Below are 115,343 nucleotides of genomic sequence, written 5' to 3' on the forward strand. Positions count from 1 at the left end.
TGGCTATTTTCCGATTGGGTCCGGCAACACCGGTAAATAAGGCCCATCCTTTTATCTGACTTTGCCGAACGAGTTGATTGCCGCTTTCGGATGTATAGAGTGTTAGCCGATCCTGGGCAACCAGGCGTCCTAATCCCAACCGAAACAACAGCCTGACCACCCACACAAACAATTGCGCACGCCGGCTATCAACCTGGTAAAATCGAAGGAAATCCGGCTCTTTGGCTTCTACGGGCCAAAGCCAGCGGATACTACCGTCGGGATTCCGGTACAGGTAACTGTTTATAGGATAAGTGAAGCCCGCCGATTCCTCTACGGCCACGGGAATACCAATTGTATGCAGGCCCCTGCGTAATCGGTCAATATCGGTTGTGTAAGTTGCGGACTTAGTCATATAAACAAGCGCTACAGGTACTATACCAGTCTCAGGTCAACGCAATAGTGTTTATGCTAATCATTCGGTTGTAAAACAGAGCACCAAGGCTTGCTTACCGCTTTGATTCGATGCCGAGCAGGTTCCGCAATTTTTTCCATTTACCCTGGGGATGCTGTTTCAAGAGCTCCATCACCTCCTGAACTTTCCGAAGAACAGTGCCAATACGCTCGAATTCATTTCTCCCTTTGATAATGTAGTCGAACGCGCCATACTTCAGGGAATTGACCGCCACCTGAACATCTTCCTGACTGGAGACAACGACCAGATAAATATTAGGGTTGAAACGTTTTATCTTCCGCAGTACATCGAGGCCATTCAGCGGCTCCATGTGGTAATCCAGAAAAATAACGTCGGGCTGTTCGGTCAGGCTGTTCAGACATTCCTGACCATCCATGAAAAACTTTACGTTCGTGTGGCCCAGGTTACGCACATGCTGCTCGTAAAGACTACCACAGAATGGATCGTCATCAAGAATAAAAATGGATAAGGAGTTGTTATTTTCCATGTGTATTTATTTATAATAACTAATTAATCTAATACTATGCCAATGAGATATATGCCTAACTATTAGGTAGTTAACCCAAATACCCTACCAAATAAATCTATTAATTGGACTACTTTTCCACAATATGGAAAACTTCCTTTTATTTCCAATCTACAGGATATGTGCAAATATAGTTTATAATTATTGATAAAAGTAACTAAGTAATAGCGAGATTTTTTCCTTTTTTAAACATTTTCATAAAATAAATAATCGATTATCCACATAAGCTATATTACAAGTATACTAATAGTTAAAATTCAATGGTTGAGTCGAGCCCATTTGTCTGCCGAAAATTTAGTTTAGAGACAAGGTATCCTTATGGCTTAAGAAGAATGGGGTTGCCCGGTGGTGGTAATTCCAGGAGTGCCATAACCTGCTGAATTTTATTCAGGATATCATCAATCTTCTGTAAGTCATCGTTCCCTTTGACAATACAATCGAAAGCTCCATGATCGCGCGATCGCATGGTAGCTTCGATATTCTCCTGATCAGCCAGAACAATCAGATAGATATCCGGGTCAATACGTCCGATTTTGCGGACGATGTCTACACAATTAGCTGTTTTTACCTGACAGTCCAGGAAGATGATATCCGGCTTCTTCGTAAGTTGGTTAAGGCAGGCTTCCGGCTCTGTAAACAAAGTAACATTGGTATAGCCAAGGGTACGGATGTACTGTTCAGTAATAGTCCCACAAAAAGGATTATCATCCAGAATAAAAATTGCTAAAGACCAATTGATTTCCATAGAAAATATGTAAGAACACACGAAACCCAAAACTATGCCAACAAAGACTTAAGCTGATTATCAGCCGCAAACTCATCGTTTATGCTCGTTTGATTTCTATATTATGGAACAAATTTCCACTAACCGGAAACCTAAGTTAGCCATGTCCTAATTTTTTCGAAAGTTTTGCCTGGAAGCTAATACTTAATCTATCGAAGTAATAAATCTTCTACGCAAACCAGCGATGTTGGGAGCTTAAAAGTTAGATAATGCTGTTCAGAAACCCGTTTTGAAATGGAATGTTGACGCGAAAATGAGCCGCGTCGACTTCGGTCGTATTAATAGACAGCGTAAAGCTGCCCGTATTCATGGGAGACAGAGTAAGTTTATTGGTTAGGGCAATTCTTTAATGGCGAGATGGCGGAATTTAATGGCCGCATCCGGTCGCCAACTTGTCAGGGGCATTCCTTTACCCGCTGCTTCCGAGTACACTGCCGTCCAGTGGCACTGCAACCCGATCATACCTTCGGTAGCGTCAGCGATAAAATCATTTTTGGGCTCCTGCACATCCCACATCTGCACCCCGTTTATCCATAATGTCAGATGTGGGACTTCCCCTGTCATCCGTATTCGAAAAGAGTTCCAATCATTGGCTCGCCAGACTTTTGCCCGATCGGTAGCCTTAGCCCCAATGCTGGGGGTGATTCGTTCACCTAGCAAGTCGCCCGTATTGCCCGGCAGTACCAATTCAACCTGGTAGGCGGCCCCCCCTTCGTTAGCGCGTAAAAATAACCCGCTATTGCAAAACGAATCCAGCTTGACTTCTGCATAAAACTCAAAAGATTTATACTTCTTATCGGTCAATAAAAGCCCGCCCTGCCCATACGGCTTCTCTTTCCCGACAATGACGCCATTTTCTACCGTAAAGCTGGGGGTTGTTCCTTGGTGAGTCGTCCGGCTAACGTGCCAACCAGTCAGATTTTTTCCATTGAAAACAGGGTTGAAGCCATCAGGAATTTGGTCCATTTGGGCTTTTGCCAAGCTGCTTGTGAGCATGGAAACCAACAGGAGTAGTAAGGTTGGACGGTGCATGGTTAGTAAGAATATAAATTTGCTTTACTACATGAATTGATTTACTTGACTTCCATCACTATTCGGAAGCCGACATCATAGCCACTGCCCGGCCCCCCGGCATGAGTCATATAGGTGGCATTTTTCACATCACCGTAGAACGGAGCGCCTTTCAGGACATGTTCCTTCCCTGATTTAGGGGGTCTGGGCTCGGCAAAGATCTTTTCGTTATAAAAGTCCTGCACCCATTCCCAAACATTACCCAGTGTATCGTAAAGTCCCCAGGCATTGGGCTGTTTAGTGCCCACCGGGCTCGTCGTTTGGGTGGCAATGACGGCGCTGGCCCGGATAGCACTCCATGCTATGTCGTCTTCAGCTCCGGCACGAGCCGCATACTCCCATTCAAATTCGGTGGGTAAGCGATACGTGTGGGCTTTATCGATGGCATTGAGCTTTTTGATGAAAACCTGGGCATCCTGCCAGGTTACGCTCTCCACCGGATGCTGGTCGGCATCATCCCGGACCCGATTCCCCTGAAAGGTTGAGGGGTTGGATCCCATCACTTTTTTCCACTGGGCCTGAGTGACCTCAAACTTGCCAATATAATAAGCTTTGGGAAGGGTTACCCGAAAGCCTGGCATGGCGTCTTTTCGGGCTAGTTCCCTGGCTAGCTGATAGTCTGCTTCTGGCAGACGAGGAGGAACAGGCCGTGCAACAGGGGAGGTTCCGGCCTGGCCAGGCGGAGGGCCGCCAAAACCACCCATACCTCCCTCATTGACAGTGGGCTGAAATTTACCCACTACCATACTCCCGGGCTGAATAAGGATAAACTCGATGCCTTGGGGACTGGTGTAGGTTGGTTCCTGTGCGTACAGGGTAAGTCTCGAAAGCACACCCAACAGGACAAGACTTATTCGGTTGATGGACATAGACTTAATTTAATCTATTTAACTACCTGCTTATTAACTTACCGCTGAATGTCTGTTGAACGATATGAGGCTGTAATCGAAAGAAAGCGGTTGTTTCCCAGCATGTTCACGGCCACGACGGGCGGTTCATTCCCGGCAACGATTTGCAGGGAGCAGGTGGATAAGCCTGACTTCCACCCTACCTACTGTTCCTCAAGGGAGACACTCTGGTTTATAAGACAGCACGGGATCAGTAAAAACGAAACAAGTTGCAACAAGCCTCCCTCCTAATGACTGAGTGTATGGAAAGACGTCCGATTCCTCTCTTTCTAACCCATTGCCACATGGTCAGACAAGCCGGTTGGGCTTGTCTATCCCATTAATTACGCTCGTCTGACAGCGCCTTCGAACTTTTTTAGCACGCCTTCGAGTATTTCTTCATGCCCGGACCGGATCAGCCGAACAATGACTGGAAGTAATTTCATAGACTATGTATATATTAATTTAGTTACGACAAGAGAATAACCTTTTATCGCTTGTCTTGCATGCCACATTCATTTGAAATATTCAAGACCCGCATTCGAATCGACCTCAGCGTAATCATTGCTGGCTTTTTACTCCTGCTTGGCTTACTGCTGCTCGGCTACCAGCAGGTTCGGCAGGCAGAACACAACCGATGAGTAGAACATACCTATCAGGTAATTGACCGGTTAAAGGCTGTTGAAGCTTTATTGGTCGATGCCGAAACGGGGGTCCGGGGCTTTGCCGCTACCCGGGATAGCGTATTTCTCGAACCCTACCGACAAGCCAGGCCCCGGATTGAAAGCAACTTAGAAGCCCTGCCCAGACTAGTAGCCGACAACCCGGTTCAACAACAGTGGGCCAGGCAATTAGACCAGCTAGCGATGGCCAAAGTAGCTATCGTCGATCAACTCGTTCGAAATATCCCTTCTCCCGCTTCTCCCTCATCGGGCTTTCTACTGAAGCAGGGCAAACAGCGCATGGACGCCGTACGCCGTCATGTGAGGGCCATGACTGCCGTCGAGCAAACCTTGCTCAAGACCCGCCAGCAGCAGGTTCTTACCAGCAACCGCTACATGATGGGGCTAATCGGCCTACTCCTGGTGCTGGCTGTGCTGGCTTTCTGGCAGGCCTATGGAATTATTCAGAAGGAGCTCACCCTACGGCTACAGATCCAGCTGGCAGCCCGCCAAAGCGCGGAGTTACTCCAGACGATCATTCAGAATGTGCCGACCGGCCTGGTCCTTTATCAGGCCGTCCGGAATCCGGAAGGTGAGATCGTCGACTTCATCTACACCTTATCCAACCCCGTCAACGATCAGCTGGCGGGCCGCCAGGCGGGCGAACTCCTGCAGGTATCGCTCTTAACGCATTCACCGGTTTCCCGCACCAATGGCGTCTATGCCGATTTGGTTCAAGTGGTTACCAGCGGTCGGCCGCTCTCCCGCCTACGGCACTTTCAATCGGATCGCGTTCAAGGTTGGTTTGACAGCCGCTACGTCAAACAGGGGGATGGGGTACTGGTGAGTTTCCTGGATGTAACAGCCCTCAAGGAAGCAGAGCTAACTCAGCAGCAGCAAGCTCTGGCACTTCAACGCGCAAATCTGGAACTGCAACGTTCCAACGACAGCCTGCAATCGTTCGCCTTTGTTGCCAGCCATGATTTACAGGAGCCCCTGCGTAAAATTGAGTCGTTCAGCAATCTGCTGGTAGGCCAGTACACCCATCAGTTGGATGAGCAGGCGGCCGACTACCTGCGACGAATGCAGTCAGCCGCCAGTCGAATGTCCACGCTGATTCGGGATTTGCTGGCCTACTCTCGGATTTCCACTCAACAGGATGCGACAAACGTTGTGCCGCTCACGGAAGTAGCCCGGCAAGCAGCCACTGACTTAGACCTGCTCATTGTCGAAACCCGGGCCGTAATCCGAATCGAGCCCCTCCCCACGGTAATAGGTAACGCATCCCAATTGGGTCAGCTGTTTCAGAATCTGCTGGCTAATGCCCTCAAGTTTCATCGGAACGGGGTAGTCCCCCAGGTTGAGATTCGGGCGCACCAGATTCCGGCATCTGAGTTACCCTCCTCGGTTAAACCCGCCCGGGTGGCGGCCACCTACTATCGCATTGATGTGGCCGACAATGGAATCGGATTTAATGAGCGGTATGTCGACCGCATCTTCCAGGTGTTTCAGCGGCTGCATGGACAAAGTACCTATACAGGTACGGGCATTGGATTGGCCATTTGCGAGAAAGTGGCCGCTAATCATGGAGGTGCTATCACGGCTACCAGCCAGGTAGGTATGGGGGCCACGTTTAGTGTATACCTTCCCCTGTAGGGTAGGCCTGTCTGTTGACTACCGGATTCGGTTTAGGGCTTCATGCGCAAATTCTACCAGTCCATAGAAACAATAGTACCGAACCGGTTTCTCTTCTCACGCGACCTGGGCAATGTCTGGCTTAAACATGAAGTTGAGAAAGTCGGAAATTTCGAGCATTTTTTGCCGGCGTTGTATGACTACAAGGGAACAGTAAGTAAAGATTACTGTCCGTTTGTTATTACGAACCTGGAAATAATGTAGGTGGCACTCTGGCTCTGTTGACGGTGCCAACCTATACCGGTTCCTCATAAATCTGTTTTTTCCGGCAGTTCACCCTGCATACGTAACAGATGCAGGATGGTGAGGTCGCGTTGCTGGATCACTTCGGTAGCATTTCGAACCTGCCAGTCATAAAAACCCTGCCCCGCTGCCATTCCTGTTTGACCCGCAGCCAGCCGATCTCGTAATGAATCGGCCGGTATGGTGTTGGCGGCCAGATCGGGTAATAGGTAACTCTGCACCCGATTGACTAAATCAAGACCCACCAGATCCATGTTTTCCATTGGTCCCAACGCCGGTAGCCGTAGAGCGAAGGTGTATTTTATCATGGTATCGATATCGGCGGGCGAACAGGCTCCGGCATCCACCAGAGCGAGGGCTTCCCGCCAAAGGGCATGCATGAGCCGATTACCGATAAAGCCGGGGATGTCCGGGCAGCGGATGGGCCGCTTTCCCAGCACAGTGAGCCAGTTACAGGCTTGTTCAACCTTGTCGGGTGGGGTTTTCTCTCCGGCAATGACCTCTACAATGGGAATAAGGTAGGGCGGATTCCAGAAGTGAGCACCTACCAGAACCTGTTCCAATCCACTCCGTCGGGCCATTTCGGTAATAGACAGACCGCTCGTTGCCGAAAGTACCAGCTTGTTCATTTCCCGGCAAAGCGTCAGGCGGCTTAATAAGGCAACCTTTTCATCCATGTCTTCAATAATGCATTCCAGCACAACATCGCTTTGAACCTCCAGTATATTCAGGTCGGTAACAAGCTGTATATGTCCAACGGGCTGTTTAGGTCTGCCCATGTGCTCCTCACAAAAGGCCGACAATTTCTCCAGTTGAGCCCGGATAGCGCTTTCTTTATGCGCAGAACGTGTCCAGAGGAGTACCGGATGGCCCGCCCTGGCTGCCAGTACAGCCGAGGCCGTTCCAATTTGTCCACTGCCCAGAATACCGGTTGTGGGTAGCTGTACGGGCGCAGAATTTATCATAACCAGTGGCGTTTATGCGGTCGCTGTTCGGTAGGATTTCCATACCAGCAACCTAAGGTGTATTGTTAAGCTACTTGCCAAAGTGGGCATTGCAGGTGGATTTACTGATTTCAATCAAGTCTGCAATTAGCTATGGTCATGATCCGCCGGTTTCATTTCCGCTTATTTCGATTCGTCAACCGATTTTATAACCTCAATCGTCGAAATTTCAAACAAAAAGATAAACCTGGTTTCGCAACAGATCTAGTATGGAAAAAGACTTACTCGGGAAAACAGCTTTGGTAACGGGAGCCGCGTCTGGCATTGGAAAAGCAGTAGCCGAACTGTATGGGCTGCGCGGGGCAAATGTGATGATCTCCGACATTGATGACGCGCAGGGACAGCAAGTAGTGGAACGACTCACTGCCGCCGGTGTACCTGCCCGCTATTGCAAGAGCGATGTTAGCGACCCTCTTCAGTGCCAGAAACTGGTGCAGGAAACCGTTTCGGCCTTTGGCTCGCTCGATATAGCCTGCAACAATGCCGGTATTGGGGGCGAGCTGAACATGACCGCCGATTACAGCCTCGACGGATGGCACCGTATTATCAATGTGAATCTCAACAGTGTTTTCTTCTGCATGAAGTACGAGCTGGAGCAAATGCTGAAACAGGGAAAAGGTACCATTGTCAACATGGCCTCCATTTTGGGACAGGTCGGTACGCCCGGCTCACCGGGCTACGTAACGGCAAAACACGGCATGGTGGGCCTCACCAAAACGGCGGCTATCGAATACGCGCCCCAGGGCATTCGGATCAATGCCGTCGGGCCGGGCTATATTGATACGCCACTGTTGTCTGTTTTATCGGATGACGTCAAACAGCAGTTGATAGGGCTGCACCCCATCGGCCGTTTGGGGAAATCGGAAGAAGTTGCCGAGCTGGTTGTCTGGCTCAGTTCCGACAAAGCCTCATTCGTTACGGGTTCGTATTACCCGGTCGATGGGGGTTATCTGGCCCGATAAACAAAAAAACCCTCCGCATAGCCGACAACAGCAGCTATGCGGAGGGTTAATGTAATGGTCAATCAAGGGACAAGGCTAACTCGAACGGCCTTTTAACGAATGGTGCTAAACTTACGGAGATCCGTACTTAGTTCCTTCAAAGCTACCTCAACGCCCCGTTTGGCTCCCTCCTGAAATACCGCCAGAATTTCTTTGGCATCGATCCGGTTAGGGTCGTCCAGGTTGTTGTTGACGAACTTATCCCGCAGCGTTAACAGTCCGCCCCCCAGCGCCATGGCCAGCAAAGGGTTAAAGTCAAACCACGGGATGGGCGGATTGGGCTCCTGTTTTCGATTGTTCAGCCACGGGTCAATTAACGGGACAAATTCGGGCAGAATAGGCCGAACAATGTCAATCAGCAGTAATAATCGTCGGCACTGACTTGCTTTTTGCCCTAGCACATCGGTAGCATGGGTGCCAATGCTGTAGAGCAGAGACGGCGTAATGCGCTCGAACCGCAGAGACGGATTATCCATGGTAGCTTCCAGAATACGGTGCTCAAACACCAACTGCCAAAGTAAGCGCGACCGAAAACAGGCGTGATTGGTAGTCCGTGAAAGCCATACCGCCGTGTTGATGTAGTAATGTTTGATCTGAGCCAGGTGCTGTTGTCCCGTAGCAGATGCCATAAAACCCAGTCCTTTCACGTTCGTATCGGGCTCGGAGGCTTCACCAATCAGGTTGATGTTCACGTAGTGATGCCAGGTCGATTCGGTCACCACTCGCCCTATATTGGCTTTGTGGCCGTCGTAGGCACAGATAGCCCCGAAGGTTTGCGCCTGCGTTGCCATCTTGGTGCTGGCTGTATTCCCGGCCAACACCGTTGAGTAGGCAATAATTTCGGGAGCTATCCCCATCGGGAACTCGGGGGTTCCGTCTTTTTCGTAATTGCCACTGAGGTCCGTCGGTTCGACACATTGTCCTTCGTGAGGGTGGTCGGGCAGCACCTTGATACGGCCCAGCGGGCTGCACAAAATGGGATGCGGGTACGTTTCGCGCAGAAAACCGCCTAATGAGCTGGAGTACAAACGGGGCTGTATCTCCTGAGGAACATCGTCCGACTGGTCATCAAACTGTGAACCCGGGTCGTGTCCAATTCGGTTCGTATCGTTTCGGTTAGGATCCTGCATACCTACATTGCCGCTGGCGTTGGTCCAGAGCCGCATCTTGCGTACCCGCGGAACAGACCCGCCCAGAGCCCGTCCCAGTTCTCCGTGGTCGCCGGTGGCAAATACGCCCCCGCCGTTATTCATAAACGTACTCAGCAGCACCAGTTCAGCGTCGGAGAGCCCTACCGGCGACGCGTCGAAGCCGAACAGCCAGACCTGATCGTACATCGTGTCGGAAAAATGCGTACCGTCCGTAAAGCGGAAATTCGGGATACTCCGGGAAACCGGCACGCCCGGATTGCCAACAGCAGGGCCCCGATGGGCAATCGTGATTTCGAAATCGACGTAAATGCGCCCGTCATTGGCCAGAATAGAAACAAACGTGGACAGGCCGAAATCGCCCAGACCAAAATTGAGCGTCCCATCGGTAAGCAGCAGAAGTCTCACCTTACAGGGTCTGCGCCACCAGGGATAGAGTTTTTCGGGCGACAGCCGAAGAAGGCTGGTCCGTTCTTTGATCGCCTTCAATAAATGCTCGTTCTCGGAAAAGAAGATTTGTGCAGACATGGTTTTGTGGTTGTTTAGATGAGTTTCTACCGGTTAGTCGCAGTGCAGGACGAACCGGCAAACAAACCTTATTCCCTTATCCGCAGCACCCCGTGTACAGCCACCTCCGGGCTGCCCCTTCCACACTTCTTCAGGGCTACCAACTTTTCTGCTTCATTTGAGTAGTAAGAGTATGTTCAACTACATCTCAACGTCTTCCCTATGAAAACCCTGATCGCATTCAGCCTGATTTTTGTGAGTAGCTGTACCCTTCAGGACGATACCAGTCCCTGCCGGTCTCCTCAAAAAATAAGTGTGGATCAGCGCTGTTATACGGGCAACGGTCTGGCCCTGACGGCCAGTGAGTACGGTACGTCTCCATTAAGTTTCGAATGGAGTGTGTATACGTTAAAAGACACAGCGCAAAACCTTGGTTTTACGCCCCAGGATTTAAAGATAAAGATCAACACCGCCGATGTGCTGGTCATACCCGATAGTCTGGCAGCGAATAACCAGCGACTGGTTGTCACTGTTGCGGCCAACTGCCAGGGCGAACTGAAACGGTCTATCTATTACGCATTTAAAAAAACACAATCAGCAACGGATAGCTGTACTGTCTGGCAACCGCAGCGGGGGCTGTAGGGCACGGGGCAAGTTACTCCGGGATAAGTCCAATGGCTATCGAATGAAGCCGGGCATCAGCACTGTGCAGGAAGTAGCAGCTGGCAACCCCATGAGATTCTATACTGGCCATTAACTGCTCTGTACGGGCTTTGTGCTGAGCGTGGATCTGTCGAATGTATACACACCGAATCTGGCGGGGATACTGCCGAACGACAGATTCGTAGATGATCGGGTCCTGTTGCGAATCGTCACCCAGGAGGATAAACCGCTGATTTGGGTAGGTATTGATGATCTGCTCGATCCGGTCGAATTTAGTGTGGTGCTTCCCCTTGCCTGTTTTTAGTACCTGCGACAAACGCTTGAGTTGGCTCAGGCGATAAACGCCGTCGGGAAGTTGATTTTTTGTCGAAAACTCCAGAATGTAATCGTACAGATTCCACTCGCTGCTCGACACGTAAAAGAATGGATTTGTGGCATTCAGCCCGCTATTGGCTTCGGCGAGTAGTTTATAGTGGGCTACAACGCCCTCAAAGGGCATTCGGCTGTGCGCATTTTCGGTCAATAATACCAGCAGTCGTTTGGCGATGGTTGCCGAGTGCGAAACCAGAAACGTGTCGTCAATATCCGAAATACAAATGAACTGGGTCGGGTGCGGAATTAACACTTCTCCTTCACCTTCCGCCAACACTTGTTCGGGGGTCATAGTTTGTGAAATAAGCTGCGCCCGAACCGGGTGCCATCCCGGCGCCAATGCCTGCGTTAGAGGTAACTCGACCTGAAAACAGCCATCGTCGTCCGTATTGACGTCAACAACCTGTTCCTCGAACCGGATGCGCACCGTCGTTCGCGGATACGGCTTAACCAAAAATAACCGGATAACAGCCAACAGGTTGACGAAGTCAATATCACGGTATTTCTTGCGGGGTAAGGGACTTCTTCTGAATACGTGGCCATAAATGGTCAACTGCTTATCATTACCAAAGCCACGGTAAATCTTCACGGTGGGCTGGTCGGTCAGCCGCAGCCATGTTAAGAAATAGCGTTTTATCTTACCCTTCAGGGTTATTTTTTGTTTATCAGTTTGAGTGGATTGCACAGCTTCCATAACGTTCAGTCAGTACTCGCCATCTTATAACACATAATCGACGCAGAAGTTGACCTTTTTATTCGCCATAAACCCCGTTTCGGGCGGGGCAGAAAAAACAGCCTGGGAGGAGGGCATTCATACCTTCTTTGCCGATAAGCCCCATACCGTTCACCTGTTTCATCTCAACGGTAAAACCGATGATGAAACAATTCGCCAGCAACTAGAGCAGCATAAACCCGATCGCGTAGTGGCCGTTGGGGGCGACGGAACCATTAAGATCGTAGCTACACTGCTGCTCGGCAGTGGTATCCCCCTGGGTGTTCTGCCCGCCGGTTCGGCCAACGGAATGGCGCGTGAGTTGGGAATTCCACCCGATGTTCAGGGTAGTCTGGATGTACTGGTCAACGGCATTGAGAAGGCCACCGACATCATATCCGTTAACGACAACGACGTTTGCCTGCATCTGAGCGATATTGGCCTGAACGCACAGTTGGTGCAGCACTATGAAAAAAATAACCTGCGGGGTAAATTGGGCTATCTTCGAAGTGTATTTAATGTACTTCAGAAACGGCGTTTACTCCGGGTGGCCGTTACCATTGGTGACGAATGCGTGCAACGGGCAGCCTTCATGATTGTACTGGCCAATGCCCGCATGTATGGCACGGGAGCCGTTATAAATCCCGACGGTACACCTTTCGATGGCCAGTTTGAAGTCGTCATATTCCGTCGATTATCGTTTTGGGAAATCGTTAAGCTCTTCTGGCGCTATCAGCCATTTAATCCCAAGAATATAGAAATTCACCCGGCTACATCCGTCACCATTGAAACCCACCGAAAGGCGTATTTTCAGATCGATGGTGAATACCGGGGGCGCATTACAAGCTTGAAAGCAGCCATAAAACCCGGAGCGTTGACCATGCTGATTCCGGCGCCGGCACCCTCCTGATCAGATTTACAGACTAGCGTCCGTATGCATTATACCAACTGGTTTACCACTACCCGTTTCGGTTCGCTGTACAGATTGAAGCGGTTGTCGCGGACAAACCCGGCCATTGTCATGTGGGCTTCTTTCGCCATCTGGACCGCCAGGCTCGACGGGGCACCTACGGCAGCGAGCAGGGGAACGCCGGCCAGCCAGCTTTTCTGAACCAGTTCAACGCCGATCCGGCCACTCAGAAATATACCGAACTGGTTCAGCGGAAGCCAGTTTTGCCAGAAAGCCGCCCCAATAAGTTTGTCCAGCGCGTTATGGCGACCAATGTCCTCCCGAACGAGCAACAGCTTACCGTCGGCATCGAACAAGGCTGCCGCATGAATACCACCGGTATATTCAAACGCCCGTTGTATCTGGCGAACCCGATCCGGTAACGCATGGAGAACGGCTGGCTCAACCGAGAAGTTACCCGATAGCGGGCCGGGCGTGAGCGCCATAACCGCTTCGATCGTGGCTTTACCACAGAGGCCACAACTGGAGGAGGTAAATGTATTTCGTTCCAGCCGCGCCCAGTCGACAACGACATCTGGGTGCAGTTCTACCCGGAGCACATTCCCTTCTTTATCAGCTTCCTGAACGCAATGGCGGCAGGAAACTACATCGGCCGGATGCTGAATGATGCCTTCGGTGAACAGAAAGCCCATAGCCAGTTCTTCATCATGGCCGGGCGTCCGCATCGTCACCGACACGGAACGCTGCTCCCGGCGGGTAGCAGGACCAAAACCCAGACGTATTTCCAGTGGCTCTTCAACAGCGAGCAAATCGGGGACTTCGGAAAGGTTTTCACCCGAAATTTTATGGACGGTAACCGGCGCAACAAGGGACATTCTCAGCCAATCTAGTTTGCTTATAGTAACCCGTTACGCCTGTAATTGATTGCGCAGCCGGTTAAAAACTAAACGAAGCGGATGCTTTTAACGCAAATGAACCGATAGGTAACCCATTGGGGCTATCGTTCAGGTAATTGAGCCGGTGTATAGCCTGGATCCGAACGATCTTGAAAATATTATCGATTCCATATCCCAGCTCCATGTATGGTTTACTTCCTTCGAGGCTTCCAAAATAGATAGGCCTTGTTCCACCGGGCAATAGTTTAAACGACTCAACCTCCCGATTTTCCTTCCGCTGCCCTCCCCAGAGCGCATCGATATTGGCAATTAAGCGCCAGTTTAACTTCCGGATGCCGGGAATCCGGTTAAAGAGCAATCCCTCGAAGCGGTGTTGAATATGCACCGCGACAAAACGGTCGCTCACAAACTCGTAAAACTGCATCCGGTTAAAAGTGTTGGTCGTCAGCAGGGGGGTTGGATTACCAATGTGCGGAAACAACAGCGGAGCGGGCAGTGTTGAGGGCGTAAAACCCGCCGACAACAGGTAGGTTGTCCGGCCAAGTGGACCCAACCGAAATGTTTGCTGCGCCCGCAGGTTAAACCGATCGTAGTTGTATTGACCGCCCAGCGCCTGGGAGCCGTGCGTATACCGGATGGTGAGCACAGGAGCCCGTTTTGTGCCCAGAGTAATACGATCATTGCCGTCCATCAGGTACTTCTCTTTGCGGGCCAGCCGTGCTTCAATTGACCAGTAAGCGTCGAATATGTCAGACTGCAAGGCAGACTGATCGCCCAGTTCGGGTTGAACGCGGTAGTGAAATGGAAATACGGGGTCGAAGGTCCGGGTTCCCAACGTAGCCGTCAGCAAAATACCTTTAACGGGCTCTGTCTTGAAGTATGCCTCTTTCTGGTAACTGTGGTAGCCTCCGCGGTAACGGCCAAATCGGCTAAAGGCATAAAAGATACGGTTACCGCCAATCAATTCGGGCGTCAGACCAAGCCGCTCCAGATCATTGGCAATCCGAACCCCCGCTATTGTCCAGTGCTGCCGGGAGAACAGGTAACTTATTTCTCCGCTGTATTTGAACCGGTTATCCAGCGTTCCATAGGCCAGATACCCTCTCAATATCCAGTTTCGACTAAATTGATCATTGGTCCGGAACCCGATTCGTGTTCGGAGACCTTCCACACTGTTAACAGCAAACAGATATGGGTAAGGGCCAAGATCGAAACCGCCCACTTTATAGAAGCCTGTAACGGCAACCTGTCCAACAGCTTCGGCCATTTTCACGGCTGGAACGGCCCGCAGTTTTTCAATTACCTGTCGGGTTTTCTGATCGTCTTTGTTTAATGAATCGGCACCGGCGAGCGTACTTTGAACGGTATGCCAGTAGGCTTCGTTGCTGGTGGCTACGGTATCGCTGGGCTCAATTGGCTGCTCATAGAAGAGCGTTGGATGGGGCCTGTTTACACTGATATTACTGTTTCGAAGGGTAACCTTCGCTCGTAAGCCAAGGGATTGTTTACCCACACCCGTCAGGTCAGCATTAAGGTGAATACTCACAGGCAACCAACCGGCTGTAGCCGACCCGCTGGCAGAGGAATCGATCGTGCTCTCCAGCTCCTGTTCAATGGTCAGGTCACGCACGTAGTTGAGGTTAGCGCCCTTACCAATTCGGGTTTCAATCTGACAAAGGGCAAATGAGGTGGTGTCGATCCAGGCCTTACCCGTAAAGGCGAGGTCTTCCGGCCGTTTAGGGTCGAATTGTATTTCGTAGCAGATGTGATCGCCAATCTGGGTGGTATCGGCCAGGAAGAACTCGTACCAGTTCTTCCAGTTATCGCCAACGGGCGAGGCAAAATCCTTCCCCAATATGGGTATATAGTTATCGTAGAAGTTTTGGCTGACCAGATTCGTCCCGCCCAACAGCTGCGAGCTGAGCCCGGCATCGTCGACGGCCACCCCTTTGATGCGGGTTTTACGAATATCTTCGCGTTTACGTTCGGGATTGGCTTTGTAGTAATAACGGGATACGGACTCCGAAGCCAGAAGCGGCAGCACCCGATGGCCTTCACTATCGACAATGGAGTCGTGCTTGCTCATCGCTTCGTTGATCCGTTTGATCAGCGGATTCTTTCGCATGCGATCCGTAACGTGGCTCAGCGCGATCTCGGTTTTTACATAGCTGTCGTACTCGTAAGCGGCCAGCCGCTTCCGGTCGTTCATTGACCGATTTTTCCGAAGCTGCCGCAACACGCGCCAGGCCGGGTTTTCGCCCGCTCTCACGGTTACTTCCTGAAGCGCATTGCCGCCTGATTCGAGCTTGAAATCGACGGCCTGCGATACCCGTTCCGGATCAATGGCCCGACGCATGGACTTGTACCCCATCGAGCTCACGGCCAGCGAATCGGACAAAATTTTGACGACTAGGGAGAAGCGACCTTTTTCGTCCGTCAGGGTTCCGCTCCGGCGTCCTACCAGCGCTACACTGGCAAAGGGGATCGGGTCGCCCGTGTGGGCATCGGTAACTAGACCGGTAACTGTATATACTGCCTGGGCCTGTGTTTTAGTGGCAAACCCAGTGAGTAATAGCAACAGAAAAAATACTAATGAATGTACCGGTGTCTTCAAGCGTCCTAATGTATTTATTGTCCTATTTTTCCATGCGAAGATAACATAAACACAAATGTCTATGTGTAGTGACATTGGATCAATCGATATAAAAAGGCATTAAAATGTCGAAAATCCTGTACTAACCGTTACAAGGGTCTACAAATTTATTATTCGTTGTTGTTGAGTAATTTTACTTCACCTGATTATATAGACATAATACATGAATTAACCTACCAACCAGATACGATCGGCCTCAGCACCCTGCTCCGTCCATTCGACCAGAACCTGCTGCGACTCCAGGGTATTGACGCGTTTACCGGTATAGTCTGGTTTGATGGGCAGATCCCGGTTATACCGACGATCAATCAGTACCAGAAGCTCGACTTTACGGGGCCGGCCAAAGGCAGTCATCGCGTCCAGGGCGGCCCGCACCATCCGACCGGTTGCCAGCACATCGTCAATGAGAATAACCCGTTTGTTCTCAATAATAAACGGGACGTTGGTAGTATTAGCCCGAAGGGGTGTATCACGCCGTCGGAAATCATCCCGGTAAAAGGTTGCGTCCAGATAACCCAGCGGTACGGTATAGCCCAATATACGATTCAGTTCTCGGGTGACGCGCTCGGCAAAGTAGATTCCCCTCGGCTGCATTCCCAGAATAACGGTATCTGCAAAATCCTGGTAGTTTTCGATGAGTTGCTGGGCCAGTCGGCTCACCACAATTTCGAGCAGGGGACTGGACAGAATTAGGCGTTGTTGATTCATGGGGTAAAAATAGTAGTAAGTCGACCATTTACCTGTCTCTGCCGAATACAAATGTAGTATAGTGTCCTTTTGCCTTTCTTTATAGCTTTGACGTATCTTCTTTACCATTTCCGGCGTATGGGGTTTCGGACGTTTATGTGGCTACTTGCATTGGCTGAATTGAGCCTTTCGGTAAGTAGCGCCCAGAACATGAGCGGTTTCTGGCTAGGCGTTACTTACCCGGCTAATCCTAACCCGGCTATTTACAACTATGCCATGACGCTCACCCAGGTAGGTACTACGCTGAGCGGAACCACCCAAACGCGTGATCATCAAACACCTTCTAGCGGATTGACCTACATTTCAGGACAGGTCAAAGGCTCGTCAATCCAGTTTAGTGAGTCGGACCAGCAGGGTAATACCGCCGTGAAGGATGTCTGCTTCTGGCGTGGCACGATGACCTACAACCCTGTAGAGGAAAGCTTGACCGGTACTTACGAGAACATCGTGAACGGAACAACCTGTCTGGATGCGTCGGGCGGGAAAGTGGAGTTGTACCGTATTGTCTTGAAATCGGGCACTACCTACTGCAAGGGTAATCCTGTTAATCTGGCAATTACAGGTAAAAATATCCGCTGGTATAGTTCGGCTTCGAAAACCACTCTCCTGGCGACCGGCAACTCGTTTAGCCCCCAGATTACCCAGACCACTACGTTCTACATCACCCAAACGCTGTATAACAATGAGAGTCCGCCGGTGCCTATAACCATAACCCTGAGCGAACCGGCCTTCAAGACAACCGTGGTCAACCCAGGCTGCGACAAAACCAGCGGATCCATTGAGGTGATTGGGTCGGGTACAACGGGCTGGCAGTACAAACTAAATCAGGGACCTTTCCAGACAATCCCTCTTTTTACGGGCTTAGCCTCCGGCTCTTACACCGTCGTTGCCAAAGATACTGCCGGTTGCCAGAGTGAACGGTCAGTTACCATCACCGCCGATTCAGCACCAACCGTCAGCAGTGTGCAGAGTACGCCACCACGCTGCGAAACAGCCAATGGCACCGTCACTATGGTTGCCACGGGTGGAAAGCCTCCCCTCACCTATTCCATCAATTACGGCGTTAGTTATCAAGCTAATCCAACATTTACAAATCTGGCTGGTGGCACATATACCGTTCGGGTGCGCGACGCCAATGGCTGCGAAATCAATAAGGCGCTCAGCCTGCCTGCTTTTACACCTATGGCGATTTTGACTACGACCGTTGTACCCACCACCTGTGGAGAGACCAACGGGCAGGCGAGTGTGACGGTAGCCGGTGGGCGAAACCCTATTCAGTATTCGCTGGATAGCCGGGCGTTTCAGAGCATACCCTTTTTTACTGACCTGGCGCCAGGTTCGTATACACTTGTGGTTAAAGACAGCAGCGGCTGTACCCTCAATCAGCCAGTCCGCATTGCCGGTAGCACCGGCCCCCGGATTGATGCTATCCAAACTACAGCCTCTGCCTGTGGCGAACAAACGGGTGCTGTTCGTATTTTGCCCGGCGGCACAGCACCCATGCTCACGTATGCCATCGATGGAAAACCATTTCAAAGCAACCCCGATTTTTCTGGCCTGAGAGACGGCATCTATACACTTACGGTTCGGGACGATACCAATTGCGAAATTACCCGGACCGTGTCCATTGCGTCTGACTGCGCTAACCGAATCCACCTGCCAACAGCTTTTTCCCCCAATCACGACGGGTTGAACGATGCCTTAACGGTTTACTTTACGTTCATGACCGTACAGGTGACTAACTTTATTGTTTACGACCGCTGGGGTGCAGTCCTGTATAATCGTGCTAATTTTGCCCTCGCAAGTGGCGAATCGCTCTGGAGCGGTCAGTCGAGTGGTCAGCAGGTACCCGCTGGTATGTACTTGTATCGGCTCGACTGTCAGTTTCCGGATGGCACTCAGATGACCTATCGCCAGTCGGTTGCCCTTTTACATTAATTGTCTATGAAATTCCTTCTCGTTGGTCTGGGCAATATTGGCCCGGAGTATGCACTTACCCGCCACAATGCTGGCTTTATGGTTCTCGACCGACTGGCGGCTCAGAACGACTTCAGTTTTTCCATGACGCGTCTCGCCTATACGGCCAAATGGCAGCACAAAGGCAAACAGTTATTTTTTGTCAAGCCAACAACCTACATGAACCTGAGTGGTAAGGCGGTGTCCTATTATATGAAGCAGGAAAATATTCCCGTCGAAAACATACTGATTATCACCGACGATAAAGATTTACCCTTTGGAAAGCTGCGATTGAAGCCCAAAGGTTCGCCCGGTGGCCATAATGGACTGAAGCACATTGACGAAGTTTTAGGCACTCAGGAATATGCCCGGCTACGTGTGGGAATTGGTAACAATTTCTCGAAAGGCCGTCAGGTTGATTTCGTCTTGGGACAGTTTCCGGAAGATGAATTGATCCAATTACCGGACTATTTGGACCGGGCAGGTAATGCAGCCCTCAGTTTTTGTACTATGGGCATACAGATGGCTATGAATAATTACAACCAATGATATAACTATTTAAAGAAAATTGCACTTTTCCGGAAAAATATAAACTCATAGGAACTAAGCGTAATATTAAAATAATATTTTGTTTAGACGAATTTTTTTCTAAAATAGAAATAATATTAGACCAAAAACGGCATTATATTCGGAATAAAATTTTGGAAAGGACACAATGAGCGTTTGTCATTTCAAACTTTCTATAGACATTTGTGTGTTATCTGACTGAAAACAAAATAGAACAAATCAATGAAATCGCGTGTTATCTTTGCATCACTCATTCTTGGATTAGGATTAGTGACTACTCAGGCAAACGCGGCTACCACCACCAACACTGATGATAGCCCGGCAGCCACCAAGCCGGCAAGTGCTATGCTTGTCAATGGTTCGCAAAAGCAGTTCGCTGCTTACATCGGACAAAACGTTGCCAAGTTTGCGCAGACTACCAATTGGCAAAACTTTATGAGCGTTGTCTCGTTGTACAACCAAAGCCCTTCTGCCGTGCTGACACTCAGCCCAGCCGAACGGACAAAGTTCAACGAAGCTGCTGCTCAAGTACAGAATACACTGGCCAAGCACAAAGGTGCAAACGCCAGCCACTGGATGAACCAGGCTGACTACACAACCCGGATGATTAATTTCCTCTGGAACGTCAACCAGCCCGCTGCCGAAACAGCTGACATTCAGTAAAGTACTGCAAATCCCGAATTAATCAGGGATTTGGAACAGAAAAGAGTAAAAGTTAGTTTTTCATGTAGAAAAGGTTAAGGGTTTAGGAATAGTCAGTATAAGGTTCTCCGCTATAGATCGGGGAACCTTATCTTTTTTTAGGGCTTTCTCAAGCGTAAAGATGTATTCCATTACCCATGACCATTCAGGACCTACGCGACCGTAAACTAATCTTGTTCGAGTGTATCAGTGGCAGCCGTGCTTACGGAACAGACTTGCCCGCTTCTGATACCGACATTCGGGGCGTCTTCATGCTCCCTCAGGCCGACCTCTACGGGCTGAGGTATGTGGAGCAGGTGAATGATACTAAAAACGATATCATCTTTTATGAACTGCGCCGGTTCATCGAGTTGCTCGCCAAAAATAACCCGAATATCCTGGAGTTACTTTGCGCACCGAACGACTGCATTCTCCAGAAACATCCTTTATTTGATCAGTTGCGGGTGAGTGACTTCCTGTCCAGGCTCTGCCGGGACACTTTTGCCGGTTACGCGGCCAGTCAGATCAAGAAAGCGCGGGGCCTGAACAAAAAAATTGTAAACCCGCTTCCCAAAGAGCGCAAATCGTTACTCCATTTCTGCTACATCATCATCGGTCAGAAATCGATTCCGGTACTCGACTGGCTGTCGGCCCATAACCGGCAAGCCGCACAGTGTGGCCTGGTCAGTATTCCGCACGCTCGCGATATGTACGCGCTTTTTTACGACGAAAACGCTTCTTTAGGCTTTCAGGGACTAATTTCCGATAACGACTCGACCGCCGTTTCGCTTAGTAGTGTCCCTCTGCACCTGGAGCCCGTTGCCCTTTTGTCTGTCAATCAGGATGGGTATTCGAGCTATTGCAAAGACTATCGGGAATACTGGGACTGGGTTGAAAAACGGAATGCGGCACGCTACGAAAATACGGTTGAGCACGGCAAGAATTACGATGCCAAGAACATGATGCATACGTTCCGGCTGCTGGATATGGCACTCGAAATTCTGCAAACGGGTCGGGTTGTTGTGCGTCGGCCAAACCGGGAGGAATTACTGGCCATCCGTTCCGGCGCTTTCGATTATGAGGAGCTACTGGCGCAGGCTGAAGAGAAGTTACAGCAGATTGATGCCGCTGCTCAGACCAGTCTGCTGCCTGCCTACCCGGACATCCATCGCATTGAACAGATTCTGGTTCGTATGCGAACGACTCTGTACGAAACAAAATAGGAAAGCACGGGGGTGAGTCGTCCGGCCATAAAATAAATAGTGACCGGATTCCAACCTTATAACCCGGGTACAGGTCTACTCAGTCAACGAACTTCTCTACTAAAACAGCGCCATGAAACTTTCAAAATCCCTTCTCCAAGCCATAGCCGTAGCCGTAACGGTTACCACGCTCAGTTCCTGCGCCAAAGGCACGGTCGTCGATCCTAAAGCGCCCAATGGCGAGCAGCAAAAAAAGGTACCCTACGACTGCCCCGGCTGTGGCCTGGGTTAATGGGCCAAACGAACCGCCTGTGTAACTGACTCCCGTATGGCCAGCGTATTTTCTTCCATTGACTGTAATCTGGATACCAACGGCTTACAGGCATCACTCCCCCTTTTCGAGTCCGAGAAGGTTCAGGCCATTGAATGGTCGTTCGACACGCTGTTTGCACTGGGCGAGTTGCCGGACTGGTTTGCCGAATTACTCCGGGCCTACAGTCAGGAAGGCCGGTTGATAGGACACGGCGTTTTCTTTTCCCTCTTCTCCGGCAAATGGACGCCCGATCAGCAACAGTGGTTGAATCAGCTGAAAGCTATCTCGGCCGACTTCACCTTCGACCACCTGACGGAACATTTCGGATTTATGACGGGTGAAGATTTTCACAAGGGGGCACCGGTCAGTATTCCGTTTACAGCGTCCACACTGGCCATTGGCCGCGACCGGCTGCTCCGGCTCCAGGATGCGGGGAACTGCCCGGTCGGCCTGGAAAATCTGGCAGTTGCCTATTCGCTCGATGACGTAAAACGGCAGGGCAATTTCCTGTCTCAACTGCTCGAACCGATCAACGGATTCATCATTCTGGATTTACACAATCTGTATTGCCAAAGCCAGAACTTTACCATCGACATCGCTGACATACAGGCGCTCTACCCCCTCGACCGGGTCCGAGAAATCCACATTTCGGGTGGAAGCTGGGTGCCGTCGGCCGTAAACCCGACGAAACAGATCCGACGGGACACGCACGACGATTCGGTACCGGAAGCGGTTTTCCATGCGCTGGAGCAGGTTATCGGCCAATGCCCCAACCTGAAGTTTGTGGTGCTTGAGCAACTGGGCACCGGACTCGTTACCGAAGCAAGTCGGCATCGTTTTCAGGAAGATTTCTATACCATGGACGACATCGTCGGAGCAGCCAACCGGGTAAACAGCCCATCGGCAACCAACACGTTCCGGCCTTTGTCTCCAATAAGCATGCCTGAAACGCCAACAGAAGATTCACTGCTTTACCAACAACAAACCGAACTGTCGACCATTCTGGAAACCGCTACCGATTGTACTCAGGCTCAGCTGTTTCTGAGCGCATCGAGTCTGGCGAAGTCAGATTGGGAAATCGAGAACTGGAAACCGGAAATGCTCGAAACGGCCATTGCCATCGCCCAGAAATGGAAAGATGGGTTTGTGCAGCGTCCTGTTGTTAGGGACATCTAATCACCATTTAGTGTTCCACCGACTCGACGAACTCCCTCGGCGACTGGCCGCTTAATTTTCTGAAGGCCCGATTGAACGTCGCTTTCGAATTGAAGCCGCTTTCGAGTGCTATACCCAGCAAACTAAGATGCCTGTTCGCCGGATCAAGAGCCAGTCGTTTAAAATCATCTACCCGGTACTGATTGACAAAATCGTTGAAATTTTTTCCCGTTCCAACGTTAATGACCTGTGATAGTACGGACGCATTGGTCCTGAGTCGTCGGGCCAGATCGGTCAGCGACAAATCGGGGTCCAGGTATGGGCGTTCGTTCTCCATATATGCCAACAAGGTATCACGCCACGGCATCAAATCCGTTGCCAGACCCGTGGCCGCTTTTACCAGCTGCTCACCTTCGGTTTGATTTACCAGCACTGGCGCCTGTTGCCTGATCGTGTCCGTATCAGGCAACAGGTCGGTCAGCGCAGACGGTTCCTCGGCCAACACCGGATAAAACGTTAGCCGCCGACCGGGCTGTGCCTGCGCGTAGCCATGAATGCTCACGTAGTAAATCAGGACGACACCCGCCAGTTTATCCCACCAGTTCTGCCAGAAATCGAGGTTAAACGTCACACTAAACAACGTCATGAACAAACTGAACAACATCGTGGCCGTGAGGGTGACCAGAAAGTTTCGAAACCAGCGGAAACTAATGGTTTCGGTTTCAGAAAACTGCGTTTTTATCCAGGCCCGGTAGTGCCGGTACAAACGAAGGGACAAAATCAGGTAGTACACATCCAGGCCAACACCCACAAAAAACTCAATATCCTCCAGGTGATACGGGTATTGTACCGTTGTTTTCCACCGTTCAACAAAATCGTGCCCCATCGAAAATACGCTGAGATGATAGGTAACCTGCACCAGAAACGGAACCGCATGCCAGATGTCGCGCCGGGAGAATCGAAAATCGGCGTTCACCTGGCTTTTGAGATAGAAATAGCACAATACCGGAAACAGGTAGCCGAGTGATCGGGGAAAGAACTCCAGTTCGCGCCAGAGAATTTCGATCCCGCCAAAGCCCAGCATGTACTCCCATATATTGAAACTCAGTCCAACCAGCACCCAGCCCAGCAACCAGTCGGACAGCCGTTCTTCACGTCGAGCCCTTACCCACAATAAGACAGCGTAAATCCAGCCCTGCACAAAACCAAATAACAAGGGGGACGAATAGGGGTTGAAGTCAAACGTCATCGGTAACACTATTTACGGGCAAGATACAGTCTGTTTCTTTACTGAAAAATATTGAACGACTTCCCATCATCGCTTTTCTGAACGGTCATAAAAGGCTTGCCTTCGTCGATACGTTTTCCACTCATAACCACGTCCACCTGTCTGCTATCCGCAAAATATACTTTAGTGCCTACCGGCAGTTTCTGCAACGTACTGCCATACGACATTAACATAACCCCCTGTGTGCCATTGCCTGACTCGTCGGGTCGGTACGTAATTATCATCACTTTATGCGGCAGCAGGCTATTGTTTCGAAAACGCACGGTTACAATATTGGCTGGTGTTTGGACCGTAGTTTTAGGATGGGTCAGGAGGGTTTTACCGGCGTCTTCGGCCGTCACGGTCAGAATCAATGTACCAGTTGTCTCGCCATCGTTACTATAATACAACTTACCACCCACCGGCCAGTTTTTAGGGGTGGATTCATTGCGGTTCATGGTAAACCCATAAGCCATACCCGGTCCTTCGGCCCGGAACATGCGGTGATAACCCAGGTTGTTTCGGAGCGTAAATGCCACGCGGGCAACCGGCTCTCCCGATACTGAATTCTGCGCAACAGTAGTCGACATAACGCTCGAAACGAGCAAAATAGCCATTAGAAATACGGTCGTTTTCATTTGATTAGTGGGTGTTGACATGTGCATGGTCAATTATTGAATTAGCTTAGAATTTTTCTTTTCGGGCGGGTTATACATTTCCTTTTACTTTAATTCGACCCGCATCGCTGTTCGTCTCCCGGTCGCGGGCGGCTTTGATGTCTTTGCTGCCGAATTGATAGCTGAACCGAATGGTGACCCGACGGCTTTCCCACTTCCGATCGATGGCAAACTGCTGGGTCTGGAAGTCTGCTGACTGTCTCCAGCGCATAGTATTCAGCACATCATCCACGCCGAAGGTGAGCTTACCGCGCTCCTGCATGACTTTCTTCTGCACACTCAGGTTCAACGCGCCCAGTCCGCCAATGCGGTAGATTGTTTGCTGCGTAGGGGCACTCCAGAACCCCGAAGCCTGTGCCGACCATACTTTGGAGATGGTAAAAGAGTGCTGCATGTACCCTTCGAAAGCAAATGTTCGCCGGTCGAAACGTTCCAATGGGGACAGGCTCCCCTGAAAGCGGTTCCACGTGGCCCCGGCATAAGCATAGGTACTCCACCATTTCGTGAACTGATACGGCGTGCTGGCCGACAGGTTCAGCGCGTCGACCTGACCCACGTTAGCAACCGTCTGGTAAGCGGTCAGTCCCTCCTGCCGGATCACATCCGTCGTAAAATCATTCGTATGACTGTAGGCTAACTTAACCGTCGACGCCCATTTGTACGTGTAACTAGCCTCAAGGGTATGGGTATACGTGGGCCGTAAATAAGGGTTTCCGCGCTGGCTGGTATAGGGGTCGATCTGGTAAATGAAGGGGTTCATGTCCTGATAACTGGGCCGCCCGATGCGCCGTCCGTAATTGACACCAAACTGGCTGTTATCGGTAGCGCGGTACTGCACAAACGCCGTTGGAAAGAGGTTCAGGTAGGTCGTATCAGGTCGCTGAATTATCTGCTGAAGCAAATCGGTCGACCGGCCGTTCACATTGGAATGTTCAACCCGCAAGCCACCCTGCATCGACCATTTACCCACTGAACGATTCAGCGATGCATAAGCGGCATTCACGATTTCCCGATAGGTGAACCGATTAGTCCGCCTTACATCAACCTGTTCGGGCTCCGCCCCTACGAAAGCCAGCAAATCGTTATCAGTCGAGACATCCGTATGTTTCAGCCCCGCTTCGAGTTTAAGATGACGCCCTTTCCACTCCTTGACAAAGTCACCCTTTAAGGTACCAATTGCGATGTTTGTGCTGGCGTCGAACCGGCGCTGGCGTTGGAAAAGGGATTGGCCATCGGCGTTGTAATAATCGCTTGTGATCAGGTTGGGCGATGTGTTTTGGAAGTAGGTCAGATCGGCATCAAGGTTCAGTTCGAGGCCCAGCGTATCGGCATAGCGGTAATTCAGGGACGCGTTGGTCCGATTGTTTCGGGCGGGTTGAGCCGAGGTCCCGTTCGTTGCCCGGTTCACGATACTCGAATCCAGCTTGTTCCGGCTATTGATCAGCTGGGTGGTGGTGAATGTACCGAACCGGTTGCCCGACACATTCCCCGACACGATCAGCCCGATCGTTTGCCTGGGTATGGCCTGGTGGCTGTCGATAATGAAGTCGACACCGGCTTTGTAAACAACGGCTCGGGTGCCGTCGGTGTCGTAACCCCGCTGAAGGAATTGCCCCCCGCCCGTTTGCCGGTCGAGCCGTACATTGGTAATCTGATAGTTATCACTTACGGCAACATTACTAAACAGGTTCAGCTGCCGGGTGCGGTAGTTCAGGTCGACGGCAGCACTGGCCCGATGATGATCGCTCTGCCCGTAACCCGCGGAGGCATTTCCATTCAGTCCAAGGCTTTTGTCGCGCCGGAACCGGATGTTAATGATACCGGCGCCCCCCTGGGCATCGAATCGGGCGGAGGGATTGGTGATCAGCTCTACCTTATCAATGCCCGATGCGGGTGTTGCCCGGAGCAGATTGGCGAGGTCGCTGGCCGATAGGTTAGTCGGTTTGCCATCAATAAATACGTTGACGCCCTGCTTGCCCGCCATCCGTATGTTATCATTCGGATCGATAACAACGCCGGGTGCCTGCTGGAGCAGTTCATAGGCCGTCTTGCCCTGTGCTGTGGCATCGGCCGCAACGTTCATCACGGTCTTATCAACCTGTTGCTCAACCAAAGCCCGTTTGGCACGCACCACCACGCTGGTGAGCGTTTGTTCAATTGCCGCAAGGAGCAGTGAGCCTACGCTAACCGGCGTGCCTTTTGTAACCGTTACAACCGGACTCATAGCGCTTGTCATTCCCACACTCGATGCCTCCACATAGTAGTTGCCATCAACAATGTTTGCGAATGCATACTGCCCGGCTTCGGTCGTTATCGTTCCCTTCACGAGTGTTGAATCGGCAGCCTTGAGCAGTTTGACTACGGCGAAAGGAGCGGGCTGACGGGAAGCGTCGAGTACCGGGCCGGACAACGTTTGGCCTGTGAGTATTCGGCTGGCGAGCAAAAGAAGAATGAGTAAACAGTAGCGTACCATCGGGCTGAGTCGTTTTGTGATTGATGACCCAAAGGTGGCTGATTGGTACCCCCTGCTTCGCCCCAAAAAAGATTTGAGCCGTCTCAAATGATGAATTGAGCCTTTTCGGCCTGCGGAATGAATTAAAAAAGTCAGAACACAAAAAACCCGCTCTTCAAATTCGAGAGCGGGTTTCCCATTTTCTTAACCTAAACTAAGTCCGTTACTATGTATGATGTAGGATATAGAATGTATGTCGGTGCATTCGCTATATCATATAGCCTATATCATATATCTTTCTTCTAGTTTCCTGCTTTCACCCGGTTCTGTTCGGCCGAGGTGGCTGAGTTGCGATCGCGGGCACCTTTCACATTCTGATTACCAAAGCGGTAGGTGAACGTTAGCCTGATCTGGCGGCTTTCCCAGCGCGATCCAACCCGGAAGTCGATATCCTGAACCATTGCCCGGCCCCGGAACTGATTCAGCCAGAAAGGGTCGTTTACGTTCAACTTGATATTGCCTTTGCCTTCCATTACTTTTTTCTGCACCCCGATGCTAAACCCACCCATGGGCTGAGCCCGGTAGAAACCGTATTGTGATGCCGAATTAAACCAGCCCGATACTTCGGCCGACAAGGTTTTGTTCAGGGTAAAGTTGTTCGATGTGTACAGGTTGAAAGCCACCAGTTTTACCTCATACGGTGTTCCGGAATAAACCGTTTGGTAGTTTTGGTAGTACGTATTTACGTTATTCTGCATCCGCCACCACTTGGCAACCGTTACCGGGAAACTAACATTCAAATTCAGGTTGTCCAGATGACCCAGGTTCTCGGGTGTTACATACGTAATGTTCTGAGCGGCAATCTGGCGGGGCGTTTCCTGATTAATAAAATCTGTGGTCCGGCTAAAACCGAGTGTCGTTGAAATAGCACCTTTGTATACGTGCGTCAACTCAACCGAATTGGTGTATTGTGGCCGCAGAAACGGATTACCCTGCTGGTAGGTATATGGGTCCAGATAGAACACAAATGGATTCAGGTTCTGGTAATCGGGCCGGTCGATCCGGCGGCTGTACGACATATTCAGTACGTTGTTCGTATCGAGCTGCCGCGATAGAAACACGGTTGGGAACAGGTTCAGGTAATTACGGTCGACGGTTTGATTCAGCGTGACCGACGTGCCCGTTGAGTGCGTATGTTCGGCTCGAAGCCCCGTCTGCACTTTCAGTTTCCCGAATTTGCCCGCATAGTTGATGTAGGCTGCGTTGATATTCTCATTGTATTTGAACTGGTTGGACCGGCTGGCATCGAACAGCCACTGTTTTGTTTCCTGCTGCAGTGTATCGTAGATGGTGTTGTTATCCGCATCGACAAAGCTGCTTTTCAATCCGGCTTCTACTTTGCCCCCATTTTTCAGCGGGTGTACATAATCCGTCTTGAACGCCATGATGTTGATCTCAGATGGCATGTTGTTGCGTACATCCTGATTGGGCCGGGTCAGCGAATTATCGGCGTTGTAGTAAACCGTACTCAGGTTGTTGTTATTCTTTCCACCGTAATGCACGTAGTCGGCGTCGACGGTCCACTCGCGGCCTTTGCCGTCAAAATCATACTTGTAATTGATGTTGCCGGTCACGTTGGACATGAACTGCCGGGCGTCGGTTTTGGTCGTGGGGCGGCTGGTCAACCGTCGGTTTTCGTCGCTGATGAGCGTATTGTTCTGCCCACCCGACCGCCAGTCGTTCGAGAAACCGTTCAGCAATACACCTACAGTACTTTTTTTGTTGATATAATAGTCCAGTCCCGCTTTATAGGAATGGCCGGTAAATTGGTTCGGACGGAAAGAATACTGGTCGAAGTAGGTCTTCTTGCCGTTGTAGGGAATAGCCCGGTTGATTTCGTTGGTTTGGGCACTTTCCCGGTTTACGTAGCTATAGTTACCAAAGACGTTTAATTTACCCTCGCGGTGGTTGAGGTTCAGGGAGGTGTTGAATTTCGGCAGATCGTCGCGGGCACCTTGCAGATTTTTCACCCAACCATAACCCGTCCCGACGATGAATGTACCGTTGGTGCCGAAATTCTTGTTCTTCTTCATCTTGATGTTGATGATTCCCGAATTACCAGCCGCATCGTATTTAGAGCCGGGATTGGTGATGATCTCAATCGAGGCAATGTTGTCGCTGGGTGTATTTTTCAGCAGATTGGACACTTCCTGCTGAGAGAGATACGTCTGTTTCCCGTCGATATAAACAATCACCCCGGCCTTTCCCTTCAGTTGAATCTGATCATTCTGCCGGTCGATGGTTACCCCCGGCGCTTTTTCCAGAACTTCCAGCGCCGTGTTTCCGCTGGACACAATGCTATTTTCTACATTCATGACCGTCCGGTCAACCTGTTGCTCTATGAAGGGTTTCGTCGCCACCACCTTCACTTCGGTCAGGCTTTTGGTTTCATCGACCAAAGCCAGGGCGGGCAGTTCGGCTGCCGGATTTGCTTCATCAATGGCGAACGGTGCGCTATACGTTTTACTATAGCCGATCTGTTGGGCGGCTACCCGGTAGTTTCCGGCACCTACATTTTCAAATGCATATTTCCCATCGGCATCGCTGATGGCTCCTTTTACCAGCGTAGAGTCTTTGGCTTTCAGGAGCATCATGGTGGTAAACTCAAGTGGTTTACCCGCTACAGTTCCCACTTGTCCAATTACCGTTCCCCGTGTTAGCACTTGCCCAAAGGAGGTTGATAGACCAAGTAGGATTAAGATAGATAAGGATAAAATCGTTTTCATAATACTGGACTTTTTTCGGAAGGTTGCTTCGTGTTCTTCAGAAGTACATGGCAAAGGTAGGTAGTGGGCATCACAAAGTACCTGTTCTTACACAAGCGGTCTGAACGGCAGGATAAGCGGATTTTAGCGGGGGAATTGAATTTTTAGAGAAGAGTCCGGGAGAAAGACACGGAAATAAATGAACTGTTGCACGAGTCCGTAACTTTTTTAGCTACATTTAAGCCTATCCAACCTGTTCATCCATGGCGGCTTTCACAATAGTCTGGGGATTGCTAAACATCGGTCTGGCCATCACGGTATTCGTCGTTTCTTACCGAAATTTTCGCATCTATTCAGAACGCTACGGCCGATTGGCCTCGGGGATTTTACTTTTACTGACAGCGGCCATGTGTCAGTCTCCGGGCAAAAAACAGTCTGCCGGAGCGAACCCGGCTTTTTTCCAAACGACCATATCCAGTTCGGTTATTTCGGACAACAGCCACCGTTCATATACTATTCAGTTGGCAGACTTTGGCTTCTCTAAACTGACTCAGAGGATCAGTATTGATCGGTCGGATTCAGCTACTGCCCAGCTTAGCAGTTTTGTTATGCTGACCGGCCTTACATCGGGGATTCACTGGACGCCGGTGTACACCTCTGTTACACTGGGTACTGATCGGCATCTTCGGTACCATTCAACTGGTTCCATACAGTGGCTGCTGCTTAGTATCCCGATTTATTCACAAGTGAAACATTTTACGGGCGATGTACCTGCTACTAACTCAAACGAACAGTGAATCAGTTGATACCCCGACTCACTGTCCGTTTGGTGGTTACAACTTTAAACCTACCGCCCACACGCTGGCATCGGGTCCCTGCCCTGCCTTGAAAGGGCTATTGGGCTCGTAGCGGAAGAAAAGTTTAGCACTGCCCCGGAAACCCAGTTCCGAGGTAAGTCCCCAGCGAACGGTATTCAGATTGTACGAGCCATGATCCCGAACGGTTGAGCCGCCAACGGGCTTCACTTTCGTATAACTGTCCAGGCGAATACCGGCATAAGCACCCAGCCCCAGCGTCAGTCCCGACCGGAACGACACGTTGAACATAACGGGGAGGTTGAGCTGTGCCATCACTAACTTGGATTTGCGCAGATCGACATCCGACTGTTCGATGCTCAATTGATTGTTTCGTTCGACGAGAATATTTCTGCCCGCATCGGCCGATCGCTCGAACATGAAGTTGTTCCAGGCGACTTCCGGGCCGGTTACGAGCCGGAGTTTAGTAGCGCCTTTTACAGAAAGCGGAATCCGTTTTTGCCAGGCCAGTGCTACAAACCGCGACCCAAGGGGACGGAAATCATAACCCGCCGGCATCGACCCGCCGAAGTTATTCAACCCAACATACACGCTAAAATCAGAGGTGATGCGATTGGCCGATTTGTGGTAGCGGGTCGTCGAAACGCTGGAGTCGGTCTTGATAATAACGGTTGTATTTTGAGCCAATACAGCGGTCGAGGCAGCGATCAATGTGGTTGTGAGGAGGTGTTTGAACGTTTTCATGGTTGTAGTCAAGATTAAAGGTTTAGGAAAATTGGGGATGTCTTTTTTTCAGGTTGTATTCTTTTTTGGTATTTGACAGGAAGATGTAAGAACCCCGGATGCAGGTTGCATGATGGGTTAAAAAAAACATTCAATCACCTTAAAATAATCTATAACTAATTAAAAACCAGAATCTTATCACCTGTAAAAATTATTGATTATACTCATTTAATGTGTAGACCGTTACACCAGGCATTGCCTTTAGCAATTTCACCATCAACTCCCGATGTGAAGCACCCACGCCAACAACCACCCGCTTAGCGCCCATTTTCCGGGCCCGACTCACTACATTCTGCACCATCCCTTCATTGCGCAGTGTCCAGTAGTTGAGCATGTCACGCACCCCGTTCTCCGGAAACCCTTTTAACCCAAACAGATAACGATTGCCATAAAAATTACCGAAGTCAGTCAGCTTATCCCATTCGGCCGTGTTAAAAAATGCCGTTCCTTTGCCTGCTCTGACAGCCGCATTCATTTGCTGTTGCAGAGCATTATTCTCGTTTAGCAAGGCGGCATACTTTCGGTAATCGGCGGAGTTGGTATCGGCTTCAATAGATGTTTCAAATACTTTATACAGGGAGTCCGTTTTACTCCATGCCTCGCTCCAGGGTGTATTGTATTTCTGGCAATCCATCGGCATGATTTTCTCGATCTTCGACGTCTGCGCAATCGGATGAAAGATGTTGTAGTATTCGTTCGTGCGACGGAAACCCAGGTTTTTAAGCGAATCAATCGGGCCGAGTATGCGGGTAAAGGCGGCAATTTCTTCGTTGCCAAAAGCAGGTCGCAGTTTGTCGAGCAAGTAAAACTGATAAGACGCATTGCCAAAATCATGGGTCAGAAATAAGGCGTGGGCCAGCTTCATACGCTCCTGGTGAAAGTTTGGATGCTCATGAAGCAGTTTGTATTGACGCGCAATGAACACCTTCGGATTTTTGGGCAACTTGTGCCCTATTTTCGTCAGGTAGGCAAGCCGTTTATCAATGGCATCTTTATTCCAATGGCGATCCAGGGCATCGTAGTCTTCAGGCGAAAGATTTTCCCCGAAAACGGCATCCGGTTTGAACGCCAGCGCTTTATTGATCGGGTACGAGAAGTCCTCAATGCTTTTAGTACCATAGTCGTGCGAAGCGGCAATAAACAGAATCTCAAGGGGTTGATTCGTCGCCGATTGAGCTTTTGCCAGAATTGATATGGAGATCAGCAGGAGCGTAACGAAATAGTTCATGGTCGTCGTGATTGTGTTTGTGAATTGATGACCCAAAGGTGGGGCCTGCGGAATAGCCCGTTCACCTGTTTTCGACCAACCTCTTTATCATGTCGGCAACCAGCCTCTTCAATCGACCAACGCCTATCCGGCACTTCAACGGCGTTGATCGGTTAAAAAGGGGTGTTTGTCGATCCCGTTTGTGATAGACTGCCTCACTAACGTATTTCGTACGTCGGTAAAACTCCCGGACTTATGGCACTTCGCGTACCCACTTTCCTGAACGATCGTACCCGCGTTCGTAATCTGCTCTACCTGCTGCTTTGTGGTACCATGATCCTTATGAATGCCTACGAGCCGAAAAAGAATGCGTATGTGTTCGAGCCACTGGAAATCTCGATCAGCGTTACGTTCTGGTTCACCGTCTTTTTTGAACACGTCATGGTGCTTAACCGCTACCTCACCCGTCAAAAAATACTATGGGCGCTGGTCGGTTCAGTCGTGGCGTTGGGCGTTTTTATCGTCCTCCGTTATTTGCTCGAGCAAGTCTTTTTTTGGTACGTATTTAGCTTCACCAATTACGATCCGGACACAACCTTACTCTATTACGCCAAGGATAATCTTTACTTTGCCTTTCCAGCCATTGGATTGGGGTTGGCCTTTAAAATCATCGAAGACTGGCTTGTACACCAGCAGGAACGCTCCGAACTCGTTGGGGAGCGTAACATGGCCGAGCTGGCCTTCCTGAAATCGCAGGTGAATCCGCACTTTCTGTTCAACACGCTGAACAATATTTACTCGCTGGCCTATACCAAATCAGATGCCGCTCCGGGTGCGATTCTGAAACTGTCTGAACTAATGCGCTATATGCTTTACGACAGCAATACCCGCACGGAAGAAGGCGGCCGCGTGTTATTGTCGAACGAGATCAGCTACCTTAAAAATTATGTCGAACTCGAAAAGCTGCGCGTAATTGATGCTAACGTGCAGTTTAGCATTGAAGGCAATACGGATCTGTACCGTATTGAACCACTCCTGCTGGTATCGTTCGTTGAAAATGCGTTTAAACATGGCGATCTGGCCGACCCCAACCACCCGCTTGTGCTGGATTTGAGCGTTCAGAAGGGTAAATTGCGGTTCGATACACTCAATAAAAAGACGAGTCGGCAAACGGATGCTGTGGGTGGAATTGGCCTGACGAATGTAAAACGACGGCTTGAACTGCTCTACCCTAACCAACACACGCTGCACATTACGGATGAGGCCGATAGCTACGCCTGTTCGCTGGAATTGAGTTTATAAGTTGATTTTCAACCATCGTTTATGCGCTGCCTCATTGTTGACGACGAACCCCTCGCCCACGCTATCCTGAGCGACTACATCCAAAAAGTGCCTTTTCTGGAACTGGTGGGCGCTACGACCAGCCCCATCGACGCCCTCACGCAGGTACAACGGGGTACCGTCGACCTGGTGTTTCTGGATATTCAGATGCCGGAACTCACCGGTATGCAGTTCTTGAAATTGGTAGAGCGGGCAGTCGGCGAAAGCCGGTGCCGGGTCATTCTGACAACGGCTTACTCCACGTACGCGCTGGAAGGCTACGAGCATAATGTTGTGGACTACCTGCTCAAACCGATTTCGTTCGAGCGGTTTTACAAGGCCGTTCAAAAATTATTCCCGCCTGCCAAGGCTGAAAGGGTCGAAATCCCCCCGGCGGCTGCCGTACCTGATAACATACACGCAACGGTACTGCCGGAAATCACCACCAAAGATTACATTTTCGTCAAGACCGAATATCGCTTGCAACGGGTCGACCTGAGTGAGATTTTATATTGCGAAGGGTTGAAAGATTACGTGTCCATTTACACACCAACGGAGCGGATTCTGACCCTGCAAACGATGAAGAGCCTGGACGAAAAACTCCCGGTCAATCAGTTTGCCCGCGTCCACAAATCCTACATTGTTGCCCTTAACCGCATCGAATCCATAGAACGTAACCGAATATTCATCAAAAAAGCCGTCATCCCCATCGGCGATACCTACCGGGATGGGTTTTATAAGTTGATTGACGGGTAATATTATGGGGGTGTTTGCCGTTGGGCGTAGTTTATGACTACGTCGAACTACCCAACGCCAAATTCTCACACCTGTGTTGCCAGCATTACGATACCGAGCCTGCTCCCCTCCCCTGGAAAAACAGGGGAGGGGCCGGGAGTGGGGTATTAACCAGCCAGATAACCCCACTATTCCTCTTCTTCGCTGTTATTCAGTTTGGACAACAAGCCGTACCCGCCGTTGACGACGATTGGCGTCTTTGTCGGGTCTACATCAGTGGGCAATGTAACGGCCACGTAGCCGTTTTCATGTACGCCCGTTTTAATCTCCACTTGTCTGAAATGATACATAGCGGATTTGGTATCCTTCCGGTCAAGCACGTAAACGTACGACTTACCCCCAAAACCAATAACAGCCGTTTCGGGTAAAGCCGGTAAAGGCTGGGTTTTCACGTCGACCTGCGCCGTAATGTATCCGCCCGGAATGTAGTGGCTGGCATCCCCTTCCGGGTGAGCCAGTACCGAAATGGTACGATCAGCGGCAATGGATTTACCGATCAGGAAGATGGTCCCCTGGTGTTCCAGCGTAGCATCGCCCCCCATGCCAAAGCGCACGATCTGTCCCGTATGAATGCGGCTGATATCTTTCTCGAAAACACTCAGGCGCACATGCAGGTGGTCCAGGTTCGTAATCTGCGCCAGCACATCGGACGGATTCACGAACCGGCCGTTATTCGTTGGCACATCGGTAATAAAACCCGACACAGGCGATGGTACGCTAATCGTGCGAACCATTCGTTCGGGCGTCAGGGTGGCTGGATTTATTCGGAGGATCGTTAACCGCTGCGCCATGCCCGCCAGCTGCGCCTGTAAACTTTGCCGGTTGGCCCGAACCTGCTGAAAAACTTTCAGCGCATTGACATTATCCCGGCTCAACTCCTGCTGACGTGCAAACTCCAGATCGGCATATTCCAGCTTCGCTTTGGTATCGAGGTAGTCCTGCTGCAGTTGAACAAATTCCGGATTTTCGAGCACCACGAGCGTCTGGCCCTTGCGGATACGCATACCCGGTTCAAGCTGAATCTGTCGAATATAGCCCCCAACCGGCACCGACACCGACACCAAATTTTGAGCGGGCACATCGAGTGATCCATTTACTTTCAAGGTGGTGCTTAATGGCCGTAGAGCCGGTTGCCCCAACTGAATGGCTGCCATGTCGTATTGAGCCTGGCTCAACGATACCACCACCGGCCCACCGGACGCGTCTTTTTCGCTTGTGTCTTTTTCGGACGCCTGTTTGTTGAGATTCGGCGTTGATTTATCCTCTTCCGACGAACCAGACTGGCAGGCAACAGCCCCAAGCAGAACGCTGACGGCCAAAACGGCTACGCAGAGAGAATGATGTATGTTTATGGACGAATGCATAGATGTCTTGAGAAATGCGGTGGGGTTATGGGTTGCCCAGTATATAATTGATATAGAGAACCGATTGATTGTAGTCGTTGAGTAGATCGACGTAACTGGAACGGATGGTTAATGCCTGCTGCAGGGCCAGCGAAAATTCAACATAGCCAATGTCGCCACTGCTAAAAGCCCGTCGGGCATTGGTCTGAATGAGCGTTGCCTGCGCCAGACCATTCTGTTCATAGTACGTAAGAGCATCCCGGTACTGCTCAAACTGCTGAACAGCCTGCGTCAGTTGCTGGCTCAAGGCAAACTGTTGCTGCTGCAACTCCGTCTGTGCCACTTGCTCACCAATGCGGGCGGCATTGATGCGGGCTTTCTGCGCTTGACCCAGCAACGGCACCGAGATACCAAGCTGCCCGCCGTTAAACCGATAACCCGGTCCGAAATACAACTCCTGCCCATTAATCAGCTGATTACCAGTTAGTGTTTGCGAAAACAGCCCCACCAAAAAATCGGGCTTTAGCCGGGCCTGCTCCACCAGCCGGGTTTGCTGGGCCACGCGAACCTGCTGATTCAACTGCCGCAGCAGCGGATTGCGGTTCAGACTGGCCGTGTCCGTTGGAATGAGCAGGGTAAGTTTGGTCAATGCCTGATCGGGGGCATCCACGGGCGCCGGGCTGTAGAGCAGCGTTTGCAGACGCGTCCGCACCCCTACCCGATTGGCTTCATTGCGGGCCAGCCGTACACGCTGGTCGGCCAGTTGACTTTCGGCGGTTGCTTTTTCCAGACTCCCCGTCTCGCCCGTCTTGAACCGAAGGTTAGCGGCCTGAACAAATTCCGACAGCAGCGTATCCTGCTGCCGGAACAGCCGGCTTTTCTGTTGCAAATACACCAGGTCATAATAGGTCGATTTCACCTGATACTGAACATCATTGCGGGTTACCAGCACGCCAACTTCCCGGCTGGCAACGGTCTCGTCGTTCAGCGCAGCCAGTCGGCGCATGAGTGCTGGATTGGGTATGTTTTGCGTGATGGTCAGGTTGTTGTCGAACCGGCGGCTGTTGTACTGACCCAGCATCGCCGTTGCCGACAGCCGCCCGGCATCATAAGCCGTTCGGCGGAGGGCCTGTTGCTGGCTAACACCCAGTCCGGCAATCTGCACCTGTGCATTGCGGTTACCGGCTCGTTGAAGCGCCTGTTCCAGCGTGACAACCTGCATCTGCGTGCCCTGCGCCTGTGTATTGCGGCCCATTGCCAGGAGTGCCAGCAGGACTACAGTGGCCACCGTAGCTGACTTTCGGGCAGCATTCGCTTCTTTTTCGACCGCTTTCTTTTCCATTAGCGAATAAAGAATAGGTAATACAATTAATGTTAGCAGTGTTGCGGTGAGCAGGCCCCCGATAACAACCGTGGCCAGCGGTTTCTGCACCTCCGCCCCGGCCGAATTCGAAATGGCCATCGGAATAAACCCGAACGAGGCCACCAGAGCAGTCATAATGACGGGGCGCAACCGGACTTCGGCGCCCTGCCGTATAATTTCGATCATGTCCGTCAACCCCTCTTCGTGCCGGAGTCGGTTAAACTCCGCAATCAATACGATACCGTTCAGCACCGATACCCCAAACAGGGCAATGAAACCTACCCCGGCCGAAATACTGAACGGCATATCGCGCAGCAGCAACGCAAAAACGCCACCGATGGCTGCCATTGGAATCGCCATAAAGATCAGCAAGCTTTGCCGAACGGAATTGAATGTGAAGAAGAGCAGGGCGAATATCAGTCCCAGGGCGATGGGAACGGCGATAGACAGTCGTTTCTTGGCCTCAACCAGATTCTGAAACTGCCCGCCGTAGGTTATGTAATAGCCGGGTGGAAACTTGATCTGCTGCCCGATTTTCTGCTGTAATTCGGCCACAATACTTTCTACATCGCGCCCCCGCACGTTGAAACCCAGCGTAATACGCCGGTGGGTGTTATCGCGCTGGATCTGGTTGGGGGCCTGCTCCATCGTGACCGAAGCCACTTGACCGAGTGGAATCTGCCCCCCCGTAGGGACGGAAATGTACATATTTTGAATATCCTCGATACTCTGCCGCTTCTCGGCAGCCAGTCGAACAACCAGATCGAACCGTTTCTCCCCTTCAAACACCAAACCCGCCGACTGACCGGCAAAGGCGGTATTGATGACCCGGTTTACATCCGACACGTTCAGGCCAAATTTGGCGATCTGCGCTCGGTTTAGCTTGATAAGTATCTGGGAGAGCCCGCCAACCTGTTCTACGTACAAATCCTGAGCCCCGTCGATGGTACGCACAACCCGGCCTACCTGATCGGCTAGTTTGGCGAGCTGAGTCAGGTCATCTCCGTAGATTTTAAGCGCTACATCCTGCCGGGCACCGGTCATCAGCTCATTGAATCGCATCTGCACCGGCTGCTGAAAGCCAAAGGTTACACCGGGAATAACGGATAGTGCTTCGGACATTTTCGTGGCGAGTTCATCACGGGTCGTGGCCGATGTCCATTCGTCCTTTGGCTTTAGAATCACCATCTGGTCGGCAGCTTCAATGGCCATGGGATCTGTCGGGATTTCGCCGGACCCAATCTTGGCCACGACCTGCTCTACTTCCGGAAACTGTTTGAGCAGAATCCGTTCGGCTTTCAGGGTCGCATCGACCGTTTCGGAAAGTGAACTACCCGTCAACGTTCGGGTATCGACGGCAAAATCGCCCTCATCCAGCTGCGGGATGAACTCCCCCCCCATCCGACCAAACAGGAATACGGTTAAAATAAGCAGTGAGACGGCACCGGTTAAAATAAGCAGCCGGTGTTTCAGCGCCCACAAAAGCAACGGTTCATAGACCCGGTAGATCCGCTTCATAAGTCGATCCGACAGCGTCTCTTTATGCACGATTTTCTTGCTCAGCATCAGCGCCGAAATCATGGGAACGTAGGTAATCGACAGAATAAACGCGCCCAAAATAGCGAAGGCCACGGTTAGGGCCATGGGCCGGAACATCTTTCCCTCAATGCCCGACAGGGCCAGAATGGGCAGGTAAACGATCAGGATAATGATTTCGCCAAAAGCCGCCGATGAACGAATCCGGGCCGCCGACAGAAACACCTCTTCATCCATTTCGCTCTGGGTAAGCGTTTTGTCCCGGTTACGCAGCATGATGTGGTGCAGAGTAGCTTCAACGATAATGACGGCCCCATCCACAATTAGGCCGAAGTCAATGGCGCCCAGACTCATTAGGTTACCCGACACTCCAAACAGGTTCATCATGGCAATAGCAAACAGCAGGGCCAGCGGAATAACGGAAGCCACCACAAAGCCTGCCCGGAAATTACCCAGCAGCAACACCAGTACAAAAATGACGATGGCGGCTCCTTCCAACAGGTTCCGTTCAACCGTACCAATGGCGCTGTTCACCATTTTTGTACGGTCCAGAAACGGCACAATCTGAACACCCTCCGGAAGTGTTTTCTGGATCTCGGCCATCTTCATTTTTACCCGTTTGATGACCGCTGATGAGTTCTCTCCTTTGATCATCATCACAATCGCTCCCACAGATTCACCCACTCCATTGCGGGTTAAGGCGCCATACCGCACAGCCGAGCCCATGTTTACCTGCGCCACATCCCGCACCCGTACGGGTAACCCCTGGTCATTCAGGTGAATGACAATATCAGCAATATCATCCGTCGAATTGATCAGGCCATCCGAGCGAATGAAGAACGCATTGGGCTTTTTGTCGATGTAAGCGCCCCCGGTATTCTGGTTGTTCTGCTCAAGGGCCGTAAAAATTTCGGTGATGGTGATGCCCATACTCCGAAGCCGGTCGGGATCAACGGCAATTTCATACTGTTTCAACAGCCCCCCGAATCCACTCACATCGGCCACACCGGGAGTTCCCAGTAGACTACGCCGGATGGTCCAGTCCTGAATGGTCCGTAGATCGGTTAGTGAGTATTTCGACTCGTACCCTTTCTTGGGTACAACGGTATACTGGAAAATTTCGCCCAGGCCCGTCGTTACGGGTGCCATGACGGGCGTACCAATACCCGGCGGAATCTGGCCAACCACATTCTGAAGTCGCTCGGCAATTTGTTGTCTGGCCCAGTATACATCGGTTGCATCGGTAAACACAACAGTGACGATCGAAAGCCCAAACCGCGAAAACGAACGAATCTCGACCAGATCCGGAATATTCGACAGGCTTACTTCAACGGGAAACGTCACTAATCGCTCGATGTCTTCGGCCGCCAGCGATGGGCTACTGGTAATGACCTGCACCTGGTTGTTGGTGATATCGGGAACGGCATCAATTGGCAATTGAGTAGCCGACCAGCCGCCCCAGAGCACTAAGGCAAGGGTGAACAGGCCGATGATCAGCTTGTTGCGGATGGAAAATTGGATGATTGCGTTTAGCATGAGAGAGCGGCAGAAACAACGGGAAGCGTACCTGTCTGCCGGACAGATACAGATGGGCTACATACTAGCCGCCAACGCCAACTGGCGTCAGATACGAACAAAAGAGAGTATACTGGAGAGATCCTGACAGGCCAGGTAAGTCCCGAAAGGGCACAAAGAGGCTTATAGCTACGCGAACCTACGCTCGGGGCGGGTTTATTAGCGAAAAGACGGCCAGGAAGGAATATAAATCGGCCTTACTGAAGAAGTCAGCTTTAGTAGACAGGATAGCCCCTACAGCCGCGGAGAAATGAACGGCAACTGCGTTGGACGAAAATACCGGTACGGTATGACCTGCCGTGGGCAGGTTATGATGGCTATGATTGGGGTGTTTCTGGTGTTCTGAATTAGCGCCGTAGTGCATGCCCAGAAAGTCCAGGAAACCCAGTTGGGCATCCGCTTCCCGGTGCTGCTTGTAATGCTGCATCAACTCGACCCACTTGGCCGACTGGTCAATACTAAAGCCAGGCAGCAAACTGCTCCCTAACATCAGACCGGCCAAAAGTAGCGCAACAATTGATTTCATAAGACTCCTGCGTCAATCTATTAACGGCAAGTAAATACGAAAGTTACTAAAGTTAAAAGAAGCCTCCTAATTTAGAACCAGTCCAATGGGTTAGCGTGGTACCGTAACTACGCTAAAAATTGCAGCAGTTCAATCCGATTAGCGAACGGGTCCCGGAAGAAAAACCGCTGGCGACCGTCAATCTCGGATGAATATTCAATTTCAATACCCTGAGCGGCCAGGGCCTCCCGGGATTCGTCCAGATTAGCGACCTCAAAGGCCGGGTGCCGTTTGGAGTAGCTGCCGCCAGCCTCTTCCCGAAGGTGTAACTGAATATCGGCAATTTGAAACCAGATAGCTCCGGACGGATGGTTGCCAGGTATTTCAGTAAGCCCTAAAACCGTACTATAAAACTCCCGGGCGCTGGCCGTTGCTCCTTCCGGAATGCAGAGTAGAACATGATCCAGGCGTTTGAATTGTATCATGGGGAGAAGGGTGGCAGGTGAATTGTGTTTTTTTGTAGCCGAAAATTGCTCCGGCTACAAAAAAACACAATTCTTAGTAAAACTTTGGCAGGGGATTCAGCGTCAAGTTCTGCCGTTGATGCCAATAGGGGTAAATTGTTGGTACATCGCTCGCAGCATCCAGTCGTTTTATCTGCTCTGTGGTGAGGTTCCAGCCAACGGCCCCGAGATTCTGTTTCAGCTGTTCTTCATTCCGTGCGCCTACGACGAGGGTCGACACCGTTGGGCGCTGCAAGAGCCAGTTGAGGGAAATCTGGGCCACGGTTTTACCGGTTTCTTCGGCCAGTTGGTCCAGCACATCGATAATGGTGTAGAAAACCTCATCGGCAATGGCAAAGGCGGGAACGGGGCTTCCTCCCTGCGCCACGCGACTATCGGGCGGAATGGGCTGATTTCGGCGGTATTTGCCACCTAGTCGGCCGGCTGCCAACGGACTCCAGATGATGCCGCCGACTTTCTGGTCGATACCCAGCGGCATTAGCTCCCACTCGTACTCCCGGTTCACCAGCGAGTAATACACCTGATGTCCGACGTACCGATTCCAGCCGTATTTTTCGGAAACAGCCAGCGATTTCATCAAATGCCAGCCCGAAAAGTTGGAGCAGGCAATGTAACGCACTTTACCGCTTTGTACCAGATCGTCGAGGGTTCGCAGGGTCTCCTCAACCGGCGTTACGCCGTCAAAACCGTGCATGTGATAGATATCGATGTAATCGGTTTTCAATCGTTTAAGACTGCTTTCACACTGTCTTATCAGGTGAAAACGCGACGACCCCTGGTTGTTTGGTCCTTCGCCAAACGTAAACGTAGCCTTGGTCGAAATCAGGACTTTATCCCGCATTCCCTGCAGGGCTTTTCCCAGAATCTCCTCCGATAGCCCGTCCGAATAGACATCAGCGGTATCGAACAGGTTGACCCCGGCATCCAGACAAAGATTAACCAGACGGGATGCTTCGTCGGTTTGGGTGCTGCCCCAGGCTTTGAAGAAATCGTTGCCACCCCCGAAGGTAGCGGTGCCAAAACTGAGCACCGGAACATGTAATCCAGATGCGCCTAATTGCCGATAATCCATGTTTTACGTATCTACTTTTTCCTTGAACACAAACCACATTCAGAAGTTTGCCATCAAGTAAAGTATGCAGACATATTTATTGACATCGACCAAAATATCAACTAAAACTATAGAATTAACAGAGAACATACACTTACCTATAAGTTTACCAATAAATTTTAATATAAATTTTATGTTTACATTAATTCAAAAACATATATTTGTTTAATTTTCAACCAGATTGATTTACGTTTACTTACCCACTAGTAGGCAATAAATTTCTGGCATTAATAGTACCCTCCGTAACTTAACTATAAAACGTATGAATCGGTATTCTGTAGTTTATCTGCTCAGAAAGCAGCACTACCACATCTGTTGTCGAACAAATTCAGAAGCAATCTCCGTGCTTGAGCATCTATTCTCGCTGGAAGGACACGCACCCATTGGCATTTACGATGCAAAGACAGAGCTCTTCTATTGGGAGCCGCAGCGCCAACAGGATTACAACCGGGCTCAGATAGAGGAGCAGGGTAAACTCGCCGACCAGATTATCCAAATAGCCCAGGCACTACGGCGGGCTAACCAAACGATAACCTACCACATCAGAACGGATACACAGTCCAGGTTGATGGCTTAGTTTCACTAAACCAAAAATGGTATCGAGAAACCCCTCGATACCATTTTTTTGATCCATTCAGCCTGTCTTTATCGACTGAAAACAGGGGTGTCAGCACATATTAATTACCATAGGTTTTGGTTTTATCTATAGACCTTTCAAACCGGCAGATGCCATCTTCGTGTAGGTCAGACTGGATATCGAGATTCCGGTAGCCGACTTGATCGACAGTTTATTCATGGGCGTATCCGGGAAAAATATATCGGTCATGACGGTAAGCCCCTTATCGGCAAACAGCTCGACGGAGGCTACATCCACCAGAAGACTCAGCGAAATTTTGCTATCCAAAGATAAACGCGGGGCTGTATGGCGCTTGCCAAACCCTTTCTCAAAATCAACTTTACCCGAACGGCTACGGTCGATGTAATACGTGTTAGCCGTTTTATCGTACCCGACTACCAATTCATTGCCCTGTTCATTGGCTAGCACAATGGAAAAATCAGTGGTGTTTTGGGTAGTCAATTCAAGCTTAAACTGGCCCGTCTCGTTCTTCGTTTTGGCTGTCAGATCATACTCCCCTTTTATAGGCAGGCTTTTCAGCGACGTCGTTTGCCCTTTGAGCGTGTTCAGTTCGTTGATGGGCGTTGAGGTCAGGAACAACTCTTTATTCACTTCTTCCAACCCCAGTGTTCGGGGAACGGTGTTGGCGCTGCGCCATGGATCGGTGGGCACGACGTTAGCATACTGCCAGTTGCTCATCCAGCCCATCAGGATGGTTCGCTCGCCGGTATTGGCGAACGTCACTCCGGCGTAGTTATCGGTGCCGTAGTCCATCCATTTGGTGGTTTTTGTATAGGGCGTGAAGGTTTTCCCGTTGAAATCACCCACAAAATATTGAGTGGCCGAACCACCGTTAGGGCCGCCGGGATTGATACTTACCAGCAACACCCAGGCTTCTTTGCCATTATGGGTTAACGGAAATAAGTCCGGGCACTCCCAAACACCTCCGTGCGCTCCCAGATCACTGCCGAACTCACTTTCTTTTGTCCAGTTTTTAAGATTGGGCGATGAGTAGAAGGTAATCCGGTCTTTGGTGGCCAGTGTCATGATCCATTTCTTATGCTGATCATTCCAACGAACTTTAGGGTCACGAAAATCAATAATTCCGGGGTTAGGCAGCACCGGGTTTCCGGCATACTTGGTCCAGGTTTTGCCTTCATCGAGGCTATAGGCCAGACTTTGGTACTGAAACTTATTTGATTTCTGCTTCTCCATTTTCGAATTATGGTGCGTGAAGATCGCGACCAAAGGCACTTGCCCATTCTTGCCGAAACCGCTGGTGTTGTTGACATCGACAACTGCACTACCCGAGAAAATCCAGCCCAGGCTATCGGGGTAAAGGGCAATGGGTTGCTCCTGCCAGCGTACCATGTCTTTGCTGGTGGCATGCCCCCAGTGCATAGGTCCCCAGGTGGTGCCATCGGGGTAGTACTGAAAAAACAGGTGATACGTACCCTTCAGATAAACCATCCCGTTAGGATCGTTCATCCAGTGGGCTCTGGGCGAAAAATGGTATTGAGGGCGGTATGGTTCGGACTTGGTTACCTGCCCAAAAGAATAACAGGCTAGTAAAATCAGTACAGCAGCGTTCAGTAGTGTTTTGTACATCGGGAATAGATGAATTGAGTGAAGGTAAGAAAGATACAGAGGGGAGTCTACTCGGCTAAGAGCCGCCCCCCTCAATAAACTGCACTACCAACCTAAAAAAAGGCTCAACGGATTGGCCTCTCCATATACTTTATTTGCAAATTCTGCTCAGCCCTTGCACTGATTCAAATCGTGCTTTCTGTCCAACGGATCACCACCGAGCGGGCGCCCCCGTCTGCTGGACAGAACCGCTACAGAAACAGGCGGTTTCTGAAACGACGGGCCAGAGCGGGCACGCTACGGCAGATAGCCAGTCAAACGGTAGTCGAAATCAGGTATTGATTTACAATGGTTTCCTCCGTAAACGAAGGCGTCGCTCCGCGCTGGCCAGCCACATAGGCCCCGGTAGCGCAGGCAAACTCAAGGGTTTTCCGGGGCGTTTCGCCCTGCAATGTTTTGTACAGGAAAGCGGCTAGAAAAGCATCTCCGCTGCCAATGGTGTCGGCCACTTCGACCGGGAACCCAACCTGACTATGCAGCCCGGCCCTATCCAGCAAGACGGCCCCGTGCTCGCCCAGGGTTACGATGAGTTTTTCGAGCCTGAACTGACTCCGGAGCTGATACATGGCTCGATGCAGGTCATTCTCTTCACCGTACCAGCTCGACAGTTCGACCAGCTCGTGCTCGTTGAGTTTAACGATGTCTGCTTTGGCAAGTAGTTCCTCGACAATGTCGCGGGTAAAGTGAGGAGCCCGCAGATTAACATCGAACGCTTTCCGGGGAGCTACTTCCAGTAAGGCCAGCAAGGTTTGGTACGTTTGCGGACTGCGGGCAGCCAAACTTCCATAAACGAACAAATCACTTTTTCGCACCGCGTCAACCAGATTGGGCTCCAGTTGAATATAATCCCAGGCCACCGGCTGGACAATCTTATAGGTTACCTCGTTCAAGTCCGAAACATTGGCTTTGGCTACTCCCGTCAGGTGCGTCTGGCCAACCTGAACCAGATCGAGCGGAAGCCCTTTCTGCCGCAAAAAATCAAGAAGTTCGCTGCCTAGCTCATCGCTTCCAACCCGACTGATCAGTTGGGAGTTAACACCAAAATTTCGCAGGTCAGCGGCCACATTCATGGGCGCTCCGCCGGGTTGCTTACTGGTAGGTAATACATCCCAAAGAATTTCGCCGAAACAGGTTATTGTTGGATTCATGATGAGTAAGATTAATGGACAACGAATGTTTTTTCGATTTTTTCAAGACTGGTACCTTTGGTTTCAGGCATGAGCCGCACTACGAACAGGAGTTGCAACACCATCATGATGGTGAAGAACAGAAAAGTGTTTCCTCCGCCAAAATGTTCAGCCAGATACGGAAAAGAGAAAGTAATAAGAGCAGCCATGAACCAATGGGTAAAACTGCCCAGTGCCTGACCACCCGAACGGACTTCGTTGGGGAAGATCTCTGAAATAAATACCCAGATGACGGCCCCCTGCGAAAAGCCAAAAAAAGCGATATAGCCAAACAGCAGCAACGGTACTGTCATGCCACTGAAATCTTGAACGTAAAAAGCGCGCGCTACCAAAGCCAGCGTAACGATTAGTCCCACCGATCCGATCTTCATTAATGTGCGTCGGCCAAAGCGGTCGATGAGGTTCATGGAAATCATGGTAAAAATCAGGTTCACCAGACCAATCCCCGCCGATGACAACAGAGCCGAACTCTTACCCAGGCCCGTCATCTCAAAAATCCGGGGGGCGTAGTAAATGATGGCGTTGATGCCCGACACCTGATTGAAAACAGCAAACAATACGGCCAGCATAACGGGTGTGTTGTATTGACCGGAGAACAAGCGGGCATTCTTATTCTGATGCTCGGCATTATCCTGTAGGTCCAGTAAAGTCTCGTCGGCTGTTTCCGGGTCAATCATGTTCAGTACCTCGCGGGCTTCGTCCACCCGGCCTTTGGCGAGTAACAACCAGCGGGGGCTCTCCGGAATGTTGAGCACGGCAATCAGGAAGATAAGCGAAGGCAGCGCCTGTACGCCCAGCATCCAGCGCCACGAATCATTGCCAAGGCCCTGCAGGAGAAAGTTAGAGAGGTAAGCGATGAGAATGCCTAACACCACATTGAACTGGAACATGCCCACTAGCTTACCGCGCGACTTGGCGGGCGAAATTTCGGTAATGTACATGGGTGCCGCCACCGACGAAGCGCCAACGCCCAGACCACCCAGAAACCGGAAAACGAGAAAAATAGGCCAGGTGGGAGCCAGGGCCGTACCAATGGAGGCTAATAAATATAGAACGGCGATCCAGAACAGCGTTTTTTTACGGCCTAGCTGCTGCGTTGGGATCCCCCCCAGCATAGAGCCAACAACGGTGCCGATCAGCGCAATGGAAACCGTTAACCCATGTTCCCATACGTTCAGATGCCATAACGTTTGCAGCGACTGTTCGACACCCGAAATAACGGCCGTATCGAAACCGAAGAGGAAACCGCCCAGCGCGGCTGTGATCGACCAGAAAAAAATGCGTTGTCTTTGACTCATACCGAATACGAAGCGGGCGATTTAGGAACGGCTTCATATCAAATTTAAGACAATGCCCGAGAGCGGGCTTTCGATAATTGTTCAAATACTTACAAATAAACAACCAAACAAATATTAATTGATAACCAGCAATTTACACGACAGAGCCCAACCATCAATGTCATTTTTGATACACTGACTTATGATTTTGATTCATTCACTTTTGGTAAAAAAATAGCTACATTAGCCAATGCACCGAGGGGCTGAGAATTAAACCTATTCCCTGAGTCGCCCGTTGTATCACCCATGAACCGAACCCAGATGCGATATGATGCCGATGTAATTATCGTTGGGGGTGGTCTGGCCGGGTTGATTGCCGGTATTGATTTGGCCCGCTCCGGTGTACAGGTTTTGCTCCTGGAAAAGTATAATTACCCCCAGCATAAAGTTTGTGGAGAATACATCTCCAACGAAGTACTCCCCTATCTGCAACACCTTGGCGTTTGCATCGACGAACTGAACCCCTCCCGAATCAGTCGCTTCCTGCTGAGTACTGCGGCTGGAAAAACCGTCGAAAGTACATTACCGCTAGGCGGCTTCGGGGTGAGTCGGTACACCCTCGACCAGTTTCTGGCCCATAAAGCGCAATCAGCGGGCGTCGACCTTCGGCAAGCGGACGTGACGGACATTCAATTTTACGGCGATGTCTTTACCGTGACAACTGCTGACGAAATAACCTACCGGTCGCCCATCGTTCTGGGTGCCTATGGCAAGCGATCCCAACTGGACAAACGGCTCAATCGGCCGTTTGCCACTCAGGAATCGAACTGGTTAGGTGTGAAAGCACATTATAAGGCCGACTTTCCGAACGACCTGGTGGCCCTGCATAATTTTGATGGCGGCTACTGTGGGCTCTCCCAGGTCGAAAACGGAATTGTAAACGCCTGCTACCTGGCCAATTACCGTAGTTTCAAAGCGTTTAAGCACATAGATTCCTTTCAGCAGCACGTATTGAGAAGGAATCCTTTTCTGGATGATTTTTTCGCGAAGGCCACCCCTCTTTTCACCAGGCCGTTAACGATCAGCCAGATTTCGTTCGACCGAAAAAGCCCGGTCGAAAACCATATACTGATGTGTGGCGACACCGCGGGCCTCATTCATCCCCTTTGTGGAAACGGCATGGCGATGGCCATTCACAGCGCCAAACTGGTATCGGAGTTGGTCATTCAGTTTTTTAATGGTAAACTAGCGAACCGGTCTGCTTTAGAAAAACAATACACCAACAGCTGGTCGTCCGAATTTAAAACCCGGCTGCTGACCGGCCGCATTGCCCAAACGGTGTTATCTTATCCGGCTATTACAGATGTTTTGTTAACAAGCCTGCAACGAACGCCCGGCGTACTGCCCATACTCATTAAGCAAACACACGGCAAACCCTTGCTGGTCTAATTCGTTTACAGTATACCGTACCGGCCGTTAGCGCAAAGCGGCTTCTACGACAATTGAACGCCCTAAATTGAACCTGATGTTTTTAAGTACTACGCAGCGTACCACCAAAGAAGAATATCTGGATGATTTTTCATTAGAAGGCGACGAACTGCGTGATGCCCTAGACAAAATTGCCATTATCAACCAATGGCTGGGTGGCAATCGGGTCACTATCGACGGGATCAGGGAACTCCTTAAAAATCAGCCCAAAGACCGGACTTTTTCTATCGTCGACATTGGGTGCGGCAATGGCGATATGTGCCGGGCAGTCGTCGACTTTGCCAAACAGGAAGGCATTCGGGTCGATGTGCTTGGTATCGACGCTAACGCGTACACCGTCAATCATGCCCGAGCCAGTTCAACGGCTTACCCGACAATCCGGTACGATACCCAGAACATCTTCGACGAACAGTTTGCGTTAGTCGATTACGATATTGCGTTATGTACACTGACGCTGCATCACTTCGGTGACCAGGAAATTCTGTATTTAATGGGTTTGTTGGCACAACAATCGAAACTCGGCGTCGTGATCAATGACCTTCAACGGTCGGCGCTGGCTTACCGGCTTTTCCAACTCATCTGCTTTGTTTTCCGACTCAACAAACTATCGCGTGAAGATGGACTCACGTCTATTTTGCGCGGGTTTAAAAAGCAGGAATTAGTCGCATTCTCGAAACAATTACGCTTCACAGCCTATCGTATCAACTGGCGTTGGGCTTTTCGCTACCAATGGATTATTAAAACCCTATGAGTGTAAAAATTGCGGCAGTTGCAAAAGCCTTACCCGAGAACTGGCGGGATACGAATGATATTTTACCGTTTCTGGATACCTGGCTGGACGGTCAGGAAAGCCGTTTTCAACGAAAAGTAAAAAAGATTTTCGAAAATGCTGCCGTCGACCGGCGCTACTCCGTCATGAGTCCGGCGGAGGTGTTTTCAATGACTTCGTTTGAAGATAAAAACGCCATTTATAGCCGGGAATGCATAAAACTCGGCGAAGATGTACTCACCAAAGCGCTGGCTAAAGTCAACTGGCGAACAACCGATATTGACTATCTGATTACGGTAAGCTGTACGGGCATCATGATTCCGTCGCTGGATGCCTACCTGATCAACAGCATGCAAATGAAGCAGGACGTTGTTCGATTGCCGGTAACAGAGATGGGTTGCGTGGCAGGTGTTTCTGGCATTATTTACGCCAAGAATTTCCTGAAAGCGAATCCCGGCAAACGTGCGGCTCTACTGGCGGTCGAATCGCCAACGGCCACGTTTCAACTGAACGATTTCTCGATGGCAAACATCGTGAGCGCGGCCATTTTCGGCGATGGGGCCGCCTGCGTCCTGCTCTCGTCGCACGAGGATGACGAGGGGCCGGAGGTGGTGTCGGAGGAGATGTACCATTTTTACGACGCCACGCACATGATGGGCTTTAACCTGACTAATAGTGGCCTGCAAATGGTGCTCGACAAAGCCGTAACGGACAACATTGCCGAACATTTTCCGGCGATCATTCACCCGTTTCTGAAGAAAAACGGACTGGTTATTGACGACATCTCACACCTGATTTTTCACCCCGGCGGCCGTAAGATTGTGGAAGTGGTGCAGGAGTTATTCGGGAAGCTGGGCAAGAATATTGACGATACGAAAGAAGTGTTGCGGCTGTATGGCAATATGTCGAGCGCCACAGTCCTTTACGTACTGGAACGGTTCATGGACCGGCCGCTAAACAAGGGGGATTATGGCCTCATGTTAAGTTTTGGTCCCGGTTTTACGGCGCAACGCGTTTTATTACAGTGGTAAACGAATTTTCAGGCAAAAATTATTGGGCGGTTATTCTGGGCGGCAGTTCAGGGTTGGGGTTAGCTACGGCAAAAAAGCTGGCGAAGCACGGCCTGAACCTGTGTATCCTTCACCGAACCCGAAAAACGGATCTACCCGATGTTGACCGGGCGTTCGCTCAACTGGAAGCCGAAGGCATTTTACTGAAACAGTACAATGTCGACGCAACCAATCCGGAAAAACGGACGGAAGTTATTTTGAACTTAACCGAAGCTCTGGGCAATACGGGCAAAGTCCGGGCGCTCATACACAGCATTGCCAAAGGAAATTTAAAACCGATAATTGCCAACGGCCAGCGTCCACTTCAGCACGACGATTTCCAGCTAACTATCGACGCCATGGCCATAAGTTTGTACGACTGGACGAAAGACCTCTTTGCCGCTCACTTGTTTGCCGCCGATACCCGGATCATTAGCTTCACCAGTGAGGGTAGTCATAAAGCCTGGCAGAATTATGCCGCTGTTTCGGCTGCCAAAGCCGCGCTGGAAGCCATTTCCCGAAGTATTGCGCTGGAAATGGCTCCGTATGGTATTCGGGCCAATTGCATCATGGCGGGCGTTACGGACACACCCTCGTTTCGCCTGATTCCGGGGGCGAATGTCCTGCGAAGCCACAGTCTGGAACGCAATCCATTCTCGCGGCTCACAACCCCCGAAGACGTGGCCAACGTGGTTTATTTACTTTGCAAAGATGAAGCGGCCTGGATCAATGGTGCCGTTATTCCGGTCAATGGTGGGGAACATCTTCAATGAATTGATACGCTTGCAGCATTTTACATCCATACTCGAAAAGCTCCCCTACAGCAAACCGTTTCTGTTTGTCGACACCCTGCATCATGTCGATGCAAACGGCGTTGAAGGTAGTTATACATTTCCGGCCGATTCGTTTTTTTACCTCGGCCATTTTAAGCAGATGCCTGTAACACCGGGAGTTATTCTGACAGAAGTGATGGCCCAGATTGGTGTGGTCTGCCTCGGCATTTTTCTGCTGGCCGATACCCTTACCGAAGGCCTCGGCATTGCAATGACGAGCACACAGATCGATTTTTATAAACCGGTTTTCCCCGATGAAACCGTTACCGTTCGGTCAACAAAAGAGTATTTTCGATTTCATAAGTTAAAATGTAACGTCGAGATGCTGAATAGTCGGGGCGAACTGGTTTGCCGGGGCAGTATTTCGGGCATGATGAAACCCACTACGTATGCGTAACCGAGTTGTCATTACGGGTTTAGGCGTTGCGGCTCCCAATGCGGTGGGCATTCCGTCGTTTCTGGACGCTATCCAGGCGGGACGAAGCGGCATTGCGTTTCAGCCGGATCTGGCCGAATTGAAATTTTCGTGTCAGATTGGCGGCATCCCGCCCGTTACCGACGCCATCAGGCAGCAGTATTTCAGAGAGCTACAACTCCGGCAGCTCAACAGCAGCGGCATCATCTACGGCGTGATTGCGGGTATGGAAGCTTGGCAAAATGCCGGGTTACCCATTGCCACCGAAGAACCCGACTGGGACAGTGGTATTATTTTCGGAACGGGTATGCTGGGCGTTGATAAATTCCGGGAGTCGATTTATAAAGTTGATGAGGGTCAGGTCAGGCGGTTGGGCAGCACGGTTGTTATCCAAACCATGACCAGTGGGGTTAGTGCCTTTCTGGGCGGCATGATTGGCTGCGGCAATCAGCTTTCGGCGAACTCTTCGGCCTGCGCTACGGGTACCGAAGCCCTGCTGCTGGCCTACGAACGCATTGCCCATGGGCAGGCAAAACGGGTGCTGGCGGGTAGCTGCAGCGATCATGGCCCGTATATATGGGGCGGATTCGATGCCATGCGGGTAATGCCTTATCAATTCAACAACGACCCCGAACGAGCCTCAAGGCCCCTCAGCGCTACAGCAAGCGGATTTGTGCCGGGCAGCGGTGCCGGTGCACTGGTGCTGGAATCGTTGGAGTCGGCGCTGGAGCGGAAGGCCACTATTTACGCCGAAGTACTGGGTGGGCATCAGAATTCGGGCGGGCAGCGGGGCGGTGGTTCCATGACGGCTCCCAACGCCCAGGCCGTAAAGCGATGCATTCAGCAAGCCCTTCAACAGGCAGGTGTTCAGCCCGACGAAATTGACCTTATCGACGGCCATTTGACGGCTACGATAAAAGACTCGGCCGAGGTGACGGCCTGGTGCGAGGCCCTTGACCGTTGGGGGACAGATTTTCCGTATATTAATTCGCTGAAGTCGATGGTGGGGCACTGCCTGAGTGCAGCCGGCAGCATCGAGTGTGTGGCATCTGTGCTGGAGCTGCACCACAAATTTGTATACCCCTCCATTAACTGCGAAGACCTGCATCCGGAAATTTCGGCCCTGATCGCACCGGACCGAATTCCACAGCGGGTAATTAAACAAAATAGTACCGTACTTGCGAAGGCCAACTTCGGGTTCGGCGATGTGAATGCCTGTGTTATTCTAAAGACGTTTTACCAGTAAACAACCGTATGCAAACCAAAGACGAGTTAATTACCACGCTAAAAAAAATTGTAAAACCATACGTTCAGGATGAACAGGCGTTCGAACACGTATCCGAGCGTACGGACTTCATCAACGACCTGAAAATCAACTCTGCTAATCTGGTCGATATTGCACTGGATGTGGAAGAAGAGTTCGACATTGTGATCGATAATGAGGCCATGGAACAAATGCTGACCGTTGGTTCATCCATGGATATCATCACCAAAAAACTGGCCGAAAAAGCGTGATTGGAAACGACATTGTCGATTTAGCCCTGGCAAAGCGCGAAAGTAACTGGCGCCGAAGGGGCTACCTCGACAAAATCTTCACCCCCCATGAGCAACAGCTGATTCGGGCAGCCAACGACCCCGACCAATTGGTCTGGCTGCTGTGGAGCATGAAGGAAAGCGCGTACAAGCTGTCTACCCGACATACGCACGACCGCGTTTTTGCTCCGGCCAAAATCGTCTGCCATATTACCAGCCAAGTGTCCGAATCTGCAACGGGTAACGTCTTCTATAACGGAACCTGTCAAGCAAAATCAGTCATTACGCCCCGCTACGTCAGCACCGTAGCGTTTACCTCCGACGCTATACCAGCGCTCGAACAAGTCATCGTTCGCTTCGATACGATGGATTTACAGACTCACCAACGCCAGATTCGGGACCAGATCAGGCAGCACTGTGCCCGGTTATTCGACATCCCGGAACAGGAGGTTGTTATTGCGAAAGACAGTATTGGGGCTCCCCTCCTCACCCTTGGCAAGTCGGCTTTGGTACCGCTTTCCATAAGCCACCACGGGTTTTACGGGTCATTTGCTATTGGACCAACAGGAGGTTGAAGTGGCTTACTTACTATCGTCACGACGACACGACTGGCCTATTGTATAGACTCATTTTTTCCTACTTCAATAGCCTGGTTTGCAATAATACCTTTACTTTAACTATTCGATAGAGAATATCCACTATTTCCTGGTGATTGTCTGAATAAACTGTAGTCGATTGTTACGTTGCACCTATCTGGCTGAACTGCCTCATTGTAAACAACGAAATGTTAGCGTCAACGTATCTGTTGGTCAGATCAGGAATCATACGAAGACGCAGGACGAGTTTTCACCCTTTGTTGTGAACATGAACCAACAACCTCCTTATCTTGAACAAGAACTGGCGACTCGGGTTGAGCGACTGGAATCCGCCCTGCAAGCGGCCAACGTAGGAACCTGGGACTATAATTTAGTAACGGGAGAGGCTTACTGGTCCAGCCTCTGCAAGCAACTCTTTGGTTTGCCGCCCGAGGCTGAAGTGACAGCAGCCACCTTGTTGGCTCAAGTACACCCTAACGATCGCGAATGGGTCGCTCAGGCCAACCAGCGCAGTCTTGATCCCATCCACCCCCATCCACACAACATCACCTTTCGTACGCTTACGGCCCAGGGCAGCCAACGTTGGGTGCAAGCCAAAGGAGAGACGCTCCGCCATGAACAGGGGCACATTCTACGCTTTAGCGGTATCGTCATCGACGTAACTGCCCAGATCGAAGCCCGCCAGCAGATTGAAGAAAGCCACGACCGCTATAGAACTTTAGCCAATGAACTGGAAGACCGGGTCCATCAGCGAACCCAGTCCTTACGGGAGGCTAATCAGGACTTGCTGCGGTCCAACCAGAATCTGGAGCAGTTTGCCTTTGTGGCCAGCCACGATTTGCAGGAACCCCTGCGTAAGATTCAGTCTTTCAGTTCAATCCTGCAAGAAAGGTACGGGGCGCTGCTGGGTGAAGAAGGGGGCATTTACCTGAGCCGACTTACCAAAGCCGGGGCACGGATGTCTACGTTGATTCGTGACCTGCTGACCTTTTCCCGGATTTCCACCCAGCAGGCTGTCCTCAACGAAGTATCGGTACAGCAGGTTGTGCAGCAAGTCCTGGACAACCTGTCCATTGCTGCTGGAGAAAGTCAGGCGCAAATTACCCTGGGCAATCTACCCGTTGTTCAGGGTGATATGCTGCAACTGAGCCAGTTGTTTCAGAACCTGTTAAGCAACGCGCTTAAGTTCCGGCGTGCGGGTATCGTCCCACAAGTTCAGGTACTAGCCCATCCGATGGCTAGTGCCGATCTTCCGCCCGATGTTCAACCCACACGGCACAGCCATCTTTACTGGTGTATTTCGGTGAGCGACAATGGGATAGGTTTCGAGGAGAAGTATACGGACCGTATTTTCCAGGTCTTCCAGCGGCTGCATGGCAAGGATGAGTTTTCCGGTACGGGCATAGGGCTGGCAATCTGCCAGAAGGTGGTTATCAATCATGGTGGGGCAATGACGGTAAAGAGTCAGCCGGGTCAGGGGGCTACCTTTCATGTTTATTTGCCTGTATAACCTGGCCTAAGTGGCTAGGGGTAGCATTTGACCAATTTGTTTGACGATGATGAACTCGACTCGACTGCCATCCTCTTGAAGCGCCTGCTGGGTGATCGTAGCGTTCTCCTGATAATGGGCAAGCGTCCCTTCAATTAAACCGTATGCCAGATCGCTTAGCTGACGGCTGGATTTGTAGACCATTCGTAAGGTCTCCTCATTGAGACGGGTAATAAGGAATTGGGGTAGTTCGGCTTCGGGGTAAAGTTTTTTTACTTCATAATGAATATAGGCATCTACCGAACTAAGAAAAGAGAACGCATCGGGGGCGGCAATGAGGAAGGGGTGATATTGAGTAACAAACGTCTTAAAGAGAAATCGGCCGTATTCCCGTAGTAATTCGGCTACTGGTATGTTTGTACATTGGCTAAGATTCTTGACCAGACTGACCATTTCGCAGGATGGATAAGTACCACCCGAGGTGTATATGCCACCCGAGGCCAGAGGGGTTGTCAACAGCAGGGTGTCAACCAGCCCGTAACTATATTTCTGCTCCACCATATCCAGAAGCTGGGTGAAAATTATACCTTTCATAGTCCGTTGATGGTTATATATAAATATATGATAATTTTAAAGTATTTCAATTGAAAAGCCAGGTCTTCCCTTAATGGATGGGTGAGCATGGGTTTAGCTCACGCTTCCACTTTTTAACAAATTAAATAGCGTTGAACCTCAAACGAACACACCAGCAGGACGGTATTACCTCTGTAGCTTACAAAAGCAATCAGGCTTGTAGAATGGGCAATAGCTCGTGGATCGTCTCGAGGGTGAGTGGCTTGGTATGGTAAGCAACGACATTAGGGAACTCCGCGCAACGTGACCGATCCAGCATACTCGTTGAGGATGTGAGGATGATTACCCGATGGGTTTGCCCCGTTTCCTTCATTCGTTCCAAAAACCCCCACCCATCCAGTTCGGGCATGTTCAAGTCCAGAAAGACAACCGTTGGCTCAAGTTGGGGCAACTGAGTAAAGGCCAGGCAAGGATCGGTAAAGTCGTGGATCGTCGACGGGATAGGCAAACGAGCTAATTGTTTGCGCATAATTAGGTTACAGATGCTGCTGTCATCCACCAGCATAATGGAAAGTGTCATGAGTGCTTAGGGTAAGGGGAGATTCCCCGGAGAAAATACCAGTTCGGTGTCTATTCGGTCAACGACTCCTCGCAAGGCTACATCCAGATCTGTGGATGTGGTGAGCAGGGCCGGAATAAGCTCATTGACGACCTCCTCCAGGGGCAAATCCTGTATTAAGTACGTTAAGCTAAGGATGCGGGCTACCGGTTCACGGATGGTATGGGCGTGTTCCCGATAGAGGTTTAACAGTTGGGCATTTTTGGTGGTCAACTCCTGCGTTCGGTGCTGGATGATGGCTTCCTGCTGAGCAACCAGCCGGGCAATCTCCGAATTCTTCTGCTGAACCCCCAATAGCGCATCTTCCACCGCTTTTTTGCTTGCAATCAGTTCGTCAAAGAGACTTAAAGCGAGTAACTTGGCATATAGGTTCTCCAGCGCAATCTTTAGAACGGGCACGTCTGTAGGCTGAAACTGGCGGGCAGGGTTTGATGCGACCGATACCAGCAGGCCGGAGCGGGGGGTAAATTCAACATTCCACCCCCAGACCTGCGTTGGCGGTGTGGCAAGGTGCAACGGGAAAGCCGCTAAACTAGGGCGAAATAAGTCTGGCTCCTCGATGATCAGGGGAACATGCTGGTCTTTAAGTACGCGTTCGTACTCACCCAGCAATCGCGCATCCCCGCATTGAAAAACGCACTGACTGGGTATCAGGGTGTAGATCGTGTAGCACTCAGCATGGTAGAAGCAGAAACGAATCAGTTGGTAGTCGAAGAGGTACTTCACCTGTGATTGCAAACACTGTTTTACTTCTTCCAGGGTCGTAGACCGACTCAAGGCGCTTGAAAACCGAGAGAGCGATTCGTAAATAATGCGGTACTTAAAGTCGAGAGCAGGTGTCACGTAGATTTACCCGTTTATTTCCAGCAGTTCATTATCTATTTTGATGCCCGAAATATCGGCGATGGTGTTGAGCATATTCACCAGATCAGCCTGAGCCATAAGCTCCTGAATTTCGGCCTCATCGAAGCCCGCTTCGAACAGCTGTTGAAAATCGGCCTCTGTGACTAAGGCCGAGTGCAGGGCCGCCCGGGTCACCACCTGCACCGCTGTCCGATAGCTGAGGGGGATAAGTTCCGAGTTTAGATGTTGAGTGATAACAAAATTCTCGCCGAAAGACTTACCCATAGTGTTGGCAAAGACGGCGTGAGCCTGGGCACAGTATTGACATCCGCGCTGAGCAGATACATTATAAATGATCAGTTGCTTAATAATGTTAGGAACAGATCCCTCAACCAGCGTAGCTTGTAGTTTAGCCCAGTTTCCGCGGAGTAACAAAGGATTGCTGCCCTGGCATTTAAACCAGTTGAGTACAAAGGGCAAGCCAAGAGCCCGCTTGGTCTGGTCGTAAATTTCCCGCACTGCCGGACTGGCTTCTTCGTAAGATACGATTCGATAAGGTTGATGTTGAGTCATGAAATGTATAAATTATAATCAATCAATAAAGGTATATAGTAACATTATATGAGCAAAATTTATTTATCTCTTAATAACATATTTATTAAATTATGACTTTATTTCCTAACAAATCGGTATATCAACTCACTGGCAAAACCGTATAGACTCCTTATTGCGCAAAGGCACTCTTTCTGCATACATTTTATCACCTGCTTACTAAGTTATTCACTACGTTTTCAAACCTGAGAGCACCATATCATCCACTATATCCCCGCCAGTGATTTCCGATATTCTGAAGGTGTTTTCCGGGCGTGCTGCTTGAAGAACGTGGTGAAATAAGCAGGAGAGCTAAAGCCGGTTTCATAGGCGATTTCGGCCATTGTTTTGGTACTCTCAGCCAGTAAACGCCGGGCTTTTTTCAGGCGTATCTCGGCAACGTAATCAATCACGTTCATATCCAGCAACGCCTGCACTTTCCGGTAAAGCTGCACCCGCGACAGGCCCATATCACGACTCAATTTCTCCACGCCAAAATCAGGATCGGTGAGGTTCTGCTCAATTAGCCCGGTCAGCTCATTCAGGAATTTCTTATCCTGCCGATTGCCGCCCCCCGCCTGCGACAGGAAGTCGGATGCGTACCGCCGTTGCCATTTTTCGCGGTTGGCCAGCGTGGTACGCAGTGTTTCGAGCAGATAGGTGGTATTAAACGGCTTGGTGATGTAAGCATCAGCTCCGGCGCGGGTTCCTTCAATTCGCTGTTCCATCTGTCCTTTGGCCGTTAGCAGCACTACCGGAATGTGGGAGGTACGCAGGTCAGCTTTAACCCGCTGCGTGAGTTGCATGCCGTCCATACCAGGCAGCATAATATCACTGATAATCAGGTCGGGAATTACGTCGATGGCACGTTCCCAGCCTTTTTCGGCAGTACTCTCGGCAATAATCTCAAACTCCTGACCTAATCGGGTGGTTAGAAACGTCCGTATGTCGTCGTTATCTTCGATGACCAGCAGTGTCCCCGAGCGTTTTCCGATTAACTCAACAGGCGTAACGGCCTCTTCTTCATCCAGATCGACCAGCAATCGTGGCGCCATGGCTGCATTTTGCCGGATGCCGTTTGGCGAACCCGACTGATCCATTTCCTCCTCGGCCAGATGGGCGTTACCCAGCGGCAGCAGAATAGTAAAGGAAGTTCCTTTCTCTTTTTCGGATGTCACTCTGATTTCGCCCTGGTGCAGTTGAATAAACTCCATTGACAGCGCTAATCCAAGCCCTTTTGAGAGGTTGAACGGCCGCGTTCCACTGTAGAACAGGTCAAACGCATGTGCCTGCTCATCGGGCGTCATGCCCTCGCCATTATCCTGAACCTGAATACATACCCGATTATCCTGCTCCTCGAGCCGAATATGAATCAGCCCCCCTTTCGGTGTGTATTTGAATGCGTTGGAGAGCATGTTCACAATCACTTTGTCCAGCTTTTCGTTGTCGAACCAGACCGGCAAGCTGGTTTTTGACGGAATGAACTGGAGATCGATCCGTTGTTTTTCAGCTTTGCGTTTAAAGTCCACGACAATATCCTGAATAAAAGCCACCAGATCCTGCTCCGCTGTATGAAGCCGTTGTTTACCCGCATCCGTTTTGCGGAGGTCGAGCATCTGGTCAACCAATCGCAACAGTCGGTAGGCGTTTTTCCGGATGAGCGCCAGGTTACTTTTCAGGTCGTGAGGGCTGACTGTTTTCTTCGTCAGCAGATCCTCCGTTGGTGTCAGAATAAGGCTCAGGGGTGTATTGAACTCGTGTGAGATGTACGAGTAAAACCGTAGCTTTTCTTCGGTTGCCAACCGGGCCTGCTGCGATACGGCCTCTATTTTATCTTTCTGCTCCCGAATTTCCTCATTTTGGTTTTCCAGTGTTCGGTACGCTGCTTGCTTCGACCGAAAGAGATATAACGCCCAGGCACCCAGCAACATAACAACCAGCAGACTGGCCAGTGTAATATATAACGTGTTTTTCTGTGACGCGTAGGTTTGCGTTAGCGAGTCGATGCGCTGGCTTTGCTTTTCGATATCGGCCTGTTGTGCCAGTAGTTTATCACCCTGCGCTTTCAACGCCCGAATATTCGACCCGTCTATCTGAATCGAGTTGAGTATCTGCTCGCGCTTTACCGATTTGCCGGCCAGTATTCGCGTAGCCGTTTCAATGGCTTCCTCCCCGCCCGTAGGGTACAAAAAGCTGGCTTTCAAAATACCGGCCGTAATCGCCTGCATACCCGCGTTTGGGCCCGGCAGGGCATCGATTCCAACAAAATCCAGCTTTTGCTGAATCCCGTTTTGCTTACAGACGGCATACGCCCCGAGCGCCATCACATCGTTATGCGCGAACACTAAATCGGCCTCCTTCAGGGTACCCAGTTCCGCAGCCACCACCCGGCGTACCGTGTCCCGCTCCCACTGCCCATTGAGCTCTTTGACCACCCGTATGCCGGGGTACTTGGCTAACTCTTCGTGAAGCCCCCGGTGCCGCTCCTGAGCGGGCGACGAACTGGGCAATCCCCACACCTCAACGACCCGTCCTCTCCCTTTCAGGTGATTGCCAATAAACATACCGGCTAACCGGCCAATCTCGACGTTGTCGCCACCGATATAGGCGTTATAGGATTCGGTTTCAATTTTACGATCAAGCAGAATTACCGGAATACCTCGCTTAAAAACGTCTTCGATAACTTTGGCAAACGGAGCCGCTTCGTTGGGCGAAACGATCAGCAGGTCAATTCCCTGATCGATAAGTGCGTTTATCTGGCTGATTTGTCGGGTAGTGCTGTTGCCTGCGTCTTCGTAGAGGAGGGTGTAATTGGGGTGAAACGTCAGCTCGCGCTTCATATCGTTGAGCATGGTCTTACGCCATTCGTCGGCCCCGGTGCATTGCGAGAAACCGATCCGGTAAGTTTTCGTCTTCTTTCCCGATTGGCAACTTCCCAGCAAGCACCATCCCAAGAAAAGAAGCAGCCCGGTAAAGGCCTTTTTTCTTAAAGTCGACTTTGCCAAAGAGAAAATCATGTTTGTTGTCGAGCAACGACCCCTGTAATTCATGAAGGAAGAGGATATTTCGGCACTGTTCAAAGATAATGTATAAGGAACGCCCTACAAAGGCCGTCATTATCAGTCATGAACACGTAACCCACCAAATCCTATCCTACTTCAGAGCAACATGGTAAAATTCACCCCGCTTTTCCTATCCGTGTCAAAACACAAGTCATCCCGAATGTAAACAGACCAGCCACGCTGCGTTCAAATTTGGGATGACTGAGGCCCGCTGAAACAGACGTGCCGAACCTACCTGTATGTTAACGTCGTGGTTGCCTGACAGGCTTTATCGGTTGTAAACCGAACCCACCGGGCCTGAAAATCCTTTGGAAACGCATAGGCAACCGTTTTTCCAGGGGCAACCGTAAACGACTTATACGTCATCCAGACGCCCGTACCCACGGGATCGGCCTCAAGCGTGATCGTTACCGGCTGCGTAGCATTGTGCGACAATTGCAGACTACGCTGGTCGTAGAAACCAATCAGATAGGGATCAGAGGCTTCACCGGCTTTTACCGACGTACTTTTCCAGGGACCACCGTGTCCGGTTGGTTTACCCAGTTTCCAGAGATCATCGATGGCTCCGGCCCAGATAGCCGCCTTCTTATCGTCCGAGACAATGATGTGCTCGTTTTTTGCGGCCGCTTTCAGGTCGATCCCCGTCATAACGAGCAGCCCCCGGTACGATGCGTAATCGTTAATGCGCAGATTGTGCGAGGCAACCGGCCGCATCTTAGCGTAGCCGTCGGCATTCTCGGCGGGTAACTCGTAAAACGTACCGTGGCAATTGAGCAGGTCGCGTTCCGTAGAAACTTCGCGACAAATGCGAAGCGCTGCCTGATTGGTCAGTTGTGTATAACTGTCGTTTCCGAGAGGCAACCGCCAGCGCCGTCCTTTATCATCGACGATCAACACGCTCGACTCGTCGATGGTCACGACTTTCTCCGGAATGGCGAATTTGTTTTTGATAACCTCTACGATACCGGCATCGTCTTTCCGAATAAGCTGCATGTTGGCGTTCAGTTCGTAGTAGCCAACATCCGATGTCTGCCCGCCTTTATAATCCTGCGCGGCCATACCCAGCGCCCGGCGATTATTGCCCAGGCCATACATCAACCCGCCCGAAGTGTTGGCGGTTGACACCGGACTGAGTCCGGCAAACAGATTACCGGCGGTTGTGCCGCGCGTGTCATCAGCCGAATACGAGAAGTGGGCGGAAAGATTAGCCGCTTTATCGGACTTCACCCGAATCCACTCGCCGGGCATATTGGCGGCAAACGCTACGTTTGCGGACTGGTGCGCGCCCACGGTTACGGTTTGTAAAGGTGTCCATGCTCCTTTCCCAGCTTTGTCAACCTCCACCGTAATCTGCACACTCGTGTCGCTGTTGTTCTGGAACCAGGCTGAGCGATTGACCCACCCGGCAAACAAAAACGGCTCTGAGGCCTCGTTGGCCTTAACGGCTTCATTCAACCAGACAGATCCCTCGGCCGTGTTTGGCCCCAGCTCATCGGGGAGGTCCAGGGATGTGAACCACAGATTAGAGTTGGACTGGCCGGGGCCTTCGAGGTTCCCCTTTACTTTCCGTTTGTTCAGAAACTCCTTCTGGGCTGAATCGTCGCAGCCAAAAACCAGTCTGTCATTCCAGCGGGCGTAGTCGCCAATTACTTTAAGATACGCAGAACGCGGTCTGATACCAGCTGTGTTCGCTGCGGTGAAGCTGCCGGGAAACCGCCAGAACATCCCGTGCATGGTCATCAGATAGTCGGGCTGTGCCGTTGTACCCACATCCCGGATGCGCGGCCATTCGGTATTCCAGCCGTGCGCACCATCGTACGAATGACTGGCTTTGGGCAGGCGAAAAAAGTGCCAGCCCGTCGACTTGTCGCGCACCCCCAGCAACACCGATTTATGATCCCAACCGGTGGCCCAGATGGGATCGGTAGCCGCGTTTTTGTTGCCATAAATCCCGCCGGGACCCGTTACTTCAACGAACTGGTTTCGGCGGACCACTTTCCAGTCCTTCCCGTTCCATTCGGAAAGTGAACCCGCATCGACGTCGAACTGAACCAGCGCTTTGGCACCCGGCTCGCCGTTATTGGAATAAACCATCACGCCCTGGCCCGAATAAGCCCCTTTTCCATGCGCTCCCGGCAACAGGGTATTTTGCAGATTATTTGATTCGTCGGTTTCTTTTTTGTGTTTAACGTTCCCGTCTTCATACAGCATGGTCGGAGTCAGGCTGTTCACATCCACATCATAGAAGCCTTCTTCCATGGTTGCGTAATAAATCTTCCCCCGGGGATCGGTCAGGTGGCGGGCGTTTCCGGTGTGGCGGCCCGGCATCTTACTGTAGGGAATGACCCGCACATGCGCCTTGCTGTCGATGGCGTACGGCCCAATAAAAAGCTGATTACTTTCGGGATGTATCATCCGGTTGGCGGGGGTGCCGCCAATGCTTTCCGACCGGACGATCTGCTGAAGATCGGGGGTTATTTCGTACAGTTTATCCGACGAACCAAACGGCAAGTGCGGGCCGTAGGTAACCACCCAGAGCTTGCCCGCCCAGGGTACAACGGCACCGGTTCCACATTCACCTTCGTTGTTGTACATGGCAAGTTGCGGATAAATACCGCTGTACGATGGCAACTTTTTCGCCTGGGCAACGGCCACATCACTGCGCGTCAGCAGCCATGCAACCAGGCAGGCCGTTAAAAGATACGTTTTCATTGACTAATTAATAAGTTGAGAATTAAGCGGTTCTATACTCGAATCTACTACCAGCCCGGACTCTGGGTCAGTTTGGGATTGGCCTGAATTTCTTCCAGCGGAATAGGGTAATATCGGTGTTTATCCTGTGGCGTTCGGATTGGGTATACATCGTTGACAGCTTTGGGGATTACGGCCATAAAGGTGTTGGTGCGCGTCAGGTCAAACCAGCGGTCGGCTTCGGCAAACAGCTCCCACGAACGTTCCTGTAAAACGGCCGAGATAAAGGCATCTTTCCCGAGGCCCGGCGTTAGGTCGGCCAGACCAGCCCGCTTTCGAACGGTATTGATGTATCCGTAAGCCGCTGGTGTCGCCCCGTTCAGACGCGCTTCGGCTTCGGCAGCAACCAGATACACATCGGCCAGCCGGATAATGGGAAAGTTGCAGTTGTTGGCTTCTCCGATGGAGTTCGGGTCTCGGTATTTCCGAATCAAAACACCTTTGGGCGTTACAGGCGTGATGTCTTTCTGCAGAACAATCTTGCCGGATACATCCCGGTAGGTCGTATCGAGCAACTGCCGCCGTTTATCGCCCGGCGAAAACGAGTCGAAGAACGACTGGTAGGCAAACCACGAGCCAAACGACACTTTGGCGTAATCAGGACCCGAACTGTTTCGAGGTCCGGCAATGCCCATCACCGTTAACCAGCGACTGGGCGTTACCCGGTCGGCTTCAACGGCCCACATGTTTTCGATCCGGGCTACATCTTCTTTGTCCACGTCGAACACATCCAGTACGTTCGGCATCAGCGAATACTTACCCGAATTGATCGTTACCTGCGCCAGTTGCAGCGCTTTGGTCCAGTCTTCGTTGTAGAGAGCGACTTTGGCGTATAATCCCTGAATGGCTTCTTTAGACGGACGGCCTTTGACCAGACTGGCCGAGTACGATGGTAATCCGGCAATTGCCTGGTCCAGATCGTTGTAAATCTGCTTGTAGATTTCGGTCCTGGGGCTTTTGGCAACGAGGGCTTCGGTCTCGCTGGTGCTGGGTTTGGTTTTCACCGGAATCTCGTTGAACGTTTTGGTCAGCGTCCAGTGGTACAAAGCCCGCAGCGCGTAGGCCTCGGCCACAATTTCGGTCCGGCGCTGCACATCCATCTGAATAGCGGGGACTTTATCAATGACCCAGTTGGCATTTTCAATGCCTTTGTAGCTAAACCGCCAGACGCCCTGCGGTCCTTCCGTTTCATGCCGACCCGAATTCCGTTGCGCCGTAAAATACGGATCGTAGGAAAACAGCGTGATGGTGTTCCGACCTACAACGGCCCTTGGATACGCCTGATCGGCGGCAAAATCGGATACGGCTACGAGCGGAAAGCCATACAGATTGATCAGCGACCCGGCCGCCGACGCAATTCCCGCTTCGGCATCGGATGCCGTCTTGTAGAAGTTGGTCGTAAAAATGGAAGAATAAACCGACTCCTCCAGTTTGCTGCATGACATCGTCAGGCCCGACAACACCAGCAGCGGCAGAATATGTTTTTTCATGAGTTTTAGGAAGTTGGCTGAACCGCCCGGCGGTTTAGAACGTGATCTGTAAACCACCCAGATAGGACCGGGCGATGGGATAGGTACCGTTATCGATAAACTGCGTTGTCGCGTTGCCGAAGTTGTTCACTTCCGGGTCGAAACCCGTGTACTTCGTAAGGGTAAGCGCATTGTTGGCACTGACGTACAGGCGAACTTGGCTGATGCCTTTGATTTTTGGCAGGGTATAGCCCAGCGAAACATTCTTCAGCCGCACAAACGAGGCATCTTCTACGTAGCGGTCTGAAATGGGCAGTCGCCCGCCCTGAAATCCACTGGAATACTCATTATTGGGGTTCGTTGGCGACCAGCGATTAGCCATACCGGCCAGTACATTCTGTTGCCCCAGAGCTGTTTCGAAAGTGTAACGAAACAGATTCATGAGTTTGTTGCCCTGTACCCCCTGCACAAACAGGTTAAGGTCGAAACCCCGGTAACGAAAAGACGACGAGAAGCCAAACGTATACTTCGGTTGAGAGTTGCCGACAATGAGCTGATCGGCGGCCGTAATGGTGCCATCGCCGTTGATATCTTTCACTTTATGGCCGCCCAGGCGCCCGTCGTAACCCGGCAAAATGGTTTCGCCGGATTGGCTGATGCCATCGAAAATGTATGTTCGGTAGAGGCCCATGGGATAGCCCACTTTCAGCAGTGCAAAAGCCGAGCGGGGCAGCTCATCCAGAATGCCGTCCAGTGACAGCACCTCGTTTTTATTGAATGTAACATTCGCCGAAGCATCCCACTGAAACCCGCGTCCGCTGCCCGGTATGATCCGCCCATTGACGGCCAGCTCAACGCCACTATTCTGTATCGAACCGAAGTTGCCGGTGAGTGCCGTATAACCCGACGACATGGGTAACACCTTCTGAAACAGTAGGTTGTCTGTGCGTTTCTTGTAATAATCGGCGACCAGCGACAGGCGGTTATTGAACAGACTGACATCCACACCCACATCGACCTGCGTGGAGCGTTCCCATTGCAAATCGGGGTTGGGGATGGCAATGGGGTTAATGCCGGTAATCGGGTTGTGGTTGTAATTGTAGTTCAAACCCGACGCACTTACCGTCGCCAGTGATTGATAGGGGTCAATGGCACCGGCGTTACCCGTTATCCCCCAACTTCCGCGCAGTTTCAGATCCGAAACAAAGGAAGCCGATTTCATAAACGGCTCTTCAACAATTCGCCACGCACCCGCCACCGCCGGGAAAAAGCCGTATTTGTTGTTCTCTCCAAATTTGCTGGAGCCATCGGCACGGGCCGTCAAATCCAGAAAGTACTTATCCTTATACCCATAATTGATCCGCCCCAGATAGGAATCCAAACGCGACTTGCTCTTATCACTACCGATCCGCTGGTTGACGGCCAGACCAACCGAATTATTCTGCGTTATATCGTTCGGAAAATTGGAAGCTGTTTGTGTATATCCCTGATTGACATTAGCTTGTGTAGCTAAAACGGCCGTGGCGGTCAGGGTATGCTGCGTAGCCAGACGAGTCCGGTAGGTGAAAATACTCTCGTGCAGGAGCGTTCGTCCGTATGAACTGGTGTTCGAAGCATTGCCCCCACCCGACGCCAGTTGCGACTGGCTCAACAGCGACAACGGCGAGTAATACTCCGATAAGGTGTTGCCCAGATCGACATTGAAACTTGGCCGATAGGTAAATCCTTTAAACAGGGCGAAGTCAATGTATACATTGGCCAGAATCCGCTGGCTCGTCTGCCGGTTAATGGGCGTTATGAAGTTCAGCGGGTTTGTCACTTCCTGATACTGGCCGTTCATCTGATCCTGAAACGGGTAGATAGTACCATCGGCCCGGTAAGGCGTCAACGTAGGAGGAGCTGCCACTGCTGCTCCGAGAACACCCGCCCGGCTACTGGTTACGTCGGAGCCGGTGCCGCCAACACTCACCCCGTTGTTAACAGAATAGCCATAATACAGGCTGGTACCTATTTTTACCCGGTCGTTTAACCGGTGGTCGACGTTGGAGCGGAACGAATACCGCGTAAAGTTGGAATTTCTGATGATCCCGTCCTGATTGAAGTAGTTGAGGGAAAGGGCCAGCTGCGTTTTCTGATTTCCACCCGTAACGGAAAGCTGGTGGCTTTGAATCATGGCTTTCCGAAAGATCAGATCCTGCCAGTTGGTGCCCTCGCCGAGGCTGGCAGGGTTCGCATAGATCGAGCGCTTGTAGACTTCATTTTCGAGTTGAGCAAACTGCTGCGCGTTCAGCACGTTCAGGGTTTTATTGACCTGCTGCACCCCGGCATAGCCATCGTAACTAACGCGCGTCGCACCATCCTTACCGCGTTTGGTCGTGATGAGAACCACGCCGTTTGCCGCACGAGCGCCATAAATAGCGGTCGATGAAGCATCTTTGAGCACTTCAATCGACTCGATGTCATTCGGATTGATTTGTGAGAGCGGACTTACATCGGCAATACCACCGGAGTTGGCAATCTGAATTCCGTCGATAACGTAGAGCGGTTCGGAACTGCCGTTAATGGAGTTTGTTCCCCGAATCCGAACGCTGACATTGCCACCCGGCGCCCCCGAATTCTGCGTTATCTGAACACCGGCTACCCGCGCCTGCAAGCCCTGTGCTACATTGGCAACGGGCGTTTGCAGCAGATCGGCCGCTTTAACGGAAGCAATGGCCCCCGTTGTTTCAATTTTGCGCTGTGTGCCGTAGCCCACCACCACCACTTCTTCCAGTGCCTTCGTGTCGGGAACGAGCTGAACCGTGATGGTTGCCTGACTGCCGACGGCTACTTCCTGCGGTAAATAACCAACAAAACTCACGACCAGTGTAGCGCCCTTGTCGGGTACAGCCAATTGAAACGTACCTTTCGTATCTGTAACCGCGCCCCGCTGCCGACCCGCTGGATCGGTACCTTTAAGGAGCACACTTACGCCAGGGAGCGCTGCCCCTTTCTCGTCGGTAATGGTACCCGTAATAATGCGATCATCAAGAAAAAGCACATTGGTTTCCGCCGGTTTGCGAATCGGGCCAACATCGGTAAGAGTAGCCGTTGTTTCACCGTAATCAAGCCTGCCCAGGTGCCAGGCCTGCGACAGCCGAGGAGGCAGTAACCCTAAAAAAACGACGCAGTACAGTAAACGTTTTTGTCGCATAATATTTAGATATTTATAGTTTTTGAGTCAGCCAGCCAACAAGTGAGCTTCGACTAAATACGAGTATGCAAAGGTAATTTTGCATTATACGAAGATGAAAAACTAGACTTGCCCATTTCGTTAACCGAAATTATGGACAAGACAATATCCTGATCAACAAAGGCTTATCATTCATGATTGCAGAAAATGGACAACCCGGAAAAGTGGATGCCTTTGCGTTTTTGGAGGTTTGTTGCCGTAAGGTGAGCGAAGCGTATGGCAAGCCTGACCGGGATAGGTGGACCAACAGTGATTACGTCAGCCTGAGCAACATACTTTTCAGGCAGACGCATGTGCGGATTAGCCCGAATACCCTAAAGCGCATCTTTGGCAAGATTAAAACCGATGTTCGGTATTATCCGCAGAAAGCCACTCGCGATGCACTATCCGTTTACATTGGCCATCCCGATTGGGACCACTTCGTTAACATACAGGCATGGGAAGCCAGGAGGGCTTTGTCTCCGTCGACGGAGTTCAATAAAGAGGAGAAAATGCCTGAACCAGCAGTCTTTATCAGGCCTGAAACCAGCAGGATCCGAAATAGTCCTGATCGGCGATGGGTACGCCCTTCTCTGGCCGGTGGTATCGTTTTACTGATCGTCAGCAGTTTTCTAATTGTTTGGCAACTACCTAAAAATCAGGAGTTCGTTCAGCTTATCTGCCGCAATCCGCTGGGAGAAAATCCGCACTCGGCAGTATTTCAACTCAAACGACCAACCCTCGATGCCAGTCAATCCGTCAACTACGCAATTCTGTTCGGCGATGGCAAACGGGAAAACCTCAACGCTAACGACAGCCTTTACACGCACTATTACGAACGACCGGGCCGCTATTTTGCCATCCTCCAGCAAGACGGCGTAAATGTCGACACGACAACCATTTACCTACGAACAACCGCCTGGACAGTTACAGCCAATATGATGCATGACAGCAGCCGGGTTTATCCAATTGACGTCAGGAACCTGTTTGTGGGTGGACAACGGAGCATTAGCACACAGGAAGCGGCCAGGGCGGGTATTGATACGAATCGAACCTTCTTTATGGAGTTCATCAACAGCCACCCGACCACGATTAACGGGGATAATTTTGAGCTGTCGGCCCGGGTATCCTCCTCCCCCGACCGGGCGGGTGTTCGTTGCTCGCAGGTGGGTATTACGGTTTGGGGTGAATCATCGCAGCATGCTTTTGAAGTCATGAAATCAGGCTGTGCCCACTGGATGCAACTACAAAATTCGGATGTTCAGAAAAATGGACACCGGGAGGATTTGACGTTTATGGCGGCCGATCTGCGGGCGGGCGGTACGTTAATGCTGAAAGTTATTGACAGGCAGGCGGCCATTTTCATCAATGATCGCAAGGTTTACGAAACAAGATACACAAAACCACTAAATACCATATACGGAGTCAAAATCCGGTTTTCGGGGATTGGTACGGTGCATTCTTTTGTCTTGAAGGATTTAAAAACCGGAACCCTTTTTGACGGCAATTTTTGACATGAGCACGTCTGCTTAAAGAGCAGGCCGACTTGTCGCTGGCTTACTCACCCGACGCGGGGCAGAGTTTTGCATAACCACTGCCCAAAATCGCGAAGACGTTCTTTATAATGAATAACTACTTACCGCCTTGTCAATGCTGTTCGGCGGGAGTCGAGTTTAAGGAAAATGAACAGCAGGATGGAAAACGACCAGAGCGAAGAACCGCCATAACTAAAGAACGGCAAGGGAATACCGATAACGGGCATCAGCCCGATCGTCATGCCGACATTTACCATGACGTGGAAGAATATAATACCGGCAACACAATAGCCGTATACCCTGGCAAACTTGGTCCGTTGTTTTTCGGCCAGAATAACGATCCGCGATACCAGTCCAATGAAGAGGGCAATGACGACCAGAGCGCCTATAAAGCCGTGTTCTTCACCGATGGTACAAAAAATAAAATCGGTGCTTTGCTCCGGCACAAAGTCAAATTTGGTTTGTGTTCCTTCCAGAAAACCCTTGCCCTGAAGTCGCCCCGAACCAATGGCGATCTTGGCCTGCGTTACATTCCAGCCAACGCCCAGTGGGTCAATTTTAGGATCGACGAGTACCTTGATCCGGTTACGCTGGTGTTTTTGCAGTACGTTATTGACAAAGAAGTCAACGCCGGTAACATAACCGATCATAACAATCCCTACCAGACCAATTGACAGCATATTTGCCATGGTACGGTTATAGCGGGGCATCAACAGAATAATCAGCCCTAACAACGCGCCAATACCAATGAAGATGTAGAGCTTGGGGAAAACCAGCGCCAGCACAAACAGCGCAGCCGCCGTGATACCCACCGCCGGAATCCAGCTTGGCAGCCCTTCCCGATACAGCATAATCGTGAATGACGCAAAAACGAGCGTTGATCCCGTCTCGTTGGATGCCAGAATTAAAATGCAGGGAAGGACAATAATACCTCCAATGTACATCAGGTCTTTCTGCTTGGTTAGGTTGGTACCCGGCACGTCCAGGTATTTAGCCAGCGCCAGCGCCGTGGCAACCTTGGCAAATTCGGCTGGCTGAATGGAAACCGAACCAAATTTAAACCATGACCTCGACCCGTTGATATTCGTTCCGGCAAAGAGGACCAGAATCAATACCAGAATCATAAAGCCGTAAAAGACAAAGGCAAAGGTGTCGAAAAAGGTGTGGTTGACAACCAGAATGCAGATAATCAGGATGACCGTGGTGCCAATCCACATCATTTGCTTCCCGGCATTGGTCGTCATATCGAAGAGACTGGTATGATCTTCCGGACTATAGACAGCGGCATAGACATTCAGCCAGCCCATCGCTACACAGCCGAAATAGAGCAGGAGCGTGAGCCAGTCAATGTTTTGTGAAAATGGGTCGTTGTTACGGGCCAAGGTGATGAGCGATGTGTGATGTGTAATGTATGAAGTATTAGGTAGTTTGTATGAAGATACCGGATTGCAATACAACCTATATCATACATCATACTTCATACATCCCACTTCGGTTAATTTCCGTTAATAACAGCGGCTACGACCGGCTTCGTTTTCGTGTCGGTCATCAGAGGTTTGGGTGCCGGTGCTGCTTTTGGCTGAACCGTATCCTTTTTAGGCGTTGCCGGAGCAGGCTTCTTATAACCGGGAAGTCCGGCAACTGGTGGCAGATAGTTAGATGCCAGTACCTGTTCTTCAAGCTTTTTGGCTTCCGTCTTGCGCTTCAGATAGCGCTCGGCCACCAGGGCCGCTACCGAAGCGGCTGCTTTACCACCCCAGCCAGCGTTCTCCACAAAGACGGCCACCGCAATTTTAGGGTCGTTCATAGGCGCAAATCCAATGAAAATGGAGTGGTCGAACTTGTGGCCGAACTTATTATTCTGCGATGTACCCGTCTTACCGCACAGGTCGATACCCGCAATGTTAGCCAGGGGCGTTACGGTACCATGGGCTACCGCTCCACGCATGCCGTCGATAACCGGCAGGTAGTACTTATAATCGATGCCGGTTTCGTGCCGTTCGCGGTATTCGGCAGGAAGACCCGCGCCTGGTTTGCCAAATCCTTTGATGTAGTGCGGAGTAATGTACCAGCCCCGGTTAGCGATGGTAGCTGCTAAATTGGCAAGCTTTAGCGGGCTGATCAGCAATTCGCCTTCCCCAATACTCAACGAATAAACGTTCGAGAACTTCCAGCGCAACGCGCCCCGATAGGCCTTATCGTAATACTCGGGTGTTGGCAGGTTTCCCTTAAGTTCACTGGGCAGATCAACACCCAGTTTACTACCGATACCAAATTTCTCAGCCATGTCGTGCCATTGTTTCAGGCCAATGGCCGACGCCTTAAACGTATTATTCTCTCCGTTGAAGTAGAGGAATTTACGAAATACGTAATAAAAATAAGGGTTACACGAATTCTGAACGGCCCCGCGCAGGTTGTTACCCCCCCGGCAGTGACAGCGCATCGGTGAGCCCGCGTGCCCATAAACTGTGTTGGGAAGAAGTGACCCTTGCTGTTGCGCGATCAGGGCCTGAATCAGCTTAAAGGTTGACCCAGGCCGGTAACTTGCCATAACCGGCCGATTGATCAGTGGCTTATAAGGATTCTTGATCAAGGCGCGGTAGTTTTTAGAAAAAAACCGGCTCGACAATAAATTAGGATCGTAGGTAGGTGCCGAGACGGACACCAGAATTTCGCCCGTTGCGGGTTCAATGGCTAATACAGCCCCTACTTTGTTTTGCATCAGACTATCGGCGTATCGCTGCACCTCCACGTCGATACCGGTAATCAGGTTTTGCCCGGCAACGGCCAGTGTATCGAATTCGCCATTTTTCCAGGAGCCTTTGTTCACTCCGCGCACATTCTGCATCATGAACTTTACGCCCCGCTTACCCCGCAGTTGCTCTTCGTACTGCTCTTCCAGTCCGTTATGACCAATGTAATCTCCCTGCCGGTAATAGAGAATATCCTGATTTTCGAGCTGCTTCTTACTGATCTCGCTCACGTATCCCAGTGCATTTGACAGCGTATGTGCCGGGTACGTGCGCATGGAACTAATTACCGGCTCAAAACCCCGATAATCGACCAACGCATCCTGAATACGGGCAAAATCCTCTTTGGAAAGCTGCCGAAGGAAAAGGGAGGGCTTTACGGGCGAGTAATTTTTCGCCAGGCCCATGATACTATCAAAGTCGGAAACGCTGATATTCATCATCCGGCAAAAGGCGGATGTATCGGGAATACGAACCTGCTTTGGTGTGACATACAGGTCGTAAACGGGCGTGTTGTAAACGATAAGCTGGTTGTTTCGGTCGTAGATCTGCCCACGATAGGGTATCTCGACCACTCGCTTAATGGAGTTTTTCGACGCCCCCAGCGAATAGGTGTCGTCCAATACCTGTAAGTAAAACAATCGGGCCAGATACGTTAATCCGACCAGGCAAAAAATACCAATGATGACCCACTTCCGATTCTCTAACATGAGAATATTTTCCTTTCAATCAAGCTATGTACTCTCTACAAAGTTAGCCGAATTAATGAAGAATGTAGAATGTAAAATGTAGAATAAGTAATGAAGAGCCACAGCTTAGCTTTTCATTACTTATTCTACAGTAAACGTTACCATCCTTTAGCCGTAGTCCGTAACCGGCAGAGGTACATATCGGAAGTGATGTAGAGTGTAGACCCGTCATCTCCCCAGGCACAGTTGGCCGTAGCCGCCCCAATCTTGATGAACCCCAGTGTTTCGCCCGTTGCCGAGAGTACCAATACTCCGCCCCCACCCGTTACCCACAGGTTTCCGGCACGATCCACTTTCATTCCATCGAAGCCGCCTTCCAAACCAAGTTTTTTCATGCCCGCAGCGCCAAACACCTCCCGTCCCTTCCCCACCGAACCGTCGGCTTGCAGCGGATAAGCCATGACAAGTGGCCGAAGTGGGTCTGATTGGGCCACGTAGAGAGTCTTTTCGTCTGGCGACAGGGCTATTCCGTTGGGGCGGGTAAGGTCACCCACAACGATGGATACCATACCCGGAACGCCGGCCCGCTCGGGTGCAATCCGGTATACGCCCCACCCATCCGTTTCTTTGCCCGGATCGTTTTCTTTTTTGGGCATTCCATACGGGGGATCTGTAAAATAATAACTGCCATTGGAATGAGCGACCACATCGTTCGGGCTGTTAAATCGTTTGCCATTGAAATTATCGGCTAATGTTCGTTTACCGCCACTGCCGTTCAGGGGCATAGCCGTTACACGCCGGTCGCCATGCTCACAGGCAATAAGCCGCCCCTGCCGGTCGATGGTTAGCCCGTTGGAACCGGGTTCATCACTGTATAGCCCCACCCCCGTATAGCCGGATGGTTTCAGGAACGGTGTCACCCCTTCTTTTTCCGTCCACTTAAAAATTGTGTTCTGCGGAACATCAGAAAAGAGCAGAAACCCCTGGTCTTTAACCCAGATCGGCCCCTCGGTCCAGACGAAACCAGTAGCCAGCACCTCAACTTTAACTTCTGTGGGAATCAACTTATCCAGACGCGGGTCGACGCGCACAATCTGGCCGATCGTTGGAAAAGGCGTTGGCTGGGCCATGAGCGGACAAAAGGTAGCACTTAATAAGCCCGTTAGTAGAATAGCGTTTAGGTTCATGCGTTTTTTAGGAATAAGTCTTAAGGCTACGACGATTTTTAGCAGGTCGCAAGATGAGAAAGTGGATTGAGTTCTCTTTTTAATTATACTTACAACTTCGCTTACATTCAAGTGGGTTTCTACTCCCCAATCTGTTTTTGTTATGAACGATAAAAAACGAGCGGCTTCGTTGACCAATCAGGAAAATAAATCCCGGCGGTCGTTTTTGAAGACCCTTGGCCTTGCCGGCACGGCTGCCGCTGCTGCACCAGCCGCCTTGGCGGAAACGACAGCCTCTACGGGCATTCCGCAGTACTTGAATCTGGTACGCAGTCATTCCAGCACCGCGGCTAACGACAAAGTGCGCATTGCCCTCATCGGTACGGGTGGTATGGGTATCGGAGACACCCAAACGGCGCTTATGGTCGATGGTGTTGAGATGGTGGCGGCCTGCGACTTATACGATGGCCGGTTGCGCCGGGCAAAAGAATTGTGGGGAGACAGCCTTCCGGTAACCAAAGATTACCGGGAAATTCTGGAGCGCAAGGATATTGACGCCGTCATCAACGCAACCACCGACCACTGGCACGAGAAAATATCGTCCGATGCTATGCGCAAAGGCAAGCACGTCTATTGCGAGAAACCGATGGTGCAAAAGGTAGAAGACGGCCACACCCTGATCAAAGTCTCGAAAGAGACGGGTAAAGTTTTTCAGGTGGGTAGCCAGTTTGCCAGTTCGCTGCTCATTGCCAAAGCCCGTGAACTACTGAAAGCCGGTGATATTGGCGAGCTTGTCTTTGCCGAAGCCATCTACGACCGCCACAGCGCCATGGGTGCCTGGCAGTATTCCATTCCACCCGATGCATCGCCCCAAACCGTTGACTGGGATACGTACCTGGGCAGCGCGCCCAAACGCCCCTGGGACCCACTCCGTTTTTTCCGGTGGCGGAATTACCAGGACTACGGCACCGGTATTGCGGGTGACCTGTACGTTCACCTGCTAACTTCGCTGCACTGCATTACGGGATCAAAAGGGCCAAACAAGGTTTATTCGAGTGGGGGTACCCGATACTGGAAAGATGGTCGCGATGTGCCGGATATTCAATTGAGCATCTACGACTACGGAAAAACAGCCGAACATCCCGAATTTAACCTGACCACCCGTTCCAACTTTGTCGACGGCGGGGGTGGTAATTACCTCGTTCGGCTGGTGGGCACGGAGGGCGATTTGTCGCTGGGCTTCGATTCATTGACCGTTCACCGGAACAAGTTTCCGAAGGCCCCCGGCATGTCGATCGACAACTTCCCGAAAGATCAGAAGGAATTATACATACAGGAGTATAACAAACTTTACCCATCCCGTCCTGAACTGGAAGGGCCAAAGGAGTTTAAGTACTCGTTCCCGAAAGATTACAAGGGCGACCGCTACGAACACTTTGTCAATTTCTTCAGCTCCGTTCGCTCCAAAACACCGAACATTGAGGATGCAACGTTCGGACTTCGGGCTTGTGGGCCGACTCAGTGCGGCAACATGAGCTTTGCTCAGAAGAAAGCCATTAGCTGGGACCCCATTAATATGAAAATTCTGGGTGCCGTATAAGGTAAAGCGTTTTGCTGAGCCCCTGAATGACCGATAAAAACGGCAGGCCCCGAAACAGGGTCCTGCCGTTTTTATGTTGAAGCCATTATCATTAAAAAATCACGTATAACAGTCGAAATAATGATCAAGTGATGTGAGTCTAAAACATCAAAAAAAATAATTTTTCCTCCCCTACTTACTGATTAAATCCATGAGGAGGGGAAGGATTTGTTTCATAGGGAGTAGTTGTCAACAACGCTGGATTGAATGGTATTACCGGGTCTGATTGACCTTCTGTACGTAGTAAAAATATACTATAATTTATTCTTCCGCTAACTGTATTCCGCCGGGGTACAAAAACAAGGCTGGTTTTCCTGTTATCACCTTTAATCTGCTTTACTAATTCCTGCACATATTTCTTAAGCAGAACTTGATCGCCTACATATGTATTTGGCCCTATAGTAGCCGTTGTACTGCCTACAGGAGATAATTTCATCGTTGGATCCGTACCATAATCGACCGAACCTGATTTTCCTTTTTTAACTGCCCATCCATATAACGTAATAGCTGAATCACTCAAAAAGTGCTCAAAAACAAAATCTGAATTACCGTAGGCTATCAATGGGTCGCTGGAAACTATTAACGTATCCAACACTATTGTCGGAATTTTGATCTTTGTTCCATCAAGTTGCACGCTGGAATTCGCACTGGTAGAGTCGGCGTTATCTGATTTTGTCTGACCGGATTGACAGGCTGAAAATCCAAAGGCAAGCAATAAACAGAAACCAAGTAGTTTGGTAGTTGTCGTTAGAATCATGTTGATATAATTAAGTTGACGTGAATAAGTCAGCAAATTAGCTAGCCCTCTAAAAGGTAGGCTTTTCTTTCCGGACTAACAACTTAGTCCTTGATTATCAAAACCTTGCTTATTAAACAGCATGAAGTGTTCAATTGACTATACAGTCTGTATTGCAGAAAATAATTGTCATAAAACGTGTGCATTCAAGCTAACTTTATACTTACTTTTTCACGAAACCTGTATATTCATCGATTAGGAGCTGGTCTTGTCAATCTATATATAATCTTCTCTTTATATGTCTAAATTACTAAAGCCGCCATGTTTCAGGTAGTTCTCGATTGGTCGGAAATGTGGGCTTTGCTGATCCCCCTGATTACTTACTTTTTCCATCGTCATCAACCCAGTTATTTCAGGGTTATTTTAGTCTACCTGTGGTTGGCATTGGCTCTTAATTCGCTGGGGGATTTAATAGGCGACTTTAAACGATATTTACCCGACTGGATGCAGAGCAACCTTATCTTATATACCATTCACTCCATATCCAGGTTTATTTGTTTCACCTATTTTTTCTTTTCTATTAAGCAGTCTTATTTTTTACGCTTACGACAAATCCTTCCTCTTTTGTACCTTTTTCTTATTATCGCGAACTATATTTTTTTGGAAAATTATTTGGATCAAAATCACTTAAGTGGAAATCTGTTTACTATTGAAGCTTATTTTTTGCTCATCTATTGTTTGCTCTACTACTTATCCAAACTACAGGATGAAGTAGAGAGCTTTTGGAATGATCAAACCTTCTGGATAGTTACGGAACTTAGTATTTATGTTGTGATCAATTTCTTCATTTTTCTTTTCTACGTCCCTTTAATCAGCGAAAACGCCAGCCTTGCCGAAAAAATGTGGAGTGTTCATAATGTAGCCTATATTATTCTTTGTCTATCCATAACCAAAGCTATGTATGTACCAGTTCGACCTGTCTATTGAATCCCGGATAATCATTGGTATCTCAGCGATGGTTTTGCTATTTACCGGTTTCCTGATATCCTTCATTACGTCGCAGCGAAAAAAGATCCAGTACCATAAAGAACTGGAGCTATTGCATGAGCAACAACAGGAACTACTGGTAGCACAAAATAACCAGCTGGAGCAAAGGGTTAAGGATAGGACGGTCGAACTAAGGCAACAAAAAGAAGCCCTGCAAATCTCCCTTGCCGATCTTAAAACGACACAAATGCAGTTGATCCAGAAGGAGAAACTTGCTTCATTAGGCGAATTGACAGCCGGTATCGCCCATGAAATTCAAAACCCGCTCAACTTCGTAAAAAACTTTTCGGAAATATCCGTCGAGCTCATCGACGAATTAAAGCAGGAAATCAGGGCAGGCAATGATGGTGCTACGATTGAGCTGGCTGAAACACTATCGCAAAATCTGGAGAAAATCGGCTTACATAGCAATCGGGCCAGCCGCATTGTGAAGGGTATGCTCGAGCACTCCCGGTTAAGCTCGGGCGAACGACGCCCAACCGACCTCAACGCGTTACTTGATGAATATATGCGATTGGCCTACCATGGGTTACGGGCTAAAGACAAAGAGTTTAATTGTGAGTTGGTCACCAGCCTTGATCCCCAATTAGTCAAATTGACCGTTATTCCTCAGGACATCGGTCGTGTGTTGTTAAACCTGTTGAACAATGCTTTCTACGCCGTTCGGGAAAAGCAGAAGTACGCGAACCCCTCCTACAAACCAACTGTCACGGCGAGCACTAACCTGATCGGCAACAAAGTCGAAATACGAATACTCGACAACGGAATTGGTATACCTGATTCCATAAAGGCCAAGATCTTTCAGCCCTTTTTCACCACCAAACCCACGGGTGAGGGAACGGGTCTTGGCCTATCGCTCAGCTACGACATCATTACCAAAAGCCACAATGGAACGGTGGAAATGGAAACCAAAGCCGGTGAATTTACCGGATTCGTGATTACCCTGCCTATCTCGTAACGCTCGCGGCTAAACCGATCTTTACCTCACCAGCTGCTCATTGCTGACGCTCCGAACTGTACTGACGTTACGTAGTACGTACACCGTCTACTCCACACGTACCCGCCCATCACCAACGCCTGGCATTCCTGACCGGGTAAGCCCCTCGGCCCTAATTTGCAGGTCGGTTTTAGCATCAGACGTATAGAATGAAACGGTTGCTTTTCCGTCCGGACCCGTCTGGACCACAGGCGCCCAGAACAGCGTTGTCCGGTAATCAGGGCGGGCATGTTCCGGCTTTTTAACGTCATAACGGGGTGCGTAAAACTCTTTTAGCGGAGCATAACCCGGTAGTTTGGCAACGAGCGTGCCGGGGGCGGGGGTTAAATCTTTCGAGTAATCGTAATCCGGCTTACCTCGTTTTGTCAGGATCGAAATAACGCCCCCCGAAGCCCGCGACCCATAAATAGCTGCTGATGCGCCTTTCAACACATCGACCCGATCAATGTCCTGCACGGATACACCCATTACGCCTTGCAGGTCCATTGGCATACCATCGAGTACGAACAAAGGGTCTACCGGGCCGTTAAAATTGGCCGCTCCCCGAATTTGTACCCGTGCAGTGAGTCCGTTGCCAATCACCTGCACACCCGCAATCTGACCCTGAATAACGTCCAGAAACGTTAACCTGCCAGAAGTATTCACCTGGTCGAATTTGACACTGGCATCCGGAGTGCCGTAAATAACTCTGGAGTCCAGCTCTTTGTACTTTTTGGCTTTCACGGTCACCGTATTCAATAACACTTCGCCGTTGCGTCGGATTTGCCGCTCTATTTCCTGATACTCTTTGGTCCGCCGGATAAACTCAGCAAGTTCGTCGCTCTTAAATTCCAGCGGGTTGTAAGGCACCTTAAGAACGGTTACCGGTGGTGCCAGCAACTGATCGAGTGTAATGACCAGATTCCGATTGGCACTCCCTTTCAGGCCTTGAATCATGACGGTCGTTGTATCGGTAAAATTGAGATCATAGGCCGCGTAATTACCGGCTTCATCGGTCTCGCCAATCAGGATATCGCGCGTACTATCCCGCCGGGCCAGCATAAACGTAAGTTTTACTTTCCCGCCAATATCTTTCTGATTGGGCCGAATCACCCGCCCCGTTAATGATAAGCCTCCTTCCAGCGGGTATTTATTGGGCGGTATGGCTCCAGATAGCACATCGGCCCAGGCAAACCGTCGCCAGCCCTGCGTCATCATCAGTATATCCAGCTTCAGCCAGCGGTCTTTGTTAGCCGGTCTGAAATAATAATCGGGCTGTTCAATCGTACCGGTTAAATCAGACGACAGCAATAAATGCGACCGAATGGTGGCTGCGTTCGAGTCTAGTTCGGGCGCGAGTCGGGAGTCCAAAACGGCCAATGATAAATTAGCCGCTTGTGGTTTACCCAGTGCATCGGTCGTTATGACGGTCAGATTGACCTGTTCACGATTTCGGTAGGCCGGTTTATCCGTGGTTAGAGAAACGTTGATTTGATCGTCTCTGTGAATAAAAACAAGCCGCTCACAAACGGGGGTATTGGTTTCATCAAAGACTGTTAGCTGGGTGACACCCTCGGGAAACTGGGCACGCGACAAGCGTACCATAGCCAGTTTTTTTGCCAATGGAATTAGGGCCGTCTGATTTACCTGCCCCCTTGTCTGCGCAATTAATGTCAGCTTGGCGGTCGTGTCGGTACTGGTTTTATTGTGCATGATATACACCAGTACATTTTCTTTATTTGTCAGGTTTTCGACCTGCATACTCACTCCCCGTTCCTGTGCGGACGGGAGTGTATAGGCGGCCAACGTTCCATCAGGAAGTGGAATGTAAGCTGTATACGTCTGAGCGGGTTCGGGCTTGATCATGAAGAAGCCCATCCCCAAGTGCGAACTGGCAAAACCAGCAACAGTATCCTTCCTGGCATTCAGCACAAAGCCCTTGACGGCTACTCCCATTCCCGATGAGTTAACGGCTTTGAACGCCACGCGACCCGCTAGACCCACAAGTAAATGCCCGCCCTCAGGTAAGAACTGCACGTCAGGCCGATTGTCTGCCTGAGGACTCATAACTTTCCTGCCATCACCATCGGGGCGTAGAATGGTCAGCGTTTTGGTAAAGAAGTAATCATCCGGGTAATTCCGCATAAAGCTCGTATAAGCCCGGAGCAGATAGGTTCCTGCCGCTAATGAGTCGGGCACCGTCAATTGGCCGGGCGCATAACTATTGGTGGCCCGGAACTGGGCTCGTACCCGAACACGCCGAACCAGAGGGTCAATTAAATCGACATATAGCACCCGGCTGATCGTGTCTGCTTCATGCGAACTTCCGTTAACGAGGTAGCCTTTCAGCCATATCGTTTCACCGGTCAGGTAAGCATCCCGATCGGTATGAATATAAACTTTCTCCGTGGGCCGCTGCTGGTTATAAAGACGAAACTGGTCCAGCAAACGTTTAATGAAATCATCGTTATAAGTTCGAAATGAAAAGAATAACGTTAATGCCGGGAGTACAAGCAACGCGGCTAATCGATAAATAGCGGAACGCATAGAAAAGATTTTAAACCGTAGTATCTCCCTTTATATCTGTAGTGACTAATTTAGCAAAAACCTCCTCTTTAACCTATGACTTTACCCACTCAAAAAACAGCACTTGTTTTAGGTGCTACGGGCCTGATTGGCAACCTGCTAACACATCAACTTGTTGACTCACAGCTCTACTCCCAAGTTAAAGTGCTGGTGCGTAAACCATTGACCTGGCAACATCCTCATTTACAGGAAGTCCATTTCGAATTTGATCATCCAAATGGATTAATTATACAAGCTGATGATATATTTTGCTGTTTAGGCACAACAATGAAAAAGGCGGGGTCAAAAGAAGCGTTTCAAAAGGTAGATTATCAATATCCAATGACCATTGCCCGGATGGGTCTTACCAATGGTGCCAAACAGTTTGCCATCGTCACATCAATGGGGGCCGACACCGAATCTTCTTTCTTCTATAACCGGGTGAAAGGTGAAGTCGAACGGGATCTGGCCGGCCTGAATTATCCAACCCTACTTATCTACCGGCCTTCTCTCCTACTCGGCAACCGCGCCGGGCAGGGCGACAATCGGCTTGGAGAACGGCTGGCTGAGGGTGCCATGCGTCTGCTCAAGCCCCTGATTCCGGCGAAATATAGAGCCATTGAGGCCAGCAAAGTCGCCAAGGCTATGCTCACCACAACCCAACAGGGACTAACGGGCAAAACCGTTTTTGAGTCAGATGCATTACAGGCGTTTTGAAAGGTTCCTGTCTTTTCAAAATACCTGCACCATCAGACTAAAAGCGTAATCGTCGCCTTATCCGACGTGTAAAATTGATAGTGCCAGCTTGTCGTGTAGACTAAAGTTGGCACTGAACGCCCCTGCTACAAGTCGGCCAAATCTGTTTGTACCAATTGACGGGCAATCTTCTTCAGTTGTTGCTCCGATCCCTGCAAATGAAACGTTGTGTGCCGGTGCTGCTGCGTGCCTCCGGGGCTTAACTGAGCCGCTGGTGACGAGGACTCCAGTTCATAAAACCTACCCATTTGCGGCTGTCCCGGCTTCATGGGTCCATCATTATAAGCATTAACCACATCGCCCGAGAAGGGGTCTTTCTGTTGCTCCCAGGCGGAGTTAACATACTGGTTATTCGTTGGGTCAAAATCGTACGTCACCAGCGTTAAGGTCTGGGTGGTTGGGTCATAACTACCAATCCATTTCGTTGCCCGTGCGGGCGACACGCCTATCTTGCTTCGGTAGTTGGCATCGGCCGTGAACAGGGCAGCCGTCTTACCAATCCGCAGACGCTCGGCGGGCACTTTACCGAAATAGGAATCATTGACTGGTTTCCCTTCGCCTTGCCGGAATGGGACGATAATAGTGGCTTTCGGAGAGGCATTCATCATGCCAAGAATCCAGATCGACGGCATTCCGGTTTGTGCTGTCCAGGCTTGTTTGCCTTTGTTGGTAATCTTGTTTTCCGATTGAATGCCCACCACCTTCAGCGAATCGATGGCCACACCAAGCTGCGTTGTAATTTCATCGTTCGTTAACAGCCGAACGGTACGTTGAATACCCAAATCAAATCGGGTTCCGGCGTAATTTGTCAAAGCTACGTCGCGGGTAAAGCTGACCGATGCCTGGCTACTTTTCGTACGGGTAAACGGTTCGGTATCAATAGCAGCGGGAGTTTGCCAGTGAGTGGCGTCGAAAGGATCTCCCGGCTTGAAATATAGCGCAAACTGTCCGCCTTCGGGACCTAGCCAGAAGCGGTCCTCTCCACCAAAAGCGTTCATGTGCGGGAGTAATTTACCCGATTTAATCAGGTCGTAATTGATCCAGCCATAGCTCGATTTTCCATCGGCACTGCTCGTCATCACACGACCCTGGTAAGCCGGGCAAACCAAAGCAGAGGCCTCTCCATGCGTCAATTCAACTAAATCGGGGTGGTGTTGGCGTAAAAACTGCCGGTCTTTGGCAAAGACGGTGGAGTCAGATTGAGTTTCCAATATAGTGTCGGTGGTTTGTGCTTTGCTGGTTTCTGTTTTCCGGCCCGAGCAGGCCATACCTAAGCCCAACATAGCAAACGCGATGATTTTATGCATAAACGATAAGGAGCAAGCTTAAAAATGACGAACTTGAGAACACGATCATAGACAGATAGTCTACACCGCTATAAATCAACGTGCCCGGTCAATCTACTTTTCCCAACGGCCTTATCATCCGGCCAGCTACGCAAACAGATGAAGCCACCATTTACGATTTCCTGTGTGCGCTGGAGCAGGTAATGCTCGACCGTGCGTCCTTCACGGCAATTTTCTATCGGAATACAGCTAATCCACTCGTTCATTATCTGGTTGCCGAAATGCAGGGGGAAGTTGTTGGTTTCGTTAGCTGTCATGTTCAGTACTTACTTCACCACACGGGTAAAGTTGGGGAGATTCAGGAGTTGTTTGTCCGTCCTGAGCTACGAAACCAGCACATCGGACAGCAGTTGGTAGCAGCTTTGACAGCGCTGGCAACTAACGAAAACTTCGTCAATCTGGAGGTAACGACTAATCAGAAACGTGTCGACACCATCCGGTTTTACGAGCGTGAATCCTTTATCCGAACGCATGTCAAATTAGTAAAACCCTTACAATCCTGATGCGCTTATTATCTTTTTGCCTTCTCTTTTCCCTTTGTTCACTCGTTACCCGCGGTCAATCGTCCCCAAAACGGGATATGGCTCTGGAACGTAAGCTCCAGGCTGTACTAAGCGGTTTTCGGGGCGATGCCGGCGTATATGTTCACAACCTGAAGACAGGAAAAACGGTAGCCATCCATGCGGATACCCTATTCCCAACCGCCAGCACCATCAAAATTCCGATTCAATGCGGTCTTTTCGACAAAATCCATAAAGGTGAATTGACCTATGGACAGATTCTCACTTATAAAGATTCCCTGCACTATGACGATGGCATTGTTGGTTCGTTGAAAGACGGTGCTAAAATCCCCTTGAGTGAGGTTGTCATGTTGATGGAGACCGTCAGCGATAATACGGGCAGTTTATGGTGTCAGGCACTGGCGGGCGGAGGGGCTACCATCAACGGCTGGCTTGAGACGAACGGATTCCACCAGACACGGGTCAACTCACGCACTCCGGGTCGGGAAGCGGACCGGACCCGCTACGGCTGGGGGCAAACCACACCCCGCGAATTGGCCAATCTATTAACATTCATCCGTCAGGGGCGGGCTGTTAGTCCGGATGCCAGTGAGGAAATGTACCGGAACCTCGGGCGTCAGTATTGGGATAACGACGGGCTTTCGCAGGTGCCGCCGGATATAAAAACGGCCTGCAAGAATGGTGCCGTCAACCAGTCTCGTTCAGAGGTTGTGCTTGTCCACGCGCCACACGGTGAGTACGTATACTGCGTTATGACCAAAAACCAGAAGGACGAAAGCTGGGAACGGACAAATGAAGGTTTCGTGCTCCTAAGGAACGTCGCGGCTCTCTTGTGGCAGCATTTCGAGCCCAAGTCAACCTGGAAACCAACCGCCGGATACGAAAAGTGGTGGTAATAAAAAGCCGCTTCCCTAAACAGGGAAGCGGCTTTTTATAGAACGTGGCGGAGACAAATCTACGCTTATCTGTGAACTCGTGCAGAATTCTGCGTGTCTTGGACTAGTTTAAAAACTTTAACCGGATATCGTTCAGTTGACTGCGAATCGAGCCATCCACCTGACGGTCGCCCAAACGCAGGACAAAACCACCAATTAATTTAGAATCCAGCTTTTCTTCGAGTTCAACCGACTTACAGCCCGTCGTTTTCGTGACCATCGCTTTAAATATATCCCGTTGAGGGGCCGTCAGCGGAACGGTTGTGATGACAGTAGCCCGTTCAACACCTTTAAGTTGATCGTACTGACTAATAAACTGCTCAGCAATGGAATCCATGATGCCTTCGCGGTTCTTCCGGCCAATGATATCAAAAAAGGCCATCGTTACCGGGTTGACCCGATTGCCAAAAGCGGCTTTGATAACGGCACTTTTCTTCTCTGCCCGGACAATTGGGTTCTTCAGCATCAACATCAGCGGCCGACTTTGATCCACTGTATTTTTGAACAACAACATGTCCTTGTACATGGTCTCGGTCAGGCCTTGCTCCTGCGCCAGATCTAACAGCGATTTGGCGTAGCGAGCGGCAACAGTAGCGACTGCCATAATCGAATTAGTTTAAGCGTGAATTAGAGACCAGGTCTGTTACTAACTTTTCCTGAGAAGCTTTATCGCTCAGCTCCTTACGAAGTACTTTCTCCGCAATATCGAGCGAAAGTGTAACCACTTCTTTTTTCATCTGGGCAACCAGTGCCAGGCGTTCGTTCTGCATCGATTCACGAGCCTGCTCCAGGATGCGCTGGCCCTCAGCCGATGCTTTATCCCGTGTTTCGGCCAGCATTTTATCGGCTGTTTCTTTAGCGCCACGTAGGATAGCTTCGCGCTCCGAACGTGCCTGAGCCAGTAACTTTTCGTTATCGGCTTTCAGTGCGGTCATTTCAAGCCGTGTTTTTTCGGCCAGGTCGAGCGCACTTTGAATGTTGTTTTCCCGTTCGTTCAGGCTCTCGGTAATAGGTTTCCAGGCGAACGCACGAAGGATAAGGAACAGGCCGAGGAAAACCACTACCTGCCAGAATAATAAACCAAGATCGGGTGTGAGCAAATCCATGGATTTACGACCGCGTGAGCGGTTGATTTCGAGTTTTGATGTATAAGTTTATTGGTACGTCAACAAATCGGATTCGTCAATCGTACAGCGGAATTCAGCTCAATCTTTTGTTAGAGGACGTCTGCCCGTCGGCAACCCCAAACGGGCAGACGTTTCTCTTAAATTGGGCGAGCAGGGATGCCAGTGCCTAATGCAACCAGCCTGCTCAAACTCAGTTGACGGCTACGTCGCGCTGCTTACGCAGTAGCAACGAGCAGACAAATAACGGCTGCGAACAGAGCTACGGCCTCGATCAGAGCCGCGATGATCAGCATGGCAGTCTGGATACGACCAGCCGCTTCTGGCTGACGGGCAATACCTTCCATTGCACTACCACCAATTTTACCGATACCAAGACCAGCGCCGATAGCAGCTAGACCAGCGCCGATAGCAGCACCCATAATCGAAACACTACCAGTAGCTTCTAACAGCAGAGCAAACAACATTGCGAACATAAACTTCAAACGTATTTATTAGTGAAACAAAAGATTGCAATTGAAAATCGATCACCTGAACCAGTCAGGCAATGGCTGACTTAACCTAATTCTGAAGTTGTGCCTTCATATCCAATGCCATGGTCGGCATCGTGATGTTCTTCAACCGCACTGCCGATATACATCGCCGTTAGCAGGGTGAAGATAAACGCCTGAAGGAACGCTACCAGCAATTCAATCAGGTTCAAAAAGAGGGTAAAGAACAATACAACCGGGCTGATTGCCACGCTCGTTCCCATACCACCCATGTTGTTGGCCATGAAAATAAGGCCGAGCAAGCTCAGGATGATGATGTGACCCGCCGTGATGTTGGCGAATAGTCGAATCATGAGCGACAGAGGCTTCATGAAAACACCAACAATTTCAACCGGAATCATGATGGGCAATAACGCAACGGGAACACCCGTTGGCTTGAGGATGTGCATCCAGTAATGCTTGTTACCGCTGAACGTAACGATCACGAAGGTAATAACAGCCAGTACTAGTGTAACGGTGATATTGCCCGTCAGGTTAGCCGCACCGGGCAATAGACCCAGTAAGTTATTAACCAGAATGAAGAAGAACAGAGTCAGCAGATAAGGCAAATACTTTGTGTATTTAGGTCCGATGCTTGGCTTGGCAATTTCGTCCCGGACGAACAGGATGATCGGTTCCAGAAACGACTGAATTCCGCTGGGAGCCTTGCCTTTATTCTTTGCATAGCCCCGGCTAACTGCCGAAAAGACAAGCAACAAAATAACAGCACTGAGCAACAATGACGCTACGTTCTTGGTGATTGAGAAGTTGTAGACTTTCGCTTCGTGATCAACCTCGCCCGCTTCATTGACCCGGTGAATTTTACCGTGTACATTCTTGTAGCCGTTATAAGTAGCTTCGTGGGCTAAATTCGACGAAGAGAAGACTTCCAGACCACGATCTTTAGAATACAGAATGACGGGTAATGGCAGTGTAACACCGTGGGCAAACTCCCAACCGTGATCATCTTTAATGTGGTGCATAATCATGCCACCAACATCAAATTTTCCCTTGGTGGCTTTTGCCTCACCTTCATGGTTGGCATGCGCTTCACCCTCGTGGGCATGCTCTTGTGCCTGAGCACCTACTAACGAACTCAGAATGAGAGCCGTTGCAAACAAAATCCTATTAATAGCCGAACGCAACATATGATGTGACAAATCGTTTTTACGAATCGCGTCGCAAGTTACGAGTCATCGTCCAAATCTCAAAGCCTGTATAACATATATATAGTACAAGAAAGTCCAAAACGAAGGTTCGGCGCTGTTCGATGTGACGGAACAGGAAGAAACCGATGAAAGCCAGTCCAAGAATAAGCCGGGCTACGGTCGCGGCCATGAATAACGGAATAAATCGCTCCTGATTGTCCTGTAAACCAGACTCTACCAGCCGATTTGTCAGGAATGACACACATAAAAAGAAAATAAGAATGATCTTCCAGTTCGGATGAATCCAGGGGGTGACCGAATATCGTTCGGCTACGAAAAATGCAATTGCCAGCGTGGAAGTAAATAAAATTATTTTGATCATAATGGGCACCAGGCCTGTTAATTGAAGTCAGTTTTTATCAGATGCGGTCTACTATCTTTTTGTCAATTGCCGGATAAACAGGTAGAGTGAAGCACCGATAGCCGTCAGCGATAATACGATTGTCCAGACAGGCCGATGATTATTCTGCCAGGCATCCAGTTTCATTCCGGCCCAAACACCCAGGCCAATGGTACCCAGCATTTGAAAGGCAATACCACTAAATTGTACAAATGAGGTTGTCTTCTCCGTAGCATTTTTGATTCTCTGATCGCCCCGAACCGGGTTTTCCGTATCGTTCCGTTCAGGCTGGTCGGGGTCGTTTTCCATAGAATTAGGGCGTTTGGTGTTATATGCCGTGCAAAATTCGTTAATTTGGGCTAAGGTTCCATATTACCAAACCATCTGGAAACGTTTTAATACGAGTGAACACGTGTTATTTTTCGAATGTCCCGTTATTCAGGTATCCAACTATTTCTACTCCTTACGGTCTTTACTTCATTGACCGGTGGCCTGGTATCGTGCTCCCAGTACAGCACTAAACCGGTAAGTAAAGGGTATCATAACCTTACGGCGCATTTTAATGCCTACGTCATAGCCCGCGACCAGATCAATCAGGCAGAACAGGTACTGTTTAAAACTAGGCAGGAAAACTATAACCAGTTACTGCCTATTTTACTGCCGGTTGATTCCATGCTTGCGCAACCCCTAAAGCCGCAACTGGACGACGCGATCAAGAAAGCATCCATAATTCCCGAACGCCACCAGAACAGTAAATGGCTTGATGATGCCTATATTCTCATCGGTCGAGCCCGGCTGATCAAGCAGGATTTGCCTAACGCCATTGAGGTGTTCAAGTATGTCAATACGAAAGGAACCAACGAGAACGATAAGCATATGGCGCTGGTTGGGTTGATGCGGGCGTATGTTGAAGCAAGTGACTATACCAATGCGCTCAATGTAGCCGAGTATCTGCGCAACCAGCCCCTCAACAAAAACAACACCCGGGATTTTTACCTCACGAAGGCTTATTTGCACGAACGCCAGGGTGAATACCTCACCGCTGCCGGTATTCTGGATGCCACATTCTCGGTTTTGCCAAAAGGTGAATCGACAGCCCGGCTTCATTTAATAGCCGGTCAATTGTACGACTTGGTTGGCCAGCCAGCTAAAGCCGTTGACCACTATAAAAAAGTTTTAGCCTCCCGACCAACGTACGATCAATCGTTTTACGCCAACCTGTTCGCCATTCAAAGTGGTGGTCTGACCGGCGATCAGAAGCGGATGGCTCAATCGACCGAAACGTTCGAAGAAATGCTTAATGATCGGAAGAACGCCGACCTGAAGGATAAAATCTATTTCACGATGGGGCTTCTCGAAGCGCGAAGCGGCCGAATCGATAAAGCCATTTCGTATTATAGCCGGTCGATTCAGGCAGCGGGTTCCAACACTACCCAGGTTCCTTTTACTTATCTGGAAATTGGAAAGCTGTATTTCGAAAAGAAAGCCGATTACGAACATGCCAAAGTGTACTATGACAGTGCGCTGGCATTGATCCCCCAACAATCGGCCGAGTATGCCGCTTTGGTTAACCGTAAAAAGACCCTCGATGAGTTTGTCCAGTACCAGAAAACTATCCGTACCGACGATAGCTTGCTGACGCTGGCCAAAATGGACCCGGCCGCGCTCGACAATGTGCTGGAGAAAACCATTTCTGCACGTGAAAAAGAGGACAAAGCCCAGGCAGCGCTCGCGCAACAGATTATCGACAAAGCCACCACGGGCAATATAAGCTCCGTACCGGGTGCCACGAACTCCAATTTACCCCCCGCCGAACGGTGGATTCTCTACAACCCTGTTGCCTTGAGTCAGGGGCGACAGGAATTTTCCGTGCAATGGGGAAACCGCCCGCTGGAAGATAACTGGCGACGAAGCAACAAAGAAGCGTCCGAAGCCATTGCGTCAGTCAATAGCCCACTGAATGGTGCATCACCGGCTAATTCAATTAATCCCGACCCAACAGTACAACCTGCTACAGCGGGTGGTATCCCTATTAATCTGGCCGGACCCAATACCAGTCGAAAAGGGCAGAAAGAGGCCATGATCGCTACTATTCCGTTTACCAAAGAAGCGCAGGCAGCCGCCAACCAACGTATCGAGAATGCCCTCTACCGACTTGGTAAGCTATATAAATTTGAGCTTAATCAGCCAGCCAACGCCATTCCAACCTTTGAGAAATTGCTGACCCGGTATCCAAATACACTCCAAAAGCCGGAAGTGTATTACTTACTTTACTTATCCAGTGAGCAGATTGGTAAAGCATCTCCCTGGAAAGAAAAACTGCTGGCCGAATATCCAAACACGTCCTATGCCCGTCTAACGGGTAAACTGGCCGCTCAAACAACAGATTCTGAAGCGCAGGCCCAAAGAACTTATACAACTATTTATGACCTGTATAAAGCGAATAACAACACAGAAGCCCTTGCGCGTGCCGATGCGGCCATGCCTGGCTTTGCCGGAAGCCAGTTAGAAGATAAACTAGCTTTGTTACGGGTTATATTAGTCGGAAAAGTAAAACCCCTTGACGATTACAAACAGGCTTTGGCTGAGTTCATTCGTGATTACCCAGCCAGTCAATTAGCACCTTATGTGAAAGATATGCAAACGGCGGCCAACTCATCGACCGCAAAGAAATAAGTCATTTCCGGCTTGTCGATAAAGGGCGTTATCGTTTGTCGAAGCCCCTTACTTATCAACACCACTAAACATTAACACCTATTTCATGTTTGATTTTGCTCCTGGTCCTTACCGGAAGATAATCCGAAACCTTTGGCGATTCTCATTACTCGGTATTGTTCTGCTGATCTTATACATTGTTGCCGTCAGCTATAATTTCTTGTGGCTTTTTGGCGGCATGCCCAGCCTGAAAGCTCTGGAAAATCCAAAAAGTGAAGAAGCCTCCGAAGTGTATACCGCCGACAATCAATTGCTCGGCAAGTATTACGTCGAAAACCGGACCCCCATCGAGATTTCCCAGGTATCGCCCAACGTAACATCGGCCCTTTTGGCTACTGAAGATGCCCGTTTTGTTAAACACTCGGGTATCGACCCTCGATCTTTATTCCGGGCGGTAGGTGGCTTTCTCACCTTCAAAAGCGCGTCCAGTTCCGGTGGGGGGAGTACACTGACCCAGCAAACGGCAAAAAACCTGTTTGACACCCGTCGGGAAGAATTGCGCGGGGTGTTGGGACATATTCCGATCATCAGCCTGATTATAGCGAAAACAAAAGAGTGGATTCTGGCCGTTCGCCTGGAACGAAATTACACGAAGCAGGAGGTCATGATGATGTACCTCAACACTGTCTCGTTCGGCAATAACACCTACGGCATCAAAACAGCGGCTAAAACTTACTTTAGTAAAGAACCCTGGAATCTCACGGTTGAAGAAGCCGCCCTACTGGTAGGTATGCTTAAGAACCCGACGTTCTACAACCCACGCCTGTTTGAAGAACGAACCCGGGATCGACGAAATGTGGTGCTGAGTCAGATGAAAAAGTATAAGTTTCTGACCGAGGATCAGTTTATTACTTATAAGAACAAGCCGCTGAAACTTGACTTCAGCGTCGAGAATCAGAATACAGGGATGGCTGCCTACTTCAGATCGGTTATCCGTGATGATATCAAACGCTGGATTCGCCAGTATAACGAAGAAAATCCCGGCGCCGAACTGGACTTGTACACCAGCGGGCTAAAGATCTACACCACCATCGACTCCCGCATGCAGGCCTATGCTGAGGAAGCCGTCATGACTAATATGCGTGACCAGCAGAAAAAATTCTATGAGCATTGGCGCGGACGAAACCCCTGGGTACAAAAAGACCCAAGGACCAAGAAGTATGTCGAAATTCCGGGCTTTATTGAGTCGGTAGCTCGTCGGACAACTCGTTACAAGCAGCTAAAAGCCGCTTTGGGTGACGATGAGAAAGCCATTTGGGCTGAAATGCGCAAGCCCATAAAAATGAAGGTCTTCGTATATGGAAACCGACGTAATGATAAAGATACCACCATGAGTCCGCTGGATTCAATCCGGTATTATAAACGGCTGCTTAATACCGGCTTTATGTCAATGGACCCTCGTTACGGCTACGTAAAAGCCTGGGTAGGCGGGGTGAATTTTAAATACATGAAATTTGACCACGTGCGCCAGAGCCGACGTCAGCCGGGGTCAACCTTCAAACCATTTGTGTATTTGACAGCCTTAGATCAGGGCTTTGTAACACCCTGCAGCCACATCGTTGACCAACCAACGGTATTTGCCCATGGCGAAGATAACAACAACGGACCACCGTGGATGCCTAAAAATTCGACAGGTCGTTACAGTGGCCAGAGTTTGTCCTTGCGTGAAGCTCTCGGACAGTCCATCAACACGGTTAGTGCTCAATTGATAAAGAAAACACGCTCGGCCGCTGTTGTTAAGTACGCCCATGATATGGGGATTGAAAGTAAAGACCTGCGGGAAGATCCTACCCTCTGTCTTGGCACAAGTGACGTGTCGGTTTATGAGATGGTGGCGGCTTATTGCGCATTTGCCAACGGAGGCACACGCGTTCGGCCAATGATGCTAATTCGTATCACGGACAAAAACGGTAATGTGCTGAAAAACTTCACGCCAGATGCCAAGCAGGTCATCAGTGCCAATCGCGCTTACGAAATGCTTCACCTAATGCGTGGAGCGGTGGAAGATCCTAATGGCACAGCCCAGCGGTTGCGGACTCAATACAAATTGCTGGAAGGTGGCAATGAGATTGCCGCTAAAACCGGAACGACATCCAATTACTCCGATGCCTGGTTTATGGGCATGACTCAGCACCTTGTTTCGGGTCTCTGGGTAGGTGGCGACGATCGGCCAATTCACTTCAGAACAATTGAGTTAGGACAGGGCGGTCGACAGGCTATGCCTGCCTGGGCCATGTATATGCAAAAGATATATAAAGATCCAACGCTTACGCAATACCGCCCTGAGCCATTCCGAAAGCCGAACAACTTCAAGATTGACTGTGGTGGCTATCACATAGATTCTACCCAGCGATATACACCCCCTAAAGTGGTGCCGGAAGATGAAGATGAAATACTCCAGTAAACTCTACCAGGCCAGCTTTTGCTGGCCTTTTTAGTCATAGCAAACAGGCAACCTTTAGGCCTCGCTGCTTGTTTTGTAGTACGCCCCAATCGTTCTGCATGTTTAACTGCTCATCTATTACTCAATAACCTGCCGACCAGAAAGGTCGGTGCTCTGGTATGCCTGAATTCGATTATAAGCAAGAATTAGCCAAAGTACCACACGAACCGGGCGTCTATCGGTATTTTGACGCTACGGGCGAGGTAATTTATGTTGGTAAGGCTAAAGACCTGAAAAACCGGGTCAGCAGCTACTTTACCAACTCAAAAGGGCATGACCGTAAAACGTTACGGCTGGTGAGCCAGATTCGTAAAATTGAGTTTACCATTGTCCATACTGAATTTGATGCCCTGTTGCTCGAAAATCAGCTGATTAAGCGGTACCAGCCCAAGTTCAATATTTTACTTCGCGATGACAAAACCTACCCATTCGTTTGTGTCACGAACGAGCATTTCCCACGCGTCGTAACCACCCGACGGATCGACCGAAAGCTGGGTACATTTTATGGCCCCTTCGCTAATCTGAAGCCTATGTACACGGTACTGGATATGTTCAGCCAGTTGTTTACAATCCGTACCTGTAATTACAACCTCGCCCCGGAAAACATAGAAGCCGGGAAGTATAAGGTCTGTCTGGAATATCACATTGGTAATTGTAAAGGCCCATGCGAAGGCAAACAGCCCGAAGAAGATTACAACTCTGATATTGAGCAGATTCATCATATCCTAAAAGGCAACTTAAAACCTGCCCAGGAGTACTTCAAGAATCAGATGGTCGAAGCCGCCGGTAATCTGGCTTTCGAGCAGGCACAGAAGTACAAAGAGAAAATGGAAGTACTCCAACGGTTTCAAAGCAAATCGACCGTTGTCAACCCGAAAATTGCGGATGCCGACGTGTTTACCATTGCCTCGGATGAGACAGCTGCTTACATAAACTTTATGAAGGTGGTCAATGGTACCATTGTTCAGACGCATACTGTAGAGATCAAGAAAAAGCTCGACGAAACTGATCAGGACTTACTGGTGATGATGATCATCGAGTTTCGGGACCAATACGGCAGCCAGGCAAAAGAAATCATATCGAACATCCCGCTCGATATTGATCTGAAAGCAGAGGTGACGGTTCCGCAAATTGGCGACAAAAAGAAGTTGCTGGATATGTCGCTTAAAAACGTGCTTTACTTCCGGCGCGAACGGCAGGAACGGGCTGCCGCCGAAGCAACGGCCAGCGCCAGCAAAAAAGACCGTGTGCTAATTCGGTTGAAGCAGGATTTGCAATTAAAAACATTGCCGAACCGCATAGAATGTTTCGATAACTCGAACATCCAAGGCACCAATCCGGTATCGGCTATGGTCTGCTTTATTGGTGGTAAACCAGCGAACAAAGAATACCGGCACTTTTCTATTAAAACCGTTATTGGTCCGAACGACTTCGCGAGTATGTACGAGGTAGTTACCCGGCGCTACACACGCGTGTTGACAGAGGAGACCGGATTACCCGACTTAATTGTCATTGATGGCGGCAAAGGCCAGCTAAGTGCCGCCTGCGATGCCTTGAAAGACCTTGATTTATATGGAAAAGTACCAATTATCGGCATTGCTAAACGACTTGAGGAAATTTATTTCCCTGAGGACAACCTACCCCTTTACATCGATAAAAAGTCGGAGTCACTCAAGCTGATCCAGCGGATACGTGACGAGGCTCACCGCTTCGCTATCACCTATCACCGGGACAAACGCAGCCGAAACAGCCTGATCAGCGAACTTGAAAATGTAGAAGGTGTCGGGAAGAAAACGGCCGCTAAACTGTTAAAACATTTCAAAGGCGTAACCAAAATTAGAGAAGCCAGCTTTGATGAAGTGGCCGAAGTAGTTGGTAAAGACCGTGCGGTGAAGCTAAAACAGTATTTTGATGCTATTGAACAATAATATGAGCGGCTGGGTAGCCGCTCATATATTCAGGGAAACGACAAAAAAGAGCGACTTTTCAGCCGCTCTTTTTTATTAATACTCCCAAAGGCTGTGCTCAGTTTCCATGAGTTCATATTCAGTTTGGTACGATTTGAGAAGACCTTCACGATCACCATACATACCTACTAAATCTGTGTCACCTGGGTTAGCTACTTTCGTGATCCGGCCATAGAACAACCGAAGATCAAAGGCATCGGCCAGGTTTTTGTGCTGAGCCTGGTTTTGCGGGTTGTACCAGATAAATTTCTTCGGGTCGCTGCGGAACAGCTTGTCGAGGTCTTTGTATTTAAACGTAGCGATTGGCTTTTCGTAACCAGCCTGATTTTTGTCAGCAGGCAACAGCAGTGTTACCGTTTGAACATCGTAATACAGACGTGAACGTTTCCGATCAAAAACCCAGTCTTCTTTTACTTCAAGAATGTTCAGTTCTCTCGGGAAATACTCGTCGCCGGAGAGTGTGGGGGCAGACGCTACAACAACCGAATCTTTCTTAGGCTCTATAACGGGCGCTGCTACTTTGCCTTTCCCTTTTTTGCCTTTCGCATTCTTGGCTACTGCGGTTTTCTTTTTAGGAGCTCCCCAACCATCATCCGCAACGGCAGGTTCGGCTGCTTTCTTAGGCGTTCCCCAGCCATCATCAGCCGGTTTCTTTTTGTCTTTTGCAGGCGCATCCCAACCGTCATTCGCACCAGCCGTTTTGCCATCCTCGGTAAAACCAGCGGCTTTTTCTTCGGCAGACAAGCCTCCTCCCGTGTTCGGGATTAGCATGTTTTCGTGAAATTTCTCAATCGAAATTTTTGTCGTGCACGAATCATTCGCATACGCATCGATCAAACCAGCTTTTACAGCGTCGATGAGGTATTTAGAGATTTCGTTGTTTTTCGAGAACATCGACTGATTCTGTTTCTCCTTCAGGTCGATACGACGCCAAAGGGTCTTCTTCATCATGATGTCATTCTCATTTATAGCGCGAACCGATAGCGCGTTTGTACCGTTACTTGCCTTCTCCTGAGCCAGGGCCTCCCCTCCTGCCAGCGCCAGCGCAGCTACGGCCAGCACACCAGCATATCTTATCGTTCTAAATTGTGTCATGGCTACTATTTGTTGTCAATTCAGTATGTTAACGGTCAGCAAACCGCTTTAGTGCGTTAATACAGCGAAACCTGCTGAAGTAAGCTACCCATTGGCACATCACTAACATCGCCTTTGAAGTTTTGCCGCTGTACGCCTTCAATCTGGATAACAAGACGGTCACCGGGTTGTGCTTCAGCAGCTAACGAACCGATTGATCCGCCACCAGCACCTACCGTAACGAAGGTCACACGTTTCGTACCCCGCACCAGCGACACGGTTGCTCCGGTTGTGCGGAACTTGGCATCATCCGGCGAGTAGGCAGCAAAGCTTGGATCGGCAACGGCCTGAATCCGTACGCTCCGGGCTGAAGAAACAGGGACACCGCGAGGATCACTAGCCCGCGTACCCCCTACGAAAACTTCAATCGTCGGACGAGGTACTTTATTCACACGAAAACGTTCTGTACCCAGTAAGCTTCCCGAATTGCTGATATTCAATGCTACATTTTGTGAACTAGGCACTACCGTGATCTTTCCTTTTTCACCCGACTGAATTACAGAAGCGCCGTCAGCCGAAAAGCTTGGATTCCATAGAGCACCTAGCTGCGGACTCTGAATGCTTAGCTTGTTCGCACAACCCAGATACAGCGGTGGCATTGTTCCGGTTTCAATCTGGTACGATGGCTTGGCGACAAAGTACTCAGCGGTGAGAGGTACGGTCTTCAAACCTGCTGCAGTCTGATACGCAATAGAACCTGTAAGTGTACGACGGGCAAGCCCATTTTTGTCGTAAGCGCCACCCTGAGCGGTAAACTCAATGATACCCTGACCATCCTGCATACGAACAGCAGCTCCATTCAGACTCATGCGCGGTTGTATACCCGAAGACGAAGCAGCCAGGAACATCTGTCCTTTAAACTTTGTACCGGCAACAACCACTTTTGAATCCATGCTCAGCATGGCAATGATTTTGTCGAACTTAACATCCTGGGCACCTACTTTACTGGCGAGTACATCCAGTACTTCACCTTCAAGGCGACGAACATCGGCCTGCTTTTGGCTCAACACAGCCAGGGCAGCCGGTACCGGTGTCTGGGCAAAATTCAGTTCAGCAAAATCTTTACGCTTTTGATCAGGCGATAGGCTGGCAATGGGATCGTCTTTACCATCCAATGCCATTGGACCATATTTGTTCCCCGACAGTCTGGAAAGTTCTTCGACGTATTTGTTCAGTTGATCTTTCAACTTGAACGCAGCTCCATTGCGGTTTGTACCGATCATAAGTTGAGCGACGGATTCTTCTTCGCTCAGGTTCTTAATATTTCCGGACTCATCGCGTCCACCGCTTGTTTCAACAATCTGCTCTTTCAGCTTGTCCAGTTCACCGCTAACTTCGCCCGATAGTTTACGAACTTCATCAGCTTGTTTAACGATGGCCAAATCAGCCGCCCGGTTACCAGACTTTTCAACTGTTCCCCGAATATTATCGAATGTAGATTGGTTTACCTTGCTGACAGCCCCGATGGACTGCTCCAGACTGTTGTTAATTAAAACGAATTTTTCCAGAATGGCCGACGTGACTTGCAGAGCCAGTAATGCGGTCAAAACCAGATACATCATCCCGATCATCTTCTGACGGGGTGTCTCTTTTGTGCCTGCCATAAACTATGGTAGTGATAATAAAAGTTGTGGAAAGGCCGCCTTAGCGGTTTTGTCATTAAGAGTGGCGTGTTTACCATGTCAGTTACAGAGAGCTAATCTTCGTCACTGACATGGTTACACTATTGAGTTACTTATTTTCCGTTACCCCGCATGGCAGTCAACATACTACCATATACGTTGTTGAGGGAAGCCAAATTACCAGTCAATTTAGCCAGTTCATTTTTGAACTGCTGGGTATCGCGGCTAGCATCGGTCATGTTTTCCATGGCGGCCGTCAAGCTGCCATAGAACGCATTCATTGCTTTCAGATGCTTGTTTGTATCCTGCAATTCCAGTTCATACACAGCATTCAAAGCGCCCATGTTCTTGGTAACTTTTTGAAACTGGTCGCGGTAATCTTTGGCGTCGGTCGTTGCATCGGCCATGGAGTTCATAGCGGTGATAGCTGTGCCGTACGATTTATTCATTTCGCTGATCGAGCTTGCCGCCGACTTCACATTACGAGCATAGTCGTTTGTGGCTACTGTCGCGTCGGTCAGGTCCGTGAGCTTAGAGACTGTATCATTCAGGTTACGGAAGCCAGAGCCTAAACGCTCAAAGACGTCGGGGGTAACCTTGGCCTGAGCCAGCATTTGATCCAGATTTCCGGTCAAACCGTTAGCCTGTGGTGTTGGCTTACGGGCTTCTCCTTTATAATCGTCTGCCAGTTCAGGGTAAACCCGTTCCCAGGCATAACCATCGTCCGTTGTAGCCGGCATGGTAAAACTCTGAACGGCGTATAAAGCAAAAATGACAACTTCTGTTAACAAACCGGCTGTTAAAAGCCAGCCAAACTGTTCATTGTGTGTAATCTTAGCCCAGGCTCCGGCAATTACGACGGCGGCTCCGGCACTATAAATGGTTGGTACTAAACGATCCCAAAAGAAACTTGTGGACTTTGCTGCTGCCATGATAAGCTATTGTTGGTTGGAATAGGTAATTGACTGTGTGCGGGTATTATTTTATTGCCTTAACAGGCATTCTTCACGTTAAATTAAACCTTTTTGGCTGATGCCTTTTTAGTGCTTGCGCTCTTATTCTTGCTCTTTCCCCCTCCAACACGACTTGATGCAGTTCTGCCTTCCAGATTATCCATTACGCAACGGAATCCGATATAGGAACGCTTTTGATCTTCGAATTCATAATATCGTGTACCTGTTTCGAGGTAGTACGCAATGTCTTTCCAAGACCCACCCCGAACCACTTTACGCGGCTCATCGGCGTTCTGGTTATCCGGGTTCATGTCCCACACAATGGCGTTCGTATTATCAGCATAAGCATCCCGGCACCACTCGGCCACGTTACCGGCCATGTTGTACAGACCATAATCGTTAGGGTTATAAGCCGTTGCGGGGGCCGTGTATGGATAGCCATCCGCATCGAAGTTACCACGCTGGGGTTTGAAGTTTGCCAGATAGCAACCTTTACCGTTTGCTACATATGGGTTACCCCAAGGGTATTTAGCACCGTTTTTACCACCTCGTGCCGCCCATTCCCATTCGGCTTCGGACGGAAGTCGGAAACCAAATGACCGGTAACCGCCGTCTTTTGTACGGAAATCGTCGAGTGTATTGGTACGCCACTTACAAAAATGTTTAGCAGCCACCCAGCTTACACCAACAACCGGATACGTATCAAAGGCTGGGTGCGCATAATAATGCTCCAGCATGGGATCACCATTGTGATAAGTAAAGTCGTTTTTCCAGACAGTTGTATCAGGATAATATTTAGACATAATTTCCTCCTCACCCAACGTCGAAACGGAATCGGCGAGTAAGGCATTTACATACTGCCGATACTCATGGTTAGATATTTCGGCATCATCCATGTAAAATGAACTAATCGTTACCTGCCGGTTCATGTTAATTTGAGTAGCGGCCACATCTTCATCAGCCTGACCCATAATAAATGAACCTGACGGTACCAGTACCATGCCAAAGGGGGTGGGCTGCTTCCAGCCTTTACGTCCGGTAGCGGTAATTTCACCATTTGTAACGCCTACTTCACCACCGTTGCCACCTTTACCGCCAAATTTTGACTTCAGAAACCCACAACCTTGCAAAAGCAGTACTACTGCTGCGACCGTCACTACCCGGGTTGCGTTGACTGTTAACCAGTTATACTTCATCGTTGTCGAACTTTTACCTTCTTCTTGTGCGAGACCAGACTAAAAACGAAAATCTGTTTGGTTATTGTATGTTATCTTCATGTTCAGCGTATTTTCTCTACAACCTACTTACGAACATACTTCTGTTTATTATACTCTATTACACTTTCTAAACTCCATTTCCTCAAAAATAAGGCCTCCGCTGCAAACAGCCTAACAAGAATATTGCCAAAAAAGCAATTTTGTTTAAATATTGCTGCGGCTTTTACACATTATCGATCATCAGTACCGGAAACGTGGCGTTCTGATGATTGGCTTTTTGCGGACATCGGGCGCAGGCAACGCATAAGACAATAAGATCTCGTGCGATGTTGGGCTTTTCACCTGCGTTCCTCCCACCGTTATATCCAGGGCATATCCCAATCGAAGTGCATTATTACGCATGAGGTTTATACCAGCCGTAGCCATAACGGCATCTTTAATCCGATAGCCAACCCCAGCCCATATACGATTATCGTAGGTAGCTACCAGATTTAGGGTTGCCAGCGATCCCCGAAGGCCCTCCACTGTACTGTACTGCACTAAAACGGATGGTTGTACATCAATGTTATAACCTATACCCAGTCTGTACCCTGCGGTTAGGTAAGCTTTGCTGTTAGCAGGGTCCGTAGAGCGGTCAGCAATGTAGCTGTAGGTAGCCCGGTTCAGGTGCGTCATGCTTACCCCCACCCAGTAGTCCGTTGTATTATAATAAATTCCTGCTCCCAAATCAGGTTTAAACTGATTGATGCGGCCCGTACTCAACAACGGATCACCGGGTTCGCCGGGGCGAAACTGGTTAAAGTCGAATCCGCGATTAAACATACCGGCTTGCACACCCAATGCCAATGTTCCGTTTTTCAAGGTCAGTCGATAGGCATACGATACCTGTACAGACTGGTTTATGGACGGCCCGTACTTGTCATTCATAGCATAAATGCCAATGCCACTCTTGATTTTGGCCAGCGGCATATTGAATGACAAAACCTGAGTGCTTTGAGCAGCACTTTCGTCGCCGGTACCAATTGTCTGATATCCGAGATATTGTGTTCTATGGGTAAGTTGAAAACGTGACACCCCCTCCGACCCTGCTGCCGCCGGATTATAATAGAGCGGGTTGTACATATACAGGCTGAGTTGCGGATCCCCCTGAGCAAAGACGTTTTGAGTTGCAATCGTCAGTAGTAAAAAAGCAAAAACGTAGAGTGTGCGAATCATACGACCTACCGGAATTCAGAACAGCTGTTGATAATTGGAGCAACGTTCTTGTGAACAATACCACAGTTTACAAGTAAACGCCCGCAACACCAAATTATTCAAATTATTAAGCCCAAAATAAAAGCAAAATGCCGGAAATGAGATGAAGAGCTCGATTCCGGCATCTAGCCTATTCGTAACGGCTATCGTTTACAAATTGTTAGCCTTTTTTAGATACAGGTCCAAAGCACCCGTCATTGAGGGTGCGTTCGGCAAGGGGGCTTCAATATCGAGTGTTAGACCGGCTTCAACAATTGCTCTAGCCGTTGTGGGGCCGAAAGCGGCAAGCCGGGTACCGTTCTGATTGAAGTTGGGGAAATTACTCATTAATGAGTTTACACCCGAGGGACTAAAGAAAGCAATGATATCGTAGCTCTCAATGTCAAGATCAGACAAATCGGTGGGTACCGTGTCGTACATCACCGCTTCAGTGAAGTGTAGGCCACTGGTGTCCATAAACTCCGGAATGTCGTTCCGGCGAATGTTGGAACAGGGGAACAGGAACTTCTCGTTCTTGTGTTTCTTGATCAGATCAAAAAGCTCGGTAGCTGTTTTTGTTCCGTTGAAGATTTTGCGCTTCCGGATAACAATGTATTTCTGAAGATAATTAGCTGTCTGCTCCGAAATACAGAAGTACTTCATATCAGCTGGCACCTCAATTCGCCCTTCCTGACAGATCCGAAAAAAATGATCGATAGCATTTCGACTGGTAAAAATAATAGCCGTGTGTGCCAGGATATTTATTTTCTGACGCCGAAAATCTTTAAACGACTCCCCCTGTATCTGGATGAACGGGCGAAAATCAATCTGAAGATTGTACTTGCTAACTAAATCAAAATAAGGAGATTTTTCGTCGGCGGGTCGGGATTGAGTCACTAACAGCCGGTTTACTTTCGTGAGCCGGTTTTCTGTGGATTGCATGCTTATTTCGTTCATTGAATCTCTACTCGGTTCAACAGCTGATTATCAATTGTAAGTACTCGCCTAAGCACCTGCTATTGAGAATAGGCTAACTTATCACTGCCCGTAACCATCAAAGCGCAAAACGCAACCCAATGATCAGCGGAATCAATTCAACGATGCAAAGGTACGAAAATAAATAAAGATTCTTGATAGGCTCAAGACTCCGTATGGTGAAGTACAATAACAATAATCGAGCAATGTAAAAAACAACCAGTGGCAGCAGAAGCATGTTAGGCACCCAAGTTGTCACATTTACATTATAAGCAACAACCGTTAAGGTGAGCGCACAGGCGGTAAAGAATAACAGCGACGATTGCAGCACTTTAAAGTAATGAACGTAGATAATGTCCTGTAACTTATATAGCCCCCCAATTACTTCCAGAAGAAAGTACTTGCTGATCAAACTCACGAATACCAGCCCACTCACTAAAAAGTACTCACCAGCCAGCCAGCCAAACTGCTGGTTACCCAATAACAGCGCCCGTGAATCGAACACATCCAGGTTACGGCTCTGGACAAAGACAATGAGGTAAGCAATAATAAAGCTGAGATTGAGCGTAAAAAGCAGATTCGTACCGCTTAGAGGTCTATTTATTAAAAAAGATTCTTCCTGTGCCCGAAGCGACAGTAGATCGCCGAGGCTATAGTACCGTTGGAAAGCCCGTTGATGAATTGCATAAAGGAAGGCATGGGTGGCCAGCAGAAACACCAGTCCTAAACTTAAAAAGTTATCGTAAAGGGTTCGGGGACGAGGTCGGATACTCAGATTGTCATCACTTAAAACAACTTGCTTTTGGGTGGCCGACTTCGGGTAGCCTATATACAATTGCTTGTCGGCCAGACCAGGGGCACCGTAGATCGTGAGAAAAATTTCCGGCTGTCGGTAAACCTTAAATAGACTGTCAATGCTTAGCACCTGCCATTCATTGGCGCGAAGTTTCCGTTTGAGTGCCGCGTTAACAAACAGGTAGCCATCCCGTCGGGTGGAGATTAGTAGACTGTAGTGACGGTTGCTTTCCAGATCGATGTAAGCACTTAAGGCTGTTTCGTCGGTATGTTGCTCAGTTATGTATGGGATGTAAGCTTTAGCTCCTTCGTCATACACCAGAAAGTCATCCCGAAAATCATGGATGGGATAATAACGGCCATTGGGTCCGATACCGGTAACGCGGGGTTGAGCAGCAACCGATAGAACAAAAAAGAGCGAGAGAGCCAACGAGTGAAAGAGTGCCACCGGATGGATAAGTACCCAACTCCGCCTATACTTTTTCACTCGTTCGTTCTTTCGCTCTTTCACTCGTTACTAAATTTTATTTTCCTAAGGCCTTTAACATGGTATCACCAATAAGCGCCGGGGATTCTACTACGTGAATACCACATTCGCGCATGATGGCCATTTTAGCGGCTGCGGTATCGTCCGCACCACCCACAATAGCCCCTGCGTGACCCATCCGGCGGCCTTTCGGCGCGGTTTGCCCAGCAATGAAGCCAACAACCGGCTTGCGGTTACCATCGGCCTTAATCCAGCGGGCGGCTTCGGCTTCCATACCTCCGCCGATTTCACCAATCATTACAATCGCTTCGGTATCCGGATCGTTCATGAGTAGTTCGACAGCTTCTTTGGTCGTCGTGCCAATGATCGGGTCTCCTCCGATACCAATGGCTGTCGACTGCCCCAAACCAGCTTTTGTTAGTTGGTCAACGGCTTCGTAGGTCAATGTCCCCGACTTAGAAACAATACCGATGGTTCCTTTGGTGAAGATGAAGCCGGGCATGATACCTACTTTGCACTCATCAGCAGTCATTACGCCGGGGCAGTTAGGACCAATCAGGCGAACATCTTTGTCGGAGAGGTAGTTTTTAACGGCTACCATATCCTCCGTTGGAATGCCTTCGGTAATACAGATAATGACTTTAATACCGGCTTCGGCCGCTTCCATGATCGCGTCGGCAGCAAAAGCGGGCGGAACAAAGATGATGGAGACATTGGCACTGGCTTGGTCAACAGCTTGCTGAACAGTGTTAAATACGGGCCGGTCGAGGTGGGTTTGACCACCCTTGCCTGGCGTTACGCCCCCAACGACGTTGGTGCCGTATTCAATCATCTGCTGGGCATGAAAACTGCCTTCCGAGCCGGTAAAGCCCTGGACGATAACTTTGGAGTCTTTGTTAACTAAAACACTCATGACGGTTTGTAAATCGTTGGCGATACGGTTAATTACTCACAGGAACTCATAACGAAAGCAGTAAAGATTCACAAACTGGTCACCTTCTTTCTTCTTTCGTTGAGTAGGCCTGTATCTTTTAAAAAGTTGGGCAAAAGTAGCCGAAACTTCGTAAATTACGTGATGATTTTTTCGCACATCCTTTCCGGCTCTATTTTAGCCGGGGCGGGCGTCGGGGTGTTCTGGCACTTTTTTGGACGCATTTCCCTCTTCAACCGGCTTTTGTGGGGGTTCTTTTTGTTGACAACATCAGTAGCAGCGCTTATCGGGGTAGCCCTTTTTGCCGGTAACGAATCGCTGGAACCGCTTCACCGGTCCATGATCGTCTTATCTGATACACTGGGAGTTGTGTGTGTGGTAACGGCGGTGTATGCGCTGCTGAACCAGCGAACCCTTTCTCTGATCTCCTTCGTAACAACAGTGTTGCTTGGCCTGTTTCTGTTTATTTCCCTTCTGCTACCCGATGTGCGCGTCTTCACGCCCATTGTGCCTTCAATGGGAATTCTGGTGTTGATGCTGCTTGCCGTTTTTTCGTTACTCCAGCGCAATAAACGGGGGCTCTGGGTTGTCCTGGCGGCCATGATGATGGGCTTAGCCACAAAAGCCGACGCATTCAATAGCCTGATTCATCCAACCGACTTCTATCATTACGCCACTACGCTAGCGCTCTGGTTTTTCGGAAAAGCCTCCGACTGGCGCGTCGGTACCCGGTAAGTCTATACAGATCGCGTAAACGTTGTACGGTCAAAAATTTGGTCATATGGTTAACTAATGCCTTATCAAAGCAGTTACTCATTGACTAAATTTCTCAACACTCAACGAACGTGGATTTACTTGAATTGACGCATGACCCAGCCGAAACGGCCCGGGCGGCCCGACTGGTTTATATGAGCGATACAATGCCCGGTATTAAACGCCAGCGCATTGGCGATGAATTCAGGTATTTCGACCATAAGGGCAATGAACTGGAGGACACCGACACCTTGACACGTATCCGCAGCCTCATTCTTCCACCGGCCTGGGAAAATGTCTGGATCAGTTCCAAAGCAAATGGGCATCTACAGGCTACAGGCATCGACACCAAAAACCGCAAGCAGTACCGCTATCACCCAAAGTGGAACGCGATCCGGAGCCAGACGAAGTTTTTTCGGATGGTGGCCTTTGGCGAAGCCCTCCCCCTATTGCGTGAACGGTTGGCGAAAGACCTCAAAACACGCGAATTGACCCGCGAAAAAGTGATTGCCATTGCGCTGAGTGTTATGGAGCAAACGCTCATCCGGGTGGGTAATGCCGCTTATGAAAAAGAGTATGGCTCGTATGGCTTGACCACTCTGAAAGACCGGCACGTGAAAATGGAAGGCACTGAAATCCGGTTCAGCTTCAAAGGCAAAAAAGGCATTTACCACGATATTACCCTTCACGATAATCGACTCTCGCGCCTGGTAAAAGCCTGTCGCGACATTCCCGGAAAGGAACTGTTTCAGTATCTCGACGAAAACGGCGACCGCCATCCTATCGACTCCGGTATGGTTAACGCCTATCTGCACGAAACCATGGGAGATGAGTTTTCGGCAAAAGATTTCCGTACCTGGGCGGGTACCGTGAACGCCCTGCGGCTTCTGGCCGAACTGGAACCCTGCGAAACGGAAAAAGAACTGAAGAAAAATGTGAATACTGTGCTTGACGAGGTCTCGCACAAGTTAGGTAACACGCGCACCGTTTGCCGAAAGCATTATGTCCATCCGCAGATTCTGGAAGCTTACGAATGCCAGGACTTGAACCCGTACATCAAACAGAAAGCCCGCTTTAAGCAAACCAGTCCTTACGGATTGGACGGTATCGAAAAGTTGCTGTTGAAATTTTTGAAGGATGAGATTAAAACGGTAGTAAAGAGCCCGGCGGCTAAAAAACTGGTGGCCTAGCTCACTTTACTGTACCGCTTTTACCCACTTTGTCTGCTTACATCGGCGGCAGTTTTGCGGACCGGCAGGTGCGGTAAGCGATTCCACGTGTCCGCAGTTGCAACAGGCATACTTACCCGGCTCCTCAATTTGTTCAATGTCCTTTTTCAGTTCATTGGGCAAAATGGGAAGTCCGGCTTTGACCTCATCGGGCTCAAACTGAAAAACACTTAGCTGTCCGTTATGCTCCAGAATAGCGACACGTACCTTCCCAAGCTGCTCAACGCCCGCAACGCGTAAGTCGGAGAACAGCTCTTCCAGGCTTAAATCTTCCCGGTCAAAATTTTCGGTAAGAATACAGCCGTTTTCAACAACATAGACGGCTTTGCCTTCAAGTACCTTGCGAACAGTCTTGTTACGGTCGCTGATGTACGTTGCCAGTTTGTAGCAACTCATCATGACAACGAAGACAACAACGGCCGATGCCATTGGTACATCGTCATAAAACATGGGATCGCCCGCTGCGGAGCCTAACCCGATAACCAGAACCAGCTCATAAATTGACAATTGCCGCACCTCCCGCTTCCCCGATACGGTCAGGGCTGTTAACAGGATAATGAACATAAAAGCGGTTCGAAAGGCTACTTCGCCGAGATACGTCCACGGCAGATCATGGATAAACATTCGCCCCCAGTCGAAGGGCTGAACAGGTTCTGACATGGTTAAGTAATAAGAGTGTGATGCAAACAGGCACTAACTTACGCTGACTTGTTAACCAGCATTGGTCAATAACTGTTTGGCATCGGCTCTTACTGCCCTAACTCCTGAGTAATGGTGCTGCTCAGCCGCAGCAGTTCAATCTCAGCGGCTTTCGCGTTGAATTCGGCCTCGATCAGACGCGTCTGGGCGTCAATGGCATTGCGCTGTACATCGCGAAACTCAACAAATGTGGAGTTCCCGATCCGGTAGCGATCATACGCAATATCGACGTTCTGGTTGGCCAGTTGGTTATTCTGCACCTCAAGGTTTAGCAGGCGAATGCTCGTCTGATAGGCCTGATACGTTTGCACCAATGCCAGTTGCAGCTGAAGCCGTTGATTGCTTTCCTGATTCTGTGCGATTATGGTATTCACTCGGGCGTTCTGAATCTGCCGTTTCAGATTGTAGCCATTAAAGATGGGAATACTGGCCGTTATATTGTAGGTAAGTGCCCCGGTACGGCCGGTTGCTACCCCAAAACCGCCCTGGTTGTCCTGAAACTGATAGTTATAGCCCGTCGTAGCCGACACCAGCGGTAGTTGGGCTGCATTGGCCAGTCGAACGTTCAGATCCGCAATTGTCCGGTTCAGTACGGCGGCTGCCAGTAGCGGGTTGTTGGTGCCCAGCGATTGTTGAAGAGACTCCAACTGGAGCGTTGGCCGAACGATGATCGTATCCCGTACGGCAAACTCGGCCTGCGGGTCGCGGATGAGTTGCGAATTCAGTAAGGTCTTGGCGTTACGAAGCGCCTGTTCCTGCGAAATAAGCGCGGCACTATCCGTATTGTAATCGACCTGGGCACTTAGAAAATCAACTTTCGAGCGCGTGCCAACTTCGTAGTTGGCGCGGGCAAGTTCGAGCCGCTCGCGCGAGATGTCCAGTGCCTGACTGAAGGCAATCAGGCGCTGCAACTGCCGAACGACGTCGTAATAACTGGTAGCAACACTGGCAACGGTCGCTTCAACATTGGCCCGTGTATTTACCGTCCCGATTTTTACTAATTGGGCTAATTGATTGTATAAAGTTGAGCGGGCATAGCCATTAAAAACCGTATAATTTAAGTTGATGCCCAAATTAGAGGTTCGGTTGAAGATGCCGCGTGCTTCCTGAGGGGGACGAATGTTGTCAATGAAAGTCTGACGAAAATTCTGTATACCTCCGTTTGAGTTACCGTTAAACGTTAGTACCGGTAGGTAGCCGGCATTGCCTTTGGTAAAATTATTTCGGGCGATGTCTTCTTGAGATCGATTGATCTGGATCTGATAGTTCTTCTCAATAGACTGAGCAATAGCCTGTTGCAATGTCAGCACTTCGCCGGGTTGCGGAATTGTGGCTACCGTAAACGTTCGTTGTTGAGCACGTTGGATGGCATTTGGGGTTTGTTGAGCGAGGGCAGAAAAGGAGATACAGGTAAAAAATATCCAGCTACTGAGCTTCATTGATTTAAGGTTATCTAGGACAATTAAGACAAAATTACGAGAATCTGCGATTAGCTGGTTGGCTTATTAACTTTCTCCTAACTTGCAGTTTTCCAAACCGTCCATTATGAACCGACTCGTACTGCTCATCCCCGTACTACTTACCCTGATCTCCGGCTGTTCGTCCAGGAAAAAAGCCGATCTGCTCGTCACCAATGCCCACATTTATACCGCTGATTCCAGCTTCTCCGTTGCCGATGCCTTTGTGGTTAAAGACGGTAAATTTATAGCCGTTGGCCCGGCAACTTCCCTGACAAACGAGTACGAAGCCGATAGTACAGCCGACCTCGGCGGCCAGCCTGTGTATCCTGGCTTTTACGACCCACATGCTCACTTTCTGGGGTTGGGCCAGGTACTTAGCCAAGCCGATCTGGTAGGTGCTGAGTCGTATGATGAACTGCTCGAACGCCTGAAGGCTTTTCGCAAACAGCACCCCGATGCCCTCTGGCTTACCGGCCGGGGCTGGGATCAGAACGACTGGCCCGAGAAAACGTTTCCGACCAAAGAAAAGCTGGATGCGGCTTTCCCTGATGTGCCGGTAGCGCTGATGCGGGTGGATGGTCATGCCCTGTTCGTCAACTCAAAGGCGCTCCGGCTGGCTCAGGTAACGGCGGGTTCTAAAATGCCGGGTGGCGAAATTATTCTTGCCAACGGACAGCCGACCGGTATTTTGGTCGACAATGCCATGCAGCTTATCAAGCGGGTAATTCCCCAGCCCGACCTGTCCGATAAAGCGCAGATGTTGCTGGCTGCCGAAAAGGTTTGTGTGTCGCTGGGTCTGACTACCATCTCCGACGCGGGTATTAGCCCCGACGAGATCAACCTGATCGACAGTCTGCACAAATCGAATAAACTGAAAATCCGGGATTACGCGATGGTTAGCCTTGGCGAGCCAAACCTGAATTATTTCCTGAAGCGCGGCCCGTTCCAAACCGACCGGCTCACGGTTCGTTCGTTTAAACTTTATGCCGATGGCGCACTGGGGTCGCGGGGGGCCTGCTTACGAAAACCGTACAGCGACCGGCCCGAAACCGGCGGCTTTCTGCTGCTTGGCCCATCTGAACTGGAACGGGTCACGAAACTGCTGTATGACTCAAAATTTCAGGCCAACACGCATTGCATTGGCGATTCGGCGAACCACCTTATGCTTGATCTGTACGGTAAATTGCTGAAAGGGAAAAACGACCGGCGCTGGCGTATTGAACACGCTCAGGTTGTATCGGCCGATGATTTCTGGAAGTTTGGGCAGTACTCGATCCTCCCATCCGTTCAGCCAACGCACGCTACCTCAGATATGTACTGGGCCACCGAGCGGCTGGGGCCTGTCCGGGTGAAAGGTGCCTATGCGTTCAAGGACTTGATGAAGCAGAACAACCTGATTGCATTTGGCAGCGATTTCCCGGTAGAAGCGGTAAATCCCTTGTTCGGCTTTCACTCGGCGGTAGCCCGACAGGATGCAAAAAACTTCCCCAAAGGGGGGTATCAGATGGAAAACGCCGTTGACCGGAAGTCGGCATTGCTGGCCATGACGCGCTGGGCAGCTTATGCCTGTTTTGAAGATCAGTTGCGTGGCAGCATCGCTCCCGGCAAACAAGCCGACTTTGTGATTCTCGACCGCGACATCATGACTGCCCCCGCTCCCGCGCTTCGGGCTACCAAAGTGAAGCAGACCTGGATTGGTGGCGAGCGCGTGTTTTGATCGTTCGACAGACTGGTTTTTTAAACGACGTGAATTCGAGATTAGGCCTGGTGGTTTTAGCCATCGCAAATCCTGAATTCACGTCGTTTAAAAAACCTCCTGTATTTGATAGACCATCTTGTTAAACGTGACGCTATCACCAGCGCGATGCCCTGCCAGAAGTGCCCCAATGGGTGATGCTGCCGATACGGCAAAATAGTCTGCACCATCGAGTGTCATCTTTCCGGCACCAATACTTATAAAAAATAGCCCCCGGTTCGTGACGGCGACACTTCCGGGCTGCACTTTCTCATAGTTTTTTTCGATAGCCAGTTGCTTCAGTTCCTGCTCAATCTTTACCGCTTCGGCAAGTAGTTGGGCGTGTCGATCCCGTTCGAGCTGGGCCATGGCCCGACCCGTTTCGTATTTGTCTCCCGCGCTGCTTTTTGATTCTGAATTAGCGGCTTCCTGAGCGGCTTCCATCGCCTGCCGGGCGGTGTCGATACGTTTTTGAACGTAGCTCCGGCATAACGCCCAAAGCCCGGTTTTAATTTGCTGGTGTATAGCTGTCAAGTTGATGTCAATTAGTTATTCAGTGACCTGCCTAGTGGTCAAACTTCCGCGACAATGACAACTCATCAAACCGCAAACAGGTTCATAACCGCACCCGGACGCAGCGATACGGGGACTCTTAGAACTCCCCTTCGCCGGGCTCTTTCATCTTCTTTTTAGCCTGATGCAGTCGGTAATTCAATGTCAGGTTAAACTGGCGTAAGCGCCCCTGTGAGCTGCTCTCTGTGTAGAAGTTAGCTCCTTCGGTGATGGACCGATACCGACGCGAGTTGAACACATCAATGACGTTGAACACCAGCGTTCCGTTGTTTTTAAGAATGTCTTTGCTGAACGACAGATCCAGCGTAGCAATGGCTTTCCGGCTTCCCTGGGGCGTTTTTTGCGGTGCCTCGTAGTTGCCCCGCATTTGAATATCCGTATTTTTCATCACAGTAAAGCGAGACGACAACCGGGTAAACCAGCTGTATGTATCGCTCTGGTAACTCGCGTCCAGATTACCGCCATTCGTGATAGCCCGAAAAAAATTGACGCTTCCATCCAGTTTCCACCATTTATAGAGCGCGTAAGATCCCGTAAACTCCGCGCCGTACGAGTCTTCGGTAGCGAGATTTTCGGGGCGCGTGGTGGAATTCCCTTGCTCATCGACCCGCCGAATCCGAATGATTTTTCCCGTTGTGTGCCGGTAATAAATCGATGAACTCATCGACCCTTTTTCGACATACTTGATGTGGCCGATTTCGAATGCATTCGTGAATTCGGGATTCAGATCGGGATTACCACTGAAGAAGTTACGGTTATCGCTGAAGGTCATGAACGGGCTCAAATCGTTATACTGCGGCCTGCGTACCCGGCGGCTGTAGCTGATCTGTAAAGCATGCTGACGGGGCAGGTCGTAGGTAGCGTGTACGCTTGGGAACAGGTTAGCGTAGCTGCGGGGGTTCACGTCGTTGGTTTGTTTAAGGGTGGTCGTTACATCGGTCCATTCGGCGCGTAGCCCCATTTGGTACGAGAATTTCCGAATCTTGTTGCCTACAATTCCGTAGAGTGCGTTGATCTTTTCGACGTACAGGAAATCGTTAGTCAGACCCGGCAACGGTGTCCAGGGGCCACCCAGACTCTGCTGCGTAACAGTGTAATCGTTGGTCATATCCCGCGAGCTCAGACGCATCCCGCCTTCCAGTTTACCATCTTTGGCGAACGGCTGTACATAATCGACCTGAATCAGCAGTTGTTTCTCCGTTTCGTCATTGATCGACCGCTGGAGCACATCCGGTACGGCCGAAGGTTTCCCATCCGGCTGGAACGTTTTCTGGGTAAAGAACTGATCCGATTTTTCCCAGTTGTCGAGGTAGCGAATGTCGGCGGTAAGTTCGTGTCCCTGCCGGGCAAACGTTTTTTTATAACTTACCACATACTCCGAGTTTGGCTCTGTTTCGGTCTCATCCTGCGTCCGGTTCGTAATTGCCTCAACGGTATGATTTGAATTAGGCAGATAGTCGAGGTACTGGATATCGGCGAAGCGCTTTCCCTTACTTAGCCGCCAGGTGTAAGACCCCGTCAGGATGCTCTTCGGACTGAAATAGTAGTCGATACCGGCGCGGGCGTTGTTATTCTGTCCTTTAAGAGTATTAGTCGAATTTTGCCGGTAAACATAGGTCGTACTGGCATCATACACTTCCTGATACAGCGAACTTCGACCGGGTGTATTTCGGAATGAAGCGGTATAGTTGACGAAAAAATTCAGGTTCTTACGGCGGTAATTGACGTTAGCGGCTGCCCCGAAGTTACTCGGGTAACCCGTAATGACGTCAAACGAGCCATTGACACCTTCTTTCCGTTCTTTCTTGAGCACGATGTTGATAATACCGCCCATGCCCTCGGCTTCGTAACGTGCCGATGGATTGGTGATCACCTCTACCCGCTCGATAATGCTGCCCTGTAATTGCTGGAGGCCACTCCCACCCTTAAAGCTCACCAGGCCGGAGGGTTTTCCGTCAATCAGAATCCGGACGCTGTTACTCCCGCGCAGACTAACGTTCCCCTCCCCGTCAACGGCCACCGAAGGTATATTTTTCAGAATATCGGAAGCGGTTCCACCCGCGTTTGCCAGGTCCTTACCGACGTTGAAAATCCGTTTGTCCAGTGCTAATTCCATCTGGCTTTTCTCACCCATCACCACAACCTCATCAAGTCGTTTTGCCGTTGCCGTCAGGGCTAGGGTGCCAAGTTGCTTATCCTGTTCACCAATTGTAAATCCCGGAATAATTTTTTCCTGAAAGGACACGGCACTAATTTTCAGGAAGTAGTTTCCCGGCCTGGTTTGTAGCGCAAACACGCCGGATTCATTGGCTACTACCCCCGTTACCAGTGTGGAGTCGGATGTTCGATGCAACGCAACGGTTGTAAACGGGATAGGCGCTTTCTTTTCGTCGACGAGTGTGCCCCGCACCCAAATTTGTTTTTGATCACCAGCAGGTTGGGCGAGTGCCAGGATGGGCAACAAAAAGAGGACAAAAGCGATAAGGCGTGTAAACGTTCGATGCATAGTTGAGTAGTCAGCGTGTAAAAGTCAGAGAGGAGCGTACGAAATTCGTTTAAACCGTACTCATCACGTAAAGACATACCACCAGTCCATCTACCAGTGAGCACTTGTCGATCCTTTGGTCATTTGTGAAGGTGAACATGCATCATACCTGCCATTTCTCAAAAAATTACAATTTATTCAATCACTCCTGCCTTAATAATAGTATTCTTTTTACCTAAAAAACCCGTGCTCAATGCTTTATTATTTACAATAAATTATTACTTAAATACCCTTTATAATTACTTTCGGCAACGTTTGCATAAAAATAGTGAGCTACATATTTCTTTATTTCTCGTTTAATTTTGAAACTTATAGAACGTAGACGTAAATGTATTGGGGGTAAAGGGATATCTTCTCTCAGAAAAATACATAAATCAGTACTAGCATGGTTGATAAAGTTATTACGCAGAACCAGGGACGCCGTCAACCGTACGGAAGCTTTGTTGATGTTTATTGCAACACCTTTTCTCCGGTTTACAAGCTTCAGTTCAACCCGAAAGATAAAACACCCAAATACAAACAGATCGTCCAGTCTGTCATTACAGATATTGAGCGGGGCGTTCTGAAGAACAACGAGCAGTTGCCCTCGATCAGTGAACTGAGCGTTGAGTATTATCTGGCCCGCGATACGGTGGAGAAAGCTTACCGCGAACTTCGGGAGCGTGGCTACATTACGTCGGTGCAGGGGAAAGGTTATTACGTACAGAACCAGGCAGTTACCAAACTCAAGATTCTTTTAGTCTTCAATAAGCTCAGCTCGTACAAGAAAATAATTTATTACGCTTTCCTAAAAGCGCTTGGCGATAAAGCAACCGTCGATCTTCAGATTCACCATTACAACGCACGCCACTTCCAGGAGATCATCCAGAAGAACCTCGGCAAGTACAACTACTATGTCGTAATGCCGCACTTCACCCAGGATCTCGACAAGGCGAACTACCTGGATATCCTGGAATCAATACCGGCCCATGAACTTGTCCTGCTCGACAAAGACGTTTCTGAGCTGGGAAGTTCGCCCCTCAGCGTTCACCAGAATTTCGATAAAGACATCTGCGAAGCCCTGGAAAACGCACAGGATCTGCTGACAAAATACAGCCGGATGGTGCTCACCCTACCCAGCGATGGCAATTACCCGTCCGAAATAGCGCA

General features: G+C 50.0%; 94 protein-coding genes and 1 pseudogene (2 of these 95 only partly in view). 38 read left to right on the forward strand and 57 right to left on the reverse strand.

What is annotated here, in order from left to right; genetic code table 11:
* The 5 genes from ACYVJM_RS07010 to ACYVJM_RS07030 form a co-directional block, all read right to left on the reverse strand.
* Window positions 1-394 carry the start of a hypothetical protein gene (locus ACYVJM_RS07010; protein WP_461147475.1) on the reverse strand. Its footprint begins 1,211 nt before the window's first position, so only the first 394 of its 1,605 coding nucleotides appear in the window; its start codon is at window positions 392-394; the stop codon falls past the left edge of the window.
* A gap of 94 nt (window positions 395-488) precedes the next feature.
* Window positions 489-941 (reverse strand): response regulator, encoded by a 453-nt coding sequence (locus ACYVJM_RS07015; protein WP_461147476.1) that lies wholly within the window; start codon window positions 939-941, stop codon window positions 489-491.
* A gap of 355 nt (window positions 942-1,296) precedes the next feature.
* Window positions 1,297-1,725, reverse strand: a complete 429-nt coding sequence (locus ACYVJM_RS07020) for a response regulator (RefSeq protein ID WP_461147477.1) — start codon at window positions 1,723-1,725, stop codon at window positions 1,297-1,299.
* 372 nt (window positions 1,726-2,097) lie between these two features.
* The gene (locus tag ACYVJM_RS07025) at window positions 2,098-2,796 is read right to left on the reverse strand and encodes a 3-keto-disaccharide hydrolase (RefSeq protein ID WP_461147478.1); all 699 of its coding nucleotides are present in this window, start codon (window positions 2,794-2,796) and stop codon (window positions 2,098-2,100) included.
* A 41-nt stretch (window positions 2,797-2,837) separates the two neighbouring features.
* On the reverse strand, window positions 2,838-3,704 hold the full coding sequence (locus ACYVJM_RS07030) for a formylglycine-generating enzyme family protein (protein WP_461147479.1): 867 nt from the start codon (window positions 3,702-3,704) through the stop codon (window positions 2,838-2,840).
* A 524-nt stretch (window positions 3,705-4,228) separates the two neighbouring features.
* Here ACYVJM_RS07030 and ACYVJM_RS07035 point away from each other — a divergent pair.
* The 3 genes and pseudogenes from ACYVJM_RS07035 to ACYVJM_RS07045 all read left to right on the forward strand — a co-directional run bounded on the left by ACYVJM_RS07035 (window position 4,229) and on the right by ACYVJM_RS07045 (window position 6,040).
* Window positions 4,229-4,363, forward strand: a complete 135-nt coding sequence (locus ACYVJM_RS07035) for a hypothetical protein (protein ID WP_461147480.1) — start codon at window positions 4,229-4,231, stop codon at window positions 4,361-4,363.
* A gap of 12 nt (window positions 4,364-4,375) precedes the next feature.
* A pseudogene (locus ACYVJM_RS07040) lies at window positions 4,376-4,747 on the forward strand (CHASE3 domain-containing protein); the annotation flags it as partial.
* Between the two features lie 36 nt (window positions 4,748-4,783).
* Window positions 4,784-6,040 (forward strand): sensor histidine kinase, encoded by a 1,257-nt coding sequence (locus ACYVJM_RS07045; protein ID WP_461147745.1) that lies wholly within the window; start codon window positions 4,784-4,786, stop codon window positions 6,038-6,040.
* 287 nt (window positions 6,041-6,327) lie between these two features.
* On the opposite strand, the gene ACYVJM_RS07050 is transcribed toward ACYVJM_RS07045, so the two are convergent.
* Entirely contained in the window at window positions 6,328-7,287 is a 960-nt protein-coding gene (locus tag ACYVJM_RS07050; protein ID WP_461147481.1) for a 3-hydroxyacyl-CoA dehydrogenase family protein, read from the reverse strand.
* A 248-nt stretch (window positions 7,288-7,535) separates the two neighbouring features.
* Here ACYVJM_RS07050 and ACYVJM_RS07055 point away from each other — a divergent pair, with 248 nt between their 5' ends.
* Window positions 7,536-8,288, forward strand: a complete 753-nt coding sequence (locus ACYVJM_RS07055) for an SDR family NAD(P)-dependent oxidoreductase (protein WP_461147482.1) — start codon at window positions 7,536-7,538, stop codon at window positions 8,286-8,288.
* 92 nt (window positions 8,289-8,380) lie between these two features.
* Here the strand turns inward: ACYVJM_RS07055 and ACYVJM_RS07060 are convergent, their stop codons facing one another.
* The gene (locus tag ACYVJM_RS07060; protein WP_461147483.1) at window positions 8,381-10,003 is read right to left on the reverse strand and encodes a hypothetical protein; all 1,623 of its coding nucleotides are present in this window, start codon (window positions 10,001-10,003) and stop codon (window positions 8,381-8,383) included.
* Between the two features lie 201 nt (window positions 10,004-10,204).
* On the opposite strand from ACYVJM_RS07060, the gene ACYVJM_RS07065 reads away from it, so the two are divergent.
* On the forward strand, window positions 10,205-10,624 hold the full coding sequence (locus ACYVJM_RS07065) for a hypothetical protein (protein ID WP_461147484.1): 420 nt from the start codon (window positions 10,205-10,207) through the stop codon (window positions 10,622-10,624).
* A 13-nt stretch (window positions 10,625-10,637) separates the two neighbouring features.
* On the opposite strand, the gene ACYVJM_RS07070 is transcribed toward ACYVJM_RS07065, so the two are convergent.
* On the reverse strand, window positions 10,638-11,711 hold the full coding sequence (locus ACYVJM_RS07070) for an App1 family protein (RefSeq protein WP_461147485.1): 1,074 nt from the start codon (window positions 11,709-11,711) through the stop codon (window positions 10,638-10,640).
* Between the two features lie 49 nt (window positions 11,712-11,760).
* On the opposite strand from ACYVJM_RS07070, the gene ACYVJM_RS07075 reads away from it, so the two are divergent.
* The gene (locus ACYVJM_RS07075; RefSeq protein ID WP_461147486.1) at window positions 11,761-12,639 is read left to right on the forward strand and encodes a diacylglycerol/lipid kinase family protein; all 879 of its coding nucleotides are present in this window, start codon (window positions 11,761-11,763) and stop codon (window positions 12,637-12,639) included.
* Between the two features lie 29 nt (window positions 12,640-12,668).
* On the opposite strand, the gene fdhD is transcribed toward ACYVJM_RS07075, so the two are convergent.
* From fdhD to pyrR, 3 genes are all read right to left on the reverse strand, one after another.
* Window positions 12,669-13,514, reverse strand: a complete 846-nt coding sequence (gene fdhD, locus ACYVJM_RS07080) for a formate dehydrogenase accessory sulfurtransferase FdhD (RefSeq protein ID WP_461147487.1) — start codon at window positions 13,512-13,514, stop codon at window positions 12,669-12,671.
* Window positions 13,515-13,575: 61 nt separating this feature from the next.
* Window positions 13,576-16,113, reverse strand: coding sequence for a DUF5686 and carboxypeptidase-like regulatory domain-containing protein (locus tag ACYVJM_RS07085; RefSeq protein WP_461147488.1), 2,538 nt, complete (start codon window positions 16,111-16,113; stop codon window positions 13,576-13,578).
* 243 nt (window positions 16,114-16,356) lie between these two features.
* Window positions 16,357-16,896, reverse strand: coding sequence for a bifunctional pyr operon transcriptional regulator/uracil phosphoribosyltransferase PyrR (gene pyrR / locus ACYVJM_RS07090; protein WP_461147489.1), 540 nt, complete (start codon window positions 16,894-16,896; stop codon window positions 16,357-16,359).
* Between the two features lie 87 nt (window positions 16,897-16,983).
* On the opposite strand from pyrR, the gene ACYVJM_RS07095 reads away from it, so the two are divergent.
* The 6 genes from ACYVJM_RS07095 to ACYVJM_RS07120 all read left to right on the forward strand — a co-directional run bounded on the left by ACYVJM_RS07095 (window position 16,984) and on the right by ACYVJM_RS07120 (window position 22,830).
* Complete coding sequence (locus tag ACYVJM_RS07095) at window positions 16,984-18,873, forward strand: T9SS type B sorting domain-containing protein (protein WP_461147490.1); 1,890 nt, start codon at window positions 16,984-16,986, stop codon at window positions 18,871-18,873.
* Between the two features lie 6 nt (window positions 18,874-18,879).
* The gene (pth, locus tag ACYVJM_RS07100; protein ID WP_461147491.1) at window positions 18,880-19,440 is read left to right on the forward strand and encodes an aminoacyl-tRNA hydrolase; all 561 of its coding nucleotides are present in this window, start codon (window positions 18,880-18,882) and stop codon (window positions 19,438-19,440) included.
* A gap of 240 nt (window positions 19,441-19,680) precedes the next feature.
* Window positions 19,681-20,121, forward strand: coding sequence for a hypothetical protein (locus ACYVJM_RS07105; protein WP_461147492.1), 441 nt, complete (start codon window positions 19,681-19,683; stop codon window positions 20,119-20,121).
* A 176-nt stretch (window positions 20,122-20,297) separates the two neighbouring features.
* Window positions 20,298-21,362 carry a nucleotidyltransferase domain-containing protein gene (locus tag ACYVJM_RS07110; protein ID WP_461147493.1) on the forward strand — a complete coding sequence of 355 codons (1,065 nt, stop codon included), beginning with the start codon at window positions 20,298-20,300 and terminating at the stop codon, window positions 21,360-21,362.
* A gap of 112 nt (window positions 21,363-21,474) precedes the next feature.
* Window positions 21,475-21,633 carry a chryseobasin-related MNIO class RiPP peptide gene (locus tag ACYVJM_RS07115; protein ID WP_297377220.1) on the forward strand — a complete coding sequence of 53 codons (159 nt, stop codon included), beginning with the start codon at window positions 21,475-21,477 and terminating at the stop codon, window positions 21,631-21,633.
* A gap of 36 nt (window positions 21,634-21,669) precedes the next feature.
* The gene (locus tag ACYVJM_RS07120; protein ID WP_461147494.1) at window positions 21,670-22,830 is read left to right on the forward strand and encodes a multinuclear nonheme iron-dependent oxidase; all 1,161 of its coding nucleotides are present in this window, start codon (window positions 21,670-21,672) and stop codon (window positions 22,828-22,830) included.
* Window positions 22,831-22,837: 7 nt separating this feature from the next.
* On the opposite strand, the gene ACYVJM_RS07125 is transcribed toward ACYVJM_RS07120, so the two are convergent.
* The 4 genes from ACYVJM_RS07125 to ACYVJM_RS07140 form a co-directional block, all read right to left on the reverse strand.
* Window positions 22,838-24,058: a helix-turn-helix domain-containing protein gene (locus ACYVJM_RS07125; RefSeq protein ID WP_461147495.1), complete on the reverse strand. Its 1,221-nt coding sequence runs from the start codon at window positions 24,056-24,058 to the stop codon at window positions 22,838-22,840.
* Between the two features lie 38 nt (window positions 24,059-24,096).
* Window positions 24,097-24,714 (reverse strand): hypothetical protein, encoded by a 618-nt coding sequence (locus ACYVJM_RS07130; RefSeq protein ID WP_461147496.1) that lies wholly within the window; start codon window positions 24,712-24,714, stop codon window positions 24,097-24,099.
* Window positions 24,715-24,784: 70 nt separating this feature from the next.
* Window positions 24,785-27,226: a TonB-dependent receptor domain-containing protein gene (locus ACYVJM_RS07135; RefSeq protein ID WP_461147497.1), complete on the reverse strand. Its 2,442-nt coding sequence runs from the start codon at window positions 27,224-27,226 to the stop codon at window positions 24,785-24,787.
* A 281-nt stretch (window positions 27,227-27,507) separates the two neighbouring features.
* Window positions 27,508-29,991, reverse strand: coding sequence for an outer membrane beta-barrel protein (locus tag ACYVJM_RS07140; RefSeq protein WP_461147498.1), 2,484 nt, complete (start codon window positions 29,989-29,991; stop codon window positions 27,508-27,510).
* A 242-nt stretch (window positions 29,992-30,233) separates the two neighbouring features.
* Between ACYVJM_RS07140 and ACYVJM_RS07145 the strand changes: the two genes are divergently transcribed.
* Window positions 30,234-30,767 carry a hypothetical protein gene (locus tag ACYVJM_RS07145; RefSeq protein WP_461147499.1) on the forward strand — a complete coding sequence of 178 codons (534 nt, stop codon included), beginning with the start codon at window positions 30,234-30,236 and terminating at the stop codon, window positions 30,765-30,767.
* Between the two features lie 36 nt (window positions 30,768-30,803).
* Here ACYVJM_RS07145 and ACYVJM_RS07150 read toward each other — a convergent pair whose 3' ends face one another.
* Together ACYVJM_RS07150 and ACYVJM_RS07155 are read right to left on the reverse strand one after the other, a co-directional pair.
* Window positions 30,804-31,529 carry a porin family protein gene (locus ACYVJM_RS07150; RefSeq protein ID WP_461147500.1) on the reverse strand — a complete coding sequence of 242 codons (726 nt, stop codon included), beginning with the start codon at window positions 31,527-31,529 and terminating at the stop codon, window positions 30,804-30,806.
* 190 nt (window positions 31,530-31,719) lie between these two features.
* The gene (locus ACYVJM_RS07155; protein WP_461147501.1) at window positions 31,720-32,796 is read right to left on the reverse strand and encodes a DUF5694 domain-containing protein; all 1,077 of its coding nucleotides are present in this window, start codon (window positions 32,794-32,796) and stop codon (window positions 31,720-31,722) included.
* Window positions 32,797-33,030: 234 nt separating this feature from the next.
* Here ACYVJM_RS07155 and ACYVJM_RS07160 point away from each other — a divergent pair, with 234 nt between their 5' ends.
* Both ACYVJM_RS07160 and ACYVJM_RS07165 read left to right on the forward strand, forming a co-directional pair.
* On the forward strand, window positions 33,031-34,077 hold the full coding sequence (locus ACYVJM_RS07160) for a sensor histidine kinase (RefSeq protein ID WP_461147502.1): 1,047 nt from the start codon (window positions 33,031-33,033) through the stop codon (window positions 34,075-34,077).
* A gap of 21 nt (window positions 34,078-34,098) precedes the next feature.
* Window positions 34,099-34,851 (forward strand): LytR/AlgR family response regulator transcription factor, encoded by a 753-nt coding sequence (locus ACYVJM_RS07165; protein WP_461147503.1) that lies wholly within the window; start codon window positions 34,099-34,101, stop codon window positions 34,849-34,851.
* 167 nt (window positions 34,852-35,018) lie between these two features.
* Here the strand turns inward: ACYVJM_RS07165 and ACYVJM_RS07170 are convergent, their stop codons facing one another.
* The 5 genes from ACYVJM_RS07170 to ACYVJM_RS07190 form a co-directional block, all read right to left on the reverse strand.
* The gene (locus ACYVJM_RS07170) at window positions 35,019-36,254 is read right to left on the reverse strand and encodes an efflux RND transporter periplasmic adaptor subunit (protein WP_461147504.1); all 1,236 of its coding nucleotides are present in this window, start codon (window positions 36,252-36,254) and stop codon (window positions 35,019-35,021) included.
* Between the two features lie 25 nt (window positions 36,255-36,279).
* Window positions 36,280-40,668, reverse strand: a complete 4,389-nt coding sequence (locus ACYVJM_RS07175) for a CusA/CzcA family heavy metal efflux RND transporter (RefSeq protein ID WP_461147505.1) — start codon at window positions 40,666-40,668, stop codon at window positions 36,280-36,282.
* A 178-nt stretch (window positions 40,669-40,846) separates the two neighbouring features.
* On the reverse strand, window positions 40,847-41,233 hold the full coding sequence (locus tag ACYVJM_RS07180; protein WP_461147506.1) for a hypothetical protein: 387 nt from the start codon (window positions 41,231-41,233) through the stop codon (window positions 40,847-40,849).
* Window positions 41,234-41,340: 107 nt separating this feature from the next.
* On the reverse strand, window positions 41,341-41,697 hold the full coding sequence (locus ACYVJM_RS07185; protein ID WP_461147507.1) for a VOC family protein: 357 nt from the start codon (window positions 41,695-41,697) through the stop codon (window positions 41,341-41,343).
* Between the two features lie 73 nt (window positions 41,698-41,770).
* Window positions 41,771-42,808 carry an aldo/keto reductase gene (locus ACYVJM_RS07190; protein WP_461147508.1) on the reverse strand — a complete coding sequence of 346 codons (1,038 nt, stop codon included), beginning with the start codon at window positions 42,806-42,808 and terminating at the stop codon, window positions 41,771-41,773.
* Between the two features lie 301 nt (window positions 42,809-43,109).
* Here ACYVJM_RS07190 and ACYVJM_RS07195 point away from each other — a divergent pair, with 301 nt between their 5' ends.
* Complete coding sequence (locus ACYVJM_RS07195; RefSeq protein WP_461147509.1) at window positions 43,110-43,424, forward strand: hypothetical protein; 315 nt, start codon at window positions 43,110-43,112, stop codon at window positions 43,422-43,424.
* Between the two features lie 126 nt (window positions 43,425-43,550).
* On the opposite strand, the gene ACYVJM_RS07200 is transcribed toward ACYVJM_RS07195, so the two are convergent.
* The 3 genes from ACYVJM_RS07200 to ACYVJM_RS07210 form a co-directional block, all read right to left on the reverse strand.
* Window positions 43,551-45,071: a glycoside hydrolase family 32 protein gene (locus ACYVJM_RS07200; RefSeq protein WP_461147510.1), complete on the reverse strand. Its 1,521-nt coding sequence runs from the start codon at window positions 45,069-45,071 to the stop codon at window positions 43,551-43,553.
* Between the two features lie 293 nt (window positions 45,072-45,364).
* Window positions 45,365-46,258: a carbohydrate kinase family protein gene (locus ACYVJM_RS07205; protein WP_461147511.1), complete on the reverse strand. Its 894-nt coding sequence runs from the start codon at window positions 46,256-46,258 to the stop codon at window positions 45,365-45,367.
* Between the two features lie 11 nt (window positions 46,259-46,269).
* Entirely contained in the window at window positions 46,270-47,595 is a 1,326-nt protein-coding gene (locus ACYVJM_RS07210) for a sugar porter family MFS transporter (RefSeq protein WP_461147512.1), read from the reverse strand.
* 285 nt (window positions 47,596-47,880) lie between these two features.
* On the opposite strand from ACYVJM_RS07210, the gene ACYVJM_RS07215 reads away from it, so the two are divergent.
* From ACYVJM_RS07215 to ACYVJM_RS07255, 9 genes are all read left to right on the forward strand, one after another.
* Window positions 47,881-49,023: an NAD(P)/FAD-dependent oxidoreductase gene (locus ACYVJM_RS07215; RefSeq protein WP_461147513.1), complete on the forward strand. Its 1,143-nt coding sequence runs from the start codon at window positions 47,881-47,883 to the stop codon at window positions 49,021-49,023.
* Window positions 49,024-49,099: 76 nt separating this feature from the next.
* Window positions 49,100-49,813, forward strand: coding sequence for a methyltransferase domain-containing protein (locus tag ACYVJM_RS07220; RefSeq protein ID WP_461147514.1), 714 nt, complete (start codon window positions 49,100-49,102; stop codon window positions 49,811-49,813).
* Window positions 49,810-50,862, forward strand: coding sequence for a type III polyketide synthase (locus ACYVJM_RS07225; RefSeq protein ID WP_461147515.1), 1,053 nt, complete (start codon window positions 49,810-49,812; stop codon window positions 50,860-50,862). Before ACYVJM_RS07220 ends, ACYVJM_RS07225 begins: the two co-directional genes overlap by 4 nt.
* A complete protein-coding gene (locus ACYVJM_RS07230; protein ID WP_461147516.1) occupies window positions 50,856-51,653 on the forward strand; it encodes an SDR family oxidoreductase in 798 nt (265 codons plus the stop codon). The genes ACYVJM_RS07225 and ACYVJM_RS07230 overlap by 7 nt, the downstream gene beginning before the upstream one ends.
* Before the next feature lie 10 nt (window positions 51,654-51,663).
* Complete coding sequence (locus tag ACYVJM_RS07235; RefSeq protein ID WP_461147517.1) at window positions 51,664-52,110, forward strand: 3-hydroxyacyl-ACP dehydratase FabZ family protein; 447 nt, start codon at window positions 51,664-51,666, stop codon at window positions 52,108-52,110.
* Window positions 52,103-53,374 carry a beta-ketoacyl-[acyl-carrier-protein] synthase family protein gene (locus ACYVJM_RS07240; protein ID WP_461147518.1) on the forward strand — a complete coding sequence of 424 codons (1,272 nt, stop codon included), beginning with the start codon at window positions 52,103-52,105 and terminating at the stop codon, window positions 53,372-53,374. Before ACYVJM_RS07235 ends, ACYVJM_RS07240 begins: the two co-directional genes overlap by 8 nt.
* Window positions 53,375-53,382: 8 nt before the next feature.
* On the forward strand, window positions 53,383-53,643 hold the full coding sequence (locus ACYVJM_RS07245; protein WP_461147519.1) for an acyl carrier protein: 261 nt from the start codon (window positions 53,383-53,385) through the stop codon (window positions 53,641-53,643).
* Window positions 53,640-54,236 (forward strand): 4'-phosphopantetheinyl transferase family protein, encoded by a 597-nt coding sequence (locus ACYVJM_RS07250; RefSeq protein ID WP_461147520.1) that lies wholly within the window; start codon window positions 53,640-53,642, stop codon window positions 54,234-54,236. The genes ACYVJM_RS07245 and ACYVJM_RS07250 overlap by 4 nt, the downstream gene beginning before the upstream one ends.
* A 289-nt stretch (window positions 54,237-54,525) precedes the next feature.
* Window positions 54,526-55,767 carry an ATP-binding protein gene (locus tag ACYVJM_RS07255; RefSeq protein ID WP_461147521.1) on the forward strand — a complete coding sequence of 414 codons (1,242 nt, stop codon included), beginning with the start codon at window positions 54,526-54,528 and terminating at the stop codon, window positions 55,765-55,767.
* Between the two features lie 6 nt (window positions 55,768-55,773).
* Here the strand turns inward: ACYVJM_RS07255 and ACYVJM_RS07260 are convergent, their stop codons facing one another.
* The 8 genes from ACYVJM_RS07260 to ACYVJM_RS07295 all read right to left on the reverse strand — a co-directional run bounded on the left by ACYVJM_RS07260 (window position 55,774) and on the right by ACYVJM_RS07295 (window position 68,847).
* Window positions 55,774-56,340, reverse strand: a complete 567-nt coding sequence (locus tag ACYVJM_RS07260) for a heme NO-binding domain-containing protein (protein ID WP_461147522.1) — start codon at window positions 56,338-56,340, stop codon at window positions 55,774-55,776.
* A gap of 190 nt (window positions 56,341-56,530) precedes the next feature.
* On the reverse strand, window positions 56,531-56,899 hold the full coding sequence (locus ACYVJM_RS07265; protein ID WP_461147523.1) for a response regulator: 369 nt from the start codon (window positions 56,897-56,899) through the stop codon (window positions 56,531-56,533).
* 6 nt (window positions 56,900-56,905) lie between these two features.
* Window positions 56,906-57,781, reverse strand: coding sequence for a hypothetical protein (locus ACYVJM_RS07270; protein WP_461147524.1), 876 nt, complete (start codon window positions 57,779-57,781; stop codon window positions 56,906-56,908).
* A gap of 6 nt (window positions 57,782-57,787) precedes the next feature.
* Window positions 57,788-58,354, reverse strand: a complete 567-nt coding sequence (locus ACYVJM_RS07275) for a carboxymuconolactone decarboxylase family protein (protein ID WP_461147525.1) — start codon at window positions 58,352-58,354, stop codon at window positions 57,788-57,790.
* Window positions 58,355-58,599: 245 nt separating this feature from the next.
* Complete coding sequence (locus ACYVJM_RS07280) at window positions 58,600-61,389, reverse strand: substrate-binding domain-containing protein (protein ID WP_461147526.1); 2,790 nt, start codon at window positions 61,387-61,389, stop codon at window positions 58,600-58,602.
* A gap of 276 nt (window positions 61,390-61,665) precedes the next feature.
* Window positions 61,666-64,146, reverse strand: coding sequence for a hypothetical protein (locus ACYVJM_RS07285; protein ID WP_461147527.1), 2,481 nt, complete (start codon window positions 64,144-64,146; stop codon window positions 61,666-61,668).
* Window positions 64,147-64,193: 47 nt separating this feature from the next.
* Window positions 64,194-65,675, reverse strand: a complete 1,482-nt coding sequence (locus tag ACYVJM_RS07290; protein ID WP_461147528.1) for a RagB/SusD family nutrient uptake outer membrane protein — start codon at window positions 65,673-65,675, stop codon at window positions 64,194-64,196.
* A 34-nt stretch (window positions 65,676-65,709) separates the two neighbouring features.
* A complete protein-coding gene (locus ACYVJM_RS07295; protein ID WP_461147529.1) occupies window positions 65,710-68,847 on the reverse strand; it encodes a SusC/RagA family TonB-linked outer membrane protein in 3,138 nt (1,045 codons plus the stop codon).
* Window positions 68,848-69,020: 173 nt separating this feature from the next.
* On the opposite strand from ACYVJM_RS07295, the gene ACYVJM_RS07300 reads away from it, so the two are divergent.
* Entirely contained in the window at window positions 69,021-70,379 is a 1,359-nt protein-coding gene (locus tag ACYVJM_RS07300; RefSeq protein ID WP_461147530.1) for a hypothetical protein, read from the forward strand.
* Between the two features lie 122 nt (window positions 70,380-70,501).
* On the opposite strand, the gene rodA is transcribed toward ACYVJM_RS07300, so the two are convergent.
* The 3 genes from rodA to ACYVJM_RS07315 form a co-directional block, all read right to left on the reverse strand.
* On the reverse strand, window positions 70,502-71,782 hold the full coding sequence (gene rodA, locus ACYVJM_RS07305) for a rod shape-determining protein RodA (protein WP_461147531.1): 1,281 nt from the start codon (window positions 71,780-71,782) through the stop codon (window positions 70,502-70,504).
* 113 nt (window positions 71,783-71,895) lie between these two features.
* A complete protein-coding gene (locus ACYVJM_RS07310; RefSeq protein WP_461147532.1) occupies window positions 71,896-73,860 on the reverse strand; it encodes a penicillin-binding transpeptidase domain-containing protein in 1,965 nt (654 codons plus the stop codon).
* Window positions 73,861-73,997: 137 nt separating this feature from the next.
* Window positions 73,998-75,026: an SMP-30/gluconolactonase/LRE family protein gene (locus tag ACYVJM_RS07315; RefSeq protein WP_461147533.1), complete on the reverse strand. Its 1,029-nt coding sequence runs from the start codon at window positions 75,024-75,026 to the stop codon at window positions 73,998-74,000.
* A gap of 142 nt (window positions 75,027-75,168) precedes the next feature.
* Between ACYVJM_RS07315 and ACYVJM_RS07320 the strand changes: the two genes are divergently transcribed.
* Window positions 75,169-76,605, forward strand: coding sequence for a Gfo/Idh/MocA family protein (locus ACYVJM_RS07320; RefSeq protein WP_461147534.1), 1,437 nt, complete (start codon window positions 75,169-75,171; stop codon window positions 76,603-76,605).
* A 175-nt stretch (window positions 76,606-76,780) separates the two neighbouring features.
* Here ACYVJM_RS07320 and ACYVJM_RS07325 read toward each other — a convergent pair whose 3' ends face one another.
* Window positions 76,781-77,401: a hypothetical protein gene (locus ACYVJM_RS07325; protein ID WP_461147535.1), complete on the reverse strand. Its 621-nt coding sequence runs from the start codon at window positions 77,399-77,401 to the stop codon at window positions 76,781-76,783.
* 940 nt (window positions 77,402-78,341) lie between these two features.
* On the opposite strand from ACYVJM_RS07325, the gene ACYVJM_RS07330 reads away from it, so the two are divergent.
* Window positions 78,342-79,385: a sensor histidine kinase gene (locus tag ACYVJM_RS07330; RefSeq protein ID WP_461147536.1), complete on the forward strand. Its 1,044-nt coding sequence runs from the start codon at window positions 78,342-78,344 to the stop codon at window positions 79,383-79,385.
* 87 nt (window positions 79,386-79,472) lie between these two features.
* Here ACYVJM_RS07330 and ACYVJM_RS07335 read toward each other — a convergent pair whose 3' ends face one another.
* Window positions 79,473-81,950, reverse strand: a complete 2,478-nt coding sequence (locus ACYVJM_RS07335) for a TonB-dependent receptor plug domain-containing protein (RefSeq protein ID WP_461147537.1) — start codon at window positions 81,948-81,950, stop codon at window positions 79,473-79,475.
* 75 nt (window positions 81,951-82,025) lie between these two features.
* On the opposite strand from ACYVJM_RS07335, the gene ACYVJM_RS07340 reads away from it, so the two are divergent.
* Window positions 82,026-82,685 carry a Rossmann-fold NAD(P)-binding domain-containing protein gene (locus ACYVJM_RS07340; protein ID WP_461147538.1) on the forward strand — a complete coding sequence of 220 codons (660 nt, stop codon included), beginning with the start codon at window positions 82,026-82,028 and terminating at the stop codon, window positions 82,683-82,685.
* 125 nt (window positions 82,686-82,810) lie between these two features.
* Here ACYVJM_RS07340 and ACYVJM_RS07345 read toward each other — a convergent pair whose 3' ends face one another.
* Window positions 82,811-84,031, reverse strand: a complete 1,221-nt coding sequence (locus ACYVJM_RS07345) for a DUF6786 family protein (protein ID WP_461147539.1) — start codon at window positions 84,029-84,031, stop codon at window positions 82,811-82,813.
* Window positions 84,032-84,111: 80 nt separating this feature from the next.
* Here ACYVJM_RS07345 and ACYVJM_RS07350 point away from each other — a divergent pair, with 80 nt between their 5' ends.
* Together ACYVJM_RS07350 and ACYVJM_RS07355 are read left to right on the forward strand one after the other, a co-directional pair.
* Window positions 84,112-84,573 carry a GNAT family N-acetyltransferase gene (locus ACYVJM_RS07350; protein ID WP_461147540.1) on the forward strand — a complete coding sequence of 154 codons (462 nt, stop codon included), beginning with the start codon at window positions 84,112-84,114 and terminating at the stop codon, window positions 84,571-84,573.
* Window positions 84,573-85,487 carry a serine hydrolase gene (locus tag ACYVJM_RS07355; RefSeq protein ID WP_461147541.1) on the forward strand — a complete coding sequence of 305 codons (915 nt, stop codon included), beginning with the start codon at window positions 84,573-84,575 and terminating at the stop codon, window positions 85,485-85,487. The genes ACYVJM_RS07350 and ACYVJM_RS07355 overlap by 1 nt, the downstream gene beginning before the upstream one ends.
* Window positions 85,488-85,590: 103 nt before the next feature.
* On the opposite strand, the gene atpH is transcribed toward ACYVJM_RS07355, so the two are convergent.
* The 6 genes from atpH to ACYVJM_RS07385 all read right to left on the reverse strand — a co-directional run bounded on the left by atpH (window position 85,591) and on the right by ACYVJM_RS07385 (window position 89,037).
* Window positions 85,591-86,130 carry an ATP synthase F1 subunit delta gene (gene atpH / locus ACYVJM_RS07360; RefSeq protein ID WP_461147542.1) on the reverse strand — a complete coding sequence of 180 codons (540 nt, stop codon included), beginning with the start codon at window positions 86,128-86,130 and terminating at the stop codon, window positions 85,591-85,593.
* A gap of 7 nt (window positions 86,131-86,137) precedes the next feature.
* The gene (gene atpF, locus ACYVJM_RS07365) at window positions 86,138-86,632 is read right to left on the reverse strand and encodes a F0F1 ATP synthase subunit B (RefSeq protein ID WP_461147543.1); all 495 of its coding nucleotides are present in this window, start codon (window positions 86,630-86,632) and stop codon (window positions 86,138-86,140) included.
* A 236-nt stretch (window positions 86,633-86,868) separates the two neighbouring features.
* On the reverse strand, window positions 86,869-87,117 hold the full coding sequence (atpE, locus tag ACYVJM_RS07370; RefSeq protein WP_461147746.1) for an ATP synthase F0 subunit C: 249 nt from the start codon (window positions 87,115-87,117) through the stop codon (window positions 86,869-86,871).
* 89 nt (window positions 87,118-87,206) lie between these two features.
* Complete coding sequence (gene atpB, locus ACYVJM_RS07375) at window positions 87,207-88,328, reverse strand: F0F1 ATP synthase subunit A (protein ID WP_461147544.1); 1,122 nt, start codon at window positions 88,326-88,328, stop codon at window positions 87,207-87,209.
* A gap of 19 nt (window positions 88,329-88,347) precedes the next feature.
* Entirely contained in the window at window positions 88,348-88,710 is a 363-nt protein-coding gene (locus tag ACYVJM_RS07380; protein WP_461147545.1) for a hypothetical protein, read from the reverse strand.
* Window positions 88,711-88,761: 51 nt separating this feature from the next.
* Complete coding sequence (locus ACYVJM_RS07385; RefSeq protein WP_461147546.1) at window positions 88,762-89,037, reverse strand: AtpZ/AtpI family protein; 276 nt, start codon at window positions 89,035-89,037, stop codon at window positions 88,762-88,764.
* Between the two features lie 117 nt (window positions 89,038-89,154).
* Here ACYVJM_RS07385 and porW point away from each other — a divergent pair, with 117 nt between their 5' ends.
* The 3 genes from porW (at window position 89,155) to uvrC (ending at window position 95,814) form a co-directional block, all read left to right on the forward strand.
* Complete coding sequence (gene porW, locus ACYVJM_RS07390; protein ID WP_461147547.1) at window positions 89,155-91,404, forward strand: type IX secretion system periplasmic lipoprotein PorW/SprE; 2,250 nt, start codon at window positions 89,155-89,157, stop codon at window positions 91,402-91,404.
* Between the two features lie 85 nt (window positions 91,405-91,489).
* Window positions 91,490-93,847: a penicillin-binding protein 1A gene (locus ACYVJM_RS07395; protein ID WP_461147548.1), complete on the forward strand. Its 2,358-nt coding sequence runs from the start codon at window positions 91,490-91,492 to the stop codon at window positions 93,845-93,847.
* Between the two features lie 158 nt (window positions 93,848-94,005).
* The gene (gene uvrC / locus ACYVJM_RS07400) at window positions 94,006-95,814 is read left to right on the forward strand and encodes an excinuclease ABC subunit UvrC (RefSeq protein WP_461147549.1); all 1,809 of its coding nucleotides are present in this window, start codon (window positions 94,006-94,008) and stop codon (window positions 95,812-95,814) included.
* Between the two features lie 75 nt (window positions 95,815-95,889).
* Here the strand turns inward: uvrC and porN are convergent, their stop codons facing one another.
* From porN to sucD, 8 genes are all read right to left on the reverse strand, one after another.
* Window positions 95,890-96,948: a type IX secretion system ring subunit PorN/GldN gene (gene porN / locus ACYVJM_RS07405; RefSeq protein ID WP_461147550.1), complete on the reverse strand. Its 1,059-nt coding sequence runs from the start codon at window positions 96,946-96,948 to the stop codon at window positions 95,890-95,892.
* A gap of 56 nt (window positions 96,949-97,004) precedes the next feature.
* Window positions 97,005-98,591 carry a type IX secretion system motor protein PorM/GldM gene (porM, locus tag ACYVJM_RS07410; protein WP_461147551.1) on the reverse strand — a complete coding sequence of 529 codons (1,587 nt, stop codon included), beginning with the start codon at window positions 98,589-98,591 and terminating at the stop codon, window positions 97,005-97,007.
* A 131-nt stretch (window positions 98,592-98,722) separates the two neighbouring features.
* Complete coding sequence (porL, locus tag ACYVJM_RS07415; RefSeq protein WP_461147552.1) at window positions 98,723-99,541, reverse strand: type IX secretion system motor protein PorL/GldL; 819 nt, start codon at window positions 99,539-99,541, stop codon at window positions 98,723-98,725.
* An 83-nt stretch (window positions 99,542-99,624) separates the two neighbouring features.
* The gene (gene porK / locus ACYVJM_RS07420; protein ID WP_461147553.1) at window positions 99,625-100,758 is read right to left on the reverse strand and encodes a T9SS ring complex lipoprotein PorK/GldK; all 1,134 of its coding nucleotides are present in this window, start codon (window positions 100,756-100,758) and stop codon (window positions 99,625-99,627) included.
* Window positions 100,759-101,019: 261 nt separating this feature from the next.
* Complete coding sequence (locus ACYVJM_RS07425; RefSeq protein WP_461147554.1) at window positions 101,020-101,994, reverse strand: PorP/SprF family type IX secretion system membrane protein; 975 nt, start codon at window positions 101,992-101,994, stop codon at window positions 101,020-101,022.
* 189 nt (window positions 101,995-102,183) lie between these two features.
* On the reverse strand, window positions 102,184-102,969 hold the full coding sequence (locus ACYVJM_RS07430) for a uroporphyrinogen-III synthase (protein ID WP_461147555.1): 786 nt from the start codon (window positions 102,967-102,969) through the stop codon (window positions 102,184-102,186).
* A 97-nt stretch (window positions 102,970-103,066) separates the two neighbouring features.
* Entirely contained in the window at window positions 103,067-104,293 is a 1,227-nt protein-coding gene (locus ACYVJM_RS07435; protein ID WP_461147556.1) for a DUF4271 domain-containing protein, read from the reverse strand.
* A 13-nt stretch (window positions 104,294-104,306) separates the two neighbouring features.
* Window positions 104,307-105,182 carry a succinate--CoA ligase subunit alpha gene (sucD, locus tag ACYVJM_RS07440; RefSeq protein WP_461147557.1) on the reverse strand — a complete coding sequence of 292 codons (876 nt, stop codon included), beginning with the start codon at window positions 105,180-105,182 and terminating at the stop codon, window positions 104,307-104,309.
* A gap of 162 nt (window positions 105,183-105,344) precedes the next feature.
* Between sucD and ACYVJM_RS07445 the strand changes: the two genes are divergently transcribed.
* Together ACYVJM_RS07445 and ACYVJM_RS07450 are read left to right on the forward strand one after the other, a co-directional pair.
* A complete protein-coding gene (locus ACYVJM_RS07445; protein WP_461147558.1) occupies window positions 105,345-105,935 on the forward strand; it encodes a DUF6962 family protein in 591 nt (196 codons plus the stop codon).
* A 110-nt stretch (window positions 105,936-106,045) separates the two neighbouring features.
* Window positions 106,046-107,143, forward strand: coding sequence for a DNA topoisomerase IB (locus tag ACYVJM_RS07450; RefSeq protein ID WP_461147559.1), 1,098 nt, complete (start codon window positions 106,046-106,048; stop codon window positions 107,141-107,143).
* A 6-nt stretch (window positions 107,144-107,149) separates the two neighbouring features.
* Here ACYVJM_RS07450 and ACYVJM_RS07455 read toward each other — a convergent pair whose 3' ends face one another.
* Both ACYVJM_RS07455 and ACYVJM_RS07460 read right to left on the reverse strand, forming a co-directional pair.
* Window positions 107,150-107,842 (reverse strand): DUF421 domain-containing protein, encoded by a 693-nt coding sequence (locus ACYVJM_RS07455; protein WP_461147560.1) that lies wholly within the window; start codon window positions 107,840-107,842, stop codon window positions 107,150-107,152.
* An 89-nt stretch (window positions 107,843-107,931) separates the two neighbouring features.
* Window positions 107,932-109,320 (reverse strand): TolC family protein, encoded by a 1,389-nt coding sequence (locus ACYVJM_RS07460; RefSeq protein ID WP_461147561.1) that lies wholly within the window; start codon window positions 109,318-109,320, stop codon window positions 107,932-107,934.
* Between the two features lie 106 nt (window positions 109,321-109,426).
* Here ACYVJM_RS07460 and ACYVJM_RS07465 point away from each other — a divergent pair, with 106 nt between their 5' ends.
* Complete coding sequence (locus tag ACYVJM_RS07465; protein WP_461147562.1) at window positions 109,427-111,058, forward strand: amidohydrolase; 1,632 nt, start codon at window positions 109,427-109,429, stop codon at window positions 111,056-111,058.
* Window positions 111,059-111,145: 87 nt separating this feature from the next.
* Here ACYVJM_RS07465 and ACYVJM_RS07470 read toward each other — a convergent pair whose 3' ends face one another.
* Window positions 111,146-111,610 (reverse strand): 3-oxoacyl-ACP synthase, encoded by a 465-nt coding sequence (locus ACYVJM_RS07470; protein WP_461147563.1) that lies wholly within the window; start codon window positions 111,608-111,610, stop codon window positions 111,146-111,148.
* 118 nt (window positions 111,611-111,728) lie between these two features.
* The gene (locus tag ACYVJM_RS07475; RefSeq protein ID WP_461147564.1) at window positions 111,729-114,155 is read right to left on the reverse strand and encodes a TonB-dependent receptor domain-containing protein; all 2,427 of its coding nucleotides are present in this window, start codon (window positions 114,153-114,155) and stop codon (window positions 111,729-111,731) included.
* A gap of 424 nt (window positions 114,156-114,579) precedes the next feature.
* Between ACYVJM_RS07475 and ACYVJM_RS07480 the strand changes: the two genes are divergently transcribed.
* A protein-coding gene (locus ACYVJM_RS07480) for a GntR family transcriptional regulator (RefSeq protein ID WP_461147565.1) crosses the window boundary here: on the forward strand, window positions 114,580-115,343 show its 5' portion. Its footprint extends 334 nt past the window's final position; only the first 764 of its 1,098 coding nucleotides appear in the window; its start codon is at window positions 114,580-114,582; the stop codon falls past the right edge of the window.

The sequence above is a fragment of the Spirosoma pulveris genome (genome assembly GCF_054781875.1).

Coding starts and splice junctions, on each gene's coding strand:
- ACYVJM_RS07015 (WP_461147476.1), bottom strand. CDS start 941: ATGGAAAATAACAACTCCTTATCCATTTTTATTCTTGATGACGATCCA.
- ACYVJM_RS07020 (WP_461147477.1), bottom strand. CDS start 1,725: ATGGAAATCAATTGGTCTTTAGCAATTTTTATTCTGGATGATAATCCT.
- ACYVJM_RS07025 (WP_461147478.1), bottom strand. CDS start 2,796: ATGCACCGTCCAACCTTACTACTCCTGTTGGTTTCCATGCTCACAAGC.
- ACYVJM_RS07030 (WP_461147479.1), bottom strand. CDS start 3,704: ATGTCCATCAACCGAATAAGTCTTGTCCTGTTGGGTGTGCTTTCGAGA.
- ACYVJM_RS07035 (WP_461147480.1), top strand. CDS start 4,229: ATGCCACATTCATTTGAAATATTCAAGACCCGCATTCGAATCGACCTC.
- ACYVJM_RS07045 (WP_461147745.1), top strand. CDS start 4,784: ATGGGGCTAATCGGCCTACTCCTGGTGCTGGCTGTGCTGGCTTTCTGG.
- ACYVJM_RS07050 (WP_461147481.1), bottom strand. CDS start 7,287: ATGATAAATTCTGCGCCCGTACAGCTACCCACAACCGGTATTCTGGGC.
- ACYVJM_RS07055 (WP_461147482.1), top strand. CDS start 7,536: ATGGAAAAAGACTTACTCGGGAAAACAGCTTTGGTAACGGGAGCCGCG.
- ACYVJM_RS07060 (WP_461147483.1), bottom strand. CDS start 10,003: ATGTCTGCACAAATCTTCTTTTCCGAGAACGAGCATTTATTGAAGGCG.
- ACYVJM_RS07065 (WP_461147484.1), top strand. CDS start 10,205: ATGAAAACCCTGATCGCATTCAGCCTGATTTTTGTGAGTAGCTGTACC.
- ACYVJM_RS07070 (WP_461147485.1), bottom strand. CDS start 11,711: ATGGAAGCTGTGCAATCCACTCAAACTGATAAACAAAAAATAACCCTG.
- fdhD (WP_461147487.1), bottom strand. CDS start 13,514: ATGTCCCTTGTTGCGCCGGTTACCGTCCATAAAATTTCGGGTGAAAAC.
- pyrR (WP_461147489.1), bottom strand. CDS start 16,896: ATGAATCAACAACGCCTAATTCTGTCCAGTCCCCTGCTCGAAATTGTG.
- pth (WP_461147491.1), top strand. CDS start 18,880: ATGAAATTCCTTCTCGTTGGTCTGGGCAATATTGGCCCGGAGTATGCA.
- ACYVJM_RS07105 (WP_461147492.1), top strand. CDS start 19,681: ATGAAATCGCGTGTTATCTTTGCATCACTCATTCTTGGATTAGGATTA.
- ACYVJM_RS07110 (WP_461147493.1), top strand. CDS start 20,298: ATGACCATTCAGGACCTACGCGACCGTAAACTAATCTTGTTCGAGTGT.
- ACYVJM_RS07115 (WP_297377220.1), top strand. CDS start 21,475: ATGAAACTTTCAAAATCCCTTCTCCAAGCCATAGCCGTAGCCGTAACG.
- ACYVJM_RS07120 (WP_461147494.1), top strand. CDS start 21,670: ATGGCCAGCGTATTTTCTTCCATTGACTGTAATCTGGATACCAACGGC.
- ACYVJM_RS07125 (WP_461147495.1), bottom strand. CDS start 24,058: ATGACGTTTGACTTCAACCCCTATTCGTCCCCCTTGTTATTTGGTTTT.
- ACYVJM_RS07130 (WP_461147496.1), bottom strand. CDS start 24,714: ATGAAAACGACCGTATTTCTAATGGCTATTTTGCTCGTTTCGAGCGTT.
- ACYVJM_RS07135 (WP_461147497.1), bottom strand. CDS start 27,226: ATGGTACGCTACTGTTTACTCATTCTTCTTTTGCTCGCCAGCCGAATA.
- ACYVJM_RS07140 (WP_461147498.1), bottom strand. CDS start 29,991: ATGAAAACGATTTTATCCTTATCTATCTTAATCCTACTTGGTCTATCA.
- ACYVJM_RS07145 (WP_461147499.1), top strand. CDS start 30,234: ATGGCGGCTTTCACAATAGTCTGGGGATTGCTAAACATCGGTCTGGCC.
- ACYVJM_RS07150 (WP_461147500.1), bottom strand. CDS start 31,529: ATGAAAACGTTCAAACACCTCCTCACAACCACATTGATCGCTGCCTCG.
- ACYVJM_RS07155 (WP_461147501.1), bottom strand. CDS start 32,796: ATGAACTATTTCGTTACGCTCCTGCTGATCTCCATATCAATTCTGGCA.
- ACYVJM_RS07160 (WP_461147502.1), top strand. CDS start 33,031: ATGGCACTTCGCGTACCCACTTTCCTGAACGATCGTACCCGCGTTCGT.
- ACYVJM_RS07165 (WP_461147503.1), top strand. CDS start 34,099: ATGCGCTGCCTCATTGTTGACGACGAACCCCTCGCCCACGCTATCCTG.
- ACYVJM_RS07170 (WP_461147504.1), bottom strand. CDS start 36,254: ATGCATTCGTCCATAAACATACATCATTCTCTCTGCGTAGCCGTTTTG.
- ACYVJM_RS07175 (WP_461147505.1), bottom strand. CDS start 40,668: ATGCTAAACGCAATCATCCAATTTTCCATCCGCAACAAGCTGATCATC.
- ACYVJM_RS07180 (WP_461147506.1), bottom strand. CDS start 41,233: ATGAAATCAATTGTTGCGCTACTTTTGGCCGGTCTGATGTTAGGGAGC.
- ACYVJM_RS07185 (WP_461147507.1), bottom strand. CDS start 41,697: ATGATACAATTCAAACGCCTGGATCATGTTCTACTCTGCATTCCGGAA.
- ACYVJM_RS07190 (WP_461147508.1), bottom strand. CDS start 42,808: ATGGATTATCGGCAATTAGGCGCATCTGGATTACATGTTCCGGTGCTC.
- ACYVJM_RS07195 (WP_461147509.1), top strand. CDS start 43,110: ATGAATCGGTATTCTGTAGTTTATCTGCTCAGAAAGCAGCACTACCAC.
- ACYVJM_RS07200 (WP_461147510.1), bottom strand. CDS start 45,071: ATGTACAAAACACTACTGAACGCTGCTGTACTGATTTTACTAGCCTGT.
- ACYVJM_RS07205 (WP_461147511.1), bottom strand. CDS start 46,258: ATGAATCCAACAATAACCTGTTTCGGCGAAATTCTTTGGGATGTATTA.
- ACYVJM_RS07210 (WP_461147512.1), bottom strand. CDS start 47,595: ATGAGTCAAAGACAACGCATTTTTTTCTGGTCGATCACAGCCGCGCTG.
- ACYVJM_RS07215 (WP_461147513.1), top strand. CDS start 47,881: ATGAACCGAACCCAGATGCGATATGATGCCGATGTAATTATCGTTGGG.
- ACYVJM_RS07220 (WP_461147514.1), top strand. CDS start 49,100: ATGTTTTTAAGTACTACGCAGCGTACCACCAAAGAAGAATATCTGGAT.
- ACYVJM_RS07225 (WP_461147515.1), top strand. CDS start 49,810: ATGAGTGTAAAAATTGCGGCAGTTGCAAAAGCCTTACCCGAGAACTGG.
- ACYVJM_RS07240 (WP_461147518.1), top strand. CDS start 52,103: ATGCGTAACCGAGTTGTCATTACGGGTTTAGGCGTTGCGGCTCCCAAT.
- ACYVJM_RS07245 (WP_461147519.1), top strand. CDS start 53,383: ATGCAAACCAAAGACGAGTTAATTACCACGCTAAAAAAAATTGTAAAA.
- ACYVJM_RS07255 (WP_461147521.1), top strand. CDS start 54,526: ATGAACCAACAACCTCCTTATCTTGAACAAGAACTGGCGACTCGGGTT.
- ACYVJM_RS07260 (WP_461147522.1), bottom strand. CDS start 56,340: ATGAAAGGTATAATTTTCACCCAGCTTCTGGATATGGTGGAGCAGAAA.
- ACYVJM_RS07265 (WP_461147523.1), bottom strand. CDS start 56,899: ATGACACTTTCCATTATGCTGGTGGATGACAGCAGCATCTGTAACCTA.
- ACYVJM_RS07275 (WP_461147525.1), bottom strand. CDS start 58,354: ATGACTCAACATCAACCTTATCGAATCGTATCTTACGAAGAAGCCAGT.
- ACYVJM_RS07280 (WP_461147526.1), bottom strand. CDS start 61,389: ATGATTTTCTCTTTGGCAAAGTCGACTTTAAGAAAAAAGGCCTTTACC.
- ACYVJM_RS07285 (WP_461147527.1), bottom strand. CDS start 64,146: ATGAAAACGTATCTTTTAACGGCCTGCCTGGTTGCATGGCTGCTGACG.
- ACYVJM_RS07290 (WP_461147528.1), bottom strand. CDS start 65,675: ATGAAAAAACATATTCTGCCGCTGCTGGTGTTGTCGGGCCTGACGATG.
- ACYVJM_RS07295 (WP_461147529.1), bottom strand. CDS start 68,847: ATGCGACAAAAACGTTTACTGTACTGCGTCGTTTTTTTAGGGTTACTG.
- ACYVJM_RS07300 (WP_461147530.1), top strand. CDS start 69,021: ATGATTGCAGAAAATGGACAACCCGGAAAAGTGGATGCCTTTGCGTTT.
- ACYVJM_RS07310 (WP_461147532.1), bottom strand. CDS start 73,860: ATGTTAGAGAATCGGAAGTGGGTCATCATTGGTATTTTTTGCCTGGTC.
- ACYVJM_RS07315 (WP_461147533.1), bottom strand. CDS start 75,026: ATGAACCTAAACGCTATTCTACTAACGGGCTTATTAAGTGCTACCTTT.
- ACYVJM_RS07320 (WP_461147534.1), top strand. CDS start 75,169: ATGAACGATAAAAAACGAGCGGCTTCGTTGACCAATCAGGAAAATAAA.
- ACYVJM_RS07325 (WP_461147535.1), bottom strand. CDS start 77,401: ATGATTCTAACGACAACTACCAAACTACTTGGTTTCTGTTTATTGCTT.
- ACYVJM_RS07330 (WP_461147536.1), top strand. CDS start 78,342: ATGTACCAGTTCGACCTGTCTATTGAATCCCGGATAATCATTGGTATC.
- ACYVJM_RS07335 (WP_461147537.1), bottom strand. CDS start 81,950: ATGCGTTCCGCTATTTATCGATTAGCCGCGTTGCTTGTACTCCCGGCA.
- ACYVJM_RS07340 (WP_461147538.1), top strand. CDS start 82,026: ATGACTTTACCCACTCAAAAAACAGCACTTGTTTTAGGTGCTACGGGC.
- ACYVJM_RS07345 (WP_461147539.1), bottom strand. CDS start 84,031: ATGCATAAAATCATCGCGTTTGCTATGTTGGGCTTAGGTATGGCCTGC.
- ACYVJM_RS07355 (WP_461147541.1), top strand. CDS start 84,573: ATGCGCTTATTATCTTTTTGCCTTCTCTTTTCCCTTTGTTCACTCGTT.
- atpH (WP_461147542.1), bottom strand. CDS start 86,130: ATGGCAGTCGCTACTGTTGCCGCTCGCTACGCCAAATCGCTGTTAGAT.
- atpF (WP_461147543.1), bottom strand. CDS start 86,632: ATGGATTTGCTCACACCCGATCTTGGTTTATTATTCTGGCAGGTAGTG.
- atpE (WP_461147746.1), bottom strand. CDS start 87,117: ATGTTGTTTGCTCTGCTGTTAGAAGCTACTGGTAGTGTTTCGATTATG.
- atpB (WP_461147544.1), bottom strand. CDS start 88,328: ATGTTGCGTTCGGCTATTAATAGGATTTTGTTTGCAACGGCTCTCATT.
- ACYVJM_RS07380 (WP_461147545.1), bottom strand. CDS start 88,710: ATGATCAAAATAATTTTATTTACTTCCACGCTGGCAATTGCATTTTTC.
- ACYVJM_RS07385 (WP_461147546.1), bottom strand. CDS start 89,037: ATGGAAAACGACCCCGACCAGCCTGAACGGAACGATACGGAAAACCCG.
- porW (WP_461147547.1), top strand. CDS start 89,155: ATGTCCCGTTATTCAGGTATCCAACTATTTCTACTCCTTACGGTCTTT.
- ACYVJM_RS07395 (WP_461147548.1), top strand. CDS start 91,490: ATGTTTGATTTTGCTCCTGGTCCTTACCGGAAGATAATCCGAAACCTT.
- uvrC (WP_461147549.1), top strand. CDS start 94,006: ATGCCTGAATTCGATTATAAGCAAGAATTAGCCAAAGTACCACACGAA.
- porN (WP_461147550.1), bottom strand. CDS start 96,948: ATGACACAATTTAGAACGATAAGATATGCTGGTGTGCTGGCCGTAGCT.
- porM (WP_461147551.1), bottom strand. CDS start 98,591: ATGGCAGGCACAAAAGAGACACCCCGTCAGAAGATGATCGGGATGATG.
- porL (WP_461147552.1), bottom strand. CDS start 99,541: ATGGCAGCAGCAAAGTCCACAAGTTTCTTTTGGGATCGTTTAGTACCA.
- porK (WP_461147553.1), bottom strand. CDS start 100,758: ATGAAGTATAACTGGTTAACAGTCAACGCAACCCGGGTAGTGACGGTC.
- ACYVJM_RS07425 (WP_461147554.1), bottom strand. CDS start 101,994: ATGATTCGCACACTCTACGTTTTTGCTTTTTTACTACTGACGATTGCA.
- ACYVJM_RS07430 (WP_461147555.1), bottom strand. CDS start 102,969: ATGAACGAAATAAGCATGCAATCCACAGAAAACCGGCTCACGAAAGTA.
- sucD (WP_461147557.1), bottom strand. CDS start 105,182: ATGAGTGTTTTAGTTAACAAAGACTCCAAAGTTATCGTCCAGGGCTTT.
- ACYVJM_RS07445 (WP_461147558.1), top strand. CDS start 105,345: ATGATTTTTTCGCACATCCTTTCCGGCTCTATTTTAGCCGGGGCGGGC.
- ACYVJM_RS07455 (WP_461147560.1), bottom strand. CDS start 107,842: ATGTCAGAACCTGTTCAGCCCTTCGACTGGGGGCGAATGTTTATCCAT.
- ACYVJM_RS07460 (WP_461147561.1), bottom strand. CDS start 109,320: ATGAAGCTCAGTAGCTGGATATTTTTTACCTGTATCTCCTTTTCTGCC.
- ACYVJM_RS07465 (WP_461147562.1), top strand. CDS start 109,427: ATGAACCGACTCGTACTGCTCATCCCCGTACTACTTACCCTGATCTCC.
- ACYVJM_RS07475 (WP_461147564.1), bottom strand. CDS start 114,155: ATGCATCGAACGTTTACACGCCTTATCGCTTTTGTCCTCTTTTTGTTG.